A 100,606-nucleotide genomic window follows, 5' to 3' on the forward strand; every position below is an offset into this window, starting at 1 on the left:
AGGTAGTAGCGATCTGCGCCATGCGCTTCGTGATAGCCACCCGCTGGCGCAACATTGCATTTGGCTTTCCGACGATCAGATATGGCGTGACGCTTGGTCTACCGGCGATGTGATGCGACATGCCATTGACAACCGGCGAGGAGACAGTGTTGCGCTTTTGGCCGAGACTTTGGCTGACAACATGGCCAAGGTGCAAGCGCAATTCAACCTGAAGCTGAGCGGAGACCGACTGCGGAAGCTCGCAGGTCAAAACTTGACTCGCGGATGGATTGAAAAGATCGTGAGAGTCGCCGCCGGCTTGGGCTATCAGGCGATTCAAGGTGCCGAAATCGATCGTTGGAGTGGCCCAGGAAAGCGACCTGTCGCGCGGCCATGGTTGGCTGTGACCGAAAGATCGGCGATTTCGTCGCCAGCCTGGTTGACGCGTGAGCAATACAACAGCCTGGGCTGAATCCTTTGCTGGCTTGCCGTACGCGCGTTTAGCGGCTAATCCACCTCTTCAAAAGACATTCATCCGACCCCGTGGATATGTGGATGATCGCTGCGCGACCACTCCGCTCGCTGCGCTCGGCCCATGGACAACCTCTGATGGACAAACGGTGGACAGGCTCCGCCTGACCACGCGCTTGACCACAGGGTGTGCCCACCGGCTTCCCGAGTTTCACCCACATACCCACCGGCTCCCATCTGCCAACCATGAGATACAGAACCTCAAAACAGCAGTGCTAATGCTGCAGCATGGGCGTTCTGACGGCGGGCTAACTCTTTGTCCGCTCCGGGCTGTAGCCGATCGCGTTCATGGCCTTGCTGATGGTTTGCGGCGTGTAGTCGTCCCACGGTGAGTTGGCCACGTCCAGCCGATCCTGGATGTTCGAAATCGTCCATTGCGCGCCACCAGTGACGTCGCCCAGCTCATCCCAAGACAGTGGCACTGAGACGCCCAACCCGGGTCTAGCCCGTGCCGACCAGGCGGCGGCGGTGGTGGCGCCGAAACCGTTGCGAAGATAATCCACGAAGATCTTGCCCACGCGATTGCTTGGGCCGCTCTTGGCGACGAAAAGCCGGGGCAGTGTCCTGGCCAGGTGGCGCACCATGGCCGCCGAAAAGCCTTTTACAACGTTCCAGTCGTATTGCTTTCGCAACGGCACCACCACGTGGAGACCCTTTCCACCACTGGTCTTCAGCCACCCCTCCAGGCCGAGCCCGTGCAGGAGGACGCGCACCAGCTGCGCAGCCTGCTGAACTGCTGGCCAGGACACACCTTCCCCGGGATCCAAGTCCAGGATCAGTCGGTCGGGCTTCTCGATAGCGTTCTTCACCGCGTTCCACGTGTGGAATTCGATCACGTTCATCTGCGCGGCCGACATGACTGCGGCTGGCGTAGGAACTTCGAGCAGGGCGGGGTGGCCAGGATGTAGCCCCTCCGGCAAGGCGGTAACGCCCGGGATCGGAGCGTCAAGGTGCTTTTGAAAGAAGAGCTGCCCTTGAATGCCGCCCGGCGCACGCACGAAGGAGACAGGCCGGGCTTTCAAGTGCGTCACGAGAAGGGGCGCCACCAGGCCGTAGTAGCGTGCGATGTCCAGCTTCGTCAGGCCGGTCGACGGGTCGATGACGCGATCCGGGTTGGATAGCTTGCCAGACTTTGCTCGCGCGGATGGTGGTCGCTGAGCCGGCTTTGACGGTGCGGGTGCCGGCGGCTCGGTCTTCGGTCCGACCGAGCTGGCCGGCAAGGCCCGTTCCCTGGTAATCGCAGGTGCTGGCTTGTCCGTTCGAAGGCCGCGGAAGGTCGCGTGCCGGACATGTCCGCCCTCGGTCCATTCTGCGAACGACACCTCGCACACAAGGACTGGCGCTACCCACTGCACGTCCCGCAACGACTTCGGCTTTCCGGCGCTGAGAGGCGTGGCCTTCTGGATCAGCGCGGCGAGCTTTCTGTGAAGATCCAAAAGACCACGGTCATCAAAGCCCGTGCCCACGCTGCCGGCATACCGCAGGCCTCCCGCCGCCTCGTGAACGCCAAGCAGAAGGGCGCCGAACCCGACGCGCCCGCCCTTGGGCGCGGTGTACCCCACGATGACGAACTCTTGCCGCTGGGCGCATTTGATCTTGACCCAATCATCCGTGCGACTCGAAACATATCTTGCCGATTGGCGCTTGGCCATGATTCCCTCGAGTCCCATGCGGCATGCGGATGCGACCAGGTCCGCAGGAGCAGCGCTGAATGCCTCGCTAAAACGAATGTGATCGTCCTGGCCCGCCGCGATCAGCTGGGCGAGCAGCTCACGACGTAGGCGCAGTGGCTCGCCGCGAATATCCCGCCCGGCAATGAAAGGCAGGTCGAAGGCGTAGTAGATGATGTTCGATGTGCGCTTTCCATCAAAGGCGTTCTGCAGCGCCTGGAAACTTGGCACACCGTTATCCGCCAGTACGACTATTTCGCCATCGATCCACGCGGAGGGAACGTGCATTTGCTGGATCGACGCCACCAGGTGTGGAACCTTGGCGCTCCAGTCGTGGCCATTTCGCGTGAACATCTGGACCGTCGAATCTTCGACCCTGGCCAGCATCCGGTGGCCATCAAACTTGACCTCGTAAAGCCAATCATCTCCGTGCCTGGGAACGCCGTCGACCAAGGTGGCCAATTGAGGTTTTAGGGAAGGTGGCAGATCTGCCTCGAGGCCCGGAAGTTCTGATGCAGCGGACGCTGCTCCGCTGTCGGAGCGGCCGGTGGCATGTGCCTTCCCACTTCGAAGCCGCGTAGACATGGTTCAGTTCCGCTACCGGTCACGAGCCGAGGTGAAGATGAGTAGCCAAGGAGGCCTTTCCACGGCTCCGCTGCCAGACATCCGCACGAGGGCCCAGCGGCCCTGCAGGAGCGCGCCATGTAGGCGGAATCTCAGATGGCCGGCCTCGTATCCACCTGCATCGCCCGCCAGGTACCACTCTCCGGCGTCCCACACAGATACCGGTTCCCCGGTAAGCGGTGATACCGCAGTACGTCCTCTACGCTTCCGCCCGACCGAAGGGACTGTCGGATGCTCCACCGCGATGCGTCTCGCCTTCGGGTCACGCGGGATTCCGTTGATTACTGTCCAGCGCCGCATGTCCTCACCCATCTCCAACTGAAGCTCGAACCGTTCGTGATGAGTCAAGGACCGATAAACGATAAATTTTCGGACGTTGCCCACGGTCTTGCCTCACCACGACACTCAAGAGCGCTTGGCGCCGGCCTGATTCTTCAGATGTTCGCGCACCGCCGTTGCTGACACGCCGACGGCCTGCACAGCCTTGCGCAACTGTTCGTCACTTACGCCCAACTCGTTGGTCCAGTAACGCAGCTCGTGGGCCTCGTTCACATTGATACGGGACCGGTCCTGCGCACCCCGATTTTTCAGATCGTCCGACATGAAAACCTCCTTCTCGTGTGGGACCCCAACGCGCAGCAACTGGCGTGCCTACGGAGCGGCGAAGTCAGCATCGTTTAGCAGCTAAACACAAAGGACGCGTCCTGACCTGGTCGATGTGGGGAGGATCTGCGCGACCGCTTGGCTGGTGTTTAGCCGCTAAACACGCTGCGAACATCTCCCAAACGAAAGCGCCCCATTCGGGGCGCTGGTTCTGTCGGCCGGCTAATTGGCTGGAAGGCAACTGTCCGGTCGCCTCTTGGCGACGGAGACTGCAAAGGGACTGGCGGATCGTTTGGCCCCGCGTTGCGCCGACTCTCTCTTCCAGCCTTCTTCCCAGGCATTCACTCGCTTGAGCCACTCGCCAGGAGATTCCCCTGTGTGACCAGGCATCGCGTGCGCCTTTAGGTATGGGCAGTCCAAGAGGCTCAAACCCCTGCGGGCCGCCTCTGCGCCCAGCTTCTGGATGTCGTCGAGCATGACCTCGCCCTCCAAAAGTTGCGGGAGTCCAGTATGCCAATTAAACGTCGTTCGAATCAATGGTGTCCCTGTACTGGGCGGGTAGTCTTATCGCGGCCCCATTCCCTTGCGTAGTTTGTCCGGCGCCTCCAGCAGCTCCCGGACCATCTCCTCCTGCTCGGCAACGCACGGCTCGGCTGACAGGATCTCGAACCACTCGTCGTAGACCGGCCCCAGCACCCCGGACGGCCGTTTGAATCCACCGGACAGTTGCTTGGTGCGCAATATGAACGAGCGGTACCGCTTGACCTCCTGCAGGAGGGCCAGGAGGTCGGCGTCGCTGATCTTGCCGTCCGGACCACGATGGCGATCTTGGATGGCGCGGAGCTGGGCGATGCGAAGCGGAGGCTTGAACGGCATGATGCTGTACCACTGTATGGACGTACAGTATAAACAGGCCTAGAATCCGCGCCATAGCGCCCCTATTTCCCAGGGGCAACACCGGGGCACGGCCATGAGCAATCCAGAAGATTGGCGGCGTATGGATGACTACTACTGGTCAGGACCGCCGGGGTGGACCATCTGCCGCGTTTGGGTCGACGGCCGTTATCAGCACGAGCTATGGCACAGCCGAGGGGACTCGGGGCGGCTGGTCGGCATGCGCGCATCGTTTGAAGCCGCGCTCGCCCTGTTTGACCACCAGCCGCGGTCGTGACCATCAGATTGGTTCGATGGCGTCCGGCAACTGATACTTCGAGTTGCCGACTTCCTGCCGCACGGGATCCCAGGTGAAGGCATCCTCGGGTACACCCTCGTGGAGCAGATCGCGGGCTTCGGCGACCGAGATTGCTGGATCGGCCCAACGCTGCGCGATCGCGGGCGGCAATGCCACCGGGCGCCTCGCGTGGATGTCCACCATCCCACCCTTCGTGTCGTTGGTCACGATCGCAAAGCCATGAGCGGCATCGAGCGGCTCGCCAGGTGACCACGCCGTCAACGCCGCGAAATAGAGCGGGCCATCACCGTGGATATAGTGGGGCTGCTTCGTGCCGTCCGCGAGCATAGGCCATTCGTACCAGCCGTCTGCCGGCACCAGGATGCGGCCGGCCCCGATGAGAAAGCGCCAGGGCCATCCGTTCTTCAGAATGGTCTCCAGCTTCGCGTTGCTCATGAAGTGTTTGGAGTCGGGACGTTTGTAACCCCACGGCAGCCTGGCCATCGCCTCGGTGCCTTCCGCCAGGCGATGCAAAGTGAGCGGGCGCGTGCCCGGCGGTATGTTGAATCGCGGCCCCGTCGGGTCCGCGAAGATCTGGCTCTGGTTGGTGAAGATCCGCTCAACGTAGTCCATCGGACCTGATTTCTGAACGATTCGACCGCACATCAATCACCCCTGTGAATGCAGATGTCTGACCAGTATAGGCGCGTGCGTGGTGTACGGCAGGAGGTCAACGCCAGGGGAGAGAGGGCAGTCTTGCGTTTTTGGCGATTGTGACACGCTGTTCTCGCCGTCAAGTGCTGCGCAACGCCGGCGGTGCCGGCGCCGCTGCGGCCAGGGGCCGGCGGGCCACTTGACCGCTCCGCTGCAGCGTATCCCAGGATCGCCGGGCAATCCCGCCCGGCACTGGAGATCCAGCAATGCAGTATTCCATCGCGTTCAATACCAACGATCACGCCACCGGCGCGCTCTTCGTACAGGATTCCGCTGGCGCCGTGCGCCCGGCTGCGCCGAAAGAGATCCTCGCTGCGGCGCGTGAGGTTGTCCTGCAGGAGATCCAGCGGGGCCAGCTCATGGATTCGCCAAAGCTCGTGCGTGAGTTCCTGCAGCTGCGGCTGAACCTCAGTTTGGAGCACGAAGTGTTCGGCATCATGTACCTGAACCCGCGCGCAGAATTGATCGCATACGAAGAACCGTTCCGCGGCACGTTGAGCAGCGCGCCTGTCTACCCGCGCGAGATCGTCAAAGCTGCGCTGGCGCACAACGCGGCGAGCGTGATCTTGGCGCACAATCATCCGAGCGGACATGCCGAGCCGAGTTCGGCCGACATCGGCATGACGCGTCAGCTCAAAGATGCGCTCGCTCTGGTCGGCACCACCGTACTCGATCACCTGGTCGTGGCCGGCAGCAGGATCGTCTCGTTCGCAGAGAAGGGCATCATGCCCTGACCTGCAGCGCCTGGCCTGGCGCTGGTGTCAGGCCTTGGGCGCATCTTTGCCCTGCGCGCACCAGGCGCAAGGGGCTTTCGCGGCATATAGCCGCTCGCTGCGCTCGCTTTATATTCCACGTCCCCTTGCCCCCGGCGCTTGTTCCGCAGGGCGCCAGTGCTCCCGTCCCGCCACCCCGCCGGGCCCTACTTCTGAGGAGCACGACATGACCCAAGCCACTCTTTCCATCGCACGCCTGGTTCCCGACGGCGAACGCATGAACTTTCTTCCGAAGGCGTTCGGTAGTCGCCTGATGTTGCGAGGAGAAATCAGCGTCTACAACTGGCTGGATCGCCTGTCGCAGGAATACAGCGGCGGCTTTTGGCACTACTACGAGATCCCCAACGGCTTCTACATGGCGCCCGCAGACTACGACAAGCTTCGCATCGTGTGGCCGATGAATTGCTTCGAACGGGACATGTCGGCTGACGCCGCCGGCATCGTGGCCACGCTGTACGCCCTCTGCGAACTGTGCAGCCAATACCGTAGCGACGACCTGGCCGAGAAGTACCACGCTCTGCGCGACTTCGCCGGCGAACACGCCGAGGCAAACGCCATCTTCGCGGCGATCGATTGACGCCATCCCGCCCCGCTTCGGCGCGCCATTTTTTTTCTGCGCGTCATCAGGCCATCGTGGCTCAGCCCCTGCTAAGTGGCGCTGCAGGGAGACGGCTGCGCTTTGAAGTTGGACCGTGGAAAGCCATACGGGGTGGCGGGTCTGCTTTCCCGGTCAGGGTGCCACGTCGTTCTCGCGTTCAAGTGCGGCGCGGCCCGGGCTACGCCCGAGCCGCTTGCGGCCGCCGGCCGTCTTCGACACTTGAGCGCCGCGCTGCGCCGTGCCTCTCAAGTTCCGGGCATTCCCGCCCTGGCAACCGGAGAGACCACATGGCCAAAACCTCAAATGCACAACAACGCCGTTTCCTGAACAACGCCGACGCCCACCAGAAGGAAATCGTTAGCCTCATCCGCCAGGTCGCACGTACGCGTGGGATCGACCGCGTGTGGAGCGACTGGGTGGAGATCTGCGCGATCGCGTTGGCCCGTGCCGATCTCGCGCAGCGCGAGACGCGCGAGCAGCGCTACCTGCAGGTAATCGCTCAGTACGAGCGGGCCGAGCTGGACCTGCTGGTGCAAGCGTTCTCGCACCTGGTCATGGCCTACGAGGTCCGTGTTCAGGCAGCAGATTTTGGCGACGTGCTCGGGAGCACGTTCATGATGCTGGATATGGGCAACGCTGGCGCCGGCCAGTTTTTCACGCCGTACGAGGTGTCGCGCCTGACGGGCAACATGATGATGGGCAACGGCCAAGATCTTGTCGACAAGACGGGCGCGCAGGGGTTCGTGCGCATACTGGAACCTGCCTGCGGCGCTGGCGGCATGTTGATCGCGGCGGCGCACGCGATGCACGATGCGCAGCTGAACTATCAACAGTGCATGCACGCCACTGCAATCGACATCGATCAGCGCTGCGTGCATATGACGTTCATCCAGCTGGCGCTCTTGCACGTGCCGGCCGTGGTGATTCATGGCAACGGCCTCACGGGCGAGTGCCGAGAGCAATGGTTGACGCCCGCACACATCCTGGGCGGCTGGCGCGCGCGGCTTCGCCGTCGCGAAGCGGAGGAGGGCGCTCGAGCGCTCCTGCAGGCGCCGGCGGACATGGACGAGATCCACGTCGACCAGGCCAAGACCGACAGTCGATCGGCCGAGATCGATGCGCCGCTGCAGGCCATTCCGAAAGCCATCCGCCAAGCGGCTGCCGCTGGCCAGATGTCGCTCTTCTAGCGAGGTTGCAATGGCCCCTCTCGGGGCCTGGCGCGCCGGCGACGCGCCATCTTCGGCACATGGAGAACCGCAAGCACTGCACGGAGCATACAGTCGCATCCCACTCCCGCACGGACGCTAGGGCCGCTGCGCGCGGCTTTGTAGCCGCGGCCCCATCTTCAAGGGCTTTCGCGGCATAAACCGCTCACTGCGTTCGCTATTTATTCCACGTCCCTTGACCGCGCTTTCGTGGGCTGCGCCCGCCTGCCCCGTGCAGTGCAATGCAGATCGGCTGACATTGCTGCACGCAAGGAGCCAACCATGAGTCGTGTTGTCCTGGGCGATTGCCTGTCCGTTCTTCCCACCTTGCCCGATCGCTGCGTCGATTTGGTTCTGACCGATCCGCCATACCTCGTCAACTACGTGGACCGCTCCGGCCGGAGCATCGCCAACGATCGTACCGACGAATGGCTGGCGCCGGCGTTCGCACAGATGTTCCGCGTCCTTCGCGATGACGCCTTCTGCATTTCGTTCTACGGCTGGAATCGGGTAGACCGATTCTTTGCCGCCTGGCGCGCGGCCGGCTTTCGCGTCGTCGGCCACCTGGTCTTTGCGAAGCAATACCAATCCAAAGCGCGATTTCTGGCGTATCAGCACGAGTCGGCCTACTTGCTGGCCAAGGGCCAGCCGGCGCTGCCGGCCGAGCCCTTGCCGGACGTCATGCCATGGAAGTACAGCGGCAACCGCCACCATCCGACGCAAAAGCCCGTCGAATGCCTGGCGCCGCTGATCGAATCTTTCAGCCGGCCGCGGGACATTGTGCTGGATCCCTTCGCCGGCTCGGGTTCGACGTGCGTGGCCGCCCGCCAGGTCGGCCGGCGCTTCTACGGCATCGAAATGGACCCGAAATATCACGCAGCCGCAACGCAGCGCTTGCAGCTCGCCCGCCAAGAAAGGATCGCAGCATGAGCCGGGACGAAAATGCAATGACGGGTGGCCTGGTCGCATTCTTGCAGGGCTACGGAAACCACGACTTGGACGGCCTGGCGGCGATCGCCCGATACAGCGCCTGGCCGGCGCTGGCCGCCCGCGAGAACGAGCGGCGCATGGCGCGAATTATCGAATCCTTGCCGCTCGATGAGGTGCAGGCCATTGCCCGGTCGGAAATCGACCTCAACCAGCTCGCCCGCCAGGTGCTGGCGGATTTGGACACGGAGTGAGTCCATGGCCATGGTAGAACTCTCCATGGCGGCTCGCGCCGCCATCGCGGACATCGCGCGCCGCGTTTTGAACCTGGAGACGCTGGATTGCCGAGGCCGCGCCCAGCTCGTCTATCACGAACTGTTCGTAGGCCAGTTGCGCGAGGCGCTGGAGGCCGCGTACCTGGCCGGCATGGTGGACCACTATCGCCGGGAATAGGAAGATCGGCGCCGGCCTGCCGGCCGGCGCAGCTTTCCTGTCGGCGGCGAGACCGCGCGCATGTCTACCGCTCGTCGGGCCGAGTAGGGCGTTTACACCAGTCTGCAATGACCTGCTTCTGGATCGCACGCCTGGCTGTGGCTTCGTTCACAAAGGTCTTATACGGGCCGCCGATGTGCGACCAGGGTCCGGTGGCCGAATACCGCACCTCGGCCGTGACCCCATTTCCGTCAGGCGCTGGTAGCGTGCGGTACGCCGCTCGGACGCCGTTGATGACGATGGTGCCGTCCAAACCGATTCACCTCTCTGAAGATATCGGATGCAGGAGAGTCGAGAATGCCACTCCGGTTGCGCTGCGCTACTAGGAAAAACACGAATCCGCCGTGCCGCAGCTCGTGTTAGATTGCGGGCCTTCCCGACCCACGTACCGTTCCGAGATGGATGAGCCGAAAAAGAGACGCCGTTCCAAAAAGCAGGCGCCAGAGTTGCATTGCTCGTTCTGCGATAAGTCCCAGTACGAGGTGCGAAAGCTGATCGCCCGAGATGGCGATAACCGGATCACGATCTGCGATGAGTGCATGGAAATGTGCAACCAGATCATCAACGATCAGTCGTTGGTAGAGACCGAACATCGTCCGAAAGCGCTGTTCGACTACATCGTTCGACAGCACGAAATCATCGGCCAAGCGACGGATAGGGCAAATAAGGCCATGGGCCTGCTGAACATTTCAATGCCGCCTTCGACGGATTCTCAGCATTAAGTCGGTTGATTTCAGCTCGGTCTGAACGCCTGCGCGGGCCGTTTTCGGACGGAGTGTCCACCCCTGGGCGTGCCCCTACGCCTTCGGCTGCGGGTCGGGCTCTCGCGCTTCGCGTTGAGCCTGGCCAACCCCGCCAGTCTCACCCCCGGTGGGGCTTCCAGCCGTCCCTCCCTTCGGTCGGCTCACGCCTTCGCGCCTGCCGGCGCTGCGCGCTGCCGCTTGCGGGCCGCCTTGCGGCCAGCTTGACCCGCGCTGCGCGCGGGTAGGGGCGCTCGGCGCGCGCCTGGCTTTGGTGTCGCCGCCCTGTCTCTCGCAATGCATCCATTCCCGCGAGCCCCGTCCAAAAACGCCGACCGTACCACTGCGCTCCTCCCTCCAAGGGTCCGGTGCTCACCCGTTCGGTGCTCGCCTTCGGCTGCGCTCCGCGTGCGGCCTCTGCTCCTGCCCTTTCCAGTCGTCACTACGTGGCCACGGACGGCACGGACAGGCCTCACAGGAACGGATGCGAATACCGCGGAGGGAAACACCATGAACAACCAAATCCAACAAACCTACGATCGGACGACTTCTTCAGGATCGGGTGACGCACTACCTCTTTCTTTGGGGCAAACGACCATGACTGACCACGCGGCGCTCAATGCCAACCTTCTGGCCGCAGCTAAAGAGACATTGCGCTGTGCGCAGGCGCGTCAAGATCGGCGCGGCGTGGATGTGCTCGATAAGTGGATTCTGTCGCAAGAGCATCAAGGCCCCGAGACTTGCAAGGTTCTGTGGTCGCGGGCAATGGACATGGCCTTCAACCTGGGCGAAGAAGAGTGCGAGGCTGGCCACGAGCAGGCCGATGTGCCCGCACTGCTGCAGGACGTGCCCGTGCTGATCGAGGCATGGCGAGGTGGTTGGAAATTCCACAAGAAGTCCACCGGCGAGCTGGTGCTGGCCTCCACCGCGCAGTAACCACCGCGATAAACCAACCGCCCAACGAAAGGAGACGCTTCATGAACGCACCCCAAGAACAGGACACGACCGATATGGCTATCGTCCTTTACACCGTCCTGGGTGGCGCTGAATGCGCCTTGACTAAAGCCGCCTTGGCGCAGCGCGGCCTTCAATACGCCGAGCGCAGCGCGATGGATTACGCGCCCGCGCTGGCTCGTAAAGGCTATGACTTAGCACCCGTCGTCACCGTCGCCGTTGAAAACGAGTTGATCGCCTGGACAGGCCATCGCCCCGACCTCATCGAACTGTTGGCCGACCTGCTGGATACCGGCTTGGTCGATGCGGACGGATTGCGCGAAAGAGACGCGGCAGAGGAAGCCGTGTTGACCCGGTTTCAGGTGGTGCTCCAACTGCGCGACCACCAAGCAAACGCCCAAGATTTCTTTGCCGAACATGGCGATCAGCCGCTGTATCGCGGGCGCGACTTGCTGAACTGGCTTGGCTATTAAACGAAAAAGCCCCTGATCGGCTGCAACCGATAGGGGCTTGCACCTCGACCACCCGTCAAAAGGAGAACCGTGATGAACCACGACTTTATCAGATTGGCAAACGACATGCGCCGCGCCCACTTGCTGGGCCTGGGCTTTCGCATCCCCGCGATGACGATGCGCCAGCTTACCGCCCTCATCGCCGCGCTCGATGCGCCCGAAATTCCCGCGCAACTGCACTGATCTCGATATCGACCTGGAGCATTTTTGATGAAACTCGATTCCCACGAACTCGCCGCCGTCCACGCCGCAGCCACGCGCATGGAAATCCCGCATTCGCAATTGCGCCTCAGTGAGGCGTATCAGGCCCGTGGCCTGGAAGACCGCAAGCAGGACGCCGAGATTCTGGAACTGAAAGCCACCATCCAGGCGATGGGCGGATTGCTGCAAAACCTCGTGGTGATCGCAGCGCCGGACGGTTCCTATGAAGTGTGCGCGGGCGGACGGCGCTGGACGGCCCTGGGCCTGCTGATCGCGGACGGTGTTTTCCCCGCCGATTACCCCGTGCCTTGCCTTGTGATTCCGGCTGCTCACGCGCACCACGCCAGCCTGATCGAGAACATCGGGCGCAAGGCGATGCACCCGGCAGACGTGTATGCGGGATATGCGCGCCTGCGTGCCGAAAACTGGACGGTTGCGGCCATCGCCGCCGCGCATGGCGCGTCCGAATCGGCGGTCAAGAAGCTGCTGGCGCTGGGAAGCGTGTCGCCCTCACTCATGCAGTTGTTCCGCGACGGCAAAATCAAGATGGACGAAATGCAGGCCCTGGCTTCGGTTTCGGACCACGCCCGCCAGGAGGCGGCATGGAAAACCTCTGCGAGCCAACCTTGGAATCGGGACTACTACATCCGCCAGTTGCTCGCAGAAACCGAAATGCGCGGCGATACGCCCGTGGCGCGGTACGTGACCGTCGCCGCCTACGAGAAGGCGGGCGGCGAGGTTCGCCGCGATCTTTTTGAGAACGACGCCTATCTGACCGACCCGGAGAAGGTGCGCAGCATGGCCGAAGCCAAGATGCAGCGATCCAAGCTGTTCAAGGCGGTGCAGTCCGAAGGCTGGTTGTGGGTGGAATGCCGCGTGTCTTTCGAGTACGCCGACAAAAAGCCCTTTGGCGAGATTCAGCGCGTCCTTCAGGAGCCCAGCAAGGCCCAGGCCAAGCAGATCGACGGACTGCAAAAGAAGATCGAAGCGGCGCGGACAAAGCTGGCTGAATTGCAAGAGGGCGAAGGCCAGAACGCGGCCGACCTGGACAAGGTTTGCGGCCTGATTCGCGGCTATGAAGGGCAGCTTCGTGAAATCCGGGCCGAGCTTTACGACTACCCGGCCGACCTGAAAGCCCTGTGCGGAGCGATTGTGCACCTGGACTACCAAGGCGACTTGACCGTCACTCGCGGCTTGATCCGCCAGGACGAGCGCGACGCCGTGGCCCAAGCCACGCGCAGCGACGACGCAGATGGCCAGAAGACGGCGGGCGTGGACTTGCCCCCCGTGCTGACCCGGCCCGTGCATTCGGAGGCGCTGACCAACCGGCTCCAAGCACAGCGCGTCATTGCGCTCCAGGCCGAAATCATGATGCGCCCGACGCTCGCGCTCTGCCTGCTTATCGAACAAATGCTGGGGGATCTCGACATGAGCCGCCGCAGCAGCGCCGGAGACACCTTCGATTTTTCGTTGCGGACAGCACACGACGAGCTGGCGAAGACGGACGAAGGCATCAAGGAAAGCTCGGCCTGGGCTGCGGTGCATGCGCAGATCGAGGCCGTCATGATGAACGTGCCGGAAGACCACGCAGCGGTCCTGCCTTGGCTCCTGAATCAGTCGCACACCGACCTCATCGACCTGCTCGCCGTCCTGACCAGCGTTTCCATCTACCGCCGCCAAAGCAATTCCTACGGCGACGAACCCCGGCACCTGGACCGTTTGGGCGAACTGATCGGCCTGGACATGAGCAAGTGGTGGAAGCCGACCGCGCAGTCCTACCTTGCCCATGTGTCCAAGGACCGAATCGCGGCAGTGGTCGCGGAAGCAGTCGATGCCGAGCAGGCTAAGCCGCTGCTTGCGATGAAGAAGGCGCAGGCCGCCGCAGCAGCGGAGCAATTGCTGGAAGGGAAGGGCTGGGTGCCTGAACTGATGCGCGCCCAACCCCTTCAGGTCGCAATGGCCGTGGAACACCCGATGGGAGAAATGGAGGAATAAGGAGCATGGCCCCCGGGGGCAGGCCCCCCGGGGCATGGGCGGGTGTGGGTTACCCGCATAAATGACTAGTGCGGCTAGTCATTTGCTGTTAAAATGACCATATGCACTGACCATTTTAAGGGGCCGCCATGCACAGCCAGCAAGTCTCTAAGACCGAGTTCAAAGCGCGCGCGCTTGAGCTTTTCCGGCAAGTCGAAGCGACCGGGGAATCCATTGTCGTGACCGACCACGGTAAGCCCGCACTTGAAATCCGTCCCTATCGGGAGGTGGCCAAGCGCAATCCGTTGGATGTGCTGCGCGGCTCCGTCCTGCGGTTTGACGATCCCTTGTCGCCGGTCGGCGAAGATGCGTGGGAGGCAGCGCAATGATCGTGCTGGATACCCATGCACTGGTATGGTGGGCGGCAGGGGATGCGCAGTTGAGCCGTCCCGCACGTGAGGCCATTGAGGCCGAAGGGCAGGACGGTGAAATCCTGGTTTCGGCCATCAGCGCCTGGGAAGTCGCAATGTTGGCCAAGGCCGGTCGTTTGGCTTTGACCATGGATGCGGAGGCGTGGCTGGATACGGTTGCCCAAGTGTCTGCCATTCGGTTCGTTCCAGTGGATGTGCGCATTTCTGTTCAGTCCGTGGACCTGCCCGGGGAATTCCACAAGGACCCGGCTGATCGCATCATCGTGGCCACGGCGCGGCATCATTCGGTGCCTCTGGTATCTGCTGACTTGAAGATTCGCGATTACCCGCACGTTCAGACCATCTGGTGAGGTAACCCATCTCCCAAAGCAAAGGGCCGCCCTAGGGCGGCCCTTTGCTTTGGATGCACGGCGTCTTGGGTCGAGGCGTCCAGTCCCACCGGCTGCGCCGGCGGGGCCGTCCTTCGGACTTCGTGAGCGTCCCCCGGACGCTCACAGGTGCCCTTAAGGCCCCCGCCGCCAGGGCGGCGGCGGGTCCCTTAAAGCCACCACACACTACGCACCCTCCGGGTGCGGTTATCTCTTTGATTTTTTGGGGCTTTCCTCGCGCAGAATTGTTTTCTTTTGTCCTACAACAAACCGCGCTAAAGCGCCAGAGGCCACGCGGGCAGCGGGTTTGCCCGGAATGCAGCCGTATACATTCCGCCGATTCTTGACATTCTCGTCGTCGGGCGCTGGGTGATGAGACAACTATGAGACAGGTGTCAGACACGTGTGAGACAACTATGGGACATGTGTGAGACATCTATGAGACACACATGAGACCACAGTGGGACAACAGTGAGACAAAGTACGCCCCAGGCGACAATCGCAACATGAAATCGACTTGTGCTGTGTCATTTCTTGCGCTTGACCGTGGTTCAGGGCCGCTGCCAGTCGGCCGATTGTCCGAACCTAGTCGCGCGAGGAAACGTGACATTTCGGGCAGGCGGTCATGCCTGTGGTGTCGGATCTGTCCTAAGGGCAGTTTCCGACCGGGAACCGCGAGCGGCCCTTGTCGACTGGCCGATGACGACCCGTTGCAGCCCTTTGGGTCGGCGCCGTCGAACGTCAGCTTTCAAGGGGTTAGTGGTCAGTCCCAGCGGAGTGGCTGCTTGGACATGTCATTGCGCATCCCCTCGAAAGGCAAATGATCTTGGAGAACAAGTGCAGACTGAAAACGAGGCGAAGCGGCACAGCGACGGTTGGAAGGCGACGTCCGGCTCGCTTCCTCAGGCCGCGTTAGGATGAGGACGGTGCGACACTGAGCAGGTGCGCCCTCATGTCGGAGGAGGTGCTCGGTGGGGAGCCGAGGCGCACGGTCAAATGGCGTAACGTTCGCATTGTGTCTCCGATGTTCTGGTATGTGCTCCCTGGGGGACCAGGCTCCACCCAAAAAGCGGACGGCGCTCCTGGGTATTAACGTGCGGAAAGGCCGGCTTCTGCAGCGCTGAAGCGGCGGCGCGCCCAGGGCCGGCCGCCGCGGTCGGGGCTGCAGTCAGCTCTGCTCTCCGTTGCGCATCTCGTGCAGCCGATAGCGCATTTCGCAGTCGAGATAGTCTTCGGTGTGGATCAGCACTTGATCGGACGCCAGAAGCACCACGCCGTATTGCGGCTGCTCATGCACGCCTATGATTTGGCTCTCGTCGCCGTGCAGATCGAGCGCGACCTGATGGTTGGTACCGCGCAGCGTCGAGTAGCCGATGCCGTGATAGACGCCGCAGATCGGGCGGTGGATGTGGCCGAAAAACACCTGCCGAATGCGTGCTTCGAAGCCGGCGATGGCGGCCATGAATGGCCCGGTGTCGCGTAGCGAGATGAGGTCCATGCTGCGGATGCCGATCGGGAAGAACGGGTGGTGCATGAACAGCAGCACGGGCTTGGCCGACGCCTCCAGTTGTTCGCGCAACCAGGCCGCGCGGCGCTCGCAGAAAACGCCCCAGTGCACGCCGGGCTCGTTGGTATCGAGGAACAGCGCCAAGTGATCGCCGAAGTCCACCCCATATTGCACAAAACCCTCGGGGTCGCGCCCGACGTGCGGGAAGTATTCCCGGAAGATCTCGCGGTGATCGTGGTTGCCCAGGATCGGGAACACCGGCATGGTAAGTGGTGCCAGACACTCGCGCAGGTGTTCGTATGCGCCGGGGTGGCCGTAATGGGTCAGGTCACCGGTGATGGTCACGGCTTGGGCGTCGGGCTGGTGCGCCAGAATGTGAGCTACCGCCTGCTGCAGCCGCTGCTTGGGATTGGTGCCATACAGATCGCTAGCGTCGGCGACCAGGTGGGTGTCGGTGAGATGGATGAATTTCATCGCGGCGCTCACTTCAGCAGCTTCTGCACATCGCGCGTCATGGCGTCCAGCGCGGCGTCGGGCTTGGTGGACTTGTCGAACACGGTCTGCAGGTGATCATTGATCACGTCAGTGATCTTCAGGCCGTTTTCGCCAGGGAACGCGTACCAGCCGGTCAGCCACGGCAACTGGCGCACGGCGGTGTACTGGTTCGGGTTGGCGTCGTAGTAGCCCTTGAGCTTGGCGGGGTCGTCAATCGGCAGGGTGTTGGCGGGGAAATAGCCGGTGCCCTTGGTCATGATGGTGGCCCCTTCGGGGCCGGTGGCGAACTTGATGTATTCCCAGGCAGCCTTCTGGCGCGCCGGGTCTTTAGCAAACATCATGGCCACGTTGCCACCGGCCGGCACGCGAGCGTTATCCCCATAGGTCGGGAAGAAGCCCGTCACCATCTTGAACTTGCCGCCGATCTGCTTCTCGATGGTCGACAAGCGTGACGTGGACGATGACAGCACAGCGAGCTTGCCGGTCACAAACAGCTGGGCGGCGTCCTTGTATTTTAAGTTCTGCATGGTGCCGTGCTCGACCATGCGGCCCATCTGCTCGATCGACTCGCGGCCGGTCTGGTCATCGAAGGCCACCTTGGCTTCGCTCGCGTCGAGCATGCTGCCGCCCTTGGAGAACACCATGGCCTGCCAGAGCCAGTTGCCGGTGATTTCCCAGTCGTAGTGCAGGCCATTGGTGCCGGCGTTGGCGGCGCGCGACTTGTCGGCGGCGGCGAGGATGTCGTCCCAGGTTTTGGGCAGCGCGTCGGCCTTCACGCCGGCGCGCTCCAGCAGGTCCATGTTGTAGTAGACGATCGGCGTCGAGAGCGAGAAGCCGATACCCACCTGCTTGCCATTGACTTGGCCGAGCGACATCAGCGCAGGGCTATACCCGCTCTTATCCCAATCCTTCTCGGCCTGGATGAAGGGCGTGAGATCGACCGCGATGTTGCGGTCGACGAACACGCGTTGGCGGTTCAGGCCCTGGTACGACACGTCGGCCAGTTGGCGCGTGACCGCATGCCGCAGCGCCTGTTGCGCGGCGGCCTCGTACTCGGGCGTGGGCGCGCGGAACTTCACGGTGTAGTCGGGAAACTTCTCCGTGAAGCGCTTGGCGATGCCCTCGTGCACCGTGTTGAACATGTCGGGATAGGGGTAGTCGACGATCAGTTCTATCTTGGCGGCCTGGGCGGCATTGCCGATCAGGGCGACGCCGGCCAGCAGGCCGAACAGCAGTTTGAATTGCATGGAGGTTCCTTTAACCTTTGACACCGGTGAGGGTAACGCCCTCGATGAAGCGCTTCTGCGCCGACAGAAAGAACAAGAGCAAGGGCAGGGTGATGATCACCGTGCCTGCCATTAGGGGGCCGAAATCCGTGCCGGCTTCCTCGTTCTTGAAGAACATGGTGCCCAGCGGCGGGGTGGCCAGATCGGTGGTGTTGATTACCAGCAGCGGCCAGAAGTAGTCGTTCCAATGCCACACCACGGAGAAAATCGAGAAGGCGATGAGCGCGGGCATAGCCGCAGGCATCATCACGCGCCACACCAATTCGAACTCGCCCATGCCGTCCAGCCGCGCAGCATGGATCAGGTCGTCGGGTACGCCTATAAAGAACTGGCGCATCAGGAAGATGCCGAAGGCTGAGGCGATGAACGGCAGAATTAACGCTGCGGTGGTGTCGAGCAGGCCGGCGTGATAAAGCAGGATGTAGAGCGGGATCGCGGTGGCCTGGAATGGAATCATCAGCGATAGCAGCACCAGACCCCAGGCCAGGCGCTTTCCACGGAATTTGAGCTTGGCAAAGCAATAGGCGGCCGGCAGCGACACGATGATCTGCAGGATCAGGATCCCGCCGCACACCACGATGCCGTTCCACAGATAGCGCAGTAGTGGCACCTGGGTCAGCGCGCGGGTGTAGTTGTCGACCGCGGCCCACTGCCGCGGCAGCAGGTGGAAGCCGTCGCGGAAGATCTCGTCGGCCGGTTTCAGGGATGTCGACAGCATCCAGACGAAGGGCAGCAGATAGACCGCGGCGCCGGCCAGCAGCAGTGTGTGACGCAGCACGCGCCAGGACAGCCCCGGTTGCATGGGATTCTTCATCAGTGGAGTGTCCGTTTTTCCATACTGGCCTGCTGCACCAGCGTGAGCACGAAGATGCAGCCGACGAACACCACCACCATGGCCGCCGCATAGCCCATGCGGAAGAAACCGAAGCCCTCGGCGTAGATGGTGTGCAGCAGCACCTCCGTGGATTTGTTGGGGCCGCCCTGGGTCAGTGCGTGTACCGTGTCGAACACCTGCAGCGAACGGATACCACACACCGTGACCACGAACAGCATGGTTGGGCCGAGCATCGGCAGCGTGAGCCGCAGCAGGCGGTCGAGCGGATGGCGCATGCCGTCGAGCAGGCTGGCGTGGCGCAGTTCGGCCGGGATGTTTTTCAGACCGGCCAGGAACATCACCAGCGCCAGGCCCGACATCTGCCAGATGCCGATGGCCGCCAGCGCCGGCAGGGCCAGGTCGTAGTCTTTGAGCCAGTTGTGCGGCTGGACGCCAAACCAGCCCAGCACGTGGTTGAGAAAGCCCACCGAGGGGTGCATCAGGAACTGCCACACCACCGCCATCGCGATCAGTGTCGAGGCAACCGGCATGAAGAACGCGGTGCGGTAGAAGCCGCGCCAGGAATCATGCGACTCGATCAGGAGTGCCACGGCCAGGCCGATCGCGATCGAGCCAAGCGACACCACCACGAGGTAGTACACGGTGTTGGCGAAGCTCTTGCGGAACGTGGTGTCGTGCCACAGATCGGCGTAATTTCCCAGGCCGATCCAATTCCAGCTGGCCGCGCCGAACTGCCAGTCGGTGAGCGACATGAGCGCTACCACCACCAGCGGCAGCACCAGCAGCAGCAGGGTCAGCACCAGGCTTGGCCCGAGTAGCAGCGTTAGTTGCAAAGGCTTGATGCGCATCACGGCTCCTAGGCGGCCAGCGACAGCGCACGCTGGCCGTCAGCGAGACTGTGGCCGTCGGCATCGAACGCATGCCAGGCCGCCAGTGGCACGTACACGCGCAGCACCTCGCCGGTGTGGATGCGGTTGCTGGCGGGCAGCACCACGACGACCTTCTCCGCCCTTGCAGTCTGCAGCGTAACCATGCAGTCGGCCCCGGTGAACTCCACCAACTGCACCGCGCCGCTTACCACCAGGGCATCGCGCATGGGCGCGAGCGTGGCGGCATGCGGACGGAATGCCAGTCGGGTGCTGCGCGTGGGGAAGTGTGGCTCGATGGCCTGTTCCTGCAACGCAGCGCGGCCAGAGCCGTCGTGGCCCACGGTCAGGAAGTTGATGCGCGGCGCGCCCACGAATGCAGCGACGTCTGCGTGTTGAGGCGCGTGGTAGATCTCCTGCGGCGTGCCCAGCTGCAGAATGTGGCCACCCTTCATCACCGCCACGCGATCCGACATGGACATGGCCTCGTGCTGATCGTGCGTGACATATACGAAGGTCACACCGAGCTGGTCGTGCAACTGGCGGATTTCGCTGCGTAGCGACTGGCGCAGGTTCGCATCGAGATTGGAGAGTGGTTCGTCGAACAGGAATAGCGAGGGTCGGCGCACCATCGCGCGTGCCAATGCCACGCGCTGGCGCTGGCCGCCAGAGAGCTGGGCTGGCTTACGTGTCCACAGATGGTCGATGCCCAGGATACCGGCCACCTGGCGGCCCTGGTCCTGCGCGTCGCGTACACGGCGGCGCGTACCGGGGATGAGCCAGCGCGCACCGGGCAGGCGCTGGGCGAAGTTGAGTGAGCGCATATAGAGCGGGGTGCAGATGTTGTCGCCCACGCTCATGTGTGGATAGAGCGCGTACGACTGGAACACCATGGCGCAGTCGCGTTCGCTGGGCGACTGCGCCAGGATGTCGGTGCCGCCCTTGCGCAGGGTGCCGCTGTCGGGCATCTCCAGTCCGGCCAGCAGCTTGAGCAGCGTGGACTTGCCACAGCCCGAGGCGCCGAGCAGGGTCAGGAACTCGCCATCGTGGATGGTGAGCGAGAGACGGTCGAGCACTGTCGTGCTGCCATAGGACTTGCTGATCTGGTCAAGGACGAGGTCAGTCATCTTCTGTCTCCAGGACGCGGGTGGGGTGCGACGCGATCCAGTGCGTCAGGTCGCCGGCATGGTCATAGGTGAATACGGCGGGGGTAAGGTCACCGGGCCGGGCATGGTAGCCACCGCGATGGGCGGCGAAATCCACGCGGGCGGCCTGTGCGCAGCGCGCGTCGACCTGCGAGTCCCCCACGAACAGGGCCCGTCCGGAGGGATGGCCGACACGTTCGAGTGTGGCCAGCAGCGGCGCGCCATCGGGCTTGGGCGGCAGACCGTCGTCGAGACAATGGACGTGGCTGAAGTGCGCGCGCCATTCGTGGTGCGCCAGCAGGGTCAGGGTGGAGGCGCGGTCGCGGTTGGTGCACACGGCCAGCGTATGGCCGGCCGCCCGCAGGCCGGCCAGCAGCGCGCCGGTGCCGGCGTAGGGCGTGGCCGTCACCAGCGTGTGATCGAGATAGTGGCGCGACATTGCCGCGAACAGCGCGGGGCGCGCCCCGTCTTCAGGGCCGGCCAGTTGCGCGGCGGCGCGTTTGAACATTGGGCCGACGCCCTGGCTCAAGGCCAGACGCAGCGCGGTCGGATCGAGACTGGGGGCCGAGGCCGGGGCTACGGCGCGCACGGCCGCCAGCAGGCTGGGCCAAGTATCGAGCAGCGTGCCGTCGAGATCAAAAACGATCGCTGGATAGGGGGTGAAAGTTGTCATGTCCGGTACTTTATTGATCGAATGTGACGCAGATATGAACAAATTCTTTTATAAAAGATCAATATCGATCATTCCATCGTTTAAGGCTCCAGACATCTCTGTGTGATAGGGTGGCGGCCCCGGCCCGATAACGATCAAATATGCTCAAAGCCGAACGTCAGCAGCGCATCCTCGCGCGTATGCAGGAAACCAACGCCGTGACCGTGCGCGATCTGGCGCAGGCCTTTTCGACCTCGCCCATCACCATCCGCCGCGATCTGCTCGAACTGGGCGACAAAGGCATGCTGGCACGGACCCATGGCGGCGCGGTGGCCTTGCACGAGGTGCTGGCCGAGGGCAATGCGCGCTATGAGATGTACAGCTATGCCGAGCGGCATAATCAGCAGTCGGCCGAGAAGGCCGCGATCGCGGAGTGCGCGGCGCAGTACATCTCCGATGGCGACAGCATCCTGATCAACGCCGGCACCACTGCGCACGCGCTGGCTCAGGCTCTGCGCGGCCACCAGGATCTACATGTCATCACTAACGGGCTTTCCGTGGCCGCGGCGGCCGGGCAGAGCCGAATGGCGTATGTGTATGTGCTGGCTGGCCGGCTCGACACGCGCAAACAGGCCACTATCGAGCGCGCCGACAACGACACGCTGTCGGGCATCCAGATCCGGGAGGCATTTCTCGGGGTGCACGCAGTGTCCGCCGCCGGCATCTTCATGCGCGACAGCGAGGACGGGGCCATGAACCGCGCCTTCATCGCGGCGGCGAGCCGTACCACCGTGATGGCCGACCACACCAAGCTCAAGGCGTATGCCAGTTTCCGCGTGGCCGCCTGGCAGCAGGGGCAGCGCCTGATTACCGATCCGGCGGCCGACCTGGAGGTCGTCGCCGCGATCCGCGCCCAGGGCGTGGAAGTGGTGATCAGCGCCTAGGCGGGTAGGGGCGCGGACCCGGTCGAGCTCTCAATGGCGAGTTAAAGCGGACATTCAAAAGGGCAAGTTATATGACCGCTTCTGGCCGGTCGCCGCCCTCCGACGTGCGGCGGGCGACTTCCGAGCCAAAGCAATCATTGCGCTTAGATGCCCAGCTCTAACCCTAGCCGCGGATACCAAGCCATCCGTTCATCCCCACGTAAATGCCTACGGCGATGATCAGTAGGCTGGAGAGATAAGGTGCCCGCTGGGCCACCGCGCTGAACCATGGCGCGCGCTTATTGACCTGACGCACGCTGAGTGCCGCGACGGCTCCAACCGTCACCAGAGTGATGGCCAGCCCGATCGAGAAGCACAGCACCAGCACGGCGCCTAGCGTGAACTCCTTCAACTGAAGACACAACAAGAGAACGGTAATCGCCGCCGGGCACGGAATCAGCCCGCCGGTCAGGCCGAACAAGGCGATCTGCCAGTTGGTCACGTTCCGGTTCGTGAACCGCCGGCGGATGTCGTTGGCATGCGCCAACTGGTGCGCATCCTGGTATCCCTCGCCAGCCACATCCAACCCTCGCAGTTCTTCATGTAGGTGGTCATGCTGGCGCTCATCCGGTTCCATGAAAGCGACGTCATAGCTGTGAACGTGCCGGCCGTGGCTCAGGGCCAGGCGCGCCATGAACTCGTGTGGTTCGGGAATTTCCTCGAGGGACTCCAGGTAGCCGTCCTTTTGAGCGAAATGGAATTCATGGCGCGTCCCGTCGACCCTTTCGGTCGTCACAGAAAAGTCCTGCGCCCGCCAGTTCCCGCCCCGCACGCTGCTCAGCCTCCAGCGTGGCGGAATGCCGTCCTCGAAGATCTCCAGCGCGACCAGGCCGTGCCCGGTATCGATTTCGTGCCGCTCCGCGCCATGGAAATGGCCCTCATGCCCATGGCCGTGGTCGTGGTGATGATGCCCATGTCCCGCGCCATGCTGCTCGCGCCAGGTGCGCCAGAACATCCATGCCGCGATCAGCACGATGATGACCCCAGACGCCAGCTGGAAATATGGCTCCAGTTCCTCCGCCGCGACCCCGCGCCACAGATACATGCCGCCCAGGCCGATCCCCCACACGATCAGGGTGTGCGAAATGGTCGCGGTGATGCCCAGCAGCACCGCTTGCCACACCGATCCTCGGATCGCGACGATGAACGCCGCCATCATCGTCTTGGAATGGCCGGGCTCTAGCCCGTGCAGCGCGCCCAGCAGAATGGCGCTTGGAATAAACAGCCAGGCGTGCGACGCACCCTGGGCGATCAGATCGGAAAACGACAACATGGATAGTGTTCTTAGAGGTACTTGGTGATTTCTTTGAACTCGTCGATGGCGCGTTGCCTGTCCTCGTCCAGTTCGCCTACCGCATCCTGCAGGCAGTGATCGATATGGTCTTGAATGAGGATCTTCTTGGCCTGGGAGATGGCACGCTCGACGGCATGCAACTGCTGGGCCAGCTCAAGGCAGGGACGGTGTTCTTCCATCATCGATAGAATGCTGCGCAAATGCCCTTCCGCCCGCTTGAGACGTTTGGCCACGGCGTCGTGATGATGGTGAGGGTCGGGTTGGTTCATGTGACGATCATATCCCCCCCGGGGGGATACGAGGCAAGAAGCCACGCTGTCATTCGGGGCAACCAAAAATTCTGTTGTAGCGATCTCTACATGATTGCAGAGATCGCAACGTCTTCTTATTCTGCTCCTCATGGACACCCCGCACGCATCCTCCTGGCTTCTGCTGATCGTCAGCCTGCCCACCGGCGGCGCCACGACGCGCATGCGCATCTGGCGCAGGCTCAAGGCCCTAGGCTGCGCCGCCTTGCGCGACGGCGCCTATCTGCTGCCTGCGCACGCCGAGCAGGCATCCCAGCTGGCCGATCTGGCCGCCGAAACAAACGAGGAAGGCGGCCAGGCCTGGCTGCTGCGGGTCCGGCCCCAGGACAACGAGGAGTCCGCCTCGTTCCAGGCCCTGTTCGACCGCTCGGCCGAGTACGACGCCTGGTTGGCGGAACTGGCCCAGGCGCGCCAGACGCTGGCCGCTTTGAACGCGGCGGAACTCAACCGCCTGTTGCGCCGATACGAACGGAGCTACCAGGCGCTGCGCCGGACCGACTTCTTCCCGGCTGAAACCTCGCTGCGCGCACAGGCGCAGCAGCGCGATTTCGCCAATGCCATCGAATCCCTCCTGTCGCCCGGCGAACCCCATGCGGCCCAGGGAGGCATCGCGCGCCGAGATCCCATGCATTACCGGGGACGCCTCTGGGCGACCCGGCGCCATATCTGGGTAGACCGGGTCGCCTGCGCATGGCTGATCCAGCGCTTCATTGACCCGTCCGCGCGCTTTCTATGGCTGGAGACCCCGGCGGAGTGCCCCGCCGATGCTCTGGGCTTCGATTTCGACGGCGCCACCTTCACGCACGTGGCCGACAGGGTGTCGTTCGAGGTCCTGCTCGCCAGCTTCGGCCTGGACGAAAACCGTGGCCTCGTGCGCCTCGGCGCAATGGTGCATGTGCTGGACGTAGGCGGCGCCGCGGCGCCGGAGGCTGCCGGGTTCGAGGCCATGCTGGCCGGCGCGCGCAAACGCCTGCCCGATGACGACGCATTGCTGGCCGAAGTCGGCGCTGTGCTGGACTCCCTGTACGCCCACTTCTCCAGTGGGCGTAAGGCCTAATCTCTTTTCCGTTCAAGTGAGCAACCATGAGCTCCACTCAAGAATCCGCCAGCGATAGCGCGGAGCCACTCGTCTCGCGACCCGCCTATACCCTTTGGCAACTCGTCTGGTATTTCACCCGGCTGGGGATGCTGGGCTTCGGTGGCCCGGTTGCCCTGGCCGGCTATATGCATCGCGATCTGGTGGACAGGCGAAGCTGGATTACCGACGGCGACTATAAGGAAGGCTTGGCGCTCGCCCAACTCGCGCCTGGCCCTCTGGCCGCGCAGCTCGCGATCTACCTCGGTTACGTGCATTACCGTATCCTCGGCGCCACGCTCGTGGGAATCGCTTTCGTGCTGCCGTCGTTCTTCATGGTCGTGGCTCTGGGATGGGCATACGTGCGTTTCGGCGGCCTGACCTGGATGCAAGCGGTGTTCTACGGCGTGAGTGCCGCCGTGATCGGCATCATTGCTATCAGCGGCTACAAGCTCACTACCAAGAGCGTGGGCAAGGACAAACTGTTGTGGGCCATCTATCTGGCGCTGGCCATCGTCACTGTCATCACCGAATCTGAAATCGCCTGGCTGTTTCTCGCGGCCGGCTTGCTTGTCTGGTTTTGGCGCGCGCCACCCAAGTGGCTAAAGTCCGGACATCTGTCGGTCGCCGCAGCGGTTTCGGTGCCAGCCGGGGCTACGCTGAGCACGCTGGACTGGCCACTGCTCTGGCAGATCGGCGTGTTCTTCGCCAAGGCAGGGGCTTTCGTCTTCGGCTCAGGGCTGGCCATCGTGCCATTCTTATATGGCGGCGTGGTCACCGACTTCCAGTGGCTCAGCGACAAGCAGTTCGTCGATGCTGTAGCGGTAGCCATGATCACGCCCGGCCCCGTGGTCATCACCGTGGGCTTCATCGGATATTTGGTCGCCGGGTTCCCTGGGGCCTGTGTGGCGGCCTTGGCCACTTTTTTGCCTTGTTATCTGTTCACCATCATTCCAGCGCCGTACTTCAAGAAGTACGGAAAGCTGCCCGGTATTCTCGCGTTCGTTGATGGCGTGACGGCCGCGGCGATCGGCGCCATCGCGGGCGCGGTCATCGTTATCGCCCGACGCACGCTCGTCGATGTGCCGACATTGATGTTGGCAATAGCGGCAGTGCTGTTGCTGTTGCGATTCAAGAAACTGTCCGAGCCGATGATCGTTGCTGGCGCGGCGTTGATTGGCTTGGCGGTTTATCCACTGGTGCACTAAGTCCTTTTTTCAGGAGCCCATCATGCAATGGATCACTCGTGAACGGCCTAAGATCGACCGCATCGCCTGCCCGTGGCTAATCGCCCGTTTTATCGACGAAACGCCAGAATTTCTCTACGTGCCGGCAGGCGACGTTCTACGCATTGCCAGGGAAGCCGCCGCGATTCCCTACGACATCCCAGGCGTGGAACTATCGCATGTCGGAGAACGATGCAGCTTCGACGCTTTTCTCGATAAGTACCAGTTGGCAGATAACCCGGCGTTGCAGCAACTGGCCGGAATTGTGCGCGGCGCCGACACTTCGCGCCTGGACCTGACCCCCCAGTCAGGCGGACTGTACGCGCTGTCGCTGGGCTTGTCGCACCTTTACACCGACGACCACGTCATGCTCGGCCATGGCATGGTCATGTACGACGCCCTGTACGCATGGTGTCAGTGGTGCCAAGGAGAAACGCATCAATGGCCGCCGGCGATGCCGACGGCATAAGGCGCGATCCCAGGCTGAGCATCAACACCTTTGGGAGGCGCTCATGCAAAGCATATCTGTTCCCGAACTTGCGCTCTGGCGCAATGCCGAATTTCCCCATACGTTGATAGATGTGCGTCGCAAGCTCAGGCGCAAGGAGGATGGCGTGGCGATTGCCAATGGACAATGGCTCGATCCCGCTTTGTGGCTGGAATGGAAAGACTCCGTATCAGCCACGCAGCCCGTCATCATCTATTGCGCCCACGGTCATGAGCTAAGCCAGGGGCTGGCTGCCACCCTCCGTGCAATGGGCATCGACGCTAGGTACTTGCTCGGAGGCATAGAGGCCTGGCGTTCTGCTGGTCAGAGTGTGGAATTAGTTAAATCTCACGAGCAACCCGCTAGCAAAACATGATCATCTTCTCACTCGGCATTGTCTAGGAGACTCCGGGGAACGTAATGACAGCTATTGGCCGCCATCGGCCGGTCGACAAGGACGGCTAGCCGCCAGAAGCGGTCGCCTACCTGATATATATTCGAGACTTCTAACCAAGTTTGCAAGGTAAGACGTGGAAATCGATATTACCTCTGTTGACGTCCGGCTATTTACACCCGACGACGATATTTCGACTCTCACTTCGTTACTGCACCGAGCATATGCCCAACTCGGTGAAATGGGATGGCAGTTCAAAGCTGTAGATCAGTCCGACGATGTCACGCGGCAGCGCTTGGATGCTGGGGAGTGTTATGTGGCGGTTGCGGGCGGCAACTTGGTGGGGACCGTACTCTACGTTCCTCCGCCACGGACCAGAGGGACACCATGGCTCGATCGGCCCGATGTCGCTAGTCTTCATCAGCTGGGGGTGGACCCCGCTCTACAAGGGTCGGGGCTCGGGACCAGACTGATGAAATACGCCGAAGCTCGGGCGGCAAACTGTGGTGCCAGTGAAATCGCTTTAGATACCGCCGAACCCGCAACGCATTTGCAAGATTGGTACATCTCACGCGGCTACCGGCCGATTGAATTTGCGCAATGGGCACACACTAATTATCGCAGCATCATTATGAGCAAGCCATTGGGCGAATCCGCCTAGACTTTTAGTGCGCGCAATGGACGCGCTGAACGCACGCCGGATGGGGAGAGAACCTTCCCCACTTGGCGACGGTGGGGCGGGAGTGATCGTGCGCCTTTTGCGGCTTCAGGTCGAAAATTGCCTGTCTTCGACGACCACTCCGGGCCAAGAGTGGCCGGCTGCGGGTTTACGCAATAACACTTTTGAGTGTTTATCGCACTTCGTGAGCGGTCGTTCGGGCGATCAGACGGCGAGAAACCTGCGGCCGATTATATTTCTCGCTTTCACTACGCAACGTGATCGCTTGTCCGCAAGAATATAGGCGGCGCTCTTAGCTGGATGCTAGTCGCACCAGGAAACGTGACACTTCGGGCAGCCGGTCATGCCGGTGGCGTCTGTAATTTCCAGAGTGACGTCCTCCTCGCAGCGATAGCAATAGCCTTCCGGCGGTAAAAAGGTGAGGCCTTTGGCTTGGCGGAGCAGTATTTGTGCTCGCTCGGCAGTGCACGCCCGCGCTGCTTCGTCCGGTCGGGTTATCTCGAACAAGTGCATGACCTGGTGCCGCAATTGCAGAAGTGCTTGCAACTGGATCTGCTCCTGCTCAGGTTCACCCAGAGCCAACGATCCGCTGCTCGGATGCCGTTCTAGCTCGACCTGCAAGCGGCCGTACTCTGCATGAGTAATGTCATCGACGCGCAGCAGCACCGCGCCGCATTCCACTGGGTACGGATCCTCGGCCCAGTTCGTGTAGGAGGACTCGCGGACGTGCAGCAGCTGGTCGAAGGTTTCTAAGGCGTCCCTCTCGACTAAATGGATCACGCCCTGGGCCCCCGCCAGCCCGGTACTTTTAATGTGGACAAAGCTTCCCTTGACGGTTAGCGTGAAGAACGGTGTTTGAATAGATTGCATTGTTAATCCTATTTGGTGTGGTGTTCCATCGTGGCAGGCGCTTTGTATGGACGCCAAGGGCGGGTAGCTTCCAATCCGATGTCCAAGGCCGCAGTCTTTTCCTCGAGCCGATCTACGACGCCGGCCAACTCGCTGGCGTCGTTCGTGTAGATCTCCGTATGGTGACGTGCGCGTGAAATAGCCACGTAATAGACGTCACGCTGCGTGGTCCGGCTAAAGCTCTCCGCGTTGATGAGTGCGCGGTCGCATGTGAGGCCCTGGGCGCTATGGCTGGTCGTGGCATATGCGCGATCCAGGTGTAGGGGGCCGGTGGCAGCATCCAGCGTGAGCCTCCGGCCGTTGCCGCCAATGGTGACGGTGGTGGGGGTTACCGCCAGCACCTCGAATCGGCCACCGTTGACAAGGTCAAGCTTGGCGTTGTTCCGTGTCACTCGCACCCAGTCGCCTGCAGACAATTCCGCCTGGACTGGCTCGTATACGGAAAGCTTGGCGGCGCGTGCAGGATTGAACTGCGTGCGCTCTCCTGTGATGACATGTTCGACAACCAGATCATTTGGCTTTCCTGGCGCTACGCCGATGACGCGGTACATCTCGGTCTGGCGTAGGTTGCCCGTCTTGTAGTCGCGTTCCGGTTGGAGGATGTCGCCGGCGACGTAGTACTTCGCCACCCGTCGCTCCGCCTGGGTCGTGTCGCGACGGGTGAGCAGATTGAAGTCGAATCCACGGCCAGACAGGCCCAGCGCCTGGTGCGTTGCCTCGTTCAGTGCATTGCGCGAATCGTTCGTGCCTGTGACGATCAGCGTTTCACGCCTTTCATCCCCGTCGAGCGTGGCGTACTTGGAGGCGATGGCGTCATAGCGGGTGCCGTCGTCATCGATGGAATGGACCGCTTTGAGCTTTCCGTCCAACACGGCGAGGGATGCGGACGCCTTGCCAGCCGCGGCGAGTTCCACCGCCGCCTTCAGTTCTGGCGATTTCTGGCGGATGATGTCCCCCATGAGCGAAGTCTCCATGCCGGCCGCCTGCAGCTGGTGAAACGGTCGGCCCGCTTCAATCGCTTTGGTCTGGCCGGTGTCGCCGAGCATGACCACACGAGCACCGTCGGCCTCGGCCATCTTCATGAGGCGCTCCATGATTCGGGCGGGAACCACGCCGGCTTCGTCGATGACGAGGACCGTCTTCGCGTCCAACTTGAAGCGGTCCTTCTGGCGCGCTTCAAGCACGGAGGCCACTGTACGTGCCTCCATGTTCAGCTCTCGCAGCGCCTCGATCTGCTTGCCGTAAGACGCCACCGCCTGGACGCGATAGCCGGCCGCTTCTGCCGCCTCCTTGACCTGCGCCAGCATGTGCGACTTGCCGGTGCCGGCCAATCCCTGCACGCCGACAAAGCGATGCGGCGTGCTTAGTATCAGGCCGGCCGCCGCGAGCTGCCCAGGCTTGAGCTTTTTGTCAGCCAACGCAGCCTGCGCCGCGTCCACCTGCAGGATCGGGGCGACGGCGTCACGGCCTTCGCGCTCAATCTGCAAAATGCGCTTTTCACGCTCACGCGCGGATTGCGTGGTGTAGCGGGCGCCCGTGGGGACATATTCGCCTCGGGCAATAGACTTGCGGACCTGTTCTTCCGCCTGCCTCTTGGTAGTGCCGCCTTGAACCAACGCGTCAACCATCTCGGAACGATACATTGCGGGCGCATCACGGTCCTTGGCGTGGCGATACTGCAGCGTGCCAAGGATTAGGTGACCCCTATCTAACGATCGTTTGACGGCACCTTTGAGGTCTGCCAGGTTGACGCCCGTGCCGTGGGATCGGCGCAGCGCTGTCTTCAGCAATGCCTTGCCATCCATGACTGACTCGCGCTCCGTGTGGTGTTTGATTGCCCACTTCAAGCATTCGTCGGCCGTCAAGGATTGAGCCTGCGGCGTGCGCTCGGCCGCCTTGCCGGTCGGTGTGTTCGACGGCTCGAATGACACGCCGAGATCCCTGGCCTGCCGCTCCCAGTCGCGCTGCAACTCCTCGCGAGTGAGCTCCGGCGCTTTGTTGTTGCGCGTCTTGAGCGCGATCGTCTGTTTGAGTTTGGGACTTGCGGTAAGACGAGTTGCACCCACCGAAGCCAGTTCGGCATTGATGTCTTGAGAACGCTTCGAATAGGCTTCGATCTGTTCTCGAGAGACGTGCGCAAGTTCAAAGCTCTTGCCCTCATATCGAATGGCGTGCCCGGCGCGTTCCAGCTCGGCGACGAGCTCTGCCGAATAGACTGACTGCACCAGCGAAACGAGCCGGTAGATCTCATCGTTCGAGATCGCGGTCCAGGACCCGTCCGCGCGCTGGGTAATATTCAGAACTAGCGCGTGAGTGTGAAGTTGGGGGTCCGAGTACGCACCGTCCGTCGGGCGGGCAGTCTCGTGGCGAAACTTGGCGATCGCGGCGTTCCCACTGCGCTCCATGGTGGTGACGCCCTTTTCCGTTTGGCGTGCCCGCACCAGCTCCTGCTCAATGAATGCCAGCGCCTTGGTGACCGCCGCGTCATGTGCGGCTACAACAGAAGGGTCCTTGCCGACCAGCGCTTGGATACTGACGCTCTTTGGAGGGGAGAACGTCATGTCAAGCGCGGCCCTGGCTTTGGCATCAAGCCGAACCGATTGAGACAGTGCAACTTCAGATCCGAAGTCACCGCGGAGCGCCCGCAGGAACTCGTCCTGTTGGATGCTGCCAGTGAGGCCAAGGGCCTCTGCAGCTTTTCCCTGCCACTGCGCCGCAGTACCGTCGCGGCTGTAGTAGTCATCCTTCTGGTCTGCGTAGTAGTGCGACGCCTTGTTGGCGGCGCTCCGGTGGATGGTCTTGAGCGAAATCATCGGATGTTCCATGCGAGCGGCCGCCGGCGCTGCCGGCGACCTGGTGTGATGCGCTTACGCAGCGAGAGTCGGATCCTCGGGTAGGTCGACTTGCGACCAGGGTTGAGGGCCGCTGGCAGACGAATTGGTCATACTTTGAGCGCCGCTGCGCCTCGCTTCGACAAAGGGCGCATTGCGAATAGCGAAGGTTGCCGGCTGGAGCTCGAACTTCGAGATCGGCCGGTTGCCCGCGAAGGCAACCCAGCCGGTGAGTTCAGGCAGCGTTTGTACCTGCGCGGCGGTAACGACGCGTTCTGTCGAGCGGACCATGCGTTCGCTCGTGTTCGGCGTCTTTCCAGGGTTTCGGCTATCGGTGTATTCCGGCCGCGCGACCTCATGCTCACCGAGCGACTTGGACATGACTTCTGCTGTTTCAAAGTCCGTCTTGGAGCCGCCGAGCACGACCAGCGAGCGGAAACTTGCGCGTAGCGTCTGGGACATCTTCTCTCCGAAAATGTCGTCCATTTGGGATACCGATTGAAGGCCAGCAAGCGCGCGGCCACCGTTCTTGCGCCCCTTCGTCAAGAAGTCCTCCAAGCTGGCCATCTTCTCCATCGACCCCAGTTCATCGATGACCAGCCACCACCGGCGCGCCTGATCTTCTGGCAGCGAAAGCAGTGCCGAGCAGAAAACGTCAACGAATGCGGAGATGAGAGGCTTCATCGCCTCCTTCATGTCCTCGCGCCACGTGATGTAGAGACTGCCGGTGCCGTGCTCCATCCAGTCACGAATGCTGAACTGTCCAGCAGGCATCGTGACGTGTTCTGCCAGATACTTGGAAAGCACGAAGCGTGCGCTCGTCAGGGCTTTGTTGGCCTCAGATGAGCCGGCAAACAGGGACTCGGCAAGCGTGCCGGAAAGGAAGGCCCGAAGGTCTTTGTCGGAGGCGATCGTGGTCCAACGAAAGAGCTCTTCGATGGACGGGTTTCCTAGTTCGTTCAGCTTGCGGGCAGCCTCACGAAGCAGGAGTCGAGCATAGCCGTTCCACTCTTCCGCGTTAGCGTCTTTGCCCAGCGGAACAATAGACAGCGCTAATCGCTTCCAGTCGTACTCCGCACGCACCTCATTGAAGAATGACCAACCCTCGGTCCGCTGATCATAGGGATTGAGCAGGACGTCGCTCTCCCGCCCGAATTTGCTGTAGAGATCGCCGTTCGGATCGACCACGACAATTCGGTCGCCACGCCGCAGGGCGGAATAGACCAGGTTGCGCAATAGCACCGACTTGCCGCTGCCCGTTGCTCCGTTCAGCAGGATGTGAAGATTCTCGATGCCCGTGGGCATCGGGACGCCGGCCACATCGATCTGCTGGCGGCCGTTTTCGGCGCAAAGCTTCTTCAGCTTCTTGACAGGGACCGCCTCGGTACCGCGAATGTGCTTCTTGTACCCGGCGCCGTCGAAGCCGTCTTTGGTTGAGTACTTCTTGAGCGTGAGCGAAAGTGCGAGTGCCAGGATGAGGGCGATGATGGGCGCGGCGATTAGGGAGGGGTAGTCTGGCGTGGAGACTACCCAGTGTGATAGCACCGTCCAGGTGATGTGGGAGAAGGGGAGGCCGGATAGCACCTTGGCTGTAAAAAGCCAAGCGCAAAGAGGAAGAACTAGAAGGGCGAACTTGATAATTCGCCGGCGTATGTCGGGTGCCATGAAAGTCCTTTCGGAATAGGAATAAGGCGCCTAGGGCGCCATTGAAATAGCGCCCGCAGGGGCTACCGATAAAGCGCGAGCGCCACAAGGGCGCCGCCGATGCCGCTGCCGATGAGCGCGCAGACCGCGCACAGGAGACCAGCTCGCCACGCGGCCGTCGGCAGAGCCCGGGTTGCGACGCGAGTCGCGATTCGGGCTTCGGACGTCGACTTAGCGAGGGTGCGGCTTGCCTCAAGAAGCGAGCGGGCGGCCTGGCCGCCCGCATTGACCGCAGCCTCCATGCCTGCTTGGCGCACAGTGGAGGGCAGCGCTTGCATTGCCTGGGCGATCCCCTCCTGCCGTGCTGTCAGCTGCTCCATCTGCCCTACCAGTTGAGCGCTTTCCTGCAGCATGTCGCGATACAGAAGCTCCATCCTGCTTCGGGGGATGGGGGACGAGGCGGCTGCGCTTTCGGGCTGAATGGCGGTCACAGAGTCCCCTACAGGAAGAGTGCGCCAAACGCCTTGTCCAGCTGCCGATCGACCGGACGCGCAAGCGACTGCAGGGCATGCATGTCGCTGAGGTGACTGACGAGCTTCGCATCGTCACGATCAGCCTGACGCAGCTCCTGGCGGTAGTCGCGCGGGTCGGCGAGAATTTCCTTGATCGTGGTGCGCTTGTTGGCCAGCAGATCGAACACCTCGTTTTCAAAAATCGCCGCTTCCGGATTGGCCTGGAAGTCGCCGGACTTGCGGGCGTAGCCGAAGATAGCTGCGAACTCCTCACGGACATCGGAATCGACCCGATTGAAGAGCACTCGCACGCGGTCGGCCGGCACGCCCATCTCCGAGAGGGCCTGGATCGTTTTGATCGTCTCGCGTTGCGCTTTACCCGAACTGACCACGGGCAGGACGTAGTAATCGATCTCGAGATGCGCCTGGTCGTACTTCACCAGCTCGGCCAGAAAGTCCTCGATGTTGGAGGCGCCGACGTCGACGATGGCGGCTTCTGCCATCAGCAACTTGCGAAAGAGGCGGCCAAATTGCCCGCCGCGCATCTGTTCGACATCCAGCCCAAGATCGGCTGCGCTTTCGTTCGTCGACTCAACGGCGATGATTTCGGCGTCCGGGATGCGGGGCGCCAGCAGGTGGCTCGTCGTGACGGTTTTGCCGACCGAGCCGGAATAATTGACGGTTGCGATTTTCATGGGTGATGCCTATTTTCTTCGGCCGATTTCGGCCAGTTCGTTGAGGTCAATGTGATCTGAGGCTAGGCGAAGCCGAACCAAGTCGGCCTTGCTTTGAATGCCGCCAGGAGCGGGGGTATCGGGGATGCGCGATGGACAAGGCAGACTTGCCTCGGAGCTGGGCGCGGAATGGCGGTCGGGCACGTTGTCGTCGATCTCCAAAGCGACGGACCGCTTGCGCCATCGGTAGAGCGCCTTTCGAAGCGACAGAAGTGTCACGGGCAAATCAGCGTTGATCAGGGATTCAACGATCTTGGCGTGGGGGACTCCCTGTCTGACGAGTCGGTCTATCAACGGAAGTAGCGCGCGAAACCGCGCGCGCTGGTCGGTGGCATTCAACGCGTTTAGCTGCTGAACGATCTCGCCTTTGTTGGCCGGCGGGGCGTGATTCTGTTGCATGGAGAGGCGTTTCCCAGGTTCGGTGAGTTGCGCGGACGCCGGGTTACCGCTCGAGGGCGGCCGAAATTTTCTCCGCACCTGCCTTCTGCCACGCGGTGGCTTCGAGCGCGAGGGATTCCACCTCGCGCACCAGGCCAACTTTGCCGCACGGGTAGCTGATGTCCACCTCTCTGCCTACGAATCGAAGCGGATCGGGTACGCTCATCCTGCCTGCGTCGTGCGAGATGGCAGTGCCGTTCGACACGAGCTGATAAACCTTGCTGCCCTGCACATCAAGAATGGCACCCCGATACGTCGCGCCGACTTCAGCCGGTTTCACTTCGGCCGGTGTCGAACCACGCCACAGAGTTTCGCCAATCACGAGCGTCAAATCCTCGCTGGCGCCGTGTCGCTGCAGCTCATCAATGGCCTCCGCTATAGGCATGATGTCGTAGGTGGTTTGTTCGAAGTCGCTCACGTGGTGCCATAGTTGTGTCTTGAGAAGCGCTTGGCCTTGCGTGTCGACCGCCAGTAAGGTGACCTTCTCGACCGCGTTCTCGTCTAGCGGCGACGGGTTTAAGAAGTCTTTCCGAACCACCGGCGTGGGCACGGTTTCTCGCATGACCGGGTGGTCTTCGAGATTTCGGAAGTCATCGAAAACGCCTGCGTCGATATCGCTTACCGACTTTCCGTCCCATAGCCGTAGCTTCGCTTCGGCTTCGCGCTCGAGCGCAGAGAGATGTTGCTCATAGGAATCGGCGGGGTCTACGTCCATCTGATCGGCTGCGTGGCTGACTTCGCCAGGTTGAGGCGTTGAGGGCACGTGAACGAATCGCTCGCCGGTGCTGACGATGGAGATGTCGACCGGCTTGCGTTCGCCGTCGGCGGAAAGAGCTCGCGGGCCGTTCGAAACGGGCGCGCGATCGGGTTGGGCGGAGCGAAACAACGCTTGGAATTTGGCTTTCAGGTCGGAGATTTTCATGAGATTTCCTCGTGAGGTGAAGGTGCGTAGCGCTCCAGGCTGAGCACCGGCGTGCGGTTGAGTTGACGTGAGCGGTGGCGCCCCTCGTGCTGCAGAACCGGGGTTGAAGGAGGGGGAGCCGCGCCCGTGGGCGGGCGCGGGGGAACCGTTGCGGTTCCCCGGGGGGTCGGAAGCGCGGACGCCGCTAGGCGGCCGGCCAGGGGGGCAGCAGCCCCCGCGCTTTTGGGGCCTTCCGATCCCCACCCGGCGGAATGCCCGCCGGGAAGGGGACGGACCTTTTTCTGGGGTATGCAGGCAGCGCAGCCATGGAGGTCAGCAGCGGTGGCGCGGCATTGGAGGCGTTCGGCAGACAGGTCGTGGCGCTAAGGGCGGGGCGAGGCCAGCGGCCCGCAACGCCCTGGGGGGCTGCCTTTCCCCCGCCTGGCGGCGCATCGCGCCGGCGGAGAGGGGGACTGAAGCTATGGGTTCAGGCCGGCGCCGCAGGCGTCGGGGCGGAGGGAGCGCAGCGATCGGAGGGTAGGCGGATCGGCGTTCGCGATGAGCCAGCGCCTCGCGCGCGACTCTCTCTAAAACCTATAAAACCTATATATACCTATTGGGTACCGTTTTCGGTACTGGCAAAAAGCCGTTTTCGGTACTGGCGAAAGCAGAAACTGGGACGGGCAAAAAGTACTTTTCGGGCTAGGCCCAAAATTGGGACTGGTCCCGATACTGGGCCAGGCTGTGGACAATTTCTAATGGGACGGCACGAGCCCAGCGGCCTGGAACACGCGCGCCTTGAAATGGGGAGGTGGCTCGTTCGGGGCCTGTTCCACGCCCAGCTTCTTGCCCGTGGCCACGATGCCGGTCCAACTGTTCTGCCACGCCGCGCCGGCGGCTTCGCCGGGCTCGCGCTCTCGGAAAACCCAAAGCCGCCACGACTCGAACCAATCGGGCGACGTGCCCAGCTCGCCGGGCCTGGATCTCATGTAGGCGCTGAATGTGGCGGCCATGGCGTCGATCTTCTCGTGCGTCCAGAGCGGCCGCTGTTCCTGCGTCCAGCTTCGCCATCGCTCCGGCAGTGTCCAGGTCACCGGGAGCCTGGTGGCACCGGCGCCGGCACCGCGCGCTTCGGGCTGGCGCCTTCGGCCTTTTTTCCGGGAGCCCTTCGCCGCCTTGCCGGTGGCTGCATACGTCGCGGGAGCGGAATTCCGAGAACTGTCGTGGGTGGGGCTGGAGTCGCCTGCTGAGGTCATGACGCCCTCTCTGGGCAACCCCTCGGACATGCCGTCAATACCGGCTCCATCCCGATCGCCCGGCTGCCGTTGGTCCAACGGTGGCGGGTTGTCGACTGGCGGCGCGGCCGCGGGGGCATCGTCTCCCTCGTCCTGCAGGCCCAAGTCTTGCTGCGCCGCCTGAGCCTCGCCGCCGGCGACAGCACCGGTGGCCGCTAGATCGATCAGCGGGACCGCATTCGGGCACAAGCGATAGATGATGCTGCTGCGATTGTCGCCCGCACGCCGCCCGGTGTCCTGTATCGCGCCCAGTTCGCGAAGCCGACCAAGCGCCTCGATGACCGTCTTGCGATTCAGATGCGTGACCTTGGCCAGGTAGTCGATTGATGCGAAAACGGTCCAATGCTCGGCATCGTACCGGACGAGCTGCGCCAAGTTGAGCAACACGAGCTTGGATGAGGATTTCTGGACGTCGGCCATTCTGGCCCATTTGGATGCTTCGACGCTCATGTTCGTCCCTTGCGTTGCTTCGAGGTTTTGCCGGGTAATGGATGGTGCGGGTACAGCTTGCCGATCACGAGTCAGCCTCCAGAGATTCAGCAATGGAACGACGTGCACGCAGGGGCAGGCCGTGTGCTTCGTAGAACTCGCGGCGGGCCATCAGCCACGCTTTGTAGGGCCAGGCACGGCGCTCGCCCCAGGGGTACGCGTCCTTGATGGCCTGGTGGGTTTGTTCGGCGCTGAGGCCTTCGGCGCGGCAGCGGTCGAAGACGCTTTGCATGATCTTGTAGGCCATGCGGGTGCGTGCTTCCTGCGCGCCGCGTTTGCGGTTCGCTCGGGTCATGGAAGTCTCCGGGTGAAATTGGCGTCGGGGCGGTGTGAATGGTCCGCCGACGGCAGCGCAAGCCCGGACTTGGCCGGGCGCGCTGGGATTACGAAACAGAGAGGACAGAGTGCGCGCTGGCCGCCTTCGCTGGCGCGCTCGCTCGGATGGCGCCTCGAGCTCGGCCGGGACTTCAGGCTTGCTGGGCGGGGTGGCCTTGAAAGACGTCTCGAGCCCAATGCGCGAGGAGCATAAAGTCGGCGTCCACCTTTTGGCGTTGGAATCGGGAGTCCGGGCAGTGAAGATGGAAGACGAGCTCGCCGTTGGCATCGAACATTGCGTCGATGGCCCAATAGTGCTGCAGCTCGCACGCCTGCCCATAATCAAGCAGGATCCTACCCGCGAGGCGCGCGGACCGAGCGACATCCGTACGGAACATAACGAAGGGCGTCCGACGCGTCGGCAGGCGCCACAGCCGATGTCCTTCGCAGCTGCTTACTGATGAGACGACGCCGTCGACGTTGAACGCCGCAACCAGTGCACGGACGCGCGGATCGATGACATCGAGCGCTAGCGCTTCGGTGTGTGGCCGCAACGATCCTTTGAAGAGGCGTGCTTGCATCCTCCGGCGAAAGGCGCTGCGCATATGCTCAAGTACGGCTTGCATGGTTTGTATAGGCCGGAAGCCGATGAACTTGCACGTCACCGTCGGCGGCCGTGTTGAAGTGCAGGCGTAGCAAGGCGTCGGTGGCCTGCTTGTAGCGAGAGCGCACACGCGGCGGCATGGAAAGGTATGCCAAGAAAATGGAAATCGCGCCGGTGATGCCGACAATATTCGTCAGCGTTGCGCTGCCCCATGCGCGTGCGTGCCACTCCGCCGATAGCTCCTGCAGCATAGGTACCGCTTCATTGGGAAAGGCCATTGCAAGAAGTGCCAGTAGCCAGAAGAGAACTAGGGGCCAGATGAGCAACATCTTCGCAGCGAGGGCGGCCGACCACTTCGAAGAGGACATAAGTTGCTCGACGGCGACACCGCTATTACGGAGAACGCTGCGCTGAATAGCGGCGTAATGCCTGTCGGCCATTGTCCCGACCGATATCCCGTTCACAGTGACCTTCCAGACGATGGGCCGCGGCTGGGTGACGCGTGCCTTCAGACGGCGGTCGTAACTCACCGCCGTGACGTACATCATGGCGGCGACTACCCCGGCAGATATCCCGAAAACAGGCATCTGCATGCCGCTCGCCATACCAATGACGAAAACAAGCAGCAGACAAAACGCAATAACGGTGAACCGGAACGGAAGTGAAAGATCGAGTTCTTTAATCATGGATTTTACTCGGCTGCGAGCGAAGCGCTCGCCAGGTGAAGAAGAGGGTTGAACCAGGAAGCGACGGTGCAAAGCACCTGTGGCTGCGTCCAGGGCGCCACGTGACCTGCAAACGGGCTACTCGCGCCAGCGAGAGCTACTTACACGCATGAGCCGAACGCAAGTTTTAAACTCACAGCCGCTCTTGCCGCTCGATTGCGTAGATCGCGTCCATCAAGCCATCCACAAGCTGGTGCATGTCGGCAGTGGTAAGTGAGGCGGACGCAGTCGGCGCGCCAGGCATGCCACAGCCATCCATGGCTAGAAGTGCGGTTTGGCCTTTGCCGCACTCGTGCTGGAGCCGTAGAACACCCGGCTGCCCCACCGGCGCTCTGAACGGGATTTCGACGTCTATGCGTTTGTTCATAGCACCCGCCCAGGGTTGAAATACACCTGCGTCAGCTTGTAGTCGGCGAAGTACAGCGAGATATCCAGCGTGGAAAACAGGTAGCGCCGAATGGTGTCGAGATCCATCTGATTGCCGGCCGTGGACTGCTTGACGAGGAGCGCGACGCGTTCAAACGAATCGGGCGCACTGTTGGCGTGCGTGGTCGTGACAGATCCAGGGTGGCCAGTATTCAGAGCGTTCAGGTAGTCCCACGCTTCCGGGCCGCGCAGCTCGGACAGGAATATCCGATCGGGCGAGCTGCGCATGGCGGCCTCGATGCACTCTGTCGCCGACATTCGGCCCGCACCTTTGCCGTAGATCATGTGCACGCGATTGGGATGGTTAGGCAGGAAGAGCTCGTGCACGTCTTCGATGGTCAAGAGGCGTTCGAGGGAGGGCACGCAGTCGATGAGGCTGCGCGCGAACGTCGTCTTTCCTGAGCCGGTCTTGCCCGCGACAATGATGTTGCGGCATTGAAGGACTGCGCGTCGCAGAAACTGCAACATATCCCTCGCTGTCAGAAGGTCGAGCAATTCCTTGTCGTTGTCGGTCAGGTTGTCGAGGTGTCCCGTCAGACCACTCACATTGACCCAGTTGGCGAAGGCCCCTTCTGCGGCCAGCTCGTCCAGCGTCTTCACGACACTGCTGTGCTTGCGAATGTTGATCGAGAGTGCGCCGTCGATCACCGCAGGCGGCTGGGCAACCTGAGCGCGCTCCCCGTCCGGCAGCAGCAGCGACATGATTGGCGTGAAGTTGACGTTGTTGTAGCTGGCCATGGCGCTCACCAACGCTTCCAGAAAGCTGAAGGTCAGCTTCGGATCGTGGCGCTCATGCCATCGCCCTTGAGAGCGCGTAAAGATAACGCCAGGCCGGGTGATGGTGATCTCGCGGACAGCGTCGTCGGCCATGTAGCCAGAGATGGGACGCATCATCTGGCGCAACGCTGTGTCGCGCCCGCCCGAGTCGACGGGCGGTGCACCGGAGGAGTCTTTCATAGGGAATCCAATTAATGCGTCTGGCCCGCCGAGACCCGAAGGTCAGGCAGGCCTAACGGAGGATGCGTTGGAAGCTTCGGTCAGCTTCGCAGCATTGGCAGTGCCGGCGACTGCGCTGCTACCGCGGGACGGACCGGAGCGTGTAAACAGAACTGAAGTCCAGGTCGCGAGCGACATAGATCCCCAACCGGCCTCCCTGGTTGCGGTATAGCGTCGGCGGAATGTTGATGGTGTTATCCAGCACCGTGGTAACCGCGTTGGTAGCCGCGTCGCCCGTCGTGTTGAATTGCACTTGCCCGTTGTCGCTGCTGCCACGTGAGGTAGCCCACGTGCCCAGATCGCTGATCAAGCTGACCAGGATGGCACCGCCGAACCGCTCAGCGAAGTGCGTGTCGATGAAGCCGTCCAGGCCTGCCTCACCCAAGGGGCCGGTGCCAGGCGAATCCAGGTGGATGACAACACCCTTGGGCGTTTCCAGCCGCGACCATACGACGCCCACGCGCGGCTGGCCCTGGGCCAGCACGCCTTGCTGATAGCCGATGAACCGGGATCCTTTGTCGATCAGGACCACGCGACCGCTGGTCGAGCGGATATCGTGAGGCGCGTAGCAGCTCAGCATGCCTGCCTGCGCAGTGACGAGCTTGGTTTCCTGGACGCAGTCGATCATCGAGCCCTGCGTGATCAACATGTCTCGGTTGCCGATCAAACCTGCTCGCGATGCCGAGAGCTTCATAGGGGTGAGTTTGCTGGCCATCGGCCCGCTGTCGACTTCGCGTGCTGGCGGAGGGGAAGAGCTGGACTGCCCGGAAGACTGGCCTTCTTGTCCCTTGGTGCCACGAAGGCCGCTGGCCAAGCGCCGCTGGGTGACTGCGTCTACCGTCACGGCCTGTGCAAGGTCAGGCACTGCGCCCTTCTGCTCCGCCTGCATTGGAGCAGGCACTATAGGCGTAGCCAGAGGCGAATCAGGCATCGGAGGTGGCGGCGGAGGAGGTTCGGGTCTGAGCTTCAGGCCGGGAAGCACGTTCTCGATTCTCGCCTGCACGGCGGGCGCGGCCTCCTCTGCAGCGGGCGAGTTAAATGCGCGCCATCCCGTTACGCCGATAGCCATCAGAGCAATCAGGATCATCAGAAACATGAACGCTTTTGCGCCCTGTTGCATCGGCTTGGCCGTGCCGGACAAATCGGGCCGGCCGCGGCCCTGTATCTGTGCCTGGTGCTCCTCGATCTCCGCCACGGCGTCAATGGTTTGACCGGGTCTTTTTCGCCTTTTGAAGAACTTCATGGCGTTGGCTCCTCACGAAGGACGCGTTCGACTTGCGGGGACACAGTCCCGGTGGCCAAGCTGCGTGCGACAGGCGGGCCATCGTTGTGAACGGCCAGAACCTGGTTGCCAATTCGCAAGTGCCACCGTTTGGCGACGCGATGGAGTACCACGGTTTGTTCGTCTTCCATATGGCGGTTCACAATGACCTCCTGGCCGTCGGCGTCGACGAAGTAAATGGCTGGCAGATCCTGGCCAGGCGCGAAACGAAGCCAGGTCTGCGCACCGTCATCCCAGGCGGCACTGGGTGCCAAGCTGATGTCGCCGCTCATCGAGTAAGCCTGCCAGTTGATGGCGACGTCCGCCGTGGCCAGGTCGCGCTGAACGCGCTCACGCTCTTCCTGGGCGGCCGACTTTGCCTGCTCAAGCTCGGGGTAGCGCAGCACCACGCGAAAGACACCACCGCTCTTTCGGGCCTTTTCATACTTCAGGAGGAACGAGTAGTTGCGCTTGGTCGTGATGTAAAGGAGGTTCGTGTCGGCCTGCTCGACGATAGGTTTGAGCAGGAGGTGCTTGCCGATCTGCTGAAAGTCATACGCGGCCGAATCACCGAAAGCATGAGTCACATAGTCCTCATCGTCGTTCAGCTGGATCTGCGTTGCGACACCCAGCGTCGTGTCGACCTGAATGACGTCTGCGGCGTCATAGTCCGTCCAGCGGATGCGTTGATCCTTGGGCGAAGCTGCAGGGCGGTCAAGCGACCAGGCCGGCGCTGCGACCGCGCATAGCGCGGCCGTCAGCACCGCCAAGGCCAAAGGCCTGAAGCGGATGTTCATCGGGCGTGCCCCATCTCGAGGTTGCTCTCGCGTTGGCGGACCTGGTGGTGCGAGTGCTGATGCTCGACGCCCAGCTCGGCCTGCTTACCATGGTCAGCGTCGCGCACCAGGCCGACGCCTCCGACGGCCTTGAACGGATAGCTGATCGCGAGGGCTTCTTCGTTGCCGGTCATCTCGAAGGAACGATTCAGCGTGTTGCGTGCGTGGACGATGAGGTCGCCTGTCTCGTTGTCACGCTGAATCAGGCAGTTGGGAGTCGTCCCAACGATCGGACCTTTGTACTCGCGACCGTCTTCCGGTTGGCGGATTTGTCGGTCCTGTTCCCCGTACAGTTCCACCGGACGGCGCGCTTCGCGGATCCGCTCTTCGAAGTGCTTGCCGATGCGGTCAGCGGCCATCACAGCGGTAGGCAGGCGCAGGTTCGCATCCTTTTGGAGATGGTCCTTGCACAAGCGGGCGGCGCCGTAAAGGTCGCTCTTTGCATAGCGCTCAATGTCGCGCAGCAGGGCAGTGCGCTGTGCGTTGTCCATGCGGCCCACATCTTCGAGGCGGCGGGCGAGTTCGTTGATTTGTGCTTTTTGCATGACGATTACCTCAGCGTTTCGACAGCGGTCGAGTAGGAAATGACTTGAAAGCCCAACGGGTTGTCACGGATCACGCTTTCCGACATGGGCGTATTGACGAACCGATAAGCGAGGGTGGCGATGAACTGCTCAGAATTCGGCGCCCGATTGGGGCCGATCTCGCTTCGGGTAAAGCGAACCGTGGCGGTCTGGTTGGGGCCGGGGGTGATCGAGCGGACGCTGATCGCCAGGCGCGTGTGCTCGCCATACTTTTTGTCCAGGGCTTCCCGGCCCGTTCTCGAGTCATCCTCGAACTTCGAGTGGTACTGCTTCTGCACGTCAGGGGAGCTGAACAACCCGCAGCGGTCGTACATGTTCTGCAGGGTTCGCCAGTCGTAGCCTTCGCAGGAAAGCACGTACTGAGTGACGAAGTAACGGGCGAGCCGGGGGCCGTAGTCTTCCCGTGCATCACCAACCTGAGATACGTTCTCGACCTCGCCGGTCGCGTCATTGACACGCACAACGTAGGGCGGTTGGGGCGTGTAGCTCAGCAGGAGGGCGGTCAGCGCACCGACAGCGAGTGCCGCCAGCACAAAGAAGGCTGTTGCCACTCGCCAAGCTTTGGCCCTGGACACGCTGAATTCCGTAAGAAGGTCTCGGTCCAGGCCACGGTTGCGATCCAGTTCTTGCTGCAGTGAGAGCTTGGGATCTTCAGAGGACATGACCTTCCTCCCTTTGCCCGACGAGGTGGAAGGGCCGCACGTTTCGTACGGACGTGAAAGGGCGAGCCGCGGCGAGCGCGGCCAATATGGCGTGCTTCATCGATTCTCCGAGGAGATGAGGGGATTTAAATCAGAGGAGGCTGGCTAATGCGCAGCTCAAAGAGAAGGGCACAGCGATTGCTGTGCCCTGTGAGAAACCGGCAGTGGCGCCGTTGATATTGCTTTGACCGCGCTAGCGATCCTGACTCATGTTCCGAACCATCGAACGGGTCATTTCATTATGTTGCTGTTGGGAGTGCCTTTTCTGCCAAGGCGCGCGTCCAACATCGGTCGAGCGTTGGGTAGTCGCTGTGCCCGCTATAAATAGCTGCGTCGGCCATTTGAAGCAGAGATACCAAATCGGCCGCAGAATCCACGTCCAGCTCGCGCGTGCCAAGCTCACCCACTGGAAGGCCGAGATCGGTTGTTCGGCTCCCGTCTGAAGGGACGGAGATAGGGGCACATCCTGGCTCACAAGCGGAGCCCTCGAAAGAGGTTTGCCCAGGGGCGTAATCGGGGCCATCAGTTCTCCCACAAATTGTCTTGAAATCGAGATGATGACTTGCAGTAGGTTTGGATCAATGTTAGCCGATCCTACCCAGGAAAGGAACCGAAATACCCCCCCCTTCTCCGCCCGTAATCTTTGCCGCCACGGTGGAGACCTGTTCAAGCATGTATTTGGAACACATCATGAAAAAGACGATGGCTGTGAGCATGGAAAAGATGTTTATCTGATCCGCTGCTGTGAGGTCTAACAGCCCTTGCTGCAGCATGCCGAACATGCCCATGATGAACATGAATACGACCATAAATAGGCCAGCATAGATTGCATAGAACAAGGCTTGACGCAGCCAGGTAGTAAAGAAATCCCGGGTCACATCGAACAGCAGAGCCAGTATGCAGAGTGGCCCCAACACGACGACTAAGCCCATCCCGACTTTTACGGTGATAAGTACTAGCATGCCGATCGCGCTCATTACGGCAGAGATGATCGTAATGATGACCGACACGACGACAAATACGAACGCTTGTGCGATCTTTCTGATGCCGCTGGGTGCGCGCTCCTGCAGCCTCGTGCCGATCTCCGCGCCATTGTTTGCGGCATCGTCCATCATCTCTGAAGGAGTCTTGACGGTGCCGGTAAAGAGCTGTGCGACCGACGTGGGTAAGTCCAGCATCACGGTGACGATCCTTTGCTGATAAAAGCCATTGGCACCGGCTATGCCCACAATGAGCACAATGTTGACGACACGTCGCAAAGCGTGGAGTACCGGGGTTTGAATTGCCCCGGAGCAGATTAGCCACCCGTACCAGATCAGTGAGATCGAAAGGCCGACCGAGACAAACGGCAAGATTTTCGCCGTGACGGATGCGACCATTGGCGTGACGACATTTGTCAGCATCGTGGTTACTGACTGATCGATCCAGTTCGCGATGCCACCGAGACTGACAAGGCTAACCCCGGTGGTGGCCATTACCGCGCTCCCGGAAGCGGCGCCCGAATTGCGCTGAGGCTAAAGGAACTATCGGCGAGCTTCTCGGCCTGCTGTTCCATCAGTGCCTGCTCCGCCTCGATCTGTCGGGTCAGCATATCCGCCCGAGTTTGGTCGGCCTGGATGTTGGCCTGCTCAACCAACAGACGAGCCTGAAGGTCGGCAATAGCCTTCGGATCCTGGGTTTGGTTGATCTGCGCCTGGAGCTGGTCCACCTGTTTGACGCGAGCGGTCATGGCTTTCTGGGTCTGCTCCATCATCGCCTGACTGCGGATAGCGAGTTTATCGGCGCGCGCATCGAGGTTCTTCTTGTCTTGCTCGTAGTTCCCGGTCAGACGTTCCTCGCGCTCAATGCGCTCCACGACGTCTGAGATACCGCCCAGCCCGCCGCTGGACGCCCGCAGGATCTCTCGTGCGTCCGCCGGCAGGGCATTGCGGATCGCCGGGTTGTTCAGGATGTCGCCGAGGTTGCGCGTGCCCGTGAGCGATTCGAGTTGGCGTTTCTGACTTTCGAGCTGACTCTTGAGAACCTGGATCTGCTCGGCGTACTTGGCCAACGTCTCCACATGCTTGATTGCGCGGTCGGCGAGGCTGGCGCCGTCAATCACGGGGATTCCGCTCGCGTGGACAGGGGCCAGCGCGTTGCAGAAAAGGACGGCGGCCAGGCATGCGGTGACCCGTGCGCGCCAGGGGCTGCGCAGGCGGGTATTGCCGTTGTGCTTCTGGGTCATTTTTAGCTCCTTGTCGCCTCTTGGGCGCGTTTGAGGTAGTGGGGCAGCCAGATCGCGGGATCGTCGCCATGGGTGGCGACGGCCGCTTCGGCGATTTCGGCCAGGTCTTCAGAACCGGAGAACACCAGCAGTGCTTCAGGGCAAGAAGAAAGGTCCAGCTCGGCGGTGACGGCAGACTCGTTTTGCTTGACGACGAACTGCCGGCTGAATGGCGGCAGTTCCTTGACCATCTTGAAGACGGCCGGGGACAACTTGAAACCCTCGACATATTCCTCGGCGGTTGCTTTGGGGTTCTCGAGGAACATGGCAGTTGCCGACTGCTGAATGAGCGAGCGCCCCACCGGGTTCTCCAAGATCGCCGCCGGTTCCTGGGTTGCGAACACCAGGACGCCGTTCTTCTTGCGAACGGTGCGGCTGGCGTCCTGCATCGATGCTTGGAAGTACGGCACTTTCAGCGGGTGCTGCACCTCGTCAAAGAACAGGGCGATACGTCGGCCGTCCATCATCTGGTCAGTCCGATAAAGCAAATATGTGATCGCCGCGTCCCGGATCGGCCCTTGTTCGAGAAACTCCGTCAGGTCAAAGCCAAAGAGATCTGTGACTGCGAGGTCAAGCTCGTCCTTCGGGTTGTCGAACAGCCAGCCGTTCTCGCTTCCGGCACACCAGCGCTTGAGGCGGTCCTTCAAGCTGAGCTGGCCATCTGGCGCCGGCGCCGAAGGCAAGAACTGCAGCAGGGTAGAAAGGCACCGGTCCCCCAAGTCGATATGGCTGACCAGGTGGTCGATTGCCTCGGCGATCTGCTTTTGCTCGGAACTGCTGGGCGGCTCGTCGCCCCTGGCGCCCAGTTGCCGCGTCATGCTCGCCATGAATGCGACGTTGGAGGCGGTGGGCGGCAGCTGCAGGTAGTTCCAACCGGTTCTGACGCCCAGGCGCAGCGGGAAATACTTACCGCCCATCGCCATGACCGTGACTTGCATGCCGCGATCCTTGTCGAAGACGACGCCCGTGTAATTGAACTTGCGTGCCTGGGTGATCAGATGCCCTAACAGAACGGTCTTGCCAGCGCCTGACTGCCCGATGATGGACGTGTTGCCAAGGCGACGCTTGCCTGTATCGTCCACGTCCTCCAGCGAGGCGTGAAAGTTCAGGTAATAGGGCGTTCCCCCAGTCGTCTTGAGCATCGTGACGGCCGGACCCCAAGGATTGCCCGCGGGCTTTCCGAAGAGGTAGTTGTGCATGGACGCGAAGCTCAGGAAGTTGAGCGAGGTGATGGGCGCCGGGCGAGGGCGCCACTTCCAGTTGCCTGGGAGCCGCGCGGCCCATGCCGCCAGGGAAGCGCGATCACACAGCTTTCCAATGATCTCCTCATCGGCCAGCGCGCCGCTGATGTTTGCAGCCGCGCGAAGGGCGCTTTCGTTGTCCTCTCCGAACACTTGGATCGTTGCGTGATGATCCCCCATGACGAAGCGGCCGGCGGCCAACTCGTCACGCGCCTTGTGCAGATCCGCGATCTGTGACGACGAGTAGTCGCCCGAGTCTTGCAGCCATTTGATCTGGCGCGATAGGGCTTTCAGACCGTCTGCCTTGGACATTGCCCCGAATGACTGCGACAGGACGAACTCATGAGGCTGATTGAGCAGGCAGTTCAGATGGCCAGCTCTGGTGTTGTTGGGGTATTCACGCAATTCCAACATCACATAGCGGCGTGTCCAGTCGGGCCCGCGCATCTCGCCCAGCTCACCGTGCGTGGAGAAGAACTGCCGGCTGGTCGGCAGGTAGTTGTAGAGCCGGGCATTGACCAGCGGCACGGGCTGCATCTTGCCGTTGAGCAAATAGCCCAGGAACTCCGCGGGCTCCGAGAACCGCGACATCCTGCGCGGAGCCTCCTCATCGCCTATGTCTTGCGGCGACTCGCGTTCGACGATGGACAAGAGATCCGGCGAATAGCGCTTGAGCGAGCCGCGAAGCTTGCGGTTGACGTCATCGAGCTGCTCGATGGCCTGGTTCTGCCAGGCGAGCGCCGCGCGCGCGGTGCGCTTCTCAAAGTTCGAGAGCAATCGCAGCGCGGGATCAATCTGCGCCCGCATCAGCACGGTCAAGTACATCTCGTTGATCATCGGCGGCTTGCCTGCAAAGACCTTGCGGTACGCGGCGTCATGATCTCGCGAGAACTGGTCCGGATAGTCACTCTCGGGGTACTCGAAGACCTTGCGCCGGACCAGGTGCGACCAGATCCCGAATCCAGTCGGAAAGCCACGGAAGACGTTGTTCAGCTCCTCGACCCAGCGATAGTGTTCCTCTTCGCTGTAGCCCTGGAATGTACGGCCGTCGATACGCCACACTGAAAGGTACTCCCAGTCGCGGGTTGCGACGATGGTCGGGGTGACGTGGTGGGAATAGGGAACGTATTCGCTAACCGGTGGCTCATGCGCCGGCAGCGTCACGGTGGATTGTTGTTTCATCGGTCGTGAACTCCGCGCCCGCGTGCCCATGGGCGCCGCGGACTGTAGGGCGTGGGTGTGAGCGAAACTGCTCCCCAAAAGCCCTTGTTTTTGGCGAAGATCTTGGTCTTCAACCAAAGCTCCCAGATCCAGAAGGCCCGGTCATCGTTGCGGCTGACAATGGCCATGATCGGATAGAGCGCAGGGAAGAGCAGCCAGCCCCACAGGGTGAAGGACGCCGCCGTGACGGTCAGGAAGACCAGGGCCGCAAACGCCCGCGTCGGAACTCCACCCGGGACGGTGGCGACGCGGGTGGCTCCCTTGAAAAGAGGGAAGCGGTTGGGCGGCACTTCGGACCCCACCGCAACTGGGGCGGCTGCGGCGGGGGCTTTTGCCTTCTGCTTAGGCGAGGTGGCCATGTTTAGAAGAGCAGCTTGATGATGCCGCCAGCGATCGCGCCGGCAAATACCATACCCACCGCCCACTGATAGGCGGTCTCCTTGCGAATCACGTCGAAGGAGTAAAGGATGCCGATGATGCCCGCAGAGATGAGGCCGATGACCGGGATGATCAGCCAAAGCCAGTCTTTCAGAGCTTGCGTGGCACTGGTGGCCTTCTCGAGCTGAGCCATGGCCAGCTCAGGTTGCAGCATGAGGAGCGCTGCCAGGGTGGCATATGCCAGTGCGGTGAGCATGCGCCAGCTCTTGGACGGCGTTTTGATGTGGGAGGAAGAGGAAGCGACAAACATGTGAAACTCCAATGGGTGTGGCCTTCCGGCCGGTCGGCGGGGAGGCGTTTGTTGAGGCTGATGGGAAAATTCCGGTGTTTAGCGGCTAAACACGTTGAGGGGTACGTGGCTACTGCGTAGGCGGACGTGTGGGCAAGGTCGGTACTGGACGCCCGAATACCGCGTCGGTCTGCGGCGTGAAGGCATCGTTGCGCCGGGTGCCGAACGCATCTCTGCGGGGCGCTTGGAATGCGTCTGGCTTGGATGGCTTGGGTGGCGGTGAACTACCTGCCTTGCGTTCGGCGTGGGCGATGGCGCCGGCGTCCTTCACGATTGCCGGTACGGCCAGGCCCGCGCCTGCGATAACCTTGCCGACATAGCCATTGGTGAAACCTGATGTGAGGTTGCCAGTGTTGTAGCAACTGAATGCTGCATACAGCGCATTCTGTCCAGGCCCATGCAGCTTGGCTGCGCGCTGGTAGCAATTCACGAGTACGCGCTGCGCAGAAGCCAGGTTCACGCAAGGGTCAAAGATGGACTCCGGCGTGACACCCAGCCACTTCCAGTTGCGCACGTTGATCTGGCCGTAGCCGACATCGAAGTCGACCCCCTTGGCCATTAGCTCACGCACCGCTTCTACAGCTTCCTCCTTGGACTTGGGGCGGATGCTTCGATGCGGCTTGGCGTTGACGCCAATGGCAAGCGGATTGAACGCAGACTCGTGCCGCACTACCGCGCTCAGCGTACTGATATGCACGTCAGGCGCGCACTGCCGGGCGAGCGTGGGAAAGTCCATCGTCTAATTCCCCCCGCTTCCAGAGCCGTGTAACCACTCCTCGTGCTGCTTGCGCTCGGCGAGTTCCTTTTCGTACTTGGCGAGTTCGCGGTCATAGTCCTTCGCCTCAACCCAGTAGCCGCGCTCTTCGGGCGTTCCAACGTAGCGAGGCAGATCGTCATCAAATGACGTGTACTCGTGCGAGACATAGGCGTTGCAGTAGCCCGGTCGTTTGTTGCTGATGATGGGGTATCCGTCGTCGCTGGTCCCTCGCCAGGCGCCGAGGCCCGCGTTTAGGGAGCCTGCGTCGCATCGCCCTGCGCCATGGGCGAGCGCATCTGCGAGTGATGCCATTTCCTTGGTTTGGTTGGAGGACGGGCACAGCTTCAAAAAGTCATGGCGAGCATCCAGCGTGTCGGACAGCTTTTTCTTCTTGATGCCGTAGAAGTGCGAGAGGGCCGGGTCGCACTGCCCCGGCCGTACTCCGCTGGAAAGGCAAATGAGCGCTTCGCAGGCCAATTTCTTGTCGCCGGTCAGATAATCGAATTGACCGGGGCTTTGCGCCCACGCCGGAGATGACAGTGCCGGGAGAATCGAAGCAATGATAAGCGCCATCAGGCGCCGCAGGATCTGCATGGTTGGGGTCCTCAGATTAGTGGCAGATGTCGTAGCTACCGACGTCGACGATGTTGCGGCCTTCACGCGTCTCGGTAGTCACGATGCAACCGCTCACGGACGTGATGTTGACTACACGAGTGGCTGGAATGCAGTGGCTTCCATCGCCGCCCGTGTGGCCGTCGCAGCTTCCGTACAGCTCGGCGGTACGATTGCTGTTGGACAGTTTGCAGTATCCGAAAAAGCCGCTTTCACCCCTAACTTCGACCGACTCGCCGGGTTCCGCCAGCTTGCCGTACCAGATGGGATCGTTAGAGTTGCCGCTACCGGCGGTGGTGCCCGACGCGAACAAGCAGTTCAAAGTGGCCGAGGGTCGATGAATCGTGACCCCGTAGCGGGTGCCGTAGTACACCAACATGGCGCGCTGAAGGTTCGGCGTAACGATGGTTGAGTGATTGTCCGACCATCCACTTTGGCCGCCGTTGACCCCCGCTATTAGGGCGTCGACTACCCCAGGAAGGCGCGCCGCCACACATGCGTCTTGCCAGGGCCCCCAGCCCTCGTAGGCGACGTCGGCGTGATTGGCCTGCAAGATGTAAGCCGTTCGGTACCGAGTTCGGCTGCCGGTATAGCCCGCGGGGCAAGTGGCAGATTCGGACTGGGACTGAGCCAGGCGGCAACCACCGTAAGTTGTGTGCCAGGCATAGCCTGAGAAGCAGCCGCCAGGAGGAAGCGGCGCGCCTTGGGTGACCTGGACGTTCATGAGCGTAAGGTCCGTCTTGAGCTGGACGTCGGCCTGCTTGCCATTCGGGTCCGCCGCAGCCGCGGCGTGGGTGGACACCAGCAACGCAGTCAGGGCGAGCGCACGCCGGCCCCAGCACTTGAGAGTGTGGAAATTCATGCTTGCCTCAAAGGTGATGAGTGCGTCCATAGTGGACGCACGTGGGGGACTGCCTAGTTCCTGCAGCCCTGGATGACGGCGGCGCGTGCGTTTGCGCCTGCCGGAGAGATAACTACGCGGTCGCCACTCATTGCCACGGTCTGGCCCACCCGAACATAGCTGGAGCCAGAGTTTTGGAAGCTTCCCGCGAACGTGCCGTTCACGGTTACGGAGCCTGCGGCATTGACCGAACCTGATCCTTGAATGGTCCCTCCGACCGAACCGCCAACGTTAACGTCAGTCCCCGTGACAGTGACGTCTAGGGATTGGATCGACGCATACCTCCACGGCGTCTGACCTGCTGGGCAGGTGAGCGCCGGAACTGCTGCATCGGTCGGCAGGTTGCTGTACACCCCAGTAACCACGTGACCGAAGGGCGTAAACCACACCCCGCCCGTGCAAACCGCGAGCATCTTATTGGCCGTTGAAGCGTAAAGACCTTCGATCGTGCATGCGGCGCCTGGGGCGACCGACGTTTTGAGCAGCAAGCCTTTGTTGCTCTGGATCGTCTCTCCCACTGTCAAGGTGTTATGCAGAGTGACGGGGCGGGTTTCACCATGCCGCACGAACTGGCCGAAGGGTGTGGCGTCCAGGCTTGCAGCGATGACTGCATGCCCTGGCTCTGTGCCGAAGTCAAACCAGGCACGCGGAATGTCCATCAGCGGCCCCCGTACATTTGCGGACCCGCGCGCGTCGTGGCCACCGTAGCCGTCAGCGGCCAGAACCACCTTGCTCAGGAGGGCTTGGTCGAAAACGCTACGGTTGGCGGCAGGCGGTGTGCATCCGGCATTCTGTCGGAGGCTGCGCGCTGCGTTGATGGGATGGCAGGCGTAGACGAAGGCGCTGGTACGGCAATCAGCGCCTGGGCAGGCACCCTGTCGGACCAGAATGAACCGCGCTACGTCTCCCAAGCTCGGGTATCGCGGGATGGTCGCCGGCAGCAGCCCTAGCGCCGTGAGATCGGAGAGCCCGCCCCGCGCCACTTGCGCACCTCCCACGCTGGCCCAGGCTAGAGCTGGAGGCGTGGGATACGAGCCTGCGGGCAGTCCGGTGAGGTCTTCGCCGCGCAGCCAGGCCTCGTGCTTTAACTGCAGATCGACCACCGCGCCCCGGATTTGCATCAGGTAACGGCCGGTCGCTTCAGCGGCGCCTTCGTCTGCTTTGCGTCTGACTTCCTTCGCCGCGAATACAGCCAGCAACATGACGAGCAGTAGGGCGACCGTGACCTCGACGAGAGTAAAGCCTGCCTGTGTGCGCGCGCGGGAGGGCAGCGGTGATTGAAATAATTGCATTGGTTCGCCTCCGTTGAGAGCCCGTCGGGGCGTGCCGGTGGCACGTCCCACACGCAGTCCCAGGGAATCAGCGCGTGGCGAAGACGAAGGTGTTGTTGTCGCCATTGACGCAGAGGTTTTGGGCGGTGACGGCGTTGAACGTCCCCGACTCGCTGTTGGCACCCAAGGTTTTTGCGACCGTGCCGTTCACGCTGATCATCTCGGAAATGCCGTTCAAGGTGGAGGCGAGGACAGGGCAGGCGCGATGGTTGACGTTCGTCAGCGTCAGGGAGAACGCGCTTCCTACCGCGCCGCCACCCAGCGCGGCCGGGGCGATAGTGATCGTCCCGTTCGAGCCCACGCCGGTACCGCCGAGGCGGTGTGCAACCGTGTTCCCGGTCACCTTGAAAACGGTTGAGTCCCTCAGCGACGGCGCCAGGTTCTGCGCGTTGTCGATCGCCGAGTAAGGCGTGGCCGAGTCACCTTCGCTCATGATTCGTGCAGTGGACATGAACCGCTGCAGTTCACCAGCCGCCGCAGGGACACGACCTTGAACAAAGAAGCCCTTTACCGAGGGGAATCCCACGATAGCGAGGATGATGACGATAGTGATGACCACGCCCACCTCGGCCAGCGTCCAACCGCCCTGACGGCGAAGGTCCGCAGATTTGGCGCGTTGGATTGCACGCTGGGTTGCGATGTTGTGCTGTTGCATCTGAATTCCGATTGTTCGAATGAGTTTTCACCACGAGCTTTCGTGGCGGCGAGTTGCTACATTGCGTCGATCATCAAGGCGTTGCGCATGTCCATGATCACGCTTTGATGCCAAAAGAAGAGGCCTGCCATGAAGAGGACGGCGCAAATGAGCGCCGCCCATCGCAGCACCTTTGCGCGGTCTTCAACGCGCTTGAGAATGGTGGTCTCCATGCGTGCGCGGGTCATCTGCAAGCCCGCGTCCAGGCCAAGCGTGTTCGTGAGGTCTTCGAGATACCAGTAGATCTCTCGATCCAGCAGGCCAACGTCAAAAATCTCCGCGCCCTTTTTTGCGTCGTCGAGTCGGTTCTGAATGGCCTGAAGCCGACGGCTAAGCCAGCGGGATGCCCCGGGTAACTGCAGCTCTATCGCTTGACGGATCTGCATGACCTTGCCGGCGCGAGGCTTGACGGCGGTTGCCGCCGTGCTCACGACCGCAATCGCTTGAACGTCCCGGTAAAGCCGATACGGTCCCCACTTGTCGAGCCACCGGCGTAGCGCGTTGTCCATATAGGGAAACGAGAGATAGACACCAACGCCGAGGGCACTCGATACCAACCACAGCCGAATACCTTTGTCCCGAATCCACTGCGCCATGTCGAAGAACGCCTGGGTCGACGGACTAAGCAGCTCAAACCGTATGTCGGGCATGGCGTCCTGCAGCATGGGCGCGGTGAGGTAGGGGACCGCGATCATCACCATGGCCCAGACCAGCAGCAGCATTAGGGCAGCCACCGCCAACGTTCCGACGAGGATTGACCTAAGCTTGGCCGTCACGCGCACGACGGCGGCCATGTCGCGCAGCCCTCCTGCGAAGACTGCTTGCCCTTGGGTTTGCAGCGAAACGAATTCCGCTACCTCTCGCGGTGGGAGCGTCCGGTGAAGCGTCCTGCCAAGCTCGCCCGTCTCCACAATTCGGTGCGCCCAGTAAGCCGACAGGACGCCACGGGCGCTTTTGCCATAGCGCTGGGCGTCTGCCTCAAGAATGCTGAGGAACGTCCGGCGCCCCTGAGTGTCCTCCGTCATGTCCGCCAAGTATTCGTACCAGTCCGCACGGGCACGCGCGAACTTGCTGGCGGCCTGGCCCACCCGCGTGAAGTAGAAGGGAATCTTCATCCCTTTTTCCTTTGGCGCAGAAGTGTTGCGTACGCCGTGAAGTGAGGCTCAATGTCCCGGGGGTCGATCATTCCCTGGCTCATCTTGTAGACGGCGCATTCCATGGTCGACTTTCCTTCCATATCAGGGTCGTCGTAACGGGCGGTGCGCTGGCTGGCGAAGATCGCTCTCAGGCGGATCTCGTCCCCGTTTGCGATGGCTCGAAGTGCATCGGGATCACTAGAGGGCTCGAAAAGTTCTGCTACTGCAGTACGACTTGCGTACCCGAAGAGTTCAGGGATCCCCTTCTTGCGGCAGTGTTCGCACCCGTCCGGGTTACGGATCTTGAGCGGATCGCTGCCGAAGTCGTATAGGGCTTCGATGTCCGCCAAGTACCGTTGCCATGTATCGCGATCTCGATTGATTCCCATCCGATCCTGGGCGCCGTCAAGGAGTGCCACGGCGGGAAGTGCGCAGCTGCACAGCTTTGGCATCAAAGCCTGGTGAACGAGCAGCTTCAAAACGCCAGGGGTTCCCAGCGTGCTGCGCGGTATTCCGATTTCGCTGGAGGCAAAGCGCTGCGGAATGGCAAGCGCACCTCCCACGTGCGTCGTGCAATATAGGTTGCTGCCCGAGAGCACGATGTCCTGAAATGCAGCGCCCGTGAGTACATCGCGAATCTCACCGAGAAAGACGTCACTGGCGGCTGCCCGCTTGAGCGCCATGAGCTTCGATTTCATCGTGTCGCGGTCGGAGCCATCCAATGAGCGCGAAACGCTGGCTTGGAGCACTGCCTCCATGATGAGTTCCACCGGATCCTCGATCGACATCCGCTTGCGGGTCTTCGGCAAGCGCACGATGAGTTGGGCGATGCTCACCGTTTTCCCGGAGCCGGGGATACCGCCCATGACGATGGCGCCGCCCATGCTGCGCATCGCCCGCTCGAACTGGGCGATCTGCGAGGGGAGGTATCCAAGGGCTGACATGTCCACCGCTTGCACCTTGGAGTCCACGTCCAGCAGGCGCAGTGTGATGGACGGCCCCTTGTCCGCAATGAATGAACCCCAGCGAAGCATGTAGCTGCGCTCGTCCACCACCTCGTACAGCCGGCCCTGTTGCTCGTTGGCCATGTCAAGGAATAGGCCGTTCCCGCCGCTGACATCCAGCCATGCAACGCTGGCCATGTCGAGGAGCTGCTGCGTGGGCATCGCCAGATGTTCAGGCGTGGTGTACTGGCCGTCGATGGTGGCGCTGATGCGCGATTTCGCGGCCGTAGTGTCGATGTTCAGATGCAGATCGCTCGCATCGTTGCGAACCGCCCAGGACACAATGTCGTAGAACCCCTGGCGAACCGCCGACTTCTCCTTTTGGCCACGGATCCGGGAGCTTCGCTGCATCACGTCTTCGGCCTGCATCCGCTCTCTGACAAGGGTCAGCAGAATGACCGGGTTGATCGTATATATGTGGACCGGGCCTTTGGCGGCGTCGATGGCGCGCTGTTTGACGGCGCGAAAGATGTCCGTGTCGACTTCGCGCGGTTTGACGAACACGACATAGCGCGGTCCCTCGAGCTCGGCGACGCATGCGGTGACCGCCGATGTCGAGCCGCACCAATCGACCTTGAGCGTCCTGAACGCCGGCTGCATTTGCGTAATGTCTTCGAACGAATCGAGGTGCGGGTAGTCGTCACCGGTGGGCACTGCAGGCATCGATGCATGCATATCCAGCACCGGCATTTCCTCTTGTTCGCGCAGGCTGACATGCAACGTTCGCTTGAGCCGCCGCACCCACTGAAGGAAGCTTGAAATCATGGTGTTCCCCGATTAAGGCAATAGGTGACTACGTCCTGAGACTGGTCAACGAAGCTGGCGCAGGGTTGCGAAACGGCCTGCAGGCGCAGTCCGAGGTCGACGCCGGCAACCGGCTCGGCGTGGCCGCTGCGAAAATGCGCCCGACGGCCCGCCTGGTCGACCATCACCGTCAGCTGCTTGCCGACACCTGTGATGGCGAGAAGCCGAGGCGGGGCAACAACTGGCGTTGCGTTTGGATCGGGTTTGGCGGCCTGCGCGGCAGGCGGGCCAGAAGCGGCAAGGTGCGCGCTTTCGCCTATTCCGGGCTGCGCCTTGCGCTTTTCCTCATCGAGTGCGCGTTGGGCATCGAGCTCCAACAGTTCTTGCACCATCCGAGGAACTGGCTGGCTTAGATTGACGGCATCGACGCCAAAGACGGGAATCTGCGCCGCCACCGATAGCGGCACGGCAATTGCAGCTGCTGCGCAGACGACTATTGCGACGAATCGTTGTCGCTGTCTGCGTTCAGGGCGATTCAACATAGATGGTTCCTTTGAGCGTTGTGTCGAAGGCGCTCGTCGTGAGCCCTGGTGTGGTATCTGGCGAAAAGCGCACGTGCAACTGCGTGACTTCGGTGGCGCGCGGAAGCGCCAAGCCGTACAGGGAGCGCAGCGGCGCGTTGATGACGAGCGCGCGCGTTGCCGGAAGCTTGATCTCCTTGGGCCGGATCACGGGTTGTTCCAACCCGTTGGCAAGCTTGATGTTCGGTACCGAGATCGGCACTTGTCCTGGCGCAGACAGAGAAATGTCCTGCAGCGCTGGGCGCAGTGCCTGCCAGGATGGCTCCCAAACCTGCCGCATCGCGTTTGCGTCGGGGAGTTCCGCCAGCAGCAACGGCTGAGCCGCCAGCCCCGCAGGGACGGTCCAGGAGGCGTTCGCGCTCTCCAGATCGACATGCTCAATCTTCCAGGTGGGAGGTAAGGCCGCGTGCAGGGTGCGATTATCCGCAAGTCGCGTGCGCTCGTACTTCGCTACGCAGCTGCGAACCTTGGGTTGGCAGTCAACCTCGACGAGCTTCCACCGACCGGGCGCGGTCGGCACGGACTCCACTTGTTGCAGCAGCGGAGTGAGCCCCGGCTCGCCAAGTGTTCGCGCGGTCTTTGCCCACGCAGCGATTGCCTTTTTCCACAGCGTTGCTGGGTCAACTTCGGGCTGCGCGGCCAGCATCTCCTGTGCAATTCGTGCTTGCCGCTCCTCCCAGTAGCTCATGCCGATGTCCCAGGCCTCGTACACCAGAAATAGCCCCAGGATGGTCCACCAGAAGGGCGAGACCATCGCGAGACTGAAGCCCGCTCGGCGCAGGGTCGACTGCTGGTTGGTGTGCGCGGCAAGCTGTTGCAAGGAGAAAGGCCGCGACTGCGTGCGGTGGTCCCCGTGCACCTGCGCCTCGCCGTAGCGGGCCAGCGCCTCATCGAGCGCACGCTGTGCCGCCTGCAGATCTGCGAAGACCGCGTCTCCGCCTGCCTGGACCACACCAGCAACGACGACGGCAATCCATACGGATTTGTCGGGCAGGTTGAGCGCCACGATGTGGGTGCCGTGACGGTGCATCTGTGCAAACGCGGAGGCCGCCGAGAATAGGCTGGCGCGCGTCTTTGCGCGACGCTCCTTCCCTTTGGCGATGAGGAGTCCGACGGAAGGGCTGCGGGCATCGCTGTGGACAAAGTGCGTGGCCTTCACCTTGCGTGCCAGCCGCAGCGCTTCTTTCTGCGGATCCTCTCCGAGGACCGTCTGCCATCGGACGCCGAAGACAAGCTGATTCGATGTGCCGGGGATGGCGACGAGCCGATAGCTCAGCCGCCGCGGGGCTTTCTCTCGTCGTGCCACGTCAGAATCCTTCTTCGGGAATGGCCGTGACCAGCACGACCGTGAGCATCTGCTTCTCTTGCGAAGCGTCGGAGCCGCCGGCGAGCATCGGAGCCTTGTCATCCAGGCGCCGCCTGGTAGAGGTGTCGGCCGATTGTTGGTAGCCGCCGATCACGACCTGCTCGCCGGGGCGCACCATCACCTGCTGCACTCGTCCCTGGCCACCGATGTCAGTCTGCTGGACAAATGACTGATCACCACGCGCACCGACCGGCTCCTTTTTCATCTCGATGAGCCGGGTGTCGTCGTAGGCAATGGTCAAGAGCACTTGGCCGTCGTCCTGCGCGTCCGGCACAACCGTAAGGAAAGTGCCGACCGTCTTGTTGTCTTGCGTGACCGTGACGGTGGGGGCTGAGGTGTCCGACGTGCTTTGCGTTTGCTGCAGGTCCTTGATGTAGTCGAAGGAGCGGCGGGTGTCGTACTTGCCTGGGCGGCGGTTTTGCATCAGGAGCGGGATGCTCTTGTGGTCGATGATCGAACCCAATTGCGATAGCGCTGACAGTGCAAGGTTGGTTCCTGCGAACGGGCCGCTGCCCACTGTGGCTCCTACGCTGCCAGCGGCCTTGGCCGCGTCCAGCATTGGAGCGACACCAATTGCTGACGCGGTGTTCTGGCGCCCGAGGCTGTTGAACAGGATGCTCCAGTCCACACTCCCCTGGTTGATCCGATCGCTCTGCACCGTGATTTCTTCGAAGACCAGGCGCACGCGACGAGTCATCTGCCGATTCTCGGCGTCCAGGAATTCGCCGATCCGGTCCTGAGCTTCCTTGGTGTCCGTTACCACGATCGTGTTTGACGCGCCGTCCGCCGCCTTGATCACGCCGGCGCGGCTGAGGAACTGGCTGACCTTGCTGACGACCGCCGCCAGCTCGCGGGCTTCGTCTTTCGCACCAGCGGTGGTTCTGTCTGCAAGCATCGAATTGGTCGACTTGATATCGCGCTGCAGGTTTTCCTCGGCCGCCTGAGTGGGCGTGCGGACCACATAGCTCTTGGTCTCTGTCCGGTAGAAGCGCAGCGCACCGATCTTGTCGTCGTAGCGCCAGTACACGCCCAGGCGCAGTGCGATTGCGTCCAGCACGGAGGCGAGCGGGGCCTGGCCAGCTGGCAGGGGCGCCATCTTTGTGCGCGCTACGCCCGTCGGCAGCGCGGGACCCGCAACACGATCCACTGCCGCGCCGGGGATGAGAGCCGGGACGAGCGTGTCTGCCGTGCTGGCGCTCAGGCTAAGCGGGTTTACCGTGCCGAGATCGCCTGCCAGGCGCGGCAAAAAGTATTCGGCGGGGAGCAGGGCGTCGGCAGTGACCTGCGTCAGGATGCCGGTGGCGATCTGGATCCGGTCGGCCAACGTCTTGAGATCGGCGGAGTTGTTTTCAAAGAGCAGCGTCGTATTGACGTTAGCCCGGAGCGCCGGCGGCAGGGTGACTTCGCGGGCCAACGGCTGCGGTCGGCCGGCGATCCAGGGGAGCTCCACGACTTGACCCTTTGCCCGGTCGATGTCTCCGGCTTTGAGCTTGAAATGGTCCAGCGCGATGGCGCCGTCGGCTTGACGGAGGGCGGCGCGGGATTCGACTCGGTCGGTGGCCTGCAGGGCCGAGCAGCCAGCAAGCGCTGCCAGCATGACCGCCGTCAGTACGGTGCGGTAAGCAATCATTGGATTTCCTGTTCAACGCCACGGCTAGGATTGCGTGGCGGGGGATCGGTTGCAGCTGCGGGTGAAGGGCACCATGCGAAGCACGCGGTTGCCATAGAAGCAGGGGCGGATCGGCGATTCACTCATGGCGACCGCCTGCGATAGCGCCTGGGTGGCCTCTTGGAACGAGTCCGCCTCAAACTCGGCGGGAGCCTGTATCGGAATGTCGAAATTCAGTTCCCACTGATCGGGCCCGAAGGTCCAGCTGGCATCGGCTGCCCAGCGCACGAGCGCTTGGCGGACCGTGCCGTCTTGCGGACTGACCCGCCAAGTCTGTTTAGGCGGCTCCACGACTTGCGGTTCAGCAACGGGCTCGGTCGGAGCAACTTCGACCGTCACGACGGTGCCAGCGGTCGGAGTGACTTGTTGCGGGCTTGCGTTCACGTCAGTAGTAGGCGCCGTGGTTTCATTTGCCGCTACCGGCGTCGGCGTCGACGCAGAGCTGCTGGCGCCAGGCGTTGCATCAGTCGTGACCGGCAGAGGCGCGGTGGCGGCGGGTGCAGTGCTTTCGAGCTTGGGCGGCGCTTCCGGTACGGGGATGGGGGGAATGTCTGCCGAAGCCAGGGCGGTCGGCGATTTACCCGGTAGAACAGTGCGCGGATCCGCCTGGTTGATGAGGATGCGTCCAGAGTCCGGAGGTGTCGGAGGGGCGGGCGGGACAAATCCGCAGGCCGAAAGAAGGCAGGCCGCCGAGACGACGGCCGCCAAGAGGGGTGCTTGCATTGGGGATCCTAAAGAGTTACTTGAAGGTCTGGGGCGTCACGCCCTGCCGTTCAAGTTCATGGTGAACGGCGCGCAGCTCGGCCGGGGAGCTCTGTCGCCTGGTGAGCAGCAACAGTTCGAGGAGGATGGGGAGCAGCGAACCGTCGGACTGTCCGCTCGGGGCGTTATCCAGCAGCGTGAGGCGCAGCTGCGAAACATGTTCGGCGACCTGGTCGTCGACTTCGAGCCGATCCCGCAGGTACGCGGAAAGCGTCATGCCGCGATCCGCAGCTGCTTGCGCGTACCGCCGGCGGGCGTCATCGGATAGCCGGAATGTGATCGGGCGCTCAAGCAGGGAGCGCATGAAGCCTCGCCTCCTCCACCACGATGTGGCCCATGGCCTCAGCAAATGCCTGCTTGAAGGCGTCCCGCCGGATTCTGCGTTCGAGGGGCGAATCGGCTTTGCCTTTGCAATGCTCGATAAATTGCTGGTCGCGGTACTGAGCCGGAGTCATCTCCGGAGCCGTTTCGAACCAAGTGCGAGCTGCTTGGCGTGCGTCGCGCGCCGTGGATGGAAATTCAAATGCGGCGCCGGATGGGTAGGCCGCGGACGACTGAACCATATAGATCCTCTGCGAATGACGTGCGCACCTCGGCCTGCCGCCGTGGGCGACATACGCGGGCTGCGGGTTTAGCTGACTATCCAGCGTGACTGGGGATGTGCCGCGAAGGAGCGGCTAGGGCTGCTGGCGCATGTGTCGGCGCGCCAGAGAGGTGAAAGTCCTGCTAGGTTCGCGCGGCAGCGGGCCTTGACCAAATCTTGACCGCAATCATTAAAAAAGACCGCAAAACCCTGCGAATCACTGATTGAATGTCCAGTGGCTAAAGGGGGGCTATCGTTGCAAGTCTTTGATTGAAAAGACATTCTGACTTGCAGGGATTTGCAGATCGGCGGACTTTTAATCCGTTGGTCGCGAGTTCGAGTCTCGCACAACCCACCACCCCAATTCGCGCAAGCATCAAGTCGAACGCCGCTATTTCGTTAGCGGCGTTTTTCGTTGGTGCCAAACACAAAAACGCCGCTATCGGAATAGCGGCGTTTTGCTTTGCCTGGCGTTCGTGTACGTCTTAGTACCGCCAGGTCATATGGACCGAACCGGCGTTTTCCCGGTTGCCGCCGCCGAACTGGCCGGTGTAGTTCAGGCCGATGGTGGCATTGCGCGTGAGCGCGGTTTCGACGCCGAGCTCGGCCAGCGCGGCATCGCGCGCGATGGGAGCGCCGGCCACGGTGAAGGCCTGGCCGCCATCGAAGGACATGGTGCTTTCGGGCTGCACGTCGCCAAAGGCGTGGCGCCAGCCCAAGGTGGCCTGCACGCGTCCTTCGGTCTGGCCAACCGTGAAGTTCATCAGCCCGCGCAAGCCAAGCGTGGAGGCGGTTTGCTTGTTGCTGTCGCTCTGCCCGCTCAAGGCGGCCGATCCGCCGGACTCCGAGAAGCTGCGGTTGCGCGTATCGCTCCAGGACAGCCCGGCGAAGGGCTCGATGCTGACGCGCTCGGACATGGGCAGGGCGTAGCCGAGTTCGGCGAACAACTGGGTGGTGCTTGCGCCATAGTCGGCAGTCAGCGTCTGGGACACGCCGGAGACGCTGGCGCGGCGTTCGGTGGAGATGTCGTGCCAGGTGTAGGCCGTGCCGGCCATCACGTTCAGCTTGCCGGGCCCGACCTCGAACACCTTGCCGCCAAACACCGCCGCGCTGTAGCCGGCAATGTCGGCCTGCGACGAACGGTCGTCCACGCGAATCTTGCTGTCGGTGAAGCCCAGGGCGCCGCCCAGGCGCCAGCCGCCGCCCAAGGCGTGGTCGACGCCGGCGAAGACGCCGCCGGTGTTTTGGCGCACTTGCGCGGAATCGCCGTTGCCCTTCCAGGTCTGCCAGTTGCCGATGACTTCGGCCCAGGCGGGCTGCGCATTGGAGGAAGGCAGGGCGGACGCGGACGGGGTGCCGCCAAGTTGCGCGGTCGGCGCGCCTGCGCGCATGCCCGCGCCCAGGTTCGCGCGCAGGTAAGCGAGGGGCACCGCGCGTACCGAGTTGTTGAGACCCGTCAGGGTGGAGTTGACGCTGGCGTGCGCTTCTCCGGACAGGCTGTTGAAGGCCGCGGCCGTGGCGCCTTCGGGCAGCGTCAGGATGTATTCGTGCAGCGGGTTGCCGGCGGGCAGGCTGTCCAGGGCGTTGGCCACGGCGCGCTGGTTGCCGGTTTGCGCCGCGTCGGCGAAGGCGATCGGGCGAGTCGGCGTTTCAGGAACGCTGGGGGTGACCGGCGTGACCGGGGTAACCGGAGTCACCGGGGTCTCCGGGGTGACCGGGGTGACCGGGGTTTCCGGGGTGACCGGGGTTTCCGGGGTGACGGGCACCTGCTTGCGGCCAAGCTGCATCACGACGTTCTGGCCGTCATAACGCAGGGCCGGATCCAGAAAGGCGTAGTTGGACGAGACGCTGCTGAACTGCCCGTTGACCGTGCCCGCGCTGAGGATGGCGTATTCGCGCCGGGTCTGGAACCCGCCGTCCGGCCCGACATGCACCGCCGAACCCGCCAGGTTTGCCGTGCCGCTGACAACGACACGGCTGCTTGCCGACGATTGGGAATCGGCCGTCACCTGATAGACCGAACCTGGCGAGAACGTCAGGTCGCCCGCGACGTTCAGGGTGGTGCCGGCCGCGCCAGGGGCCAGCGTGGCGCCGTTTTGCAGCGTGGTCGTGCCGACCGTTCCCGAGCCGCGCAGGGATGCGCCGCTGGCGACATTCAGGGTGCCGCCCAGGGCGCCGTTGACCGTCAGGGCGCCGCCCAGCAGATTGGTTTGGCCGCTGAAGGCACTGGAATCGCCGGTCAAGGTGGTCGATCCGGCCAGCATGTCGATGGTGCCCTTGCCCGGCGACAGAGAACTGATGCCGGGGGCGAAGACGTAGTTCGAACTGGAGTGGTTGAAGACCAGCTTGCCGGTCCCGTCGCCAAAGCGCACGCCAAGCGCGGCCTGCACGACGCCCGGCGCGGCAGCGGCATCGCTGGCGGCGGCGCCGATATTCAAGGTGCCCACCGATCCCGCCGCATCGGCGATTCGGACGCGGTTGGCGGTTTCAAGGGTGGCGCCGTTGGACAACGTGGCGGCGCCCGTGCCTTGATAGCCGACGAGGAAGGCGCTGGAGGTCTTGAGCCGGGTCTGCGGGCCGTCCGCGACGAGGGTGCCTTCGCTGCCTGCGCTGAAGCCGGCGACCACCTGGTAGGCATCGATCATCGCACCGTCCGTCGCGGCCAGGTGGCCCTTCGAACCCGCATACATGCCCAGCGCAATGTAGCTGGTCAGCGAGGAGAGCTGGCTGCCGGCGCCGGAAACCAGCAGTTTGCCGTCGCCGCCCGCGTACATGCCCACATAGGTCTGGGCGCCGGAAGTGGCCGTGGCCCCGCCCTTGATGTCCAGCGTGCCAGTGCTGCGCGCGCCGATCGACATGCTTCTGACTGTCTGCATCGACGAGCCAGCGCCCGTGATTTCGATCGTGCCCGTCGAACCCGCCGAGTTGGCCACCAGCAGGCCGGTAAGTTGAACCGTGCCCTTGTCGGAGATCGTGACGACGCCGGTGCCATTGTCACCTGCGGTGATTTGCCCGGCGTTCAGGGAGCTGCCCAGGCCAGAAATATTCAGGGTGCCGAGAGAGCCGGTGTGCGAACCCAGCGTGACGGCCGTCGATGCGATGGCTTTGGCGCCGCGGGTCACGTTCAGCGTGCCCGTGCCATAGAAGCCGACGCTGAAGGCCTCTGCGGTCCACTGAGAGTCCGCGCCGTTGATGGTGGCCGTGCCGGACTGAAGTTCGGACGTGCCGGGCGTGAAACCATTCGTGGAGTTGCCGATGATGGCCGAACCGCTGGTCAAACGGCTGCCATGTTCCACGTTGAGCGAGGGGCCACCAATCGCGCCAAGAAAGATGACGCCCGCCTGGTTGCTGCCGCTGGAGATAACCGGCGCGTACGGCGTGACGCTATTGATGAACAGATAGCCGGTCGAGCCCGGAAGCGATGCCGACGACCAGTTTTGCACGTCTTGCCAGTCTGCGCTCTGCGTGCCGTTCCAGGTGATGCTTTGCGCAATCGCAGGCGCGGCGCCCAAGGTCAGCATGCCGGACCCGGACAGGCCAAGCGCTTGCAAGGCAATGACAATCGCCCTTTTTTTCAGTTTTTGTTGAGGCATTTCGCGTTTCAGAAGTGAATGTAGCTGAGGCGGAATGGCGCAAATCCTGAAAAAGCCATGGCGCACGTGAAGGGAAAGCGGGGATGCGAGGGATGCTGCGGCGTCGATGCTTGGGAAGCCTGCGCGTTGGGGCGCGCGTAATCGATCTTACGATTTGCTGAAAAAGCCAAAGCCCCAAAAAACACCGGTGATGATGGCTATTTTTCTTATTATGATGCGACCCCAATTTCTATCCGGAGGGCGTAGTCTTCCGTTTTCCAGGCGCATCGCGTATAACTTCCGAACGATATGTGCAGCGCAACATGGCGCATGTCGCAGTCACACCGATCGCAAGCTCACCCCCAGCCTCCCGCAAGGAGTTCCGCCGTGGCCCGATCCAAAGCGTCAGCGACTGCCCGCGATCCCGTCTTGATCGATCTTGCGCTGCAGGGGGGAGGCGCGCACGGCGCCTTCACCTGGGGTGTGCTGGACCGGCTGCTTGAAGAACCCTGGCTCGGCATCGACGGCATCTCCGGCACCTCGGCCGGCGCCATGAACGCCGCCGTGCTGGTGCTGGGACATGCGCGCGGGGGCGCGCAGGGCGCCCGCGCCGCGCTCGAGGACTTCTGGCGTCGCGTGTCCGACGCCGCCCGCTTCAGTCCCTTTCGCCGCAGCCCGCTCGACATCCTGATGGGCTCGTGGTCGCTGGACAATTCCCCCATGTTCATCGCCTTCGACATGGCGTCGCGGGTGTTCTCTCCCTATGATCTCAGCGCGTCCGGGGCCAATCCCCTGGCCGCCATCCTGCGGGAGGTCATTGATTTCGACGAACTGGCGCGCGCGCCCATCCATCTGTTCATCACCGCGACGAACGCGCGCACGGGCCGGGGCCGGGTGTTCAAGAATGCCGAGGTCAATGCCGACGTGCTGCTGGCGTCGGCCTGCCTGCCCACGCTGTTCCGCGCCGTGATGATCGACGGCGATCCCTATTGGGACGGCGGCTACAGCGGCAATCCGACCATCACGCCGCTGGTGCGGGACTGCCAGTCGCACGACACGATCCTGGTGCAGATCAATCCGGTGGAGCGGGCCGGGTTGCCCAGCAGCGCCCGCGAGATCATGAACCGCCTGAACGAAGTCACCTTCAACGCATCGCTCCTGAAGGAGCTGCGCATGATCGCGCTGCTGCGTCAGGTGGCCGACCCCGGCAATGGCGAGGGCAGGATGTGGGCGCAGATGCGGATACACCGGATCTCGTCCGACCTCATGGTGGAGCTGGGATACTCGTCCAAGCTCAACGCCGAATGGCCGTTCCTGTGCATGCTGCGCGACGAGGGCAGAAAGGCGGCCGAGCGTTTCCTGGCAGAACACGGCGACGACCTGGGCAAACGGTCGTCATTGGATATCGACGAATTGCTGGGCGAGGTCTGATCATGGGACTGTTCGGTATTCTGCTGGCGCTGGTCCTGCTGATCGGGCTGGCCTATCGCGGCTGGAGCATCCTGCTGCTGGCGCCGGCCGCGGCCATGGTGACGGCTGCCGCGGCGGGGGAACCGCTGCTGGCCCATTGGACGCAGACCTTCATGGGCGGCGCGGCCGGGTTCGTCGCCCAGTTCTTTCCCTTGTTCCTTCTGGGGGCGCTGTTCGGCAAGCTCATGGCCGACAGCGGCTCGGTCACGGCGATTGCCGACGCCATGACGCGCAAGCTGGGCGCGCGGCGCGCCATCCTGGCCGTGGTGCTGGCCGGCGCCATCGTGACGTACGGCGGCGTCAGCCTGTTTGTGGCGTTTTTCGTGCTGGCGCCCATGGCGCATGCGCTGTTCCGGTCGGCCGGCATTCCGGTGCGCCTGATGCCGGCGGCCATCCTGCTTGGCACGTCAACCTTCACGATGTCCGCGTTGCCGGGCACGCCAGCCGTGCAGAACGCCATTCCCATGCCGTTTTTTGCGACCACGCCGTTCGCCGCGCCGGGGCTGGGCATCATTGCCAGCGCAATCATGCTGGGCTTCGGGCTGTGGTGGTTGAGCCGCGCCGAAGCCGCCGCGCGGCGGGCGGGCGAAGGCTACGTCGCGCCCGCGGGCATGGCCAGCGACGTGGCCGACGACGTGCTGGTGCGCGAGCGCGCCACCGTCGCGCGCGAGTTCGACCCGGCCGAAATGCAACATGGCCAGCGCAGCCCGGACGCGCCCTCTGCGCTGGTGGCGGCGACGCCGCTGGTCGTGGTGATCCTGGTCAATCTGCTGATGACGCTGATCGTCCTGCCGCGCATGGACACCGCGTGGCTAGCCGAGGCGCGCTGGGGCGGCACCAGCCTGGCCGCGGTGGGCGGCGTCTGGTCGGTGATCACCGCGTTGCTGGCCGCGATCGTGATGCTGGTGGGGTTGAACTTCCGGCGCCTGCCGTCGCTGCGCGACACGATGGACGCCGGCGTGAACGCGTCCGCGCTGCCGCTCCTGAGCGTCGCGAGCCTGGTGGGATTCGGCGCGGTGGTCGCCTCGCTGCCCTCGTTTGCGGCGGTGCGCGACTGGGTGCTGTCGATCGAGGGCGGGCCGCTGGTGTCGCTGGCCGTGGCCACCAACGTGCTGGCGGCGTTGACCGGGTCGGCGTCGGGCGGCCTGACCATCGCCCTGCAATCGCTGGCCGGCACCTACATGGAGCTGGCGCAGACCCTGGGCATCGATCCGGCGCTGATGCACCGCGTGTCGGTGATTGGCGCGGGCACGCTGGACAGCTTGCCGCACAACGGCGCCGTGGTGACCTTGCTGGCAGTGTGCGGGTCGAACCACCGGGATGGTTACATGAATATCGTCGTGGTTGGCATCGTGGGACCCATCATCGGGCTGGCGGCGGTCATCGCGCTGGGCAGCGCGGTGGGGTCGTTCTGACGCGATGCCCGTCAGGACAGCGTGCGCGCGGGCAGCGCCGCCGACAGGTCGTTCAGGCTCAGGCCGCAACACCGCGCCCGCTCGGCCAGCGTTTCGCTCTGCGCCAGCGCGCGGCTGCTTTCCTCCAGCAGCACGTCCAGCTGCTCTTGCGGCGTGGCGGCCATCGCCCATGCCCGGTCCGCAAAGCGCACGGCAAACTGGTCCACGCACGATTTGCAGATGGCCGCGCCGTTCTGCTCGAGCAGCGGCGCGCCCTGCGCGAGCGTCGATTGGCAAAACTGACAGGCGAGGGCGTGGTTCATGCGTCGGGCGGCCGGGACGAGAGTTGGTAAAAACGGCCACCGAAACGACGGGGCCTGTCATTGAACAACGGCCGCGCACGCCCAGTCTTAAATCGCGGGGCTTGCCGTCTTAATCGACATTGAAGCCGCTCGGCCCTGCGTGCCCAAGCAGTTCCCGGGCGCACTGGACCGCTTCTCCCGGTGTCGCGACCGCCAGGAACGGCAGGCCGAAGGCGCGAGCCATCTTTTCGCCGCGCTTGCGCAGCTTGTCCAGCGCCTGGGCATCGCGTTCGACGGCGATAAACGCGCGGCATCGCGCCCGCAGGCGCGGCATGTTGGCGGTCTGCCATTCGATCATGGCCCTGCGGTCTTCGTGCGCGGCCTCATGGCGCGTGTCGGGCACCACCATGACAAAGGTGCGCGGGTTCTCCACCAGCAGCTCCATTTCCCGGATCCACGTGGCGGAATAACCGAGCGGCGCGCCGCCGTGCCGGGCCGTCACGATGGGAAACTGCGACAGGTCGTGAAAGAAGAATTGGTCGTGGTTCATTCGAAGGCTCCGTGGGGCAGGACAGGCTCGTCCTTGGCGCAGCCGCAGCTGCCGTAAAGCACGAGACTGTAGGAATCCAGTTCAAAGCCGCAGCGCCGCGCGATCTTCCTGACCCGCTGCGCCGTGGCGGGATCGCTGGACTCCCGGATCTGGCCGCAGCGCGTGCAGACCAGGTGGTCGTGATGCCCCTTGTCGTTCAGTTCGAACACGTTGGTGTGCGAATCGAGCTGGGTGCGTTTGAGCAGGCCGGCGTGCTCCAGTTGCGTGATCACCCGGTACACCGTGGCCAAGCCGATATTGCTGTGGTCCGAGATGAGGCGGCGGTAGATGTCCGCGGCGCTCATGTGCGCGTCGGCATGGCGGTAGAAGATGTCCAGGATCTTCAGACGCGGAAAGGTGGCTTTGATGCCGGCGTCGCGCAGCCGTGTGTGGTCCATGAAATGTCTCCAATTCAGTGGGCGGATATCCCAATGATGAGAATGATGTACATTTTCAAATGGACCCGCTAACGGGAACCCGTCAACCTGTACCTCAAACCTGCCAACCATGCGTGAAGCGGCTGCCTCTCCCCCTCTGCCCGACGTCCTGCTGACGCCGTACAGCCTGCGCCGGCGCCGGGAATCCAAGGGCATTTCGGTGCCCGCGCACGTCCACGCCGAGGGCATGCTGGTGCTGGTGCACGAGGGACTTGTCATGGTGCAGTCGGGCGATCGCGTGTTGACGGTGCTGCCCGGCAGCCTGGGCTGGATTCCGCCCGGCGTGCGTCATGGCGCGCGCTGGTTTGGCGAGGCGCGCGGCTCGTTCCTGCACGTGCACCCCGACGGGTGCGCGCGCTTGCCGCCGCATTGCCGGGCTTGGCCGTCGTCGCGGCTGATCGAGGCGCTGGTCGAGCGCTTCGTCGAAGGCACGTCTCGGGAGACCCCGGCGGCCTATCAGGCGCAACTCTTTGACGTGCTGCTGGAAGAGCTGAGACAGCGCAGCGCCGCGGCGACCGTGCCGCTGCCGATGCCGGCCGACCCGCGCCTGCAGGATCTGGCCAACACATTGCTGGATACGCCGGACGACACGGCGGGCATCGACGAATGGGCGCAGCGGTTGAACATGTCTTCGCGCACCCTGATGCGGCGCTTTCGCCAGGAAACCGGTGTGACGCTAGGGCAGTGGCGTCAGCAGGCCAGGCTGCTGCGGGCGCTGGAGATGCTGTTTCGCGGCGGATCCGTCACGCAGGCGGCGTTGTCGGTGGGCTACGAAAGCACCAGCGCATTCATCGGCAGCTTTCGCACGGCGTTCGGCATGACGCCCACGCGCTATCTGGCGGGGCGCGCCTAGGACATGACCGCGAAGGGTTCGCCGCGGCGCGCGTCAGGCGGCCGCGGGCTGGTCCGGATGCAGCGGGCCCTGCGGGTCGTTCTCGGCGTCGGGACGGGGCGGCACGGGTGCCAGACCCAATCCCAGACGCAGGCGCTGGCAATCCGGATTGGGCGATCCGTCCGGCATCCAGATGTCGAAGTCGCGGCACGGCGTGGGCCGGTTGTCGTAGATGTCGCAGTGAATGCCGGGCTTGCCGAGCTCTCCGCGCAGCGAGATGCAGCGCCCGCCGCCCATCTCAGTGCCCTTCATGCAGGCGCGCAGGGGGCTCATCTGGGTGACCAGTTCCAGTGGAACCTGGCCGCCGTTTTCGCCGGCCAGTTCACCGACGTAAAAGGACACGCGAAAGTGCGCGCAACATGCGCCACAGTCCAGACAGGGATTGGCGGACGGGTCGTCGCCGGCCAGCACGGCAGGCGACACGAAGGTAACGAGCGAAGTCAGTGGCAGGGACATGGGGCAAGGTCCGAAATGGCCTGTCCGGCTCCCCGTCTTGGCGCATGCCGGGCCTGCGATGCGCCGGCCCGCCGCGCTGATCCGACGGTGCGCGCGGCACAGGCCGGCGCCGAATCAAGGCCGGAAATATTATCTGGATTTGCGTTGCGGCCGCTACGACTTTTTTCAGGGACGTTGCTGGAGTAGCATCGGTAGCCCGTCAGCCGTAAGGAGCGATCTCTTGTCCGCCAAAACCGATTTCCCAGATGGCCTTGCCCGTTGCGGCTGGGTGGACACGTCCGCCGAATACATGGCCTATCACGACACCGAATGGGGCCACCCCGAAGGCGACGATCGCGCGCTGTTCGAACAGCTTTGCCTTGAAGGTTTCCAGTCCGGGCTCAGCTGGCGCACCATCCTGAACAAGCGCGAGGCCTTCCGCCGCGGCTTCGCCAACTTCGACCCGGCCAGGCTTGCAGCCTTTGGCGAACAGCAAGTTCAGACGCTCTTGGCCGATCCGGGCATCGTGCGCCATCGCGGCAAGATCGAAGCCATGATCAACAACGCGGCCCGCGCGCTGGAAATGATCGACCGCGAAGGATCCCTGGCCGCGTATTTCTGGCGCTTCGAAGCGCCGCCCTCCAAGGTGTCCACCTATGGGGCTTCGACCTCTGAACAGTCCGAAGCCCTGTCCAAGTCGCTCAAGAAGCTGGGCTGGAAGTTCGTGGGGCCGACCACGGTGTACGCCTTCATGCAGTCCGTGGGCATGGTCAACGACCACAGCCCCGGCTGCCATTGCCATGCGCTCGTCGAAAAGAAGCGCAAGGCGTTTGTTCGGCCGGATGTCCGGTCAGCCTAGGGCGCCGTCTGCACCGGCGCCTGCGTGGGCAAGCTGTAGCGCCCCTCGCGGTAAGCCCAGCTTGGCCACAACGCGTGGGCCAGCGCCTCGGTTGCCAGTTCGGCATTCAGCGGCGCGGGCGCGTAGTCCTCGGGCGCCGTGTAGCGGTACTGCACCGGGGGCTTGTTGGGCGCCAGCACCAGCAGGTCGTCTCCCTTCAGATACCCATAGGTGCTGTCGTACTGCATGATGGCGCGTCCGGGCGTGCTGCGCGTCAGGTCGTGGCCGATCATCGGGTGCTCGGTATCCACGCCAATCAGCGACAGCAGGGTGGGCGGCAGGTCGATCTGGCTGATGATGCGGTCGTCGCGCCGCGCCTCGATGCCGGCGCCCAGGATCACAGCAGGAATGTGGAAGTGGCGTACCGGTACCAGGCTGGCGCCAAACACGCGCGAGTCATGGTCCGCCGCCACCAGGAAGACCGTGTTTTCCCAATACGGAGACGCCTTGGCGCGTTCGAAGAACCGGCCCAGCGCCCAGTCGGCGTAGCGCACCGTGTTCTCGACGGTGGCGGGATTGCCGTCGGTTTCGATGCGGCCCGCCGGGTACTCCCACGGCGTATGGTTGGACACGCTGAACGCCAGCGTGAAGGTCGGCTGGTCGCCATCTTCGCGCAGCAGGCGGTCAAGCTGGTTGAACATGTCCTCGTCCGACGCGCCCCACGTGCCGACGAACGCGGGGTCGACAAAATCAGGCCGGTCGACGATCTGCTTGAAGCCGTTGCCCAGGAAGAAGCCCTTCATGTTGTCGAAGTGCGACTCGCCGCCATAGATGAAGCGCGAGTGATAACCGTGCCGCCCCAGCAGGTCGGCCAGCGAAAAGAACCCGCGCTGCGAGCGCGGCAGTTTCAGCACCGCTTGCGCGGGGGTGGGCAGGAACCCGGTGGTGACAGCTTCCAGTCCGCGCACCGAGCGGGTGCCGGTGGCGTAGGCGCGCGTGAAAGTCCAAGCCTCGCGCGCCAGCGCGTCCAGCTCCGGCGTCAGGTTGGCGCCGCCCAAGGCTGCGCTGTACTGCGCGCCCAGGCTTTCTTCAAGGATGATGACCAGATTGAGCGGGCGATGCGTCTTGCGCGTGGCCGGCTGGCGATGCAGGCTGGGGTAATCGGGATTCGGCGGCGGATACGGCAGGCCGGACTTCGCCAGCACCAGGGCGTGCATCTCGTCGTCGTCCATGCCGCCATATACGGCGGAGGCCGACTTCTCGTTCTTCATGCTGTAGACCGCATAGAACACGTTGTACAGCGAGTTCAACGCCAGGGTGTTGAGCATGCCGTCGGAGCTGTAGGCCACCGAGGACGGGTTAATGGGACGGTGGCCCAGCGTGCCGCGGATGGCCAGGATCACCACCGCCAGGATCGCCACGCTGGCCAGCGGCATCTGCCACCACGTCAGCGGCGCATCCGGACGCGCGTGGCCCAGCAGCGCCCACGCGCCCCAGCCAATCAGCGCCAGCGCGCCCAGTCCGCCCAGCAGGGCGCCCTTGTAGCCGCGCCACAGCATCCCCGAGACTTCGCGTGGGTGCTTCAGGTATTCGACGAACAGGCGGTTGGGGCGGGAGTCGTATTCGATGATGAAGGGCGGCGTCGCCACTTCCAGGAACGCCAGCAGGACGAACGCCACGATGTACCAGACAGCGGTGATGTCCGCCGCCACCGGGATGTGGCCGAATAGCGGCGACAGCACGGCCGGCAGCGCTGCCAGCACCGCGATCTGATGCGCATCGATGCGCAGTCCCCGCAGCAGCAAAGGCGCCAGGCCGCCGGCATTGCGCACGCGCTGCCACTGCCAAAGCGCCAGAGCCAGGCGGCTGAGCGTCAGCAGCGCGAAGGCCGCCAACACGAATATCAAAGTCGAGTGCCGCATCGGGCCTCCAGGTTGTCCTGCACTTGCGCCCGGTCAGGGCGGATTTGGTCATTTGGCATTGGAACCGCGCCGGCGTCAAAAATTCGGCAACCGGGCCGGATACGGTTACTACGACCCGGCCGCAGTCGTCTCTTTTTGTAACGGCGCGCACCTTGCACGGGCACGCCGCTTGCTGCGCAGCGGTGCGGACGTTCGCGCCGTTGGCATGCCTGCATCGCGAGTTCGCCCGGAAAAATCCGCACACATTATGGCGTCGTTCCGTCCGACCGTCGCTGCCGGCCGCGATACCCTGGGGTAGTGATCCGGCCAGCGCGGTTCGGCCGGGCAGCAAAGCCAAGGATAGTAACCATGACGCGAACAAGAAAAATAGCGATCGGGATTGTAGGGGGCATTGCCCTGCTGGTGGCGGTAATGGTGATCGTGATCGCCACGTTCGACTGGAACCGCGCCAAGCCCATGATCAACGAACGGGCCACCGCGGCCATGGGCCGCCCGTTTGCCATCAACGGCGACCTGAGCGTGCGATGGCAGCGCGAGGCGGGAGAGGGCGGCTGGCGCAGCTGGGTGCCGTGGCCGCGTGTGGTCGCCAACGACATCACCATCGCCAATACCGAATGGGGCAAGGCGCCGCACTTCGCCACCCTCAAGCGCGCGGAGTTCAGCCTGTCCCCCTTGCCGCTGCTGGCCCAGCACGTCGTCATCCGTCATATCCAGTTGACCGAGCCCGCGGCTGACCTCGAAAGGCTGGAAGACGGCCGCGCCAATTGGGTCTTCACGCTGCCGGAGTCCGGCGAGCCGTCCCCGTGGGTGCTGGACATCAATGAGATCGGCTTTGACAAGGGGCGCGTCGGCTATGCCGACGAAGTCATGAAGGCCGACCTGACCGTGCTGGTCGATCCGCTGGGCAAGCCCGTGCCATTCGCGGACGTGGCCGGTAAATCCTTCGTGCCCGAGGACGGATCGGCCGTCGCGCCGCGCGACTACGTGTTCGGATGGAAGGTCGACGGCAAATACAAGGGGCTGTCCACCAAGGGCGAGGGCAAGGTCGGCGGCATGCTGGCCTTGCAGGATCCCAAGCAGCCGTTCCCCTTGCAGGCCGACGTGGCCATCGGCGGCACGCGCGCTTCGGTCGCGGGCACGCTGACCGATCCCGTGCATCTGGGCGCGCTGGACCTGCACCTGAAATTGTCCGGCTCGTCCATGGCGCAGCTGTATCCGTTGACGGGCGTCACGCTGCCGGACACGCCGCCCTACAGCACCGACGGTCACTTGGTGGCCAAGCTGCAGAACCCCGGCGGGGCGGTGTTCGACTACAAGAATTTCAACGGCAAGGTCGGCGACAGCGATCTGCATGGCGACATCAGGTTCGCGCTGGGTGCGCCCCGTCCCAAGCTGACGGGCAAGCTGTCGTCCAAGCTGCTGCAAATGGCCGACCTGGGCCCGCTGATCGGCGTGCCGTCCGGCGGCGGTCCGAAGGCCGACACGGACAAATCCAAGGACGCGCCCGCCAAGCCCAAGGGCGGCAAGGTTCTGCCCACGCAGGAGTTCCGCACCGACCGCTGGCGCGACATGGATGCGGACGTGTCGCTGGACGCGGCGCGCATCGTCCACGACAGCAAACTGCCGCTGTCCGATCTGTCGGTCCACGTCATCCTGCAGGACGGCAAGCTCACGCTTGATCCGCTGCGCTTCGGCATGGCCGGCGGCACGATGAACGCGACGGCGCGACTGGACGGCTCGAAAGCGCCGCTTACCGGACGCATCGACATGCACGCGCGCCGGTTGCAGCTCAAGCAGCTGTTTCCGTCTGCCGAAGCCATGCAGAAAACGCTGGGCGAGCTCAACGGCGACCTGGCGATCAGCGGCACTGGCAACTCCGTGGCGGCCCTGCTGGGCACGGCGACGGGCGACGTCAAGATGCTGGTCAACGACGGCGTCATCAGCCGCAGCCTGATGGAGCTGGCGGGACTGAACGTCGCCAACTATGTGGTCTCCAAACTGTTCGGCGACGATGAAGTGAAGATCAACTGCGGCGCGGCCGACCTGGAGCTGAAACGGGGCGTGATGACGCCGCGCGTCTTTGTGTTCGACACCGACAACGCGTTGATCACCATCACCGGCTCGGCCAGCTTCAAGGACGAGACCCTGGATCTGGATATCGACCCGGACAGCAAGGGCTTTCGCATCTTCTCCTTGCGCTCGCCGTTGTACGTGCGGGGGACGTTCGGTTCGCCCGACGTGGGCGTGCACGTCGCGCCGTTGGCGGCGCGCGGCGCGGGCATGGTGGCGCTGGGCGTGCTGCTGACGCCGGCGGCCGGGCTGCTGGCGCTGATCGCGCCCAGCGCGAATGACGACAATGCTTGCGGACCGTTGCTGGAGCAGATGCGCAAGCCGCCCAAGGCGCCTGCGCCGGCCAAGAAGTAAATAGGCAAGAAGGCCGGCACATTGCCGGCCTTCTTGCTGTCATCGGCGTGCGACGCTAACGCTCAGGGCATCGTCCGGAATCCCTCCGGCGCGGTGTCGTCGGCCGCACAGACCCTGTCGCGGCCGTGATTCTTGGCGTAATAGAGCGCCTGGTCCGCGCGCTCGAACACGGCTTCCAGTGTCGGGCCCTGGTCCGGGTAATGCGCCACACCCACCGAGATCGTGATGGAAACGGGCAGGGGCGAGCCTTCCGCGGACGCCAGGCGCGCGCGCAGGCGCTGCGCGATCCCGATGGCCGCCGCCATGCTGGCGCCCGGCAGCAGCATGACGAATTCCTCGCCGCCCGGCCGCGTCAGCACGTCGCCACTGCGCGAACCCTCGCGCATGACGCCGGCCAATGCCTGCAAGGCCTGATCGCCCGCCGCGTGGCCGTAGCGATCATTGATGCGCTTGAAGTGGTCGACATCGATCGCCACGATGGCCACCGGCGTCCCCTCGGCGCCCAACAGCGCCAGTGCCTCGTCCATGCCGCGGCGGTTCAGAAGGCCCGTCAGCGTGTCGGTCGTGCTCTCCTGGCGCAGGTCGCTGAGCTTGTGATGCATCGACGCCAGCCCCGTCAGCAGCGCGCGCCGCAACTGCGCGGCCTCGAAATACCATGAACGCACGGCGCGGATCCGGTCCGCGGAATCCGGGTCCTGCATGCGCTTGGCAATACTTGCCATCTGCCCCAACGGGCGTGCGATCCAACGCGACAGCAGCCATATCAGAACGACCGATAGCATCAAGAGCGGCAGGGTGTTGCGGACCGTGGCCATCAGCAGGTCGGCCAGCGGGCGCAGCGTGCTGTCCACCGGCCGCTGCGCGATGATGCTCCAGCCGGTGCTGGGAACCGGCGCAAAACCGGCCAGCATGTCGCGGCCATCGCTGTCGATGAAGCGCTGTTCCCCCGTTTCGCCGCGCCGTGCCGCGGCAAAGGTGTCATTGTCGGGGGCGGGCTTGCCCAGCCGCGCGCGGTCCGGGTGGTAGATCAGCGTGCCGTTGCGGTCGATGACATAGAGAAATGAACCATCGCGGTAGAAATGCTCGTCCAGCAAGCGGTCCAGCACATTGTCTTCGTGCAGGTAGAGCGACCCCGCGATGAATCCGAGGTAGCGGTAGTCGCGCGAAAAAATCGGATGGGTATAGAGGATCTGCCAACGCCCGTTGCTGGCCTTGAAAGGCTCACTGATCGTGGGCTGGCGGACGGCGAGCGCCTGCTTGACCGCATCGCTGACCAGCTGGTGTCCCAGCAATTGCGGATACGACGGCGACACGGCCAGCACCTTGCCTTGAGGCGACGCCACGAAACTTGAATTGAAGTGGCCCATCTGCTGTTCCAGCCGCCGCGTCTCCGCCGCCATGCGCTCGGGGTGGCTTTCCATGTCGGCCAATTCGTCGGCGGTGTAGGAAAGGTAGCGGTGGATGTCGTTCAGCAGCGCATTGGTGGTCAGCGCCAGCTTGGACGCATAGATGCGATTCGTGTCCATCGCATTGCGCAAGAGCAGATCGCGCTGCACCAGATAGCTGGCATGCAAGCCGCCCGCAAGCACCACAAGGACCGACAGCAGGCTGATCCACAGGATGAGACGCCGCAGGTCGACACGAAACATGACGGCATCCGTCAGCTGCGGGCGCGGCCCGGCGGATCGCCGGAAGGCGGCGAGGCGTCGTAGGCAAGCGCGTCCCAGGCGCGCATCGCCTGCCGGGCCACCGCCTGCAATGTCTTGCGGCTGGCGCCGTCGCGGGCCTGGATCGACATGCCATGCAGCACCGTCGTGTAGAACGCGGCCAATCCTTTCAAGTCAGTCCCGGCGGGCAATTCACCCTGCGCGGCGCCCGCGGTCAGGCGGGCAAGGATGCGACTTTGCATCTCGCGCCGGTTGTCCCCCAGAAAATGCCCCACGCTGGCCTGGTTGTCGCAACCGGCCGGCGCGCCCAGCACGATCATGCAGCCAGGCGGAAGCCCCGGGGCCGTGAAACGCTCGGCCGAGGCAAGCAGCATTGCCTCGATGGCGTCGCGCGCGGTGGGCGCAGCCAGCAGCGCGCGCCGCGCCGAACCGCCTTCCGTATCGCGGTACAGCTGGACGGCTTCCCGGAAAAGGCCTTCCTTGGAGCCGAAGGCACCGTAAAGACTGGGCGAGTTGATGCCCATCGCTTCCGTCAGATCGGTCAGCGATGCCCCTTCATATCCCTTCGACCAGAAGACTTCCATGGCCTTTTGCAAGGCTTGGTCCCGGTCGAAGTTGCGCGGGCGCCCTCGTTCAGCCATGCCGGGGATTTTACCCGTGCCGACTATTTTGTGTTGATCGATAAAAAATTCATTGACCAGCCATCACGCGCCCGGCGATGATATTTGTACCGATCACTACAAAACGAGGTTTGACCATGCAGAACTTGAACGGCAAAGTGGCGTTCGTCACCGGCGGCAGCCGCGGCATCGGCGCCGCCATCGTGCGCCGGCTTGCGGCCGACGGCGCGGACGTGGCCTTCACGTACGTCAGCGCGTCGTCGGCCGGGCTCGCGGAGGCGCTGGTGCAGGAACTGAAGGCGCAGGGCCGCCGCGCCGCGGCGATCCAGGCGGATTCCGCCGACGCCGCCGCCGTCAGGCGCGCCGTGGAAACCGCCATTCGCGAGCTCGGACCGGTGGATGTGCTGGTCAACAACGCCGGCATCTTCCTGGCCGGGCACATCGCGGACAACACATTGGACGACTACGAGCGGACGATGGACGTCAACGTGCGCGCGCCTTTCGTCGCCATCCAGGCGGTTCAGGCAGCCATGCCCGATGGCGGACGCATCATCAACATCGGCAGTTGCCTGGCAGCCCGCGCCGGTCGGGCAGGCGTCGCGCTGTACGCGGCCAGCAAATCCGCGCTGGTCGGCCTGACGCAAGGCCTGGCCCGCGACCTGGGTCCGCGCGGCATCACCGCAAACGTCGTGCACCCTGGTCCCATCGACACCGACATGAACCCGGCCGACGGCGACCGCGCCGCCGACATGGTGGCGGTGCTGTCCTTGCCCCACTACGGCCACGCGCGCGATATCGCCGGGATGGTCGCATTCTTGGCAGGACCCGAAGGCCGCTACGTCACGGGCGCGAGCCTCGCGGTGGACGGCGGCTACGCGGCTTGATCCTGTTCGTCGAAACTTTTTCGCCACCCGACTTGCACAAATAAAAAAAGCCCCATATAATCTTTCTTCTTCGCAGCACACACATAACGAAACGCTACGGCGCATAGCGCGGCAGCAGATCAAAGTGAGTGACTCGCAGGGCTGTTAGCTCAGTTGGTAGAGCAGCGGACTCTTAATCCGTAGGTCGAGTGTTCGAGCCACTCACAGCCCACCAGAATTCTTTGGCAGTACATCAAAAAGCCCACCGGTTTCGGTGGGCTTTTTGCATTCTTGGCCGGTCCGCCGGAGCGTCAGCAGGAGGCAGCCGTGCGCACTCAGCCCGAATGGGCATAGTCCCTCCAATCCGTTGGAATGACTGACTCTCATGGGGTCGGCCTGGCGCGCGGCCCTCTAGAAAACATCGATCATTTGGCAGCGGTGGCGAACACCACACTCAGCGAATGTGCCGACGTTACCCGTAGCTGCACATCGCTGGCCGGACGCGTCGCCCATCCTGCGGCGCGGACCAGTCCGGACAGCAGGCCGAAGGCCGGCGCGGCCACGTTCAGCAGGTCGTCCACGCCTGGCGGCGGATTGAGCGGCGCCTGAATGACCTCGCTGCTCAGGCCGCTTTCGCTCAACAGGGCCTGAAGGCGCGCAAGCGTCGGATTCAGGGCCTCGACGTTTTCCAGATGGAAGTCCTGCCGGTTGCTGCAGAGTCCGGCAAGCTGGTCGGCGCTGGTTCTATCTAGAAAGTAAGTGCGTGCCACGGTCATGGGAGCCTCCGCTGATAGCGGCATCATATCGCTCGGCGCAACGGGATTCGGGGGCGTACAAAATGTTGCCCGACGCCCCGCAGCCCCTTGCTAGCATGATCCTCGCCGGAATGAACCGGTATCTGGATGGACAGTGGAGGTTGCCATGAACTCAAGAACAATCAACCGGATCGCCGTGCTTGCGACCGCGGGCGTGCTGCTGGCCGGTTGCGCGACGCAACAGCAAACGAATACCGCTGTCGGTACGGGCGCGGGCGCGGCGTTGGGCGCTGGCATTGGCGCGCTGATCGGGCACGGCAAGGGCGCGGCGATCGGCGCGGGCATCGGTGCGGTGGCGGGCGGCCTGGTGGGCTACAACTGGAAGGTGGTCAAGGAGGACGTGCAGAGTTCCGGCGCCTCGTCGCTGGGCATCGACGTCGTGGAAATGCCCGACGGCAGCCTGAAGGTCAATATTCCCAGCGGCGTGTCGTTCGATACGGACAAGACGCAGCTCAAGCCGGCGTTGCTGCCGGTGCTCGATAGCGTGGCGCGGTCGCTTAACCAGCATCCCGAGCTGCGGGCCAAGGTGGTCGGCCATACCGACAGCACGGGTTCGCTTGCGCACAACCAGACGCTGTCGGTGAACCGCGCCAGGAGCGTGACCGATTACCTGGCCAAGCAGGGTGTGGCGGGCACGCGTCTGTCCGTGGAAGGCCGTGGTCCGAACGATCCGATCGGCGACAATGCGACGGCCGAAGGGCGCGCGCTGAACCGGCGCGTGGAGATCTACCTGTACGCGGTCCGGCAGTAAGCACGGGCGCGTTCCTTGCTGTCAGGCGGCTGGCGCGATGCGCGGCCGCCTTTTCTTTCCGGAGTCTGTGATGAGCGATTTTCCTCCCGCCTGCATCGGTACCGATACCGCGGTTGCCGCGCTCACCGGCTGGCAGGCCGTGGCCATGCGCGATGCCATCGAAAAGCGCTATCGCTTTCCCAACTTCAACGCCGCGTTCGGCTTCATGGCGCGGGTGGCGATGTTCGCGGAAAAGCTGAACCATCATCCCGAGTGGACCAACGTCTACAACCGCGTGGACGTGACGCTGACCACGCATGACGCGGGCGGTGTGACCGAGCTGGATGTGCGGATGGCGCAGTTCATGGACGAGGCGGCCGAACACGCGGGCGCGACGGCGCCCAAAGCGCAGCCCTGACCTCGGCGGCCGACCGAGCGGCCCGCTGCTCAGTCCGCCGCGTCGCCGGCCTCGGTTTGCAGGTGGCCGATCAGGCGGTCGAGCATGTCGCCGAATTGCTGCTGTTCATCGGCGGTCAGGCAGCCGAAGATTTCGTCGTTGCGGCGCGCAATGAGGTCGACGATGCGGCGGTACTGCGTCAGGCCGTCGGCGGTCGGCGCCAGCACCACGCCGCGTCCGTCGGACGCGGAGACCGTCTTTTCGACAAGCCCGCGATCCACCAGCGCCTGCGCCGAGCGGCTGGCCTGGCCCTTGTTCAGGTTGGCGGCGCGCGCCAGGTCGTTGACCGACAGCGGTGCGAACCGGCCAATGGCGGCGAGGCACCGCGCCTCGCCCAGCGGAATGTCGCAGTCCTTGAGATAGGCCCGATTCGTGTCGCGGTCCGTGATCTTGTTGAGCACGTGAAGGCGATAGGTGAGGAATCGTTCCAGGGCGGGCGTTTTCACGTCGGACGGGCGGGATCGGCGCCCGCGCAGGATGAGGCCGGATAGTTTGCCACACCGCCGTCATCCAGGCTGGCGGCTTCGGCCTGCGCCAGCAGCGACAGGGCTTCTTCGGCTGACGGCAGGCGGCTGAGCAGCGACAAGCCGAGTATCGACAGAAAAAGCGGCGCGCGCGATTCGCCGACGCGCGTGAGCGTCTGCGCCATGCGGGTGTAGACCTGGTCCAGGGCTTCGGGATTCATGCGTGGCCTTTCGAGGTGGCGGTGGAAGTGAGCGAGGGGTAGTAGGACGCCAACGCGGCGCGCAGGTCGGCGGCGGCAGGCGCAACCCAGCGTCCCAGCACGTAGCCGTCGGGGCGCAGCAGGTAGACGGCGCCGGCCTGGTGGCCGTAACGCAAGGCGAGCTGGCCGTGCGGGTCGGCCAGGCCGTCGGGGCCGGCACGCAACACCTGTAGTGGTCGCGGCGCGTCCTGCGTGGCCGCGGCCAGCGCATCCAGCGCGGCCGACACTGCCGGGTCGGGCGAAATGGCCAGCGCCACGAAGCCCGCGCCGAAATGGGCGGTCAGGTATTGCGGCGCGTCGCCATCCTGCAGCAGCACGTCGGGCGCGGGTTGGCCCGGCGCGGCCGCCGGGCCGGCCTCGGGGGCGCGGTCCTCGCGGTTCAAGGGCGAGGTGTCGTACGAGATGGGCGCGGACTGGCGGGGATTGATGAGCGAGCGCACGCCGTCGTCCACCAGCGCGAGGCGCAGCGCGGCCTCGCGCATGAGCCGGAAGCCGAAGTCCGGCGGCGCCATGAATTCCGTGCTCTTGGCGCCGTAGGCCAGATTCTGGCGCGTGGCATGGACGCGCTCGATGCTGTAACTGTCCAGCAGGGCGTCGGGCGACTGGCCCTTCAGCACCCAGGCAAGTTTCCAGGCCAGGTTGCCGGCGTCGTCCAGCCCGGAATTCAGGCCGCGCACGCCGAAGATCGGCACGAGGTGGCCCGCGTCGCCCGCGAACAGCACGCGGCCGTGGCGGTAGCGATCCAGCGTCAGGCACTTGGCGTTGTAGATCGAGATCCAGAGCGGCTTCCAGGGCGCGGTCTCGCCGATCATGTCCAGGTGGCTCTGCACACGCGGCAGCACGTTTTCCGGCTTGACGGCTTCGTCGGGGTCTTCGTCGTCGCGGATCTGGTAGTCGACGCGCCACACGTTGCCGGGCTGGCGATGCATCAGCAGCGTGGACCCCGGATTGGAGGGCGGATCGAACCACGCAAGGCGCTCGACGGGCCGTTGCGATGCCTGTTCGATGTCGACGATGACGTAGCGCCCGTCGTACTGCATGCCTTCCAGCTTCAAGCCCATCGCGTCGCGCACGGTGCTGCGGCCGCCGTCGCAGGCGACGAGCCAATCGGCGCGCACCGTCTGGCGGGCGCCGTTCGCCTCCACCTCGACCGATACGCCGTCCGGACCGGGCTGCACGGCCGTGACGCGTGCCGACCAGGCAAGCGTGGCGAGGCCGGGATGGCGCCGCATGGCCTGGTGCGCGAATTCCTCCACGTAGTACTGCTGGATGTTCACCATCGGGGCGTACCGCTGCAGGGGATCGTGCGGCATCTGGAAGTGCAGGACTTCGCGGTCGCGGTAGTAGCTTCGCCCGCCCGTCCAGGCCAGACCCGTGTCGATCAGCGGCCGGTCGGCGCCGATCCAGCCCAGGATCTCCTGCGACCGGCGCGACATGCAGATGGCGCGGCTGCCGCTGCAATAGCCTTCATCGGCCTCAACGGTGAGGGAGGCGATGCCGTACTCGGCGAGCAGGGCGGCCAGGGTCAGACCGACCGGACCGCCGCCGGCGATCAGGACGGGAACGTGCGAGGGGAGCGTCATGCTGTCTCCAGAATTTGGTTGTTTGCGCAACTATATGCCCGGCATGTTGCGCGCGCAACCAATTTTTGAAGGCGATAAAAAACCCGCCGAGGGGCGGGTTTGGGGGCCGGTTCAGGCCGATTGGCGGCCATCAGTGGCGTGTGTCAGTTGCGTACGTTGTAGATCCGCATCGCCTGCTGCTTCTGATTGGCGTCCAGCACGCGCAGCACCACGACCTTGGCGGTGAAACCGTCGGGCAGCTTGAGCTGGCCCAGCGCGTAGTCGTAGCGGTCGACCGTCAGCGCGGGGCCTTCCGGCGTCACGGTGGCGGAGCGGCCGTTGGGGTAGGAGCCTTCGATGGCGAAGGTCAGCGTGCCCTTGAAGGGCGCGCCCGTGCGTTCTTCGCGCATCACCAGCACTTGGTAGTCGAGCAGGCCGGGGGCGCGCTTGAAGGTGGCCGAGCGGATGCCGAGGTTGCCGCCGCGGGGGTCGGGCGGCATGGCGTCCTGGAACAGCACCAGTTCCTTGTTCAGGGTTTCGATCTTGGCGCGGCTTTCCGCCAGGTCGGTGGTCAGCTTTTCGTGACCGGCCTTGTTGGCGTCGCGCTGCTGGGTAGCTTCTTCAAGCTGGGTTTGCAGGCGCTGGCGCTCCATGTTGGAGGCGCTGAGCTCGCTGTGCAGCTGTTCGGATTGTTCGACGGTCAGGCGTTGCGGACCGTAGTTGGTTTGCAGGAAGAGCACGCCGCCCGCGCCAAGCGCAATGCCAACCAGCAGCAGAACGAGCCAGCGCGGCATGCGGCGCGTGCGTTGTCCCGGTTGGTATACGGAGGGCTTGAACGTGGCCCGTTGCGATCTTCCAAACATCCCCATTCCTAGAAAACTTCCTGTGTATGTGCTCGTGGGCAGGCGCGCGCGCATGCCAAAGCGTCAGAGAATACCCCGTTAGCCGGGGGCGTTGCGTGCGCGGACAAGCCTCGTTGCGCACCTTGATATTGTGAAATATGTGAGCGTCACGCGGCCGCGCTGGCCAGTTCCGCGTCCAGGTCGGCGAGCCGTTGCGGGGTGCCGACGTCGGTCCAGCGGCCGGCATGCCGCGCGCCGCGCACCTGGTTTTGGCCCATCGCCTGCCGCAGCAGCGGCGCCAGCGGCGCGGCCTGGCCGCGCGGGACGTCCGCGAACAACGAAGGATGGTAGACGCCGACGCCTGCAAAGGTCAAACGGGGCTCGCCCTGCGCCAGCACGCGCCCCTCGGCCGTCAGGACGAAGTCGCCGGCAGGATGGTGCGCGGGATTGTCCACCAGAAGCAGCCATGCGCCGCCCTGCGTCACGAGGCCGGCGGCGTCGTGCGCGTCGGCCGGGTTCCAGTCGCACCAGATGTCGCCGTTGACGACAAGGAACGGGTCGTCGCCCAGAAGGGGGAGCGCCTGGGCGATGCCGCCCGCGGTCTCCAGCGCGGTGGCTTCGGCCGAATAGCTGATGCGCACGCCGTGCGCGGCGCCGTCGCCCAACGCGCGTTCGATTTCGTGGCCGAGCCAGGCGTGATTGATGACGACGTCGCGGATGCCGGCCGCGGCCAGGCGCGCCAGATGCCAGACGATCAGCGGCTTGCCGCCGACCGGCAGCATGGGCTTGGGCAGGCGGTCGGTCAGCGGGCGCATGCGTTCGCCGCGGCCCGCGGCAAGAATCATGGCGCGCATCAGAACGTGTATCCGACGCTGACCTGGCGGTCGTCCAGGCGGTCCAGCAGGCGCAGCAGCGGCGTGAAGACGCCATAGCGCTGCGCCACCTGGCGGACGTAGCCGTTCACGCGTGGAATGTGCGCCAGGTAGTGGGCCTTGCCATCGCGATGGTTCAGGCGGGCAAAGACGCCCAGGATCCGCAGGTTGCGCTGCAGGCCCATCCATTCATACGCGCGGTGGAATTCGGCGAAATCGGCGTCGACCGGCAGGCCGGCCGCACGCGCCATTTCCCAGTAGCGGATCGCCCAGTCGAGCTGTTGCGGTTCTTCCCAGGTGGTGCGGGCGTCCGTCACCAGCGACGCCAGGTCGTAGGTGATGGGACCGGCCAGCGCATCCTGGAAGTCGATGACGCCCGGGTTGGGGCCGTATTGCGGCTGGTCGCAGACCATGAGGTTGGGCGAATGGAAATCGCGGTGCACCAGTACCTGCGGCTGCCCGGCGTTGCTGGCCGACAGCAGGGCGAAGATCTTTTCCATCGCATTGGCGGTCTTGTCGTCCATCGTCACGCCGTGGTGCTTTTGCACGTACCACTCGGGGAACAGCTTGAGCTCGTCGGCCAGCCGCGTGCCGTCGTAGACACCCAGCCCGGCGGTCGAGGCCTGTTGCAGCTTGACCAGGGCGGCCAGCGCCTCGCGGTACAGCGTCTGCAGCTGGGCGTCGTCCAGGCCGTCCTGGATGCGCTGGTAATAGGTTTGTTCGCCCAGATCGGACAGCAGCAGCAGGCCCTGGTCCAGGTCCTGCGCCAGCACGGCCGGCACGTTCAGCCCGGCGTCCGCCAGCAGCTTGTCCACATGCAGGAACGGGCGGCAGTCCTCGTGCTGGGGCGGGGCGTCCATGACAATCAGGGTCCGCGATCCCGCGTCCAGCCGGAAGTACCGGCGAAAGCTTGCGTCAGCCGACGCGGGGCGCAGCGTCTCCACGGCCAGGTTCAGGGCAGGGGGCAGGCCTTGCAGCCAGTTGCGCACCTGCGCCAAGCGGGGGTCGTGATCGTTTTTCAAGGAAGATCCGTGTCAGAAGGGCAAAATTGGGGAATTTTCGATTTGGCGAACATAAGGCTGGGCGTTGTTCGCGGCTTCTCTATAATACCGGCTCGTTTCCGTCAGCATTGGCGCCGCGTGGGCGTCTCTGTGCGGCTCTCCCATGGTCATAAAGGGCTGTTTTCATTCGTGCGCAAGGTTCCGTGGTTGATCCTCTCCGTAGTCAGCGTCGCCGCCGGAGCCGCCCAGGCTCAAAGTAGCCCGGGCGCCGCTGCTTCCGCGCCGTCGGTCACGTCAACCCCGCAATTGCGCACCTCGCCTGGCCTGCGCATGCACCGGTTGCCCGACGAGAGCATTCCCGCTTTCATGGAAGCGGACACGATTTCGGGCGATCCCGACTACGAGCTCAACCTGACCGGCAACGCGCAGGTGCGCCGCATCGACGGCGTGATCAAGGGCGACGCGATCAATTACCGCAAGGACACCGGCAAGGTCGACGTCCGCGGCAACGCCCGCATGATGCGCGATGGCACCCTGGTCACGGGCCCGTCCGCCTCGTTCAACGTGGACCGGTATTCCGGCGAGGTCGAAAAGCCCAACTTCTGGCTGGGCGCCACCGGCGGCTTTGCCGTCGCCGACCACGCGGACATTTTCAGCAAGTCGCAGATGCGGCTGCACACGGTGACGTACAGCGGCTGCCCGTGCGAAAACCCGTCCTGGTACATCAAGGCCAATTCGGTCGATATCGATTTCGACGAAAACGAAGGCGTCGCCCGCGGCGGCGTCCTGTACTTCAAGGATGTGCCGATCCTGGCGTCGCCCTACATGACCTTCCCGGTCAAGCGCGAACGCAAGTCGGGTTTCCTGATCCCGACCTACGGCACGACCAGCCAGGGCGGTTTCGACATTTCGATTCCGTACTACTTCAACCTGGCGCCCAATTACGACCTGACGGTGCAGCCGCGCTACTTCTCCAAGCGCGGCACCCAGCTGGGCGGCGAGTTCCGCTATTTGGGTTACGGGTACAGCGGCATTATGGACGGCACCTACCTGCCCAATGACGACGTGACGGGCAACGACCGCTGGATGTACTGGTGGCGCCATCAGCAGCAGTTCTCGCACGGTTTCTACGCCGACTGGGATATCGCCAAGGTCTCGGACGACAATTACTTCCGCGACATTTCGCAACTGGGCCTGAACCAGGCCTCCACGACTTACCTGCCGCAACGCGGCCGCGTGGGCTGGGTCTCTAACTACTGGAGCGCCTACGCGCAGGTCTACAAGTTCCAGACGCTGCAGGACCCCGATGCGCCGCTGGTCCCGCCGTACAACAAGGAACCCGAGATCTACCTGCGCGGTTCGCGGTACGACGTCGGCGGCTTCGACCTGGACTGGACCTCGACCGCGGTGCGCTTCAGCATGCCGGAGTACGGCGCGGCGTTGCGAGCCCCCGATGGCGACCGCTTCCAGACCTACCCGACGATCTCGTATCCGATCGTCCGCCCGGGCTGGTTCATCACCCCGAAGGCGGGCGTGAACTACACGTCGTATCAGACCAAATGGTATGGCGTGGATGCGCAGGGGCTCAACGGCGGCACGGCCAATGGCCTGCCGCGCTCGCAGTCCCGCACGGTGCCCATCCTGTCGCTGGACTCGGGCCTGATCTTCGAGCGCGACACCACGCTGTTCGGCAAATCGTCCACGCAGACGCTCGAACCGCGGCTGTATTACCTGTACGTGCCGTACCGCGACCAGTCCAAGATTCCTGTCTTCGATACGTCGCTGGCCGACTTCAGCTTCACCCAGGCGTTTGAGGAAAACATCTACTCGGGCGGCTGGGACCGTATCGCCAACGCCAACCAGCTGACCGCGGCCCTGACGACGCGCTGGCTCGATGCCGACAGCGGTTTCGAGCGCCTGTCGGTGGGCGTGGCGCAGCGTCTGTACTTCGAAGACCAGAAAGTCACGCTGCCGCTGGAAACCCCGCGCACGGACGTGCGGTCCGACTTCCTGGTGGGCGTCAGCGCCGCGTTGACCGATACGCTCAACACGGACCTCGCCGCGCAGTACAACCCCTACGACAACAATTGGTCGCGCGGGCTCATCAGCGCGCGCTGGTCGCCGCAGCGCCTGACCACCGTGGCGGTGGCCTACCGCTACCAGCGCGATCCGCAGCCGGGCGTGTTCTATCAGCCGCAGGGTCAGAACCAGGTCAGCCTGGCCGTTCAATGGCCATTCAGCAAGCGCTGGTACGGGGTGGGCCGGGTCGACTATTCTTTGCGTTCCGGACCGTCCAGTACGATTGCCAATACGACGGAATCTCCGCGCGTGACGCAGGCCATCGCCGGCCTGGAGTACAAGGGCGACTGCTGCTGGGTGGGCCGCATGGTCTACCAGCGCTACGCCGTATCGGCGGCGGACACCAATTCCGCGCTGTTCTTCCAGCTTGAGCTCACGGGCCTGGGTTCCCTCGGAACCGACCCCATGAGCCTGCTGAACAGAAGTATCCCCGGTTACACGCGCGTCACGCCGCCCGCGCAGGCCGGGACCACATTTGAAAGGTATGAATGATGCGTAGGTTGCACTCTTTGCGCCGCCTCTCCGGCAACGCGCTGCTGCTGGCCCTGTGCGCCGGCTTGCCCGCCGCCCATGCGGCCGAGCAGACCAGCCGCGGCGCCAACAGCGCCAAGGCCGCTCCCGCCGCGCAGAAACAGGACGCGCCGGCGCCCAAGGGCGAGCAGTTCGTGGACGGCATCGCCGCGATCGTCGACAAGGACGTGATCACGCTGCGCGAACTGCGCGACGCCTCCCAGCGCGTTGCTGGCGAACTGAAGTCGCGCGGCATCCAGGTGCCCGATGACCAGACGCTGCAGCACCAGGTGCTCCAGCGTCTCATCATGGAACGCGTGCAGCGCCACGAAGCCGACCGCCTTGGCATCCGGGTTGACGACAAACAGATCGACACCGCCATCCAGGCGATCGCCTCGCGCAACAAGATCACGGTGCAGCAATTGCGCCAGGAACTGGAAAAGTCCGGCACGACCTGGGAAAACTACCGCAAATCGCTGCGCGACGAGATCCGTTCGGATCGCCTGCGCCAGCGCGCGGTCGACTCGACCATCGTCATTTCCGACGCGGAAGTCGATGCCTTCCTGAAAGACCAGCGCCGCAATCCGGCTTTTGGCGCGGCGCCTGCGCAGGCGGCGCAAGCGCAGCCCCAGGTGCAGCCGCAGCCCGCGCCCGAGCAGGCCGCCGCGCCTGCCGGCCCCATGCTTTACGCGCTGGCGCAGATTCTGGTGCGCGTGCCGGAAGGCTCGTCGCCCGACCAACTGTCGCTGCTGCGCAAGAAGGCCGAAGGTCTGCTGGCGCGAGCCAAGCGCGGCGACGATTTCGCCAGCCTGGCCGCGGCATCGTCCGACGGCCCCGAGGCGCTGCAGGGCGGCGTCATGGGTGTGCGCCCGCTGGATGGCTGGCCTGATCTTTTCGTCAAGGCCATCAGCAATCTCCAGAAGGGCCAGGTCAGCCAGCTGATCCAAAGCGGCAATGGCTTTCACATCATCAAGGTAATGGACCGCGGCACCGCCCAGCCCGCGCCCGGCCGTACGGCCCGCGCCCCGGCGCCGCAAGCCGCGCCGCAACCGGCGCCTCAGCCGGCCGCACGCGAGCAGGCGCCCCAGGGCCCGACGCAGGTTGTGCAGACGCGCGCCCGCCACATCCTCATCAAGACCTCGACCGTCATGAGCGATGATCTGGCCCGCCAGCGCCTGGAGCAGGTTCGCCAGCGCCTGGTCAATGGCGCCGCCACGTTCGAGGAAATGGCGCGCCAGTATTCGCAGGACGCCAGCGCGCCGCAAGGCGGCGAGCTGGGATGGCTGAACCCGGGTGAAACCGTGCCGCCGTTCGAGGCCGCGATGAACGCGCTGCAACCTGGCGAAATCAGCCAGCCCGTGCAGTCGCCGTTCGGCTGGCACCTGATCCAGGTGGAAGAGCGCCGCGAGCACGACGCGACCGACGACCTGGCGCGCATGCGCGCCCGCCAGACGCTGTTCGAGCGCCGCGCCCAGCCGGCCTTCGAAGACTGGCTCGAGCAACTGCGCGCACAGGCGTACGTCGACAACCGCTTCGAAAAGCAGCAGAAAATCCAGCAGAACAACCGCTAAACGCATTACGGGCTTTTCATGTCTCAACACCAGGCGCGCAAGCGCTTTGGCCAGAACTTCCTGACCGACGACAGCGTCGTCGAGTCCATCGTCCGGGCGGTTGCGCCCGCCCGCGACGATGCCGTGGTCGAGATCGGCCCTGGCTTGTCCGCGCTGACGCGGCCGCTGCTCGAACGGCTGGACCATCTCACCGCGGTCGAAATCGATCGCGACCTGGCCGCCCGGCTGCGCAAGCAGTTCGACGCATCACGTTTGACGGTAGTCGAGGCCGACGCGCTGACGGTGGATTTCTCGCAGTTCGGCGGCGCGCTGCGCGTCGTGGGTAATCTGCCCTACAACATTTCCAGCCCGTTGCTGTTCCACCTGATGACGTGGGCCGACCACATTCGCGATCAGCATTTCATGCTGCAGCGCGAAGTGATCGACCGCATGGTGGCCAAGCCCGGCTCGGGCGACTTCAGCCGCTTGTCCGTGATGCTGCAATCGCGCTACCGCATGCACAAGCTGTTCGACGTGCCGCCCGAGGCCTTCGATCCGCCTCCTAAGGTCGTGTCGGCGATCGTGCGCATGGTGCCGTTGCCGGCGGATCGCCAGCGGCCCATCAGCGAGCGCGCTTTCGAAACCGTGGTGGCCCGCGCCTTCTCGCAGCGCCGCAAGATGCTGCGGCGGGTGCTGGCAGACTGGGCCGCGCAAGTGCCTTGGGAAGCGCTGGATATCGCGCCCACCGCGCGCGCCGAGGACATTTCGGTGGACCGCTACATGCGCCTGTCGGATGCGCTGGTCGAAGCCGGGGTGTTGGCGCGGGAGTGACGTCTTTTCGGTATGGCATGGCAGTGCAAAAAGGCCCCGTGGGGCCTTTTTGCATTTGGGTGCTCGGAGAGTGAGATGGTGTCAGACACCCAGGGGACATGGGCGTCAGCCTGTGACGGCGGTTCAGCGGGTTGCCCCTGGCGCCCGATCACAGCATGCGCTTTTGCGCCGCCATCCACAGCTGCATCACATCGCGTGCCCGGTCGGCCAGCAGGCGCTCGGCGTCGGCCAAGGCCTGCTGCAACGTGATGGGGCCGGGGGCCAGGCTGAATGCGGCGCTGATGCCGCAGGTGTGCAGGGCCTCGTAGCCTTCGCCCAGCGAGCCGGCCAGCGCCACGACGGGAACGCCCGCGCGTTGCGCAATCCGGGCGACGCCTGCGGGCGTCTTGCCGCGCAGCGTCTGTGCGTCCATCCGGCCTTCGCCGGTGAACACCAGCGTTGCGCCTTCCACGGCGTCGGCCAGACCGCCCAGCTCTGCGACGATCTCCACGCCCGGCCGGAAATGCGCGTTCAAGAACGCCTTGGCGGCAAAACCCAGGCCTCCGGCGGCGCCCGCGCCGGGCGCGTCGCGGTGGTCGGCGCCGAGGTGCTTTGCGCACACGTCGGCGAAGTGACTCAGCAGGGTGTCCAGGGTCTGCACCTGTTCCGGCGTCGCGCCCTTTTGCGGCCCGAACACATGCGACGCGCCATGCGGACCGCACAAGGGATTGTCGACGTCGGAGGCGATGTCGACGCGCACCTGCGCCAGCCGCGGGTCCAGGCCATGCGTGTCGATGGAGGCAAGTTGGCCCAGCGCCCCGCCGCCCGGCGGCAGGCTGTTGCCGCCGGCGTCCAGCAGCCGCACGCCCAGCGCCGTCAGCATGCCGGCGCCCGCGTCGTTGGTGGCCGAGCCGCCCAACCCCAGGATGATGCGCTTGGCGCCCGCGTCCAGCGCCGCGCGCATCAGCTCGCCCACGCCGTGGCTGCTGGCGCGCATCGGGTCGCGCTTGGACGGGGAGATCAATTCAAGGCCCGCCGCGGCGGCCATCTCGATGACGGCGGTGCCGTCGTCCAGCAATCCCCACACGGCGTCGACCTTGTGGCCGAGCGCGTCGTTCACGGTGATCTGATGTTCCTTGCCGCCGGTGGCCGCGAGCACGGCTTCGACGGTGCCTTCGCCACCGTCGGCCATCGGGATGCACACGGTGTGCGCGCCGGGAAAGGCGGCCTTGACGCCGCGCGCAATGGCCGCCGCCGCATCGGGCGCGGAAACGCTTTCTTTGAACGAGTCGGGAGCGATGACGATTTTCACGGTCGGAAGGGGGGGCGCGTTAGTGATCGATGTGTCACCCATGATACCCGTGACAACGCGGCCGGCGTACCATAGCGCTTTCGTTGCTTTTGCGAGAGTGGACCGCCATGCCTGTATTGCGCCGCACAAAAATTGTCGCCACCCTGGGACCCTCGACCTCGTCGCCCGAACGCATCGACGCGCTCATCCGCGCGGGGCTGGACGTCGCACGGCTGAACTTCTCGCATGGCAGCGCGGACGATCACCGCCAGCGCGCGCGGCTGGTGCGCGAGATCGCTGCCAAGCAGGGCCGCTTCGTCGCGATCATGGGCGACCTGCAAGGCCCCAAGATCCGCATCGCCCGCTTTGTCGACAAGCTGGTGCAACTGCATGTGGGCCAGCCGTTCACGCTGTCGCGCGTGCATCCCAAGGATGCGGGCACGTCCAGCATCGTGGGCATCGACTATCCGGAACTCGTGACCGATTGCCGCGTGGGCGACGAGCTGCTGCTCGATGACGGCCGCGTCGTGCTGGTCGTGGATCGCGTCGAAGGCGACGAAGTCCACACCACCGTCACAGTGGGCGGTCCGCTGTCCAACAACAAGGGCATCAACCGCCGCGGCGGCGGCCTGTCCGCGCCCAGCCTGACCGACAAGGATCGCGTCGACATCAAGCTGGCCGCCGAAATGGAGCTGGACTACGTGGCGGTGTCGTTCCCGCGCTATGGCAGCGACATCGACGAGGCCCGCACCTTGCTTGCCGCGGCCGGCAGCCAGGCATGGATCATCGCAAAGATCGAACGCGCCGAGGCAGTAGCCGACGACGAGGCCCTGGATGCGCTGATCCGCGCAAGCGACGGCGTGATGGTGGCGCGCGGCGACCTGGGCGTGGAAGTGGGCGATGCCGAGCTGGTGGGCATCCAGAAGCGCATCATCCAGCACGCGCGCACGCTGAACAAGGTGGTCATCACTGCCACGCAGATGATGGAATCGATGATCTCCAGCCCCATGCCCACCCGCGCCGAAGTCTCCGACGTGGCCAACGCGGTGCTGGACTACACCGACGCCGTCATGCTGTCGGCTGAAAGCGCCTCGGGCCAGTATCCGGTCGAAACCGTGCAAGCCATGGCGCGTGTGTGCCTGGGCGCGGAAAAGCATCCCACGTCCACGAAGTCCCATCACCGCATGGGCGAGACCTTCACGCGCTGCGACGAAACCATCGCGCTGGCGGCCATGTATGCCGCCAACCATTTTCCCGGCGTCAAGGCCATCATCGCGCTGACCGAAAGCGGCCACACGCCGCTCATCATGTCCCGCATCCGCTCGGGCGTGCCTATCTACTGCTACAGCCCGCACAGCGTGACGCAAAACCGCGTGACGATGTTCCGTGGCGTGTACACGATTCCGTTCGCGCCGTCGGACTACGATCCGGCCGATCTTTCCAACGCCGCCATCGACGAGCTGCGCAAGCGCAATCTGGTGCAGACCGGCGATTGGGTGATCCTGACCAAGGGCGATTTCTATCGCGACAGCGGCGGCACCAACGGGATGAAGATCCTGCTGGTGGACTGAAGCAGGGCGCCTAGCCGAAGAACCAGTAGCAGACGCCGATCGCGGCCAGCGCCCCGGCCAGGTCGGCGATCAGCGCGCAGCCGACTGCATGCCGGGCGCGCAGAATCCCCACCGACCCGAAGTACACCGCCAGCACATAGAAGGTGGTCTCGGTGCTGCCTTGCACCACCGCGGACAGCAGCGCCGGGAAGCTGTCCACGCCGAAGTGCGTCATGGTCTCCAGCATCATCGCGCGCGCTGCGCTGCCCGAGAACGGCTTGACCAGCGCCGTGGGCAGCGCGTCCACGAAGCGCGTGTCCCAGTTTGCCTGCTGCGCCAGCCAGCGGATGCCATCCAACAGGAAGTCCAGCGCGCCCGACGCGCGCAGCACGCCCACGGCGCACAGCATCGCCACCAGATACGGCAACAGGCTCTTGGCGATATCGAACCCTTCCTTGGCGCCTTCAATGAAGGCCTCGTACACAGGCACTTTTTTCCACGCGCCGACGACCAGAAACGCCAGCAGGATGCCAAACAGCGTCAGGTTCCCCAGCAGCGAAGACAGCGACGCGATGGCGGCTGCCGACATGCTGGCCAGAAGCGCCATGAATCCGCCCAGCACCAGCGCCGCGCCGCCCAGCCACAGCAGGATGACCGGATCGGCCAGGCGCAGCCGCTGGCACAGCGCGACCGCCAGAAAGCCGGCCAGCGTGGACGCGCTGGTGGCCAGCAGAATGGGCAAAAAGACCAGCGTGGGATCGGGCGCGCCCTGCTGCGCGCGGAACATGAACAGCGTGACGGGCAGCAGCGTCAGCGACGATGCATTGAGCACCAGGAACAGGATCTGCGCGTTGGTGGCGGTGTCCGGCTTGGGGTTGAGCGCTTGCAGCTCGCGCATGGCGCGCAGGCCGATGGGGGTGGCGGCGTTGTCCAGCCCCAGGCCATTGGCCGCGAAGTTCAGCGTGATCAGGCCGATGGCCGGATGATTGCGCGGCACCTCGGGCATCAGGCGCGCGAACAGGGGGCCCAGGAGCCGCGCAAGCTTTTCGACCAGCCCCGCGCCCTCGGCGATGCGCAGGAAACCCAGCCACAGCGTCAGCGTGCCAAAAAGCAGCACCATCACGTCCACGGACACGCGCGCCATGTCGAACAGGCTGGCGACCATCTGGCGAAAGACTTCCGGGTCCCCGATGACGAGCCAGCGGTACAGCGCGGCCGCGGCAGCGGTAAGGAAGAAGCCAAGCCAGAGTTTGTTCAGCATGCGGACGAGCCCGGACAGCGGTTGATTGCGCATCTGCGCGGCGACGCCCATTGTCGCAGAGTCGGTAAGCCGCAGCTTGGCCGGGCCGCGCCAATTCTGGTACTTTGGCCCGATACGTCTTGTAGCGAACAACAGGGGGACCCATGGATTTCAACGCCTGGCGCCGGCGCCGCATTTCGGAACCCGCATACCGCTGGGCCCGCAATGCCATGCCTGCCATGTCGGCCACCGAACGCGAAGCCATCGAAGCCGGCGACAGCTGGTGGGACGCAGACCTGTTCACGGGCAATCCCGACTGGCGCAAGCTGCTCAGCGTGCCGCCGGCCACGCTGACGCCGGATGAACAGCGCTTCATCGACGGTCCCGTGCGCGAACTGTGCGGCATGCTGGACGAATGGGATATCTCCTGGAACCGGCGCGATCTGCCGCCGCGCGTCTGGGAGTTCCTCAAGACGCAGCGTTTCTTCGGCATGATCATTCCGCGCCGCCACGGCGGCCTGGGGTTCTCGCCCTATGCGCACTCCGAAGTGGTGCGGCGCATTTCCGGCTATTCCATCACGGCTGGCGTCACCGTCATGGTGCCGAACTCGCTGGGGCCGGGCGAACTGCTCATGCAGTTCGGCACGCAGGCGCAGCGCGATTATTGGCTACCAAGGCTTGCCGACGGCCGGGAAGTCCCGTGCTTTGGCCTGACCAGCCCTGAAGCCGGCTCGGACGCTGCCTCGATGGTGGATACCGGCGTCGTGTGCCGCCAGGTCGTGGATGGGCGTGAGCTCATCGGCATCCGGCTCAATTGGCACAAGCGCTACATCACGCTGGGGCCGGTGGCCACGGTGCTGGGGCTGGCGTTCAAGATGTCGGACCCCGACGGCATCCTGGGCGGGCCCAAGGATATCGGCATCTCGGTGGCGCTCGTTCCCACCGACGCGCCCGGCGTCGAGATCGGCCGGCGCCACCTTCCCGCCATGCAGGTGTTCCAGAACGGGCCCAACTCGGGCCGCGACGTTTTTGTGCCGCTGGATGCGCTGATCGGCGGCATCGAGCGCGCCGGGCAGGGCTGGCAGATGCTGATGAGCGCACTGGCCGCCGGGCGCGGCATTTCGCTGCCGTCGCTGTCGGCCGCCGCCGCGGCGATGTGCGCGCACACCACCGGCATGTATGCGCGGGTGCGCGAGCAATTCGGCATCCCGATCGGCAAGTTCGAGGGCGTTCAGGAGCGGCTGGCCAGCCTGGCCGGCAACGCCTATCTGATCGAGGCCGCGCGCCGCCTGACCTGCGCCGCGCTCAATCAGGGCGTCAAGCCTGCGGTGGTGTCCGGCATCATGAAATACCACGCCACCGAGCGCATGCGCGTGTCGGTGAACGACGCCATGGACGTGCACGCGGGCCGCGCCGTCATGGACGGCCCCAGCAATTACCTGGGCTCCCTGTACCGCGCCGTGCCCATCGCCATCACGGTCGAGGGCGCCAACATCCTGACGCGCAATCTGATCATCTTCGGGCAAGGCGCCATTCGCGCGCATCCCTATCTGATGCCGGAGATACTGGCGCTGGGCAACCCCGACGAGGAACGCGGCATCGAAGTCTTCCACGATGTCTTCTGGCGCCATCTGCGCCACGCGGGCATGAACACGCTGCGCGCGATCGGCCGCGCGTGGACGGGCGGCATGCTGGCGCCCGCGCCCGCCTCGGGACCGGTGGCGGGTCATTACCGCCGGCTGGGCCGTTATGCGTCGGGCTTCGCGCTGCTGGCCGACGCCACGCTGGCGCAACTGGGTGGAGGCCTGAAGCGCCGCGAAATGATCTCCGCGCGCCTGGGCGACATCCTGTCCGAACTCTATCTGCTGTCCGCAGTGCTAAAGCGCTGGGAGGACGAGGGACGCAAGCACGACGACCTGCCGCTGGTGCGCTGGTGCATGGCGCAGGGTTTCGCCAGCATCGAGAAGAGCATGGATCAGGTGCTGCGCAACCTGCCGGTCAAGGCGCTGTCGTGGGCGTTGCGGGCGGCCATCCTGCCGTTGCGGCTGGCCAAGGGGCCGGACGACGCGCTCACGCGGGAATGCGCCGAATTGCTGCTCAAGCCGTCGCCCACGCATGTGCGACTGGCGGCCGACCTGCAGCGCGAACCCGGGGAGGATCCGCTGGGCCTCTTGACCCGCGCCTTTGCGCTGGCCGACGCGGTGCAGCCGATCCGCGACCGGTTGCGCCAGTCCAACGTGCGCAACTGGCGAGAAGCCCATCAGCGCGGCGCCATCACGGACGCGCAGGCGGCGCAGCTCGAAGCCGCGGAAGCGACGGTGCTGAAGGTGTTGCAGGTGGATGATTTTGCGCCGGAAGCGCTGACGCCGCCGGGCGAAGGCGCGCCGGTTCGGGCGCAGGAACAGAAGCCGGAGCCGCACCTGGAGTCGCCGCAGCCTCAGCAGCCGGAGTCGCAGCCGCCGCGGCAACAGCCGCCGCAACAGCCGCAACCGCCGGAACCGCCACAGCAACCGCAGCCGCCGCAGCCGCAGGAGGACGAGCCCCCCGCTGCTGCAAGACCCGGCGGTAACGCCTAGTCGTCCTGATTCGGGTCCATGCCCGGGAACAGGATTTCCGTGAAGCCGAACTTCGTGAAATCCTGGATCCGGGACGGATACAGGCGGCCGATCAGGTGGTCGCATTCGTGCTGGACGACGCGTGCGTGAAAGCCTTCGGCCTCGCGCTCGATCAGCTGGCCGTACGGATCGCGGCCGCTGTACCGGATATGGCGGTAGCGCGGCACCAGGCCGCGCAGTCCCGGCACCGACAGGCAGCCTTCCCAGCCGTCTTCCATCTCGTCCGAAAGCGGCGTGATGACCGGATTGCACAGGATCGTCTGCGGCACCGGCGGCGCGTCGGGATAGCGGTCGTTGCGATCGAACCCGAAGATCACCAGTTGCAGGTCCACGCCGATCTGCGGCGCGGCCAGACCCACGCCCTGCGCGGCCGCCATGGTTTCGAACATGTCGTCGATCAGGGCGTGCAGCTCAGGCGTGTCGAAACGGTCGACCGGGGGCGCCACGCGCAGCAGCCGCGGGTCGCCCATTTTCAGGATGGGATGGATCATGGCTGGCGTTCCGCTCAGTCCTGGCGGTCTTTCTTCTGGATGAATTCGATCTTGTAGCCGTCGGGGTCTTCCACGAAGGCGATGACCGTCTTGCCGTGCTTCATCGGGCCGGCCTCGCGGGTGACCTTGCCGCCGCGCTCCTTGACCTTGTCACAGGCTTCGTAGGCGTTGTCGACTTCCAGGGCGATGTGGCCGTAGCCGTTGCCCAGGTCGTACTTGTCGGTGTCCCAGTTGTGGGTCAGTTCGATGACGGCGCCGTCGACTTCGTCCTGGTAGCCGACGAAGGCCAGCGTGAACTTGCCGTCCGGATAGTCGTTGCGGCGCAGAAGGCGCATGCCCAGCACGTTGGTGTAGAAGTCGATGGACTTGTCGAGGTTGCCGACGCGCAGCATGGTGTGGAGCAGACGCATGGGAGGATTCCTTAAGCGATGAGAGGTTGGGGGAAGCGCTGGGGGGTTCCGGCGCGTTCCCGGGAGATTCCGATGTCGCGCAGCGCGCCGCCCATGGCGTCGACCGCCTGCCGCATCTGGCCGGCGCCAAAGGCGCCGATGCAGCCGACCCGGAACGTGGGTTCTTCGGTGTTGGTGAAGTTGCTGATCACATAGCCGCGCTGCTTGAGCGCGTCCACGAAGAGCTGCAGGTGCCAGGTCGGGGCATCCGGCGCGCGGACGTTGACGACGATGGGGCCTTGCAGTTCGGGCGGCAGGTATGGGGTCAGGCCAAGATCGATCACGCCATCATAAAGCGTGCGCATGTTGGCCGTGTAACGCGCCAGACGGGCCTCGCGGCCTTCCAGGCGGAACAGTTCCAGCGCCACGGCCAGCGCGGCCAGCGTGGGCGCGGCGGGCGTGAAGCGGGGGCCGGCGTTGGGCGCCAGCGTGTGCTGGTAGATGTCGGCCAGGTCGAGCGACCAGCTGCCCGCATTGCCGCGGGCGGCATCCAGGCTGTCACGGCGCGCGACGACGAAGGCGGCGCCCGGCAGGCCTTCCAGGCATTTGTTGGCGGTCAGCACCACGGCGTCGACCGCGGGCAGGGCGCGCAATTCAAGCGGCAACGCGCCGAACGCCGACACGGCGTCGATGATCACGCGGCGTCCCAGCGCGTGGGCGATGCGGGCAAGATGCGGCACGTCGTGGCAGATGCCGCTGCCGGTTTCGCTGTAGACCAGCGCCAGGTGCGTGAGCGTGGGGTCGCGTTCCAGCGCGTCGGCCACCGCCTGCGGATCCACGCGCTCGGCGGCGCCCACCGATAGCGGCACGGCGATGCGGCCTGCCTCGGCGGCCAGCTTTTGCAGCCGGGCCGAGTACGCGCCGGTGGACGGGGCCAGCATGCGGCCGCCGGGCGGCACGAAGGTGCGGATCGCGGCCTCGACGGCAAAGTGGCCGCAGCCCGGCAAGGCCAGCGCCACGTGCTCGTCCGCGCCCGCCTGCGCAATCGCCAGCACGCCGTCGCACACCTGCCGGTACAGCGTGCGGAAATCGTTGTCCCACGGCGCGTAGTCCTGCGCCATGGCGGCCTTCACCCGCGCGTCGGTGGTGACCGGGCCCGGAATCAGCAGCAACATTTCGATTCTCCTTGGGATCGCAACAGGCGCTGGGTGCCGCGCGCTTCAGAACTGAGGCAGCGAAGCGGGATCGTGACGCCGCAGGATGTTCTTGGCGTCTTCGAAGTCGGGCAGGATCTGGCCGACTTCGCGCCAGAAGTCCTGACTGTGGTTCATCTCGCGCAAATGGGCAAGCTCGTGCGCGATGACGTAATCGATGATGGCCGGGGCGAAGTGGATCAGGCGCCAGTTCAGCATGATGTTGCCGTCGCTGGTGCACGACCCCCAGCGCGTGGCGGCCGACGACAGGCGCCAGCGGCGGATCTTCAGGCCGCTCACCTGCAAAAAGTGCGCCAGCCGCGCACCGAACCACGCGCCCGCGCGCTGCTGCAGCCACGCTTGGGCCGCATCGCGGATGCGGCCCTGGTCGGCGTGGGACGGCAGCGCCAGCCACAGGGTGTCGCCATCTTGCGGCGCGTCGGCGTCGCCGGACAGATTGGCCTGGCGGCTGTCGCCGCCCACGCCGATGACGATGCGCCGGCCCAGATAGGGGAGTTCTCCGCCCGCCTGCCAGCGCGTGTGCGCCATGGCCAGCTGCTGCTTGCGGGCGTGCCATTCGCGCAGCTTGGTCAGGATCCAGCGCGATTTTTCGCGCACCGCGTCGTCGATCTGCGTCAGCGTCACCCAATTGGGGGCGGTCACGCGCAGGCCGTCGTCGGTGATGACGAAGCCGATGCTGCGCCGCCGCGAACGCAGCAGCACGAAGCCGATGGTCTGCTGATCGGTGGGCACCTCGCGCCAGCGCGCGCCGGGCGGCAGCGGGTCGGGGCAGGGCGTGGGCACGCGCGACGCCGCATTGGGCGACAGCGTCAGCAGCGGCTCGCCCGCGGGGGCGGGGGCCTTGGCGGCGTCGGGAAACAGGTTGGGGGGCGTGACGGGGCGCGGGGTGTCCGGCGCGGCGGACGGCGCGCGCGGGGCGGCCGGCGCCGCCGGCACGGCGATCAGCG

102 protein-coding genes and 1 tRNA gene are annotated in these 100,606 nt (G+C 63.9%); 34 read left to right on the forward strand and 69 right to left on the reverse strand.

What is annotated here, in order from left to right:
- Positions 1-451, forward strand: a 451-nt coding sequence (locus KVT32_RS21845; protein WP_217618844.1) for a hypothetical protein, incomplete at its 5' end; no start/stop codon positions are given.
- Positions 452-758: 307 nt separating this feature from the next.
- On the opposite strand, the gene ligD is transcribed toward KVT32_RS21845, so the two are convergent.
- The 6 genes from ligD to KVT32_RS21865 form a co-directional block, all read right to left on the reverse strand.
- Positions 759-2,642, reverse strand: a complete 1,884-nt coding sequence (gene ligD / locus KVT32_RS21850; protein WP_371825608.1) for a DNA ligase D — start codon at positions 2,640-2,642, stop codon at positions 759-761.
- Between the two features lie 135 nt (positions 2,643-2,777).
- Positions 2,778-3,188 carry a DNA polymerase ligase N-terminal domain-containing protein gene (locus KVT32_RS32645; RefSeq protein ID WP_312431590.1) on the reverse strand — a complete coding sequence of 137 codons (411 nt, stop codon included), beginning with the start codon at positions 3,186-3,188 and terminating at the stop codon, positions 2,778-2,780.
- A gap of 21 nt (positions 3,189-3,209) precedes the next feature.
- Positions 3,210-3,407 (reverse strand): DUF3606 domain-containing protein, encoded by a 198-nt coding sequence (locus KVT32_RS21855; RefSeq protein WP_217618845.1) that lies wholly within the window; start codon positions 3,405-3,407, stop codon positions 3,210-3,212.
- A gap of 222 nt (positions 3,408-3,629) precedes the next feature.
- On the reverse strand, positions 3,630-3,884 hold the full coding sequence (locus tag KVT32_RS32550) for a CrpP-related protein (protein ID WP_305863842.1): 255 nt from the start codon (positions 3,882-3,884) through the stop codon (positions 3,630-3,632).
- Positions 3,885-3,971: 87 nt separating this feature from the next.
- On the reverse strand, positions 3,972-4,283 hold the full coding sequence (locus KVT32_RS21860) for a hypothetical protein (RefSeq protein ID WP_057287240.1): 312 nt from the start codon (positions 4,281-4,283) through the stop codon (positions 3,972-3,974).
- A 298-nt stretch (positions 4,284-4,581) separates the two neighbouring features.
- Complete coding sequence (locus KVT32_RS21865) at positions 4,582-5,244, reverse strand: SOS response-associated peptidase (RefSeq protein ID WP_217618846.1); 663 nt, start codon at positions 5,242-5,244, stop codon at positions 4,582-4,584.
- Between the two features lie 254 nt (positions 5,245-5,498).
- Here KVT32_RS21865 and KVT32_RS21870 point away from each other — a divergent pair, with 254 nt between their 5' ends.
- The 13 genes from KVT32_RS21870 (at position 5,499) to KVT32_RS21930 (ending at position 14,449) form a co-directional block, all read left to right on the forward strand.
- On the forward strand, positions 5,499-6,026 hold the full coding sequence (locus tag KVT32_RS21870) for a JAB domain-containing protein (RefSeq protein WP_217618847.1): 528 nt from the start codon (positions 5,499-5,501) through the stop codon (positions 6,024-6,026).
- A gap of 205 nt (positions 6,027-6,231) precedes the next feature.
- Positions 6,232-6,642: an antirestriction protein gene (locus KVT32_RS21875; RefSeq protein WP_217618848.1), complete on the forward strand. Its 411-nt coding sequence runs from the start codon at positions 6,232-6,234 to the stop codon at positions 6,640-6,642.
- A 308-nt stretch (positions 6,643-6,950) separates the two neighbouring features.
- Positions 6,951-7,850: an N-6 DNA methylase gene (locus KVT32_RS21880; RefSeq protein ID WP_217618849.1), complete on the forward strand. Its 900-nt coding sequence runs from the start codon at positions 6,951-6,953 to the stop codon at positions 7,848-7,850.
- Positions 7,851-8,150: 300 nt separating this feature from the next.
- Entirely contained in the window at positions 8,151-8,798 is a 648-nt protein-coding gene (locus tag KVT32_RS21885; protein WP_057287135.1) for a DNA methyltransferase, read from the forward strand.
- Complete coding sequence (locus KVT32_RS21890) at positions 8,795-9,049, forward strand: hypothetical protein (protein ID WP_057287136.1); 255 nt, start codon at positions 8,795-8,797, stop codon at positions 9,047-9,049. The genes KVT32_RS21885 and KVT32_RS21890 overlap by 4 nt, the downstream gene beginning before the upstream one ends.
- Positions 9,050-9,053: 4 nt before the next feature.
- On the forward strand, positions 9,054-9,248 hold the full coding sequence (locus KVT32_RS21895) for a hypothetical protein (RefSeq protein ID WP_217618850.1): 195 nt from the start codon (positions 9,054-9,056) through the stop codon (positions 9,246-9,248).
- A gap of 383 nt (positions 9,249-9,631) precedes the next feature.
- Positions 9,632-10,009 carry a ClpX C4-type zinc finger protein gene (locus tag KVT32_RS32650; RefSeq protein ID WP_369819377.1) on the forward strand — a complete coding sequence of 126 codons (378 nt, stop codon included), beginning with the start codon at positions 9,632-9,634 and terminating at the stop codon, positions 10,007-10,009.
- Between the two features lie 528 nt (positions 10,010-10,537).
- Complete coding sequence (locus KVT32_RS21905; protein ID WP_156407771.1) at positions 10,538-10,963, forward strand: hypothetical protein; 426 nt, start codon at positions 10,538-10,540, stop codon at positions 10,961-10,963.
- Between the two features lie 41 nt (positions 10,964-11,004).
- Complete coding sequence (locus tag KVT32_RS21910) at positions 11,005-11,454, forward strand: hypothetical protein (protein ID WP_217618851.1); 450 nt, start codon at positions 11,005-11,007, stop codon at positions 11,452-11,454.
- A 72-nt stretch (positions 11,455-11,526) separates the two neighbouring features.
- Positions 11,527-11,676 (forward strand): hypothetical protein, encoded by a 150-nt coding sequence (locus KVT32_RS21915; protein ID WP_200964484.1) that lies wholly within the window; start codon positions 11,527-11,529, stop codon positions 11,674-11,676.
- 27 nt (positions 11,677-11,703) lie between these two features.
- Complete coding sequence (locus tag KVT32_RS21920) at positions 11,704-13,689, forward strand: ParB N-terminal domain-containing protein (protein ID WP_217618852.1); 1,986 nt, start codon at positions 11,704-11,706, stop codon at positions 13,687-13,689.
- Positions 13,690-13,817: 128 nt separating this feature from the next.
- On the forward strand, positions 13,818-14,057 hold the full coding sequence (locus KVT32_RS21925) for a type II toxin-antitoxin system Phd/YefM family antitoxin (RefSeq protein ID WP_217618853.1): 240 nt from the start codon (positions 13,818-13,820) through the stop codon (positions 14,055-14,057).
- Complete coding sequence (locus tag KVT32_RS21930) at positions 14,054-14,449, forward strand: type II toxin-antitoxin system VapC family toxin (protein ID WP_217618854.1); 396 nt, start codon at positions 14,054-14,056, stop codon at positions 14,447-14,449. Before KVT32_RS21925 ends, KVT32_RS21930 begins: the two co-directional genes overlap by 4 nt.
- Before the next feature lie 1,186 nt (positions 14,450-15,635).
- On the opposite strand, the gene KVT32_RS21935 is transcribed toward KVT32_RS21930, so the two are convergent.
- Genes KVT32_RS21935 through KVT32_RS21960 form a run of 6 tightly spaced genes read right to left on the reverse strand, consistent with a single transcriptional unit; the run spans position 15,636 to position 21,274 of the window.
- On the reverse strand, positions 15,636-16,460 hold the full coding sequence (locus KVT32_RS21935; RefSeq protein ID WP_227741354.1) for a phosphodiesterase: 825 nt from the start codon (positions 16,458-16,460) through the stop codon (positions 15,636-15,638).
- Entirely contained in the window at positions 16,457-17,716 is a 1,260-nt protein-coding gene (locus KVT32_RS21940) for an ABC transporter substrate-binding protein (protein WP_152383428.1), read from the reverse strand. The genes KVT32_RS21935 and KVT32_RS21940 overlap by 4 nt, the downstream gene beginning before the upstream one ends.
- 10 nt (positions 17,717-17,726) lie before the next feature.
- Positions 17,727-18,569, reverse strand: a complete 843-nt coding sequence (locus KVT32_RS21945; protein ID WP_152383429.1) for a carbohydrate ABC transporter permease — start codon at positions 18,567-18,569, stop codon at positions 17,727-17,729.
- Positions 18,569-19,438 carry a carbohydrate ABC transporter permease gene (locus KVT32_RS21950; protein WP_152383430.1) on the reverse strand — a complete coding sequence of 290 codons (870 nt, stop codon included), beginning with the start codon at positions 19,436-19,438 and terminating at the stop codon, positions 18,569-18,571. Before KVT32_RS21950 ends, KVT32_RS21945 begins: the two co-directional genes overlap by 1 nt.
- Before the next feature lie 8 nt (positions 19,439-19,446).
- Positions 19,447-20,583, reverse strand: a complete 1,137-nt coding sequence (locus KVT32_RS21955) for an ABC transporter ATP-binding protein (protein ID WP_152383431.1) — start codon at positions 20,581-20,583, stop codon at positions 19,447-19,449.
- Complete coding sequence (locus tag KVT32_RS21960) at positions 20,576-21,274, reverse strand: HAD family hydrolase (RefSeq protein WP_083037001.1); 699 nt, start codon at positions 21,272-21,274, stop codon at positions 20,576-20,578. The genes KVT32_RS21955 and KVT32_RS21960 overlap by 8 nt, the downstream gene beginning before the upstream one ends.
- A gap of 140 nt (positions 21,275-21,414) precedes the next feature.
- On the opposite strand from KVT32_RS21960, the gene KVT32_RS21965 reads away from it, so the two are divergent.
- Positions 21,415-22,197, forward strand: coding sequence for a DeoR/GlpR family DNA-binding transcription regulator (locus KVT32_RS21965; protein ID WP_152383432.1), 783 nt, complete (start codon positions 21,415-21,417; stop codon positions 22,195-22,197).
- Positions 22,198-22,360: 163 nt separating this feature from the next.
- Here the strand turns inward: KVT32_RS21965 and KVT32_RS21970 are convergent, their stop codons facing one another.
- Positions 22,361-23,509 carry a nickel/cobalt efflux transporter gene (locus KVT32_RS21970; RefSeq protein WP_152383433.1) on the reverse strand — a complete coding sequence of 383 codons (1,149 nt, stop codon included), beginning with the start codon at positions 23,507-23,509 and terminating at the stop codon, positions 22,361-22,363.
- A gap of 11 nt (positions 23,510-23,520) precedes the next feature.
- Complete coding sequence (locus tag KVT32_RS21975; RefSeq protein ID WP_152383434.1) at positions 23,521-23,799, reverse strand: metal-sensing transcriptional repressor; 279 nt, start codon at positions 23,797-23,799, stop codon at positions 23,521-23,523.
- A gap of 130 nt (positions 23,800-23,929) precedes the next feature.
- Here KVT32_RS21975 and KVT32_RS21980 point away from each other — a divergent pair, with 130 nt between their 5' ends.
- From KVT32_RS21980 to KVT32_RS22000, 5 genes are all read left to right on the forward strand, one after another.
- Complete coding sequence (locus KVT32_RS21980; protein ID WP_152383435.1) at positions 23,930-24,895, forward strand: chromate resistance protein ChrB domain-containing protein; 966 nt, start codon at positions 23,930-23,932, stop codon at positions 24,893-24,895.
- Between the two features lie 26 nt (positions 24,896-24,921).
- Complete coding sequence (locus KVT32_RS21985) at positions 24,922-26,121, forward strand: chromate transporter (RefSeq protein ID WP_152383436.1); 1,200 nt, start codon at positions 24,922-24,924, stop codon at positions 26,119-26,121.
- A 22-nt stretch (positions 26,122-26,143) separates the two neighbouring features.
- Entirely contained in the window at positions 26,144-26,608 is a 465-nt protein-coding gene (locus KVT32_RS21990; protein ID WP_043210744.1) for a chromate resistance protein ChrB domain-containing protein, read from the forward strand.
- A 43-nt stretch (positions 26,609-26,651) separates the two neighbouring features.
- Complete coding sequence (locus tag KVT32_RS21995) at positions 26,652-27,002, forward strand: rhodanese-like domain-containing protein (RefSeq protein ID WP_152383437.1); 351 nt, start codon at positions 26,652-26,654, stop codon at positions 27,000-27,002.
- A gap of 259 nt (positions 27,003-27,261) precedes the next feature.
- Complete coding sequence (locus tag KVT32_RS22000; protein WP_227741372.1) at positions 27,262-27,681, forward strand: GNAT family N-acetyltransferase; 420 nt, start codon at positions 27,262-27,264, stop codon at positions 27,679-27,681.
- A 321-nt stretch (positions 27,682-28,002) separates the two neighbouring features.
- On the opposite strand, the gene KVT32_RS22005 is transcribed toward KVT32_RS22000, so the two are convergent.
- From KVT32_RS22005 to KVT32_RS22175, 35 genes are all read right to left on the reverse strand, one after another.
- The gene (locus tag KVT32_RS22005) at positions 28,003-28,569 is read right to left on the reverse strand and encodes a hypothetical protein (protein ID WP_152383438.1); all 567 of its coding nucleotides are present in this window, start codon (positions 28,567-28,569) and stop codon (positions 28,003-28,005) included.
- Between the two features lie 8 nt (positions 28,570-28,577).
- Positions 28,578-31,421: a MobF family relaxase gene (gene mobF, locus KVT32_RS22010; protein ID WP_152383439.1), complete on the reverse strand. Its 2,844-nt coding sequence runs from the start codon at positions 31,419-31,421 to the stop codon at positions 28,578-28,580.
- A gap of 54 nt (positions 31,422-31,475) precedes the next feature.
- The gene (locus tag KVT32_RS22015) at positions 31,476-33,104 is read right to left on the reverse strand and encodes a type IV secretion system DNA-binding domain-containing protein (RefSeq protein WP_152383440.1); all 1,629 of its coding nucleotides are present in this window, start codon (positions 33,102-33,104) and stop codon (positions 31,476-31,478) included.
- A 62-nt stretch (positions 33,105-33,166) separates the two neighbouring features.
- The gene (locus KVT32_RS22020; protein ID WP_175157252.1) at positions 33,167-33,574 is read right to left on the reverse strand and encodes a hypothetical protein; all 408 of its coding nucleotides are present in this window, start codon (positions 33,572-33,574) and stop codon (positions 33,167-33,169) included.
- Positions 33,575-33,582: 8 nt separating this feature from the next.
- Positions 33,583-34,290 carry a StbB family protein gene (stbB, locus tag KVT32_RS22025; protein WP_152383442.1) on the reverse strand — a complete coding sequence of 236 codons (708 nt, stop codon included), beginning with the start codon at positions 34,288-34,290 and terminating at the stop codon, positions 33,583-33,585.
- A 9-nt stretch (positions 34,291-34,299) separates the two neighbouring features.
- The gene (locus KVT32_RS22030) at positions 34,300-34,728 is read right to left on the reverse strand and encodes a hypothetical protein (RefSeq protein WP_152383443.1); all 429 of its coding nucleotides are present in this window, start codon (positions 34,726-34,728) and stop codon (positions 34,300-34,302) included.
- Positions 34,729-34,771: 43 nt separating this feature from the next.
- Positions 34,772-35,689: a hypothetical protein gene (locus tag KVT32_RS22035; RefSeq protein WP_152383444.1), complete on the reverse strand. Its 918-nt coding sequence runs from the start codon at positions 35,687-35,689 to the stop codon at positions 34,772-34,774.
- Between the two features lie 734 nt (positions 35,690-36,423).
- A complete protein-coding gene (locus tag KVT32_RS22040; RefSeq protein ID WP_152383445.1) occupies positions 36,424-37,413 on the reverse strand; it encodes a helix-turn-helix domain-containing protein in 990 nt (329 codons plus the stop codon).
- Positions 37,414-37,477: 64 nt separating this feature from the next.
- Positions 37,478-37,747 carry a hypothetical protein gene (locus KVT32_RS22045; RefSeq protein ID WP_152383446.1) on the reverse strand — a complete coding sequence of 90 codons (270 nt, stop codon included), beginning with the start codon at positions 37,745-37,747 and terminating at the stop codon, positions 37,478-37,480.
- A 172-nt stretch (positions 37,748-37,919) separates the two neighbouring features.
- Positions 37,920-38,393, reverse strand: a complete 474-nt coding sequence (locus KVT32_RS22050) for a hypothetical protein (RefSeq protein WP_152383447.1) — start codon at positions 38,391-38,393, stop codon at positions 37,920-37,922.
- Entirely contained in the window at positions 38,377-39,057 is a 681-nt protein-coding gene (locus tag KVT32_RS22055; RefSeq protein WP_152383448.1) for a hypothetical protein, read from the reverse strand. The genes KVT32_RS22050 and KVT32_RS22055 overlap by 17 nt, the downstream gene beginning before the upstream one ends.
- Positions 39,058-39,459: 402 nt before the next feature.
- Positions 39,460-40,479 carry a P-type DNA transfer ATPase VirB11 gene (gene virB11 / locus KVT32_RS22060; RefSeq protein WP_152383449.1) on the reverse strand — a complete coding sequence of 340 codons (1,020 nt, stop codon included), beginning with the start codon at positions 40,477-40,479 and terminating at the stop codon, positions 39,460-39,462.
- 118 nt (positions 40,480-40,597) lie between these two features.
- On the reverse strand, positions 40,598-41,761 hold the full coding sequence (gene virB10, locus KVT32_RS22065) for a type IV secretion system protein VirB10 (protein WP_152383450.1): 1,164 nt from the start codon (positions 41,759-41,761) through the stop codon (positions 40,598-40,600).
- On the reverse strand, positions 41,758-42,576 hold the full coding sequence (locus tag KVT32_RS22070) for a TrbG/VirB9 family P-type conjugative transfer protein (protein ID WP_217618855.1): 819 nt from the start codon (positions 42,574-42,576) through the stop codon (positions 41,758-41,760). The genes virB10 and KVT32_RS22070 overlap by 4 nt, the downstream gene beginning before the upstream one ends.
- Positions 42,573-43,160 carry a hypothetical protein gene (locus tag KVT32_RS22075; protein WP_152383452.1) on the reverse strand — a complete coding sequence of 196 codons (588 nt, stop codon included), beginning with the start codon at positions 43,158-43,160 and terminating at the stop codon, positions 42,573-42,575. The genes KVT32_RS22070 and KVT32_RS22075 overlap by 4 nt, the downstream gene beginning before the upstream one ends.
- Before the next feature lie 5 nt (positions 43,161-43,165).
- Positions 43,166-43,861 carry a virB8 family protein gene (locus tag KVT32_RS22080; RefSeq protein WP_152383453.1) on the reverse strand — a complete coding sequence of 232 codons (696 nt, stop codon included), beginning with the start codon at positions 43,859-43,861 and terminating at the stop codon, positions 43,166-43,168.
- Between the two features lie 623 nt (positions 43,862-44,484).
- Positions 44,485-45,375 (reverse strand): type IV secretion system protein, encoded by an 891-nt coding sequence (locus tag KVT32_RS22085; RefSeq protein WP_152383454.1) that lies wholly within the window; start codon positions 45,373-45,375, stop codon positions 44,485-44,487.
- Positions 45,375-46,124 (reverse strand): P-type DNA transfer protein VirB5, encoded by a 750-nt coding sequence (gene virB5, locus KVT32_RS22090; RefSeq protein WP_152383455.1) that lies wholly within the window; start codon positions 46,122-46,124, stop codon positions 45,375-45,377. The genes KVT32_RS22085 and virB5 overlap by 1 nt, the downstream gene beginning before the upstream one ends.
- A gap of 2 nt (positions 46,125-46,126) precedes the next feature.
- On the reverse strand, positions 46,127-48,586 hold the full coding sequence (locus tag KVT32_RS22095) for a VirB4 family type IV secretion/conjugal transfer ATPase (RefSeq protein ID WP_152383456.1): 2,460 nt from the start codon (positions 48,584-48,586) through the stop codon (positions 46,127-46,129).
- Positions 48,583-48,984, reverse strand: a complete 402-nt coding sequence (locus tag KVT32_RS22100; RefSeq protein WP_082900587.1) for a type IV secretion system protein VirB3 — start codon at positions 48,982-48,984, stop codon at positions 48,583-48,585. The genes KVT32_RS22095 and KVT32_RS22100 overlap by 4 nt, the downstream gene beginning before the upstream one ends.
- A gap of 2 nt (positions 48,985-48,986) precedes the next feature.
- Complete coding sequence (locus tag KVT32_RS22105) at positions 48,987-49,313, reverse strand: TrbC/VirB2 family protein (RefSeq protein ID WP_152383457.1); 327 nt, start codon at positions 49,311-49,313, stop codon at positions 48,987-48,989.
- A gap of 109 nt (positions 49,314-49,422) precedes the next feature.
- Positions 49,423-50,088 (reverse strand): lytic transglycosylase domain-containing protein, encoded by a 666-nt coding sequence (locus KVT32_RS22110; RefSeq protein ID WP_152383458.1) that lies wholly within the window; start codon positions 50,086-50,088, stop codon positions 49,423-49,425.
- A gap of 3 nt (positions 50,089-50,091) precedes the next feature.
- Positions 50,092-50,703, reverse strand: a complete 612-nt coding sequence (locus tag KVT32_RS22115; RefSeq protein WP_227741356.1) for a TrbM/KikA/MpfK family conjugal transfer protein — start codon at positions 50,701-50,703, stop codon at positions 50,092-50,094.
- Positions 50,704-50,719: 16 nt separating this feature from the next.
- Positions 50,720-51,613, reverse strand: a complete 894-nt coding sequence (locus KVT32_RS22120) for a hypothetical protein (RefSeq protein ID WP_152383459.1) — start codon at positions 51,611-51,613, stop codon at positions 50,720-50,722.
- 23 nt (positions 51,614-51,636) lie between these two features.
- Complete coding sequence (locus KVT32_RS22125; protein WP_175157418.1) at positions 51,637-52,914, reverse strand: prepilin-type N-terminal cleavage/methylation domain-containing protein; 1,278 nt, start codon at positions 52,912-52,914, stop codon at positions 51,637-51,639.
- A 67-nt stretch (positions 52,915-52,981) separates the two neighbouring features.
- Positions 52,982-53,608, reverse strand: coding sequence for a type 4 pilus major pilin (locus KVT32_RS22130; RefSeq protein WP_152383461.1), 627 nt, complete (start codon positions 53,606-53,608; stop codon positions 52,982-52,984).
- 56 nt (positions 53,609-53,664) lie between these two features.
- Positions 53,665-54,762 (reverse strand): hypothetical protein, encoded by a 1,098-nt coding sequence (locus tag KVT32_RS22135; RefSeq protein WP_152383462.1) that lies wholly within the window; start codon positions 54,760-54,762, stop codon positions 53,665-53,667.
- Positions 54,759-56,552 carry an ATPase, T2SS/T4P/T4SS family gene (locus KVT32_RS22140; RefSeq protein WP_152383463.1) on the reverse strand — a complete coding sequence of 598 codons (1,794 nt, stop codon included), beginning with the start codon at positions 56,550-56,552 and terminating at the stop codon, positions 54,759-54,761. The genes KVT32_RS22135 and KVT32_RS22140 overlap by 4 nt, the downstream gene beginning before the upstream one ends.
- Positions 56,549-57,073, reverse strand: a complete 525-nt coding sequence (locus KVT32_RS22145) for a hypothetical protein (RefSeq protein ID WP_152383464.1) — start codon at positions 57,071-57,073, stop codon at positions 56,549-56,551. The genes KVT32_RS22140 and KVT32_RS22145 overlap by 4 nt, the downstream gene beginning before the upstream one ends.
- On the reverse strand, positions 57,057-58,418 hold the full coding sequence (locus KVT32_RS22150; RefSeq protein ID WP_152383465.1) for a hypothetical protein: 1,362 nt from the start codon (positions 58,416-58,418) through the stop codon (positions 57,057-57,059). Before KVT32_RS22150 ends, KVT32_RS22145 begins: the two co-directional genes overlap by 17 nt.
- Position 58,419: 1 nt before the next feature.
- The gene (locus KVT32_RS22155; protein WP_152383466.1) at positions 58,420-60,108 is read right to left on the reverse strand and encodes a type II secretion system protein GspD; all 1,689 of its coding nucleotides are present in this window, start codon (positions 60,106-60,108) and stop codon (positions 58,420-58,422) included.
- Positions 60,109-60,132: 24 nt separating this feature from the next.
- Positions 60,133-60,870: a TcpQ domain-containing protein gene (locus KVT32_RS22160; protein ID WP_152383467.1), complete on the reverse strand. Its 738-nt coding sequence runs from the start codon at positions 60,868-60,870 to the stop codon at positions 60,133-60,135.
- A 16-nt stretch (positions 60,871-60,886) separates the two neighbouring features.
- Positions 60,887-61,213 carry a hypothetical protein gene (locus KVT32_RS22165; protein ID WP_152383468.1) on the reverse strand — a complete coding sequence of 109 codons (327 nt, stop codon included), beginning with the start codon at positions 61,211-61,213 and terminating at the stop codon, positions 60,887-60,889.
- Positions 61,197-61,472, reverse strand: coding sequence for a hypothetical protein (locus tag KVT32_RS22170; protein ID WP_152383469.1), 276 nt, complete (start codon positions 61,470-61,472; stop codon positions 61,197-61,199). The genes KVT32_RS22165 and KVT32_RS22170 overlap by 17 nt, the downstream gene beginning before the upstream one ends.
- Positions 61,473-61,977: 505 nt before the next feature.
- On the reverse strand, positions 61,978-65,085 hold the full coding sequence (locus KVT32_RS22175; RefSeq protein ID WP_217618856.1) for an autotransporter outer membrane beta-barrel domain-containing protein: 3,108 nt from the start codon (positions 65,083-65,085) through the stop codon (positions 61,978-61,980).
- 423 nt (positions 65,086-65,508) lie between these two features.
- Here KVT32_RS22175 and KVT32_RS22180 point away from each other — a divergent pair, with 423 nt between their 5' ends.
- Both KVT32_RS22180 and KVT32_RS22185 read left to right on the forward strand, forming a co-directional pair.
- On the forward strand, positions 65,509-66,495 hold the full coding sequence (locus KVT32_RS22180) for a patatin-like phospholipase family protein (protein WP_254636986.1): 987 nt from the start codon (positions 65,509-65,511) through the stop codon (positions 66,493-66,495).
- A gap of 2 nt (positions 66,496-66,497) precedes the next feature.
- Positions 66,498-67,949, forward strand: a complete 1,452-nt coding sequence (locus tag KVT32_RS22185; RefSeq protein ID WP_217618857.1) for a GntP family permease — start codon at positions 66,498-66,500, stop codon at positions 67,947-67,949.
- An 11-nt stretch (positions 67,950-67,960) separates the two neighbouring features.
- Here KVT32_RS22185 and KVT32_RS22190 read toward each other — a convergent pair whose 3' ends face one another.
- The 3 genes from KVT32_RS22190 to KVT32_RS22200 form a co-directional block, all read right to left on the reverse strand.
- The gene (locus KVT32_RS22190; protein WP_056320842.1) at positions 67,961-68,251 is read right to left on the reverse strand and encodes a ClpX C4-type zinc finger protein; all 291 of its coding nucleotides are present in this window, start codon (positions 68,249-68,251) and stop codon (positions 67,961-67,963) included.
- Positions 68,252-68,360: 109 nt separating this feature from the next.
- Entirely contained in the window at positions 68,361-68,780 is a 420-nt protein-coding gene (locus KVT32_RS22195; protein ID WP_152383473.1) for a hypothetical protein, read from the reverse strand.
- The gene (locus KVT32_RS22200) at positions 68,777-69,217 is read right to left on the reverse strand and encodes a transcriptional repressor (RefSeq protein WP_152383474.1); all 441 of its coding nucleotides are present in this window, start codon (positions 69,215-69,217) and stop codon (positions 68,777-68,779) included. Before KVT32_RS22200 ends, KVT32_RS22195 begins: the two co-directional genes overlap by 4 nt.
- Positions 69,218-69,326: 109 nt before the next feature.
- On the opposite strand from KVT32_RS22200, the gene KVT32_RS22205 reads away from it, so the two are divergent.
- Positions 69,327-70,109 (forward strand): AraC family transcriptional regulator, encoded by a 783-nt coding sequence (locus tag KVT32_RS22205; protein ID WP_175157425.1) that lies wholly within the window; start codon positions 69,327-69,329, stop codon positions 70,107-70,109.
- A 33-nt stretch (positions 70,110-70,142) separates the two neighbouring features.
- On the opposite strand, the gene KVT32_RS22210 is transcribed toward KVT32_RS22205, so the two are convergent.
- The gene (locus tag KVT32_RS22210; RefSeq protein WP_056320849.1) at positions 70,143-70,604 is read right to left on the reverse strand and encodes a YkgJ family cysteine cluster protein; all 462 of its coding nucleotides are present in this window, start codon (positions 70,602-70,604) and stop codon (positions 70,143-70,145) included.
- Between the two features lie 220 nt (positions 70,605-70,824).
- Here KVT32_RS22210 and KVT32_RS22215 point away from each other — a divergent pair, with 220 nt between their 5' ends.
- Positions 70,825-71,442: a DNA-3-methyladenine glycosylase I gene (locus tag KVT32_RS22215; RefSeq protein WP_254607280.1), complete on the forward strand. Its 618-nt coding sequence runs from the start codon at positions 70,825-70,827 to the stop codon at positions 71,440-71,442.
- Here the strand turns inward: KVT32_RS22215 and KVT32_RS22220 are convergent.
- Positions 71,439-73,343 carry an LTA synthase family protein gene (locus KVT32_RS22220; RefSeq protein ID WP_217618858.1) on the reverse strand — a complete coding sequence of 635 codons (1,905 nt, stop codon included), beginning with the start codon at positions 73,341-73,343 and terminating at the stop codon, positions 71,439-71,441. The two genes, KVT32_RS22215 and KVT32_RS22220, sit on opposite strands and share 4 nt — an antisense overlap.
- Positions 73,344-73,691: 348 nt before the next feature.
- On the opposite strand from KVT32_RS22220, the gene KVT32_RS22225 reads away from it, so the two are divergent.
- The gene (locus KVT32_RS22225) at positions 73,692-75,767 is read left to right on the forward strand and encodes an AsmA family protein (protein ID WP_056320857.1); all 2,076 of its coding nucleotides are present in this window, start codon (positions 73,692-73,694) and stop codon (positions 75,765-75,767) included.
- A 62-nt stretch (positions 75,768-75,829) separates the two neighbouring features.
- Here the strand turns inward: KVT32_RS22225 and KVT32_RS22230 are convergent, their stop codons facing one another.
- Together KVT32_RS22230 and KVT32_RS22235 are read right to left on the reverse strand one after the other, a co-directional pair.
- The gene (locus tag KVT32_RS22230; RefSeq protein WP_175157429.1) at positions 75,830-77,416 is read right to left on the reverse strand and encodes a sensor domain-containing diguanylate cyclase; all 1,587 of its coding nucleotides are present in this window, start codon (positions 77,414-77,416) and stop codon (positions 75,830-75,832) included.
- Between the two features lie 11 nt (positions 77,417-77,427).
- Positions 77,428-78,075, reverse strand: coding sequence for a TetR/AcrR family transcriptional regulator (locus tag KVT32_RS22235; RefSeq protein ID WP_217618859.1), 648 nt, complete (start codon positions 78,073-78,075; stop codon positions 77,428-77,430).
- A 116-nt stretch (positions 78,076-78,191) separates the two neighbouring features.
- On the opposite strand from KVT32_RS22235, the gene KVT32_RS22240 reads away from it, so the two are divergent.
- Both KVT32_RS22240 and KVT32_RS22245 read left to right on the forward strand, forming a co-directional pair.
- Positions 78,192-78,938 carry an SDR family oxidoreductase gene (locus tag KVT32_RS22240; RefSeq protein ID WP_217618860.1) on the forward strand — a complete coding sequence of 249 codons (747 nt, stop codon included), beginning with the start codon at positions 78,192-78,194 and terminating at the stop codon, positions 78,936-78,938.
- 138 nt (positions 78,939-79,076) lie between these two features.
- Positions 79,077-79,152: transfer RNA gene (locus KVT32_RS22245), tRNA-Lys, on the forward strand.
- 190 nt (positions 79,153-79,342) lie between these two features.
- On the opposite strand, the gene KVT32_RS22250 is transcribed toward KVT32_RS22245, so the two are convergent.
- Positions 79,343-79,693, reverse strand: coding sequence for a hypothetical protein (locus KVT32_RS22250; RefSeq protein WP_175157432.1), 351 nt, complete (start codon positions 79,691-79,693; stop codon positions 79,343-79,345).
- A gap of 145 nt (positions 79,694-79,838) precedes the next feature.
- Between KVT32_RS22250 and KVT32_RS22255 the strand changes: the two genes are divergently transcribed.
- On the forward strand, positions 79,839-80,483 hold the full coding sequence (locus KVT32_RS22255) for an OmpA family protein (protein WP_062841671.1): 645 nt from the start codon (positions 79,839-79,841) through the stop codon (positions 80,481-80,483).
- 70 nt (positions 80,484-80,553) lie between these two features.
- Positions 80,554-80,880: a 4a-hydroxytetrahydrobiopterin dehydratase gene (locus KVT32_RS22260; protein ID WP_062841672.1), complete on the forward strand. Its 327-nt coding sequence runs from the start codon at positions 80,554-80,556 to the stop codon at positions 80,878-80,880.
- 29 nt (positions 80,881-80,909) lie between these two features.
- Here the strand turns inward: KVT32_RS22260 and KVT32_RS22265 are convergent, their stop codons facing one another.
- The 6 genes from KVT32_RS22265 to KVT32_RS22290 all read right to left on the reverse strand — a co-directional run bounded on the left by KVT32_RS22265 (position 80,910) and on the right by KVT32_RS22290 (position 85,941).
- Positions 80,910-81,365: a MarR family winged helix-turn-helix transcriptional regulator gene (locus KVT32_RS22265; protein ID WP_152383483.1), complete on the reverse strand. Its 456-nt coding sequence runs from the start codon at positions 81,363-81,365 to the stop codon at positions 80,910-80,912.
- Positions 81,362-81,604 carry a hypothetical protein gene (locus KVT32_RS22270; protein WP_152383484.1) on the reverse strand — a complete coding sequence of 81 codons (243 nt, stop codon included), beginning with the start codon at positions 81,602-81,604 and terminating at the stop codon, positions 81,362-81,364. The genes KVT32_RS22265 and KVT32_RS22270 overlap by 4 nt, the downstream gene beginning before the upstream one ends.
- On the reverse strand, positions 81,601-83,226 hold the full coding sequence (locus KVT32_RS22275; RefSeq protein WP_217618861.1) for an FAD-dependent monooxygenase: 1,626 nt from the start codon (positions 83,224-83,226) through the stop codon (positions 81,601-81,603). The genes KVT32_RS22270 and KVT32_RS22275 overlap by 4 nt, the downstream gene beginning before the upstream one ends.
- A 143-nt stretch (positions 83,227-83,369) precedes the next feature.
- Positions 83,370-84,068: a DUF6776 family protein gene (locus KVT32_RS22280; protein WP_056320887.1), complete on the reverse strand. Its 699-nt coding sequence runs from the start codon at positions 84,066-84,068 to the stop codon at positions 83,370-83,372.
- Between the two features lie 146 nt (positions 84,069-84,214).
- On the reverse strand, positions 84,215-84,901 hold the full coding sequence (gene murU, locus KVT32_RS22285) for an N-acetylmuramate alpha-1-phosphate uridylyltransferase MurU (RefSeq protein WP_175157434.1): 687 nt from the start codon (positions 84,899-84,901) through the stop codon (positions 84,215-84,217).
- Complete coding sequence (locus KVT32_RS22290; RefSeq protein ID WP_152383487.1) at positions 84,901-85,941, reverse strand: aminoglycoside phosphotransferase family protein; 1,041 nt, start codon at positions 85,939-85,941, stop codon at positions 84,901-84,903. The genes murU and KVT32_RS22290 overlap by 1 nt, the downstream gene beginning before the upstream one ends.
- Positions 85,942-86,109: 168 nt before the next feature.
- Between KVT32_RS22290 and KVT32_RS22295 the strand changes: the two genes are divergently transcribed.
- From KVT32_RS22295 to rsmA, 3 genes are read left to right on the forward strand one after another with little or no spacing between them, the layout of a single operon-like run.
- Complete coding sequence (locus KVT32_RS22295; protein WP_175157436.1) at positions 86,110-88,491, forward strand: LPS-assembly protein LptD; 2,382 nt, start codon at positions 86,110-86,112, stop codon at positions 88,489-88,491.
- Positions 88,488-90,080: a peptidylprolyl isomerase gene (locus tag KVT32_RS22300; RefSeq protein WP_217618862.1), complete on the forward strand. Its 1,593-nt coding sequence runs from the start codon at positions 88,488-88,490 to the stop codon at positions 90,078-90,080. The genes KVT32_RS22295 and KVT32_RS22300 overlap by 4 nt, the downstream gene beginning before the upstream one ends.
- An 18-nt stretch (positions 90,081-90,098) precedes the next feature.
- Positions 90,099-90,890, forward strand: coding sequence for a 16S rRNA (adenine(1518)-N(6)/adenine(1519)-N(6))-dimethyltransferase RsmA (rsmA, locus tag KVT32_RS22305; protein WP_152383490.1), 792 nt, complete (start codon positions 90,099-90,101; stop codon positions 90,888-90,890).
- Positions 90,891-91,038: 148 nt separating this feature from the next.
- On the opposite strand, the gene KVT32_RS22310 is transcribed toward rsmA, so the two are convergent.
- Positions 91,039-92,181: a glycerate kinase gene (locus tag KVT32_RS22310; protein WP_056320900.1), complete on the reverse strand. Its 1,143-nt coding sequence runs from the start codon at positions 92,179-92,181 to the stop codon at positions 91,039-91,041.
- A 107-nt stretch (positions 92,182-92,288) separates the two neighbouring features.
- Here KVT32_RS22310 and pyk point away from each other — a divergent pair, with 107 nt between their 5' ends.
- Entirely contained in the window at positions 92,289-93,731 is a 1,443-nt protein-coding gene (pyk, locus tag KVT32_RS22315) for a pyruvate kinase (RefSeq protein ID WP_217618863.1), read from the forward strand.
- Positions 93,732-93,741: 10 nt separating this feature from the next.
- Here the strand turns inward: pyk and KVT32_RS22320 are convergent, their stop codons facing one another.
- Positions 93,742-94,971, reverse strand: coding sequence for a nucleoside recognition domain-containing protein (locus KVT32_RS22320; RefSeq protein ID WP_217618864.1), 1,230 nt, complete (start codon positions 94,969-94,971; stop codon positions 93,742-93,744).
- Positions 94,972-95,114: 143 nt separating this feature from the next.
- Between KVT32_RS22320 and KVT32_RS22325 the strand changes: the two genes are divergently transcribed.
- The gene (locus KVT32_RS22325; protein ID WP_254636985.1) at positions 95,115-97,526 is read left to right on the forward strand and encodes an acyl-CoA dehydrogenase; all 2,412 of its coding nucleotides are present in this window, start codon (positions 95,115-95,117) and stop codon (positions 97,524-97,526) included.
- Here KVT32_RS22325 and def read toward each other — a convergent pair.
- From def to KVT32_RS22345, 4 genes are read right to left on the reverse strand one after another with little or no spacing between them, the layout of a single operon-like run.
- Positions 97,523-98,056, reverse strand: a complete 534-nt coding sequence (gene def / locus KVT32_RS22330; RefSeq protein WP_152383492.1) for a peptide deformylase — start codon at positions 98,054-98,056, stop codon at positions 97,523-97,525. The genes KVT32_RS22325 and def overlap by 4 nt on opposite strands.
- Positions 98,057-98,070: 14 nt before the next feature.
- Positions 98,071-98,466: a lactoylglutathione lyase gene (gloA, locus tag KVT32_RS22335; protein WP_063955180.1), complete on the reverse strand. Its 396-nt coding sequence runs from the start codon at positions 98,464-98,466 to the stop codon at positions 98,071-98,073.
- A gap of 11 nt (positions 98,467-98,477) precedes the next feature.
- Entirely contained in the window at positions 98,478-99,620 is a 1,143-nt protein-coding gene (locus tag KVT32_RS22340) for a 2-aminoethylphosphonate--pyruvate transaminase (RefSeq protein WP_217618865.1), read from the reverse strand.
- Between the two features lie 45 nt (positions 99,621-99,665).
- Positions 99,666-100,604 (reverse strand): M48 family metallopeptidase, encoded by a 939-nt coding sequence (locus KVT32_RS22345; protein ID WP_371825609.1) that lies wholly within the window; start codon positions 100,602-100,604, stop codon positions 99,666-99,668.
- Positions 100,605-100,606: the final 2 nt, after the last annotated feature.

This window comes from Achromobacter sp. GbtcB20, from assembly GCF_019091095.1.
Lineage (GTDB): Bacteria > Pseudomonadota > Gammaproteobacteria > Burkholderiales > Burkholderiaceae_B > Achromobacter > Achromobacter mucicolens.

Bases quoted from the DNA above. Each gene is read 5' to 3' on its own strand.
- KVT32_RS22160 (WP_152383467.1), bottom strand. From the start codon at position 60,870: ATGCAAGCACCCCTCTTGGCGGCCGTCGTCTCGGCGGCCTGCCTTCTT.
- KVT32_RS21925 (WP_217618853.1), top strand. From the start codon at position 13,818: ATGCACAGCCAGCAAGTCTCTAAGACCGAGTTCAAAGCGCGCGCGCTT.
- KVT32_RS22035 (WP_152383444.1), bottom strand. From the start codon at position 35,689: ATGAAAATCTCCGACCTGAAAGCCAAATTCCAAGCGTTGTTTCGCTCC.
- KVT32_RS32550 (WP_305863842.1), bottom strand. From the start codon at position 3,884: ATGCTCGACGACATCCAGAAGCTGGGCGCAGAGGCGGCCCGCAGGGGT.
- KVT32_RS22095 (WP_152383456.1), bottom strand. From the start codon at position 48,586: ATGAAACAACAATCCACCGTGACGCTGCCGGCGCATGAGCCACCGGTT.
- virB11 (WP_152383449.1), bottom strand. From the start codon at position 40,479: ATGAAAGACTCCTCCGGTGCACCGCCCGTCGACTCGGGCGGGCGCGAC.
- virB10 (WP_152383450.1), bottom strand. From the start codon at position 41,761: ATGAAGTTCTTCAAAAGGCGAAAAAGACCCGGTCAAACCATTGACGCC.
- KVT32_RS22280 (WP_056320887.1), bottom strand. From the start codon at position 84,068: ATGTTTGGAAGATCGCAACGGGCCACGTTCAAGCCCTCCGTATACCAA.
- KVT32_RS22100 (WP_082900587.1), bottom strand. From the start codon at position 48,984: ATGGCCACCTCGCCTAAGCAGAAGGCAAAAGCCCCCGCCGCAGCCGCC.
- KVT32_RS22045 (WP_152383446.1), bottom strand. From the start codon at position 37,747: ATGACCCGAGCGAACCGCAAACGCGGCGCGCAGGAAGCACGCACCCGC.
- rsmA (WP_152383490.1), top strand. From the start codon at position 90,099: ATGTCTCAACACCAGGCGCGCAAGCGCTTTGGCCAGAACTTCCTGACC.
- murU (WP_175157434.1), bottom strand. From the start codon at position 84,901: ATGCGCGCCATGATTCTTGCCGCGGGCCGCGGCGAACGCATGCGCCCG.
- KVT32_RS21990 (WP_043210744.1), top strand. From the start codon at position 26,144: ATGCAATGGATCACTCGTGAACGGCCTAAGATCGACCGCATCGCCTGC.
- KVT32_RS22200 (WP_152383474.1), bottom strand. From the start codon at position 69,217: ATGGACCACACACGGCTGCGCGACGCCGGCATCAAAGCCACCTTTCCG.
- KVT32_RS21975 (WP_152383434.1), bottom strand. From the start codon at position 23,799: ATGAACCAACCCGACCCTCACCATCATCACGACGCCGTGGCCAAACGT.
- KVT32_RS21970 (WP_152383433.1), bottom strand. From the start codon at position 23,509: ATGTTGTCGTTTTCCGATCTGATCGCCCAGGGTGCGTCGCACGCCTGG.
- mobF (WP_152383439.1), bottom strand. From the start codon at position 31,421: ATGATTTCGCTCAAGACCATCCACCGGAGCGCCGCCAACAAGGCGTCG.
- KVT32_RS22275 (WP_217618861.1), bottom strand. From the start codon at position 83,226: ATGACGCTCCCCTCGCACGTTCCCGTCCTGATCGCCGGCGGCGGTCCG.
- KVT32_RS22040 (WP_152383445.1), bottom strand. From the start codon at position 37,413: ATGAGCGTCGAAGCATCCAAATGGGCCAGAATGGCCGACGTCCAGAAA.
- KVT32_RS22300 (WP_217618862.1), top strand. From the start codon at position 88,488: ATGATGCGTAGGTTGCACTCTTTGCGCCGCCTCTCCGGCAACGCGCTG.
- gloA (WP_063955180.1), bottom strand. From the start codon at position 98,466: ATGCGTCTGCTCCACACCATGCTGCGCGTCGGCAACCTCGACAAGTCC.
- KVT32_RS21955 (WP_152383431.1), bottom strand. From the start codon at position 20,583: ATGACTGACCTCGTCCTTGACCAGATCAGCAAGTCCTATGGCAGCACG.
- KVT32_RS21880 (WP_217618849.1), top strand. From the start codon at position 6,951: ATGGCCAAAACCTCAAATGCACAACAACGCCGTTTCCTGAACAACGCC.
- KVT32_RS22225 (WP_056320857.1), top strand. From the start codon at position 73,692: ATGACGCGAACAAGAAAAATAGCGATCGGGATTGTAGGGGGCATTGCC.
- KVT32_RS22210 (WP_056320849.1), bottom strand. From the start codon at position 70,604: ATGTCCCTGCCACTGACTTCGCTCGTTACCTTCGTGTCGCCTGCCGTG.
- KVT32_RS22075 (WP_152383452.1), bottom strand. From the start codon at position 43,160: ATGCAAAAAGCACAAATCAACGAACTCGCCCGCCGCCTCGAAGATGTG.
- KVT32_RS22165 (WP_152383468.1), bottom strand. From the start codon at position 61,213: ATGCGCTCCCTGCTTGAGCGCCCGATCACATTCCGGCTATCCGATGAC.
- KVT32_RS22080 (WP_152383453.1), bottom strand. From the start codon at position 43,861: ATGTCCTCTGAAGATCCCAAGCTCTCACTGCAGCAAGAACTGGATCGC.
- KVT32_RS21885 (WP_057287135.1), top strand. From the start codon at position 8,151: ATGAGTCGTGTTGTCCTGGGCGATTGCCTGTCCGTTCTTCCCACCTTG.
- KVT32_RS21905 (WP_156407771.1), top strand. From the start codon at position 10,538: ATGAACAACCAAATCCAACAAACCTACGATCGGACGACTTCTTCAGGA.
- KVT32_RS22015 (WP_152383440.1), bottom strand. From the start codon at position 33,104: ATGGCACCCGACATACGCCGGCGAATTATCAAGTTCGCCCTTCTAGTT.
- KVT32_RS21940 (WP_152383428.1), bottom strand. From the start codon at position 17,716: ATGCAATTCAAACTGCTGTTCGGCCTGCTGGCCGGCGTCGCCCTGATC.
- KVT32_RS22220 (WP_217618858.1), bottom strand. From the start codon at position 73,343: ATGCGGCACTCGACTTTGATATTCGTGTTGGCGGCCTTCGCGCTGCTG.
- KVT32_RS22230 (WP_175157429.1), bottom strand. From the start codon at position 77,416: ATGTTTCGTGTCGACCTGCGGCGTCTCATCCTGTGGATCAGCCTGCTG.
- KVT32_RS22340 (WP_217618865.1), bottom strand. From the start codon at position 99,620: ATGTTGCTGCTGATTCCGGGCCCGGTCACCACCGACGCGCGGGTGAAG.
- KVT32_RS22070 (WP_217618855.1), bottom strand. From the start codon at position 42,576: ATGAACATCCGCTTCAGGCCTTTGGCCTTGGCGGTGCTGACGGCCGCG.
- KVT32_RS21910 (WP_217618851.1), top strand. From the start codon at position 11,005: ATGAACGCACCCCAAGAACAGGACACGACCGATATGGCTATCGTCCTT.
- KVT32_RS21995 (WP_152383437.1), top strand. From the start codon at position 26,652: ATGCAAAGCATATCTGTTCCCGAACTTGCGCTCTGGCGCAATGCCGAA.
- KVT32_RS21855 (WP_217618845.1), bottom strand. From the start codon at position 3,407: ATGTCGGACGATCTGAAAAATCGGGGTGCGCAGGACCGGTCCCGTATC.
- KVT32_RS21870 (WP_217618847.1), top strand. From the start codon at position 5,499: ATGCAGTATTCCATCGCGTTCAATACCAACGATCACGCCACCGGCGCG.
- KVT32_RS22270 (WP_152383484.1), bottom strand. From the start codon at position 81,604: ATGAATCCCGAAGCCCTGGACCAGGTCTACACCCGCATGGCGCAGACG.
- KVT32_RS22175 (WP_217618856.1), bottom strand. From the start codon at position 65,085: ATGCCTCAACAAAAACTGAAAAAAAGGGCGATTGTCATTGCCTTGCAA.
- KVT32_RS22110 (WP_152383458.1), bottom strand. From the start codon at position 50,088: ATGGACTTTCCCACGCTCGCCCGGCAGTGCGCGCCTGACGTGCATATC.
- virB5 (WP_152383455.1), bottom strand. From the start codon at position 46,124: ATGACCCAGAAGCACAACGGCAATACCCGCCTGCGCAGCCCCTGGCGC.
- KVT32_RS21890 (WP_057287136.1), top strand. From the start codon at position 8,795: ATGAGCCGGGACGAAAATGCAATGACGGGTGGCCTGGTCGCATTCTTG.
- KVT32_RS22140 (WP_152383463.1), bottom strand. From the start codon at position 56,552: ATGATTTCAAGCTTCCTTCAGTGGGTGCGGCGGCTCAAGCGAACGTTG.
- KVT32_RS21965 (WP_152383432.1), top strand. From the start codon at position 21,415: ATGCTCAAAGCCGAACGTCAGCAGCGCATCCTCGCGCGTATGCAGGAA.
- KVT32_RS22170 (WP_152383469.1), bottom strand. From the start codon at position 61,472: ATGGTTCAGTCGTCCGCGGCCTACCCATCCGGCGCCGCATTTGAATTT.
- KVT32_RS21865 (WP_217618846.1), bottom strand. From the start codon at position 5,244: ATGTGCGGTCGAATCGTTCAGAAATCAGGTCCGATGGACTACGTTGAG.
- KVT32_RS22055 (WP_152383448.1), bottom strand. From the start codon at position 39,057: ATGATTAAAGAACTCGATCTTTCACTTCCGTTCCGGTTCACCGTTATT.
- KVT32_RS21860 (WP_057287240.1), bottom strand. From the start codon at position 4,283: ATGCCGTTCAAGCCTCCGCTTCGCATCGCCCAGCTCCGCGCCATCCAA.
- KVT32_RS21985 (WP_152383436.1), top strand. From the start codon at position 24,922: ATGAGCTCCACTCAAGAATCCGCCAGCGATAGCGCGGAGCCACTCGTC.
- KVT32_RS22240 (WP_217618860.1), top strand. From the start codon at position 78,192: ATGCAGAACTTGAACGGCAAAGTGGCGTTCGTCACCGGCGGCAGCCGC.
- KVT32_RS22185 (WP_217618857.1), top strand. From the start codon at position 66,498: ATGGGACTGTTCGGTATTCTGCTGGCGCTGGTCCTGCTGATCGGGCTG.
- KVT32_RS21945 (WP_152383429.1), bottom strand. From the start codon at position 18,569: ATGAAGAATCCCATGCAACCGGGGCTGTCCTGGCGCGTGCTGCGTCAC.
- KVT32_RS22190 (WP_056320842.1), bottom strand. From the start codon at position 68,251: ATGAACCACGCCCTCGCCTGTCAGTTTTGCCAATCGACGCTCGCGCAG.
- KVT32_RS22000 (WP_227741372.1), top strand. From the start codon at position 27,262: ATGGGATGGCAGTTCAAAGCTGTAGATCAGTCCGACGATGTCACGCGG.
- KVT32_RS21930 (WP_217618854.1), top strand. From the start codon at position 14,054: ATGATCGTGCTGGATACCCATGCACTGGTATGGTGGGCGGCAGGGGAT.
- def (WP_152383492.1), bottom strand. From the start codon at position 98,056: ATGATCCATCCCATCCTGAAAATGGGCGACCCGCGGCTGCTGCGCGTG.
- KVT32_RS21950 (WP_152383430.1), bottom strand. From the start codon at position 19,438: ATGCGCATCAAGCCTTTGCAACTAACGCTGCTACTCGGGCCAAGCCTG.
- KVT32_RS21980 (WP_152383435.1), top strand. From the start codon at position 23,930: ATGGACACCCCGCACGCATCCTCCTGGCTTCTGCTGATCGTCAGCCTG.
- KVT32_RS22085 (WP_152383454.1), bottom strand. From the start codon at position 45,375: ATGGCCACCACCGGGGTTAGCCTTGTCAGTCTCGGTGGCATCGCGAAC.
- KVT32_RS22135 (WP_152383462.1), bottom strand. From the start codon at position 54,762: ATGAAGATTCCCTTCTACTTCACGCGGGTGGGCCAGGCCGCCAGCAAG.
- KVT32_RS22260 (WP_062841672.1), top strand. From the start codon at position 80,554: ATGAGCGATTTTCCTCCCGCCTGCATCGGTACCGATACCGCGGTTGCC.
- KVT32_RS22155 (WP_152383466.1), bottom strand. From the start codon at position 60,108: ATGATTGCTTACCGCACCGTACTGACGGCGGTCATGCTGGCAGCGCTT.
- KVT32_RS22005 (WP_152383438.1), bottom strand. From the start codon at position 28,569: ATGCAATCTATTCAAACACCGTTCTTCACGCTAACCGTCAAGGGAAGC.
- KVT32_RS22320 (WP_217618864.1), bottom strand. From the start codon at position 94,971: ATGCTGAACAAACTCTGGCTTGGCTTCTTCCTTACCGCTGCCGCGGCC.
- KVT32_RS22325 (WP_254636985.1), top strand. From the start codon at position 95,115: ATGGATTTCAACGCCTGGCGCCGGCGCCGCATTTCGGAACCCGCATAC.
- KVT32_RS22130 (WP_152383461.1), bottom strand. From the start codon at position 53,608: ATGCAACAGCACAACATCGCAACCCAGCGTGCAATCCAACGCGCCAAA.
- KVT32_RS22115 (WP_227741356.1), bottom strand. From the start codon at position 50,703: ATGCAGATCCTGCGGCGCCTGATGGCGCTTATCATTGCTTCGATTCTC.
- KVT32_RS22120 (WP_152383459.1), bottom strand. From the start codon at position 51,613: ATGGACGCACTCATCACCTTTGAGGCAAGCATGAATTTCCACACTCTC.
- KVT32_RS21915 (WP_200964484.1), top strand. From the start codon at position 11,527: ATGAACCACGACTTTATCAGATTGGCAAACGACATGCGCCGCGCCCAC.
- KVT32_RS22105 (WP_152383457.1), bottom strand. From the start codon at position 49,313: ATGTTTGTCGCTTCCTCTTCCTCCCACATCAAAACGCCGTCCAAGAGC.
- KVT32_RS21960 (WP_083037001.1), bottom strand. From the start codon at position 21,274: ATGACAACTTTCACCCCCTATCCAGCGATCGTTTTTGATCTCGACGGC.
- KVT32_RS21875 (WP_217618848.1), top strand. From the start codon at position 6,232: ATGACCCAAGCCACTCTTTCCATCGCACGCCTGGTTCCCGACGGCGAA.
- KVT32_RS22205 (WP_175157425.1), top strand. From the start codon at position 69,327: ATGCGTGAAGCGGCTGCCTCTCCCCCTCTGCCCGACGTCCTGCTGACG.
- KVT32_RS22255 (WP_062841671.1), top strand. From the start codon at position 79,839: ATGAACTCAAGAACAATCAACCGGATCGCCGTGCTTGCGACCGCGGGC.
- KVT32_RS21895 (WP_217618850.1), top strand. From the start codon at position 9,054: ATGGCCATGGTAGAACTCTCCATGGCGGCTCGCGCCGCCATCGCGGAC.
- pyk (WP_217618863.1), top strand. From the start codon at position 92,289: ATGCCTGTATTGCGCCGCACAAAAATTGTCGCCACCCTGGGACCCTCG.
- KVT32_RS22050 (WP_152383447.1), bottom strand. From the start codon at position 38,393: ATGCAAGCCGTACTTGAGCATATGCGCAGCGCCTTTCGCCGGAGGATG.
- KVT32_RS22125 (WP_175157418.1), bottom strand. From the start codon at position 52,914: ATGCAATTATTTCAATCACCGCTGCCCTCCCGCGCGCGCACACAGGCA.
- KVT32_RS21920 (WP_217618852.1), top strand. From the start codon at position 11,704: ATGAAACTCGATTCCCACGAACTCGCCGCCGTCCACGCCGCAGCCACG.
- KVT32_RS22145 (WP_152383464.1), bottom strand. From the start codon at position 57,073: ATGTTGAATCGCCCTGAACGCAGACAGCGACAACGATTCGTCGCAATA.
- KVT32_RS22195 (WP_152383473.1), bottom strand. From the start codon at position 68,780: ATGAACCACGACCAATTCTTCTTTCACGACCTGTCGCAGTTTCCCATC.
- KVT32_RS22235 (WP_217618859.1), bottom strand. From the start codon at position 78,075: ATGGCTGAACGAGGGCGCCCGCGCAACTTCGACCGGGACCAAGCCTTG.
- KVT32_RS22030 (WP_152383443.1), bottom strand. From the start codon at position 34,728: ATGCAACAGAATCACGCCCCGCCGGCCAACAAAGGCGAGATCGTTCAG.
- stbB (WP_152383442.1), bottom strand. From the start codon at position 34,290: ATGAAAATCGCAACCGTCAATTATTCCGGCTCGGTCGGCAAAACCGTC.
- KVT32_RS22250 (WP_175157432.1), bottom strand. From the start codon at position 79,693: ATGACCGTGGCACGCACTTACTTTCTAGATAGAACCAGCGCCGACCAG.